This is a genomic window from Clostridium autoethanogenum DSM 10061, assembly GCF_001484725.1.
In the GTDB taxonomy this organism is placed as follows: Bacteria; Bacillota; Clostridia; order Clostridiales; family Clostridiaceae; genus Clostridium_B; species Clostridium_B ljungdahlii.
In genome coordinates, this window is the sequence record NZ_CP012395.1 from 461,374 (window position 1) to 576,716 (window position 115,343).

The following is a 115,343-nucleotide window of genomic DNA, read 5'->3' on the forward strand; positions in this document are numbered from 1 at the left end:
CAATAATTAAAAGAGTAGGAGCAATAAATGCAAAACTTGAACCTAAATATGCTGGAATTCCACCTTTAGTAAAATAGGAATAAACCAATGTACCGATACCATTCATAAGTAAGCAAATTGCTGGATTTATGCCTAATAGTAATGGGACCAAGATAGTTGCACCAAACATAGCTGTCAAATGTTGAAAACTAAGAGGTATAGTCTCAAGTACTGGCAGCTTTTCATGAATTCCTACAATACGTCTCATAAATTAACACTCCTATAAATTATTTATTTAAATTCAGTGCAGTATCATTAGATATGCAATATTGCACTGAAATAAATCAAATTTAGTGCTTACATTTATTTAATGCTTTATATACTTTTTCAGCTGTAAATGGAGTTTCAAACAATTCAACTCCTGTAGCATCTGCAATAGCATTTCCCATAGCAGATGTTATAGATATCATTGGATGTTCAGCACATCCTCTTGCCCCGTATGGCCCATCAAGTTGTGGAGTTTCAATGCAGTAGACCTCAATAGAGCCTGGTAAATCCTGCATTGTTGGAATTTTGTAATCGACAAAACTTTTAGTTAATAATTTGCCTTCCTTGTTATATTTAAGTTCTTCTGAAATAGCCGTCCCCACTCCTTGAACAACTCCACCAACTATTTGTCCTTTAACTGCCATTTCATTAATAACCTTGCCTACATCTATAGCTGTTACAATTTTTATAATTTTTGTATCTCCTGTATTAGTGTCTACTTCAACCTCCATAGCGTGAGCACCAAAAGTCCAATCTAAAGCCGGTCTTCCCTGTCCTGTTTCTTGATCTAAAATTGTTAACCCTTGAGCTATACTATTGCCTCTACCAATTAGCGGGCCGCCGATTCCGTTTCCATTTGGATAGGTATACCCCACTGCAATTTCACTATAGTATATTTTTTCTTCTGGAAACTGTTTTACATAAACACATTCATCACCAAGTGCAAGATCATGTTTAGCTGCACGCAATACAATTGCTGCCATATCAAAAATTTGTTCCTTTAAATCATTACATGCTTCAATTACGGCATTACCTGCAAGTATTGTCATACGACTTGCAACCGTCTGCCAATCATATGGTGCTTCATCCGTATCTGTCTCAAATACTACATGAACTTTTTCAATAGGCAAATGAAGTCTCTCTGCAATAATCTGAGCCATTGCTGTATATGACCCCTGTCCCATATCTATACCTGCAACATTAAATCGGATAGATCCATCCTCATTCATTTGAACAATAGCTGATGTAGCTGCATTACTCGGCATTGCAGGTGCCTTATGCAAAACAGCTATACCTTTGCCCCTGTATTTACCCGTTTTCTTTTCTAATACTTTTTCTTCTTCTGATTTAGGTTTTCCCCATCCTATTCTATCGGCTACAGTCTTTATACATTTGATAACGTTTCCAGATTGTTCATGAATGGGTTCACCTGTTATAGTAATAGATCCTGGTCTTAATAGATTTTTAAGCCTAAACTCAAGTGAGTCTATACCTAATTTTTTAGCAACTAGTTCCATTTGTCTTTCAATAGCCCAGAAAATCTCTGCGTGTCCAAATCCCCTATATGCTGTACCAAACAGATGATTTGTATAAACAGTTTCGGAATCTAGTTTAACATTTTCTATATCATATGGACCTGCTCCAGAATAACCGGTAGCTCTTGTGATATTAACACCGTAATCTGCATAAGCTCCTGCATCCCAAAGATATTCAATTTCTTCTGCTACAATTTTTCCTGATTTTTTAACTCCTGTCTTAATTGTAGCAACTAGACCCTGTCTGCAAGGCAGCGTTGATATTTCTTCTTCTCTTGTTGCTACAAATTTTACTGTCTTTCCGTTTGAAGCTTTAGAAAGAAGTGCAATTAATGGTTCAAGGTGAATTCCTGCTTTTCCTCCGAAACCACCACCTATATATGGTACTATAACTTCAATATTCTCCATTGGTATATTTAAAGCAATACTAAACAAATTACGCAGTGTAAATGGTGACTGTGCACTGCTCCAAATTTTTATCTTATCACCTGTACCCCATTTTGCAATTACTGAATGAGTTTCCATTGGAACATGAAGTATTTGAGGTACATAAAATTTATTTTCAATTATTAAGTCCGATTCTTCAAACCCTTTTTTAATATCACCTTTTTTTAACTTAAAGTGATTTGATACATTTGTGTTTGCTTCTGGGAAAAATACGCCTGGAATAGTTTTGTAATTTCCTAAGTCTGGATGAATTAAAATAGCATTAGGTTTTACTGCTTCTTCAACATCTAGTAAAACTGGTAAAGGTTCATATTCAACTTCAATAAGATCTATTGCTCTTTCAGCTATATCAATATTAACGGCTGCAACTGCTGCAACTGCTTCACCAAAATACCTTACTTTATCTACAGCAAGTATTGGTTTATCAACAATATATATACCAAGCTTCTGATAAGCCTCATGGCCAGTCAAAACTGCTTTTACTCCAGGTAATTCTTTAGCCTTACTTGTATTAATACTTTTAATTAATGCATGCGCATAGGGGCTTGTTTTGACTTTTGCATAAAGCATACCTTTAAAGCTTATATCTTGAACATACTGTGCTTCCCCAGTAACTTTTTCTACCCCATCAATCCTAGGGATTCCTTTTCCTACATAATTATAGTCCATATTATTCACCATCCTTTGATGCTGCTTCAATAGATTCTATAATTGCCTCATAACCTGTACACCTACATAGATTTCCCTGCATAGCTTCTTTAATTTCATCTTTTTTAGGATGAGGTTTCCTAATTAATAATGCTCTAGCTGACATTATCATTCCAGGAGTACAGAAACCACATTGGAGTCCATTATGCTTAATAAATTCTCTTTGAAGTTTTGACAATTTTCCATTCTTTGCTTCACCTTCAATTGTCTGTACTTCTCCCTCTGCAGCTTCTAATGCCATAACACAACAAGAGTTAACAGCTTTACCATTTAAAATAACGGTGCAAGCGCCACATTCCCCTGCGCCGCATCCTTCCTTAGTTCCTGTTAATCCAAGTTTCTCTCTTAAAAACCAAAGCAGGGTGCTATTTGAAGGTATCTCTTCAAAAATTTCTTCTCCATTAACAAACAAATGTATTTTTTCCATCATGTTTATTTTCCCTCCCCTAGCTGTTTTAGAATTTCACAGGTTAAATACCTAGCCATTGCTAATCGGTACTCTTTCGTTGCTCTTACATCATCAATCGGATTAATTTTACTCATAACTTTATCAGCAATTTTATTTTTATCTACTATAAGGTTTTTATTGTTATAGTTATCAAAATCTTCAACTAAAATTGGTGTAGGAGCAACTGCACCTAATGAAATTTTCAAGTCTCCATTTTCCTTTAAATATCCAGCAACACTTATTTGTGAAAGGTCATGTCCTTTTATTCTTGATTTCTTTATAAACTTTCCTTCTCCTCTTATTGGTGGATAAATAACTTTTGTCACCATTTCATTTGTTTTCAATGCATTTCTCTTAACTCCAGTAAAGAAATCTTTAAGGGGTATTTCTCTGTTACCGTTTACTGATGAAATGCAAACTTTTCCTTCTAACACAAGTGAAGTCGGAAGCATATCTCCTCCAGGTGATGAATTGCATATATTTCCAACTAATGTAGCTCTATTTCTTATTAAAGCATTAGCAAGAGATTTAGAAGCATCAATTAATATTTTATAACTTGCTCCAATTTTATCAGATTCAATTATCTCATTTAGGGTAACTGGGGATCCAATAGATAATCCATCAACCTCATTATATTCTATACCGCTTAGTTCATTTATACCTTTTATGTCAACAAGATATTTACAATGTACTACATTACCTTTAAGACCAACTATTATATCTGTGCCACCAGCTAACATTTTGGCTTCTTTGCCAAATTTATCTATCAGTTCTAAAGCTTCTTTCAAATTTTTAGGCTTTATATACTGAAAATCTTGCAATTTTATTCCTCCTAATTAATAATACTCACAAAACACCCCTAAAATATTATGCATTTACGTATAATCATGCTATATTATCAGGGGTGTTTTAATAATTAAACCACTAATGTTCTTTACTTATCTTATATCTTTAAAAATAAACCCATAGCAATCATTATTTGTGCCTTCTTTGACAACTCCTACTGTTGATATGAGTTTCATTCCTATGACGGGGTTATCTACTTCTAATTGGCCGCTTACTGTGAGACCATTTTCAAATTTAACTATGCCAAAGTATAAATATGGTTTCATATATCCTTCAGGAAGATTATACACTTTTGTGTAAGTTAAAAGTGTTACTTCACCTTCTAGTGGAACTTCTTCAAATGATCTATTACCGCATTTTTTACATACAAAATGCTTTGGATGGTGGAGCTGCCCGCAGATTGTACATTTGTAAGCGTACATTTTTTCATCCATAGTTACTCCGCCTCCTTTGTGAGTATTGTTGCTACAACATTATTGCCAAATCCACCGAAATTTACAGCGAGCCCAGCCTTAGCGTCTTTTACCTGACGACCAGTTGCTTCCCCTCTCAGTTGTTTTACGATTTCTACGACTTGTGAAACTCCCGTTGCACCAAGTGGATGACCTTTTGCTTTTAAGCCTCCTGATGTGTTTATTGGAATCTTACCTCCAATTTTTGTTTCACCATTTCTAGCTGCTATGTGGCCTTCACCCCTCTTAAAGAAACCAACTTCTTCAGATTCCACAATTTCAAGTATCTGAAATGCATCATGGAGTTCTGCTACGTCAATATCCTCAGGTTTTAATCCTGCCATTTCGTATGCATTTTGCGCTGCCAATCTTACTGCAAGTAAATCTGTAGATACTTCTCTTTCTGCTACTGCATGTGTATCTGTAGCTTGACCAATTCCAGCAATTTTAACTGGTTTCTTTGCAAATCTATCAGCTTTATCCATAGCACACAGCAAAACTGCTGCTGCACCATCTGAAACTGGACAAACTGAGTATAATCTAAGTGGAGAAGCCACATAAGGATTAACTATGCCAGCGTCTTCATCTTCAGTAATTGCATAAAGATTTGGTACTATATGAAGATGAGCTACCGGATTATGCAGTGCATTTTCATGATTTTTGACTGATACAATTGCTAAATCCTTTTCTGTAATTCCGTATTTTTCCATACATAATCTTGTAAACATTCCTGCAAGCGTTGGAAGCGTTATACCATAATTGTATTCTGCCTCAGGATGAAGCATGGTGGCAACAAAGTCTGTGCCTTCCCATCCACTGACAACCCTCATCATTTCACCACCAACGACGAGAACAGCATCACACATTCCACTGGCAATTGCCATATAACCTAGTTTTATTGCTGAAGCACCGGATGCAGGACCATTTTCTACAGTTTCAGCCATTGCTGGTCTTAAATTCAAAGTGTCTACAAGTGCAGATGCAATACCACTTTGTTTATTTAATATACCAGCGCCCATTGTAGCTACAAAAACTTGATCTATTCCGTGTTGTCCCTCAGCTAATTTAATGCCGGCGTCATCAAGTGCTTCTACAGCTGCCATACTGATCATATCGATAAAAGTCCCCCCTGAAAATTTACCAAAATTAGTATGACCAACACCAACAATTCCTACTTCGCGCATCTTTTATATCCCGGAATCTGAGCATAAGTTTCTGGGAGGATTGGGTTTTCAGCAGTCTTTAACAGTTCAGCACTTACCGGGCGTCGTCCAGCTAATTTATCAGCTTTATGTCTTTCCCATAATGCCCTAGTTAATACATACGTTGGTACGCCGCCTAATTCGTGCCATGTTTCTGGTCTTGATTCTAATTCATATTCAATCATCCATCTTTTAAATCCATTTGGACTTTCTGCCACTATCCAAACTTCTTCTTGCTTTAAGATATCAAGATGGTATTCCATTTTAGCTGCAAATAACTGTGCTCCTATTCTAAGTCCTTGTCTTAATGTCATAGTATGATAAGACATTCCAACCTTATCATTAACAGTACGACCATTAACAATTCCTACTATAACTCCATCTATAGTTCCAATTAAGCAATATTCATCCTTAACTCTATATCTGTAATATCCTAATAATTCTGAATATATTCTAGATGCAACTATATCATAAAAATCTTTTTCTACTGTCATTAAAGGTCTAACTGCTTCTAATATATGAGGAACCTCATCCCTTCTAATTTGACGAATTACTAATTTATCTCCACTAGCCATAGTTATTACCTTTGGCGGATATTGTGCCAATGGTGTTTCAACTGGTCTTAAACTTTGTTCCATTTTATCTACTATCATATTTAACATCCTTTCTATTTGATTTAAATTTTTTCATCTCTAATTTAATTATTTAGCATCAAATGCAACTATACGGCATATGCAGGATTCTCCACCTACAAATCTCCATGGGAAGCATCCTATTACTAATCTCTTTCCCAATACCTTATCAATATCTCCACCTAAATTTTCAGCATGTACGATATTATAAGGGAACAAATCATAATGCATTAACTGATAGTCTTCATCAGGCCAAAAATCTGTAATTCCCTTACCATATTTAGCTCTCAAATATTTTTCTGCCTTCTTAGCTTCTTTTGGAGCCCATTCACGGATTTTTGTATTCATCGGGTGATCTGCAGAACCACAATCAACTCCCAACCATTTGAATTCCATTTTCCTGCACCATTTTGAGAATTCTTTTGTTGGACCTGGATGTCTCATCATTACTCTTTCTTCATCAGCTTCTGGCTCATCCCATGCATATTTGTGATAACCAGTATGGATTATTAGTATGTCACCTTTTCTAACATCCGCTCTTTGCATAATATCTTTTGAGGTATATATTCCGTAGTCTTCTGCTATATCAGAAATATCAACAACAACTCCTGGTGCTACTAATTCTTCAAGTGGAATAGATGAAATGTCTCTTCCATGAGTACAAAAATGCAGCGAACCATCAAGATGAGTACCTACATGATTAGAATGAGTTAATACCTGACCATTTGCACCATTTGATGAAAGTCTTTTGAAAAACTTGATTTGCAGTGGTTCATAAGTTGGCCATGGTGGCGTTAAATGGCTAATTTTTTGAGTTAAATCATACATTTGTACATTTTTGAAAGAATCAATAATATTCATAATATACCCTCCATTTATTTTAAATTATATTTTTTAATAAACGATTTAAGTGCATCTTCAAAGCACTTCATTGGCGGATTGACTACTCCCGCTCCAATCTGTCCCACTCCCGCTCTATTGCAGGCAATTCCAGTATTTATTACAGGCAGTATTCTTGTTTCTATGACTTTCCTCATGTCTATTCCAGTAGGTGTACCTCTGAAGTTAATATTTGGTATCTTGTATGCATTATTTTCTGCATAAGTTATCTCATACATAGTGGTTGTATAATTAATTGCATCTTTTGGCGTTCCCCCTACAAATTTAACAATTGCTGGTGCTGTTGCCATGGCAAAACCGCCAATTCCAACTGTTTCAGTTATGCAGCTATCACCAAGATCAGGATTAGCATCGCTTTCACTAAAACCTGGGAAATATAACCCTTTTACCATTTCACAAGGAGCTGTAAACCATTTCTTACCTGTGCCAGCCACTCTAATTCCAAAATCAGTTCCATTTCTGGACATTGCGGTAAGTATTGTGCAATATTCAATATCTTCTAATGGATCTAAACTACATTTACAAGCCGGCATGGAAATATTTAAAAAGAAATGATCATTTTTATCAATAAATGTTAAGACAGATGCCTTATGTTCATCTGAAAATTTAGTTTTTACAATTGCTGGTGCAAGCTCTCTAAACAAAAGTGACGTTGCAGCTTTATTTCTATTATGTCCTTCATCACCCATCTGAAGGAACTGTGCTATTATTGTTTTTAAATCTACACTTCCTTTTATCTCTAAAGCTGCTTTTAGTACTGGTGCAAGTGAGTTTTGCATCCAATTTAATCTATCTATAACTTCACTACTATATGCTCCGAATCTTAATACTTTGCCTAATCCCTCATTAAATGTGGAATATGCGTAATTACCAAAAGTTTTATTTTTTAAAATCCAAACTGGCATCGAATACGTAACCACACCTGCCATTGGACCAACTGTTGAATGATGATGACAGCAATCATATGTTATCTCTCCGGAAGATGCCAATTTAATTGCCTCTTCTTCATTTGATGCCAACTTTTCGTAAATTAGTCCACCAATTATAGCTCCCTTAACTGGTTCACTCATTTTATCCCATGTTATTGGTGGTCCTGCATGAAGAATTGTTTTTTTCGTCATGCCAGGTATTACTTTCCCAGCTTGACCTACTCCAATAAGTATTGGTTTTGCAGCTAGAAGTCTATCTATTGCTTCTTTATTAGCTTTTTCAATTTTAGATGCTATGCCTTCGTCTTCTAAAAGAGAAAGTCCTTTGCTTGCTTCACTTGGTGGTCTCCAATTAACATGAATACATGGTACATGTTGATCTTTCAAATCTTTACAGAAAGATTCTAATCCTAAGTTAATGACCTTAATATTTTTGTTAAATAATTCATTTACTGCAGTCAAACCAATCACTTCCCTTCATTTACTATTTATTTTTTTCATCAATCTTGCACAATATCTAACGGCTTGTGCGTTGGATGGCATAAGTATAACCCCAGCTTGTTCTAGTTTTTCTTTTTGAGCTTTGTAATTTTGTGGATCATTTTCTGTTCCACAAATATAACCAACTACGCAAAGGTATTTGCCTTTATTTTCCATATTCTTCTTTGCATCAATAATTCCAGGTAACATCTCTCCTGCTGGATCAGCATGACAGCCATAACCTATTACAAAGTCCATCAAAATTATTGCTACTTCTTCATCTTCTGCTTCCTGAGGTAATCTTTCGACTCTTCCCATTGGATCAATCATTGGATGAGGTTTGCCAACAGTAAAATCATCGTCTCCTAAATCAATGCAAGTATTTTTTTGACTTTTTAATATATTTTTAAGTTTAAGTTCTTTCTTAAGTGGAATATTTGAATATATATCAAATCCCTCTTTGCCAAGTAATTTCATAGCCTCATCAGCTAAAGTCCCACCTGTATATAATGCCCTTATATATTTTTGTTTACTGTCAAATTTAGCAGCTTCTTGCTTAACTAATTTGTCTATTTCCTCTATAGGCTGTGAAAAGGAGGTATAATCACAAACAGAATTGCCCTTAGAAAGTGCTACTGCCTTATATGCCGCATCTTCCAAACTTACACAAGCATAAGCTCCACTGTCTTCAATTGCTTTTCTATCTCCGCCTATAAAGTCTACAACTATTGGTTTATTTGTACTTGCTACCATATCTAATATATTTTTAGCTACCTCAGGAGCTGGTGGTTTTGAAACTAAAACTATTACTTTTGTATCTGGATCTTCAATCAGCGCCTTAAATCCTTCAATCATCATAATTCCGCCAACACTGCTTTTTAAATCTCTTCCTCCAGTGCCAATTGCCTGAGATATTCCAGCACCTAATTTGTCAATAAGAACTGTAACTTCTTGAGTACCTGTCCCTGATGCTCCAACAATTCCTATATCACCTTTTCTAACAACATTAGCAAAGCATAGTGGAACATGATTAATTATAGCGGTACCACAATCCGGTCCCATTACAAGAAGTCCTTTACTTCTGCCCATCTTCTTTAGTTCTATTTCATCTTCAACAGTTACATTGTCACTAAACAACATAACATTAAGTCCATTTTTAAGAGCTTTTCTTGCCTCATCTGCTGCATACTTTCCTGGTAGTGAAATAATCGCCATATTTGCATCTTTCATATGCCTAAGTGCAGCATTAAAAGTATTGGGTTTGTATTCGTTTTCATTTTTGGATTCTTCTTCCTTTGAATTTAAAAGCTCATTTACCTTACTTACAATACTTTTAGTTGGATTTTCTTCTTCATCTGACACATAAGCTGCAATAAAGAAATCATTTGGTGTAAGATTTCTTATTTCCTCATTACTTAAATTTAAATTCTCAGATAGTTCTTTGTTAAGATCTGTTCCCATACCCACAATTATTTCTTTAACATAAGGCAGCTTCTTAATTTCTTTAGTAATTACCATTAGAGCAACAGAATCATAATATGTGTTTTTTCTGATATCTACACAGAACTTCATTTTCGTAAACCCTCCTATACTTTATAGTGGTCAGAAATTTGCAACCTACATAAATTCCCAAAGCTGTATCTGTTCCAGAAGTTTCGCCATAACTAATGATGTTTAATATAGCTTTATTAATTTTTTCTTCATCATGATAATATAATATTGATTCCATAAGTTCTCTTACAGCCTCATTTGTCTCTCCAATAGATGAGTGCTTTAACATTTCAGAGCTTACCTTTGTTGTTTTATTTACGCCTTCACTTATCATTTTGCTATTAAATTTATATATTGGGGAAATATCCAACTTGTAGTAATATCCGAGATAAATAAAGCAAATCATAAGACCACTTATGAAATCATCCACTGCAGGAGTAAGTCCTGATCCAAAACCAATAATACTCCCTCCTATTTGAGCTATCTCATCAATGTCTAATATTTCTAATGCTCGAATTAATCTCAAAAACCTGCTTTTAATAAATTTAAAGCTTTCATCAATAGAATGAATTTTAAAAGAAAATAATTTGAGATTTGGTAATTCATCATTTATCATGTTTACCAATGGACCTATACCATAAAGCTTGCCATGTGTATTTAGTCCAATCTCCAATATTTTTATATTGTTAGCTAGTTCCTTTTCAGTTATATTTGAATATCTTATGGATACACGAGGAGACCACTTTTGGGCTTCATCCAATCTTATAAATAAATTTCTTTCACTACAATAGATACCATTTACATTAAAATTAAAATATAAATTTTGAGTTATATTAAGTTTCTTGAAGTCAAATTTTCTACTGCTATCTATAAGAATACTCATAGGTGCCATATTTTTCTTATTACTTAATAACGTAATAAAATTACCACATGCCTCAATATTACAAGCATTTTTGAAAACAGAATGGACTCGACCTTCTACTATTTCTTCCGCTGCTATAGCTTTTAGTAGATTTTCACATATAAACGATGCTTTCAATATAACCAATCCCTTATTTCCATCTTACGTATATATTACTTTATTTAGTTTATAATGTCTTTATGTAAATATTCTAAATATTGAGACACTTATTTGTATACTCTTAACATACATGCATCTTAATCCCTTTATTGATCCTAATCTCTAGTTAAAATAAATTTTCGTATTTGAAGTTTATTCTCTGTATTTAATTAAGTTCATAGCTTTTAGCCCAACCTCAAGATTTAGTCTGCTTTCACAATTATCTAAATCAATCCCTGTAATATCTTGTATTTTTTGCAGCCTATATATAATAGTGTTATAATGCATGTACATTTTTTGCGATATTTTTTTCATGTTGCCATTACACTCGAAATAAGCTTCCAGCGTTTTTACTAATTCAGAGTTATTTACTTTGTCATATTCAACAAGAGGTTTTACTGTATCCATGCAAAAATTTTTAAGCTCACCTCTAAGTCCGTTAAAGGAAAGCAATCTATATATTCCCAAATCATCATAATTAATTATGTTTCCAGTATTAATTTTACTTAGGTTTTCAACAATAAGTTTAGCTTGTTCATAGCTTTCCCAAAGATGCACAATGTCTTCATAAGAACGACCTACACCAATTGTTATTTGGTTAATTTTAAACTTTTTCAAAGCTTCCTTTAATAATTTTTCGCTAAAATCAATTATGTCTTTCTTTATCAATTTAATATTTTTCTCTTTTTCACTACCAAATAAAATTATTATTCTATCACTTTTTTCAACACATACTATTTTTTCGTTATAAATTTTTGACACTCTTGCTGTGATAAATAATAAATTTCTTATTATTCCTTGTGAATAATTTACTTTATCTAAGCTTGTTTCTGTATATAAACCTTTTACACGAATAATAATCACAGTATGTTTTAGTTCTTTATGAAAATTAAAAGTTTTTGATCTTTCAATTGCCCTTTCTTGTCTCTCCACATCATCACAAAGCAAGTCATCAAAAAACTCCAATTTGTAATGACCTTCCATTTTGTATAAAGAAATTTTTTTAACAAAGTCCAAGGCTATAATATGCACATATGAATCGATAAGCATATTATCTACTGGGGTTAATTCTTTTTTATCAAGCCATATAAAAATACATCCATATTCAACTCTTTCTATAATAATTGGAATGGTTACTCGTTTAATATTCCTTCCCTTAATATTATCTGTACATGATTTATATGTGCAATCAGTATTATTACCCCTTTCTATATATTTTTGATTTGTATTTTCATTTATCAGCTTATCAAGTATTTTTTTATCTAGCTCCTGATCACACATAATTTCATATCTGTCATTCATGCTTTCATATATAGCCAATGAATTGCCTATATTATCATAAAGTTTCTTTGTAATTTCCTTTAAACTTCCGCCATTTGCCATCATATTCATAACTTCTTTGTTAAAATGATCTATTTTAAAAAAGCTGTTCATCTGATCATTTACAACCTCTGTTAGTACTGCTGATATTACATCTGTATGTGAAACAGAAAATGGTATTTTAATAATTGGGAATCCGAGATCGTCTGCTATTTTTATAATATCCTGTGGTAATATATTTATATATCTACCTAACTTAATTCCAAGACCAGATACCCCTTTTTCATTTAATTTAGGAATAAGTTCAAGAAGAACTTTAATGTTATCTTTTATTGGATAAGCTGCAGTGATTAAAAACTCACCTTCCCCAACCCATTCTATAATATCTGGAACTTCCATTACATTTACTTTTGTAATCCTATTTGTCATTCCTTTTGCTCCCGCTAAAATTCTTGCATCCTTAAGAATATCAATTTCTAATAGTTTTTCTAAGGAAATTCCTACATAGCGGTACATAACATCACATTCCTTTCTAATATTTATTAAATGATTAATATTAATTTACTCCAGATTCGAAAACAAACTCCCTTTGCGGCTTTAAATCATATTGTACTATTCTGTTCATTTTTACCTTTTTATTGATACTATTCCTATAAAGTACATAATATGAATTATATTTTCAACTTGAATAAATTGTTTATTTATACTATTATTGTAATTAGCACAAATTATTTAGATAATGAAATATTAGGAGGGTTTATAATGAAAACTGTTGTTCAACTATTAAATGAAAATAGAACAGGTGCTTTCGCAACTGTAGAAGATGGAAAGCCTCGTGTAAGACCTTGGATGTTTCAATTTGAAGAAAATCAGAAATTTTATTTTTGTACAGCCAATAATAAAGACGTATATAAACAATTGCAATCAACTCCTTTTGCTGAATTTACTACTACTTCAAAGGATATGATAACAGTTAGATTATCTGGCAAGGTGGTTTTCACAAAAGATATGCGATATAAAGAAAAAATACTTAACGAAAATGAAGGATTGAAGAAAATGTATACAACTGCAGACAATCCTATTTTTGAAGTATTTTATATTGAACATGCTAAGGCAACCATATCAGATTTTTCCGGCCAGCCTCCAAAGGAAATAAATTTTTAATAAAGAACTTTATTTTATACATCTAATCTATAAACAGAGTTCTAAGCATCAGATGGAGTTTTGACTCCACCTGATGCTTAGAAATCGTTATCCAGGGATGTAGCTGCTCTTTACTCACACTTGGAGAAGTTGGAGTATTAGAGCAGGTAGTCATCGGATAAATATAAAAATTTAGAGTATACTTTTTAGAAAGTATACTCTAAATTTTCCTTTATATTAAAAAAGTCTGAGTAGTCTATTTCAAAAATGGATTTCTTAACAGCTGAAATATTTATTTTCCTCCTAATAAGTTGAGTCAATATACCTGCATAAGATAAATCCCCTTGAATTATGGCGCCATATATTATGCCATCTTTATGTATTACTTTTTTGTAATTACCATCTTTAGTTTCTATTTCCTCTTTATAGCTTTCATCTAGAGCTGATACATTTCCAAGAGACATGCTTGCTAGTCCTAAAAAATTCATGGTATTTTTGCTTCCGAAGAAATCTGTCATTAAAAGTTTTTTTCCTGCCATATTACTAGCTGCTACAATTCCTTCCTTAACAGCTGTAGGCCAAATTGGATTTCTTCCAGTTACATCACCTGCACCATACACATCCCCTATATTTGTCTTGCCTCTTTCATCAATGATAAGGCCAAACTTGTCGAATTTCACATTACTCCCCTGCAAAAAAGCAGTATTTGCTCTAACTCCTGCTGATACAACTACAAACTCACAAGGAATTATTTCACCTGTATTTAGAAGCAATTCTTTAGGATTATTGGCTTCGTCAACTAAAAGCTTCTCTGCTTTAACTCCCAGCTTTAAATTCACTCCATTTTCTCTAAATAAATCTTCATATCTGCCTGCTGCATATTTATCAAGCTGAACTGCTAAAATCCTATCGTTCATTTCTACAACTGAAATATTTAATCCATAACCTAAAAGTCCTGTAATTGCATCAATTCCTATAAGGCCTGCTCCAAGTACAACTACATTTTTTACTTTTTTAGCTGCATCCTTTATTTTTTGTGCATCTTCCAAATTTCTAAGTCCTACTACATTATTTGCTCCTCTAAGATTTTCCACAGGAGGTATGAAAGAACTTGCTCCACTTGCTACAAGAAGCTTATCATAACTTAATCTGCTCCCATCTGAAAGCTCTATTTCATGCTCTTCATCTTTTAGCTTATCTACTGCAATTCCCCTCATCCATTTTATATTGTACTTTTTAAAATAATCCTTTTCTGAAAAATTGAGTGCATCTATATTTCTTTTATTACTAATATAATGGTGTAATATACATCTGGAATAGACATATTCATCTTTTGAAATCAATATTATATCTGCATCAGGTTCAAGTTTTCTAAGAGTTCTTGCACCATTTATACCAGATGCAGAAGCCCCTATTACAACGTAAATCATATACACTACACCTCCTCTAAAGTAATAGCGTGCATAGGACATCTAGCTACACACTGCGGATTTTTACTTTCCGTATGCTGGCACATATCACATTTCATAATTTCTCTATTGTTTTCACTATCTGCCTTTAGCACTCCATAAGGACATGCCATTATACACATAAAACAGCTTGCACATTGATTTTTATCGTACTCTACAATACCGGTATCTGGGTTTTTTCTCATAGCACCAGTCATACACGTATATACACATTCTGGCTTGTCACAATGCCTGCAAAATATGGGAGCATATTTTCCTTTACTACTCAGCGCGATTCTACTTCTGTTATCAACACAGTCATGCGAAACAATACAGGCTGTAGTACAAGTAAGACATCCAATACACTTACTTCTATCTATCTTTATTCTCTTCAAAATTATCAGCTCCTAACTTCCGAAACTTTTTCAATATTTACGGGAACATATTTATAAGAAGGTTCTTTTGAGTAAGGATCAAATATAGATGGAGTTAATGAATTTGTTTCTATATAGTGAATTGGAGCATATAATTGATCTTCTTTTACATTTCTTGTCAGTACAACTCTAAATTCATTTTTATGTCCATTTGCCGATAAAATCACAACTTTTTCATTTTCCTTTATATGCAGCTTTTCAGCTAATTTATAGTTTATGAAAACATAAGGATCTGTAAAGCAGCTATTTTTTACAAATTCAATTTCCCTAGTTCTAGTCTGGGTATGCCATTGTCCTACAGTTCCCCTACCTGAATTAAATATGTATGGAAATTTCTCTGTTTGGGTAAATGGCTTCTTGGCTGCATCTTCATAAATGAGCTTTACTTTTTTATCTGCTGTAAAATATTTATTATCTTCAAACAATCTTCTCTCATCACTAGTTAATATATCCTCCTTTTTAAAGGGCCATTGTATTCCTTTTGATGAAACCAGCATCTCATAGTCAATGCCAGTTATATCACAAGGCATTTTACTGCTAAATTGTTTTATAAGCTCAAAAGCATGTCTTGGAGTCTTCCACTTTTCTAAAGGCTTTCCTACTTTCAGTGCTCTTCCTATTCCAAGCAATATGTCATAATCTGTAAGTTCATCTTTTTCTTTTTTTAATATTGGAGTTACAGCTGACAAACGCCTTTCCGTGTTTATAAAAAATCCTTCTTTTTTGAGAGCTGAAACAGAAGGTAAAAATAAATCAGATAATTTAGAAGTATCCGTATCATCATATATATCCTGAACAACCAAGAATTCTAATTTTTGAATTGCTTTTTCAAATTCCTCGTTATTTGCCCAGGAATGTCTAGGATTTGTTCCAATTACCCACAATGCCTTAATTTCTCCGCTGTTTATTTTATCTATAATTTTATTGTAAGGTATGGTTGGCTTTTTGGGTATCATCTCACAAGGAACATCTAAAATAGAAGCAATTTCTTCTCTATGCTTTGGATTATCAAAGTCTCTGCCTCCATATAAAGCTGTAGTATTACTATATATTCTTGAACCCATAGCATTACACTGACCTGTTATTGAATTTGCTCCAGTACCTTCTTTTCCTATGTTTCCGGTAATAACTGCAAGGTCTATTATTGATTGTGCAGTTCTAACTGCCTCATACCCTTGATTTATTCCTATAGTCCACCAAAATGAAACTTTTTTCCCGTTGTGAATTATTTCCGCAAGTTCCATTACCCTTTTACTCGAAATTCCCGTTCTTTTTTCTACATTTTCTAAAGTATACTTTTTCACATGTTCTTTAAATCCTTCAAAGCCTTCTGAATATTTCTCTATATACTCTCTATCAATCCAGTTCTTTTCTATAAGTACATTTGCAAGGGTATAAAAAAGTATAATATCAGATTTTGGCTTGATATCTATCCATAAATTTGAATTAATTGCTGTTTCAGATTTTCTCGGGTCAATTGTTATTACTTTAGCTTTTTCATTTTTTCTTATATGACTCCACATTATAGGGTGAGCAACCACAGGATTTGCTCCAATTAATATAATAGTGTCAGAAATTTCAAAATCTTTTAGAGTATAAGGAGGTGCATCAAATCCAAAGCTCTGTTTATGTGCTACAGCTGCCGTAGCCATACAAAGTCTTGTGTTTCCATCCCCATTTATTTGCATGCAGCATCTGCCTATAAAACCCAAGAGAGCCATTTCTTCTGTTGTTATCTGACCGGTACTCAAATATGCTGCACTTTTAGTTCCGTATTTTTCTTGAATAGATCTCATTTTGAAAGCAAAAGTTTCAAAGGCATCCTCCCAAGAAATTACTTTCATCTTCCCACTTTCATCTTTCAAAAGAGGTAACTTACTGGATTTAAATTTTCTGCACTGCTTATTTAAATTTAATCCCTTTATACAGCAAAATCCATCATTTACCGGATAACCTTTAGTGGGAAGTATTTTCTTTATTTTATTATCTTCAACATAAAAGTCCAGATTACATCCAAGTGCACAATAATTACAAGTTGATTGTTTTACTTCCACGTAATTCATCTCCACTTCTCAATATTTTTTACTGAAAATACATGATTTAAATTTCAAAATCATTTACCCTTTGAAGTAGATTTCAACAAACCTATAATAAGAAGTGAAATCAAAGCAAGTGCTATAAATATTACAAATCCTCTAGAATAACCACTTAAGCTTTTGCCTGTCTTATCTATAAAGGACGCCATTAAAGGTGGTATAACAAAACCTCCAAAAGCTCCCAATCCACCGACCCAGCCAGAAGCACCTCCAATAGCATGTGGAACTTCTTTAGGAAGTATTTTAAATACAGCAGCATTTGTCACACCCATTCCTACAGCTAAAAGTAAAATTCCTATAACAGCTAGAGGCAGTGAAGAAGCAATAAACATGCATATTGTACCTGCAAGCATTATAAAGAGTGCTGTAATGGATGTAGATTCTCCTCCAACTCTATCTGCTATCTTTCCACCATAAATTCTTACAATAGATGTGGCAATTGAGTAAATGGCAGTTAATAAACCTGCAGCTTTTAAGTTCAACTTGAAAAAGGTTGTCCAATATGTTGGAAGCCAGCTAGTTAGTGCTAAAAATCCTCCAAATGTGGTGAAGTACACTATAACAAGTGCCCAGGTCTTCCATGTCTTTGCAGAAATAATGAGACTTTCACTAACTTTGTCATTAGGAAACAGTTCCTGACCATATTTCTTTGAAGCTGTCATCTTTGCTTGTTCTCTTCCCACTCCTGCATGAATTAGTTGAAAATACCACGCATTTTTTCCTATGATAAAATATGCTATAGTTCCTGCTATTAAAAATATCAACCAGGCTAAATAGGAACTTGATAATCCTAAAAGTGGCAGTGCTACATTTGGAAGCAAAAGTGTAAATATTCCAGGTGCTAGATTTCCCACTCCACCATATATGCCAAGTGCAACCCCCTGCTTATTTTGTGGAAACCAATAGGACGATTGGCTAACTCCTACAGAAAAGGTAGCTATACCACAGCCTGACAGTGCCCCGAATATCAAAAGCAAGGAATAGCAGTTACTTAAATCCTGCTTAAAAAAAGCCATAACTATATAGAGTCCTGTCATTCCAATTATTGAAAGTATAAGTAATGTAATAAAGGGTTTTCTTCCTCCATCTACGTCAACCCAAGCTGCAAATGGAATTCTAAGTAGTGATCCTGATAAATTTGGTATTGCAATAAGAAGTGCTAGTAAAATAGGATTCAAATCTATAAAACTTTTTTTAAACACAGCAGCTGTAGCACCATAAAGTGCAACTGCTGCAAATCCTACAAAAAAACCTAAGGTTGCTCCTGTTAATCCTTGTTTGGAATTTCCTTTAACACTTACAATATCCATTATTTCCCCTCCTATTTGTAATTTAAATGCTTTACCAATTTATAGTTTCAGCAACTTCAGCTTTAGGGTCCAAATGTACATCTTTTAAAGCCCACTTTTTAAATTCCTGATACCCAGTTCTATCTACGATATATCCTATATGTTCTTTTCCACCAGGAGCATTTTTGTCTATATACTTATCTATATATTCATAGGTATTTAAAATTATCTTCACAATGCTATCTTCATCTACCCATTTAATGAAATCCTGACCTAATCTTGGATTTTTCTTTCCCGTTCTACCCAGGATAGTTAATTTAAAATACTTCTTATTGCTTCTTGTCCATGCCCCCATTGGGCATTTGTCTACACATTCACCACAGCCTATACACTTTTTATCATCTCTTAGGACCTTAAAGTTTTCAAATTTAAGTGCATCTGCAGATCTTAGCTTACAATTTTTGACACAAGCTTTACAGCCCACACATCTATAACTTTCATACTGCGGTTCTGTCATTCCTATAATTCCAAAATCATGCATTCTTACTTTTGCACAATCATTTGGACATCCAGTTAATGCTACTTTTACATGGTAGTCATTTGGAAATATAACCTTTTCTATTCTCTTTGCAAAAGCAGTGGTGTCATAATTTGCAAAAGGACAAACTTTATTTCCTATACAAGCAGTAACATTCCTTGTTCCTGATGCTGAATATCCATTTTTAGAATCAGTTTGATTTATTTCAAGTCCTTCTATAACAGGTTGTATCATCTCATTTATCTCAGGAATGTTTTTCATATCAATACCAGGTACTTCAAATCCCTGTCTTGTAGTAATATTAATTGTTCCATTTCCGTATTCTTCTGCAACCTTTTGAATTATTTCAAAATATTTTGCTTCTATATGTCCACCTGGTACTCTAATCCTTATGGCCGTCTTTCCTCTTTCCTTAGTTACTCTAAATGCATTCTTTTTTAGAACTTTTGTATTAATATCCATAATCGTCCTCCTTTTTTAATCCATTAAAAGTTTAGCTTTAACATAATTAAATACCGGACCGTCAAGGCAAATATATGTATCGTCCATTTTACAATGACCACATTTTCCTAAACCACAGCACATCTTTCTTTCATAAGAAGCCCAAATATTTTCCTCTTTAATTCCCCTCTTCAAAAATTCTGCTATAGTAAATTTAAGCATTATTGGAGGACCTACTACTACTACCTGTGCTTCTTCCACATTATTTACATTTAAATCTTTAATATAAGTAGTAATTAAACCTACATTCCCACCATAACCTTCATCAGCCTTGTCCACCGTTAAAGTAACACCAATATTTTTTCTCCATTCTTCTATATTCTTTTTAAACAATATATCCTCTGGTGACTTAAATCCCATTAAAACATTAAAATTTGTAACTTCACTTCTATTAGCAGCAAAGTAATCTATAATACCTTTTACCGGTGCTAGTCCAGTTCCTCCTGCAGCTACAATAAGTTCTTTTCCCTTGTACGTCTCTAAGTCAAAACCGTTTCCATAAGGTCCCCTCATAAATAGAGTATCTCCTACAAAGAAAGTATGAATGACATCTGTAACTACTCCCACACGTCTTATAGTTAAACCTATATATCCATCTCCTATTTCACATACAGATATAGGAGCTTCTCCATATTTAGGTATGGAAACCTCAAAAAATTGTCCCGGCTTCACAGTTCCTTTAAACTCCATTTTAAATGTATAATCAATATCCGTATGTTTTGTAATATCTAATATTTTACTAGCCTTTGGCAAATATACATTTTCCATTTATTTCACCTCTCCCACTGCATCATTTAACTTGTTAACACAATTTGAAAAAGATATATATTCTGGACATGCATCATCACATCTTCCACATCCAACACACATGTTATATCCAAATCTCTTCTTAAAGTCATAAACTTTATGCATAACTTTAAATCTCATTCTCTGTCCTTTATCCTGTCTAAAACTATGTCCTCCAGCTATATCCGTATATCCATCAATCTGGCAGGAAGTCAACACTCTTCTTCTCTCTCCTACATTTTTATTATCTTTATAGAAAATATCCTGCATATTAAAACATGTACATGTTCCACAAACAAGGTTACATCTTCCACAAGAAATACATCGTGAAGAATACTCTTCCCACAGTGGAGCACTAAATACACTTACATCCATATTTTCAGGGATTTTAACCTTTACATCGTTTTTTGTTACAAAGTTAGGTTCTACATTACATTCTGTCATTCCATCAAAGTAATTTTTAAAGCTTTCATCTTTACACTTTACTGAAACTTTCCCATCCTTATGTTTTACAAATAAGTCATAGTTTTCTATCTTATTACTGCCCATACTTACACAGAAACAGTTTTCAAAGCTGTGTTCACATTCCATAAGTGCAAATTTTACTTTATCTCTTACTTTTTTATAGTAAGGATCTTCTACACCATTTCTCAAATAAATTTCATCAACTCTCCTTACAGCATTGATGTCACAGCTTCTTAAAAATATCAATATCTTTTTGTCATCCACTTTTGGTTCCATTACAGAATCTTCTGTAAAATAAAACAAGGTTTTAGTTATTGGAAGCATCACTTCTTTTGGTGAAAAGTTTGATTTTTCATCAAATATTATTTCTTCAATAGTATTTATCTCTGCATACCTAACTACATCTGTATCCGAAAATCTTCCCTTACCTTTTAATTTCACTGGAGCATAGATTTTGTACTCTTCTTGCAGCTTTTTTAAAAAATTATCAAATTCCACATTACTAATTTCAAATCCCATTCGTCAATTCCCTCCTTAGAATTCTTGTAAACCTAACAGCATGTAATCATCGTTGTTATATATTTAACATATCATAAATGTAGAAAATTTAACGTGATACAAATCACGTTATGGTCAAAAAATAAAAAACTGCATTTGCATTATTTTCTGCAAATACAGCTTTCCACTAAACTCCCCTAAAATACATCGACATCACCTTGGGATCTATAACTATTATCTTTTTATGATGAAATTTTATCATACCTTTTTTTTCAAAATTGTTCATGCAGCGTGAAATAGTCTCTCTTGTACTACCAAGCATCTCAGCTAAATATGTTATGCTTATATTCAAGTCAATAACTGTACCTTCTTTTGTTTCCACTCCGTAATCTCTGGACAATTTCCAGAGTTTTGCTGCAAGCTTTTTATCCATTTTTATAGGTACGGTGTTTTTCAATTGCCTGTAGAGTCTTCTTATTTTTTTAGCCATGGAATTAATTATAATATGCGTAAGTTCAAAATCCCCTGCCATTATTTTTAACAAATCATTTCTAAAAAAATACAATATATAACTATCTTCAAAAGCTTCACAACTTATGGATGCAGGTAAATTGTCAAAAATGACTTCATTTATAAATTCTCCTCTGCCTAAAATATATATGACCCTTTTTTGTCCATCTTCTGATATCTTATACATAGTTACTTTTCCACTTAAAACAATATAAATTTTATCTACTTTGTCTTTTTCACAAAACAACTCTTCACCTTTAGTAAGTTTTATCTTAAAAGCCTTTGTCTGCATCAATTTCAACGTAGATTTATTTATTTTTTCAAATAAGGGAATCCCGCTAAAATCATTATCAGAAACTTTTGCCATAACTTATATCCTCTGGCTGCGTTTTTCTATACAAATACTTTCCAAGAGGTTTATCTTCAATGAATTTTCCACTAGATATAACCTTGTTTCCCCTCAAAAAAGCATGCAGCACTCTTCCTTTCTGTTCAAAACCTTCATAAGGAGTATAATCTACATTTTGCATTTGATTTTTAACACTAATAGCTTTAGAAAAAGCAGGGTCCCATACTACAATATCGGCATCGCTGCCCACTGCAATAGTTCCTTTTTGTGGAAAAAGGCCAAATAATTTAGCAGCATTAGTTGAAGTAAGCGCAACCATTTCATTCATACTTATCCTGTTTTTTAGAACTCCATAAGTATACATAAGCCCAATTCTATGTTCTACACCTGGAGCCCCATTTGGAATCTTGCTAAAGTCATCAATGCCAATTTCTTTTTGACCTTTATAATTAAAAGAACAGTGATCTGTTCCAATGGTCATTATCTCTCTGGAGCTTATCCCTTTCCACAACGCATCATTATCATATGTTTTTCTAAGTGGAGGTGACATTACATATTTTGCTTCCTCAAAATTATGGCTGTTCTTATCTCCATAGCAGGAATCGTCCAGCAGTAGATACTGAGGACAAGTCTCAGCATAAACCTTTATTCCTCTCTTTTTAGCATCTAGAATACTTAATAAGCCTTCTCTAGTACTTAAATGTACAATATACACCGGTGAATCTGCAATTTCTGCAATATTAAGCAGCCTTGCAATTGCCTCTTTTTCAACTAAAGCAGGTCTTGTCAATGGATGATAATAAGGGGATGTGTTTCCCTTTGATTTAGCTTCATTTATAAGTGCTTCTATAATATCGCCATTTTCGCAGTGAAAAGTTATCAGGCTCTTTAATTCTTTACTTCTTTTTAAAACTTCAAATATTACACCGTCATCTACCTGAAGTGTTTTTTTATAGGCCATATATAATTTAAATGAAGTTACCCCTTCTCTAACCATATCTTCCATTTCACAAGATGTCTTGTCACTCCAATCCGTAATACCCATGTGAAATCCATAATCACAATAGCACATTCCATCTGATTTTTTATGCTGCTTTCTTAAGGCTTCTTTTAACGTCTCTCCCCTATTTTGTGTAGCATAATCTAATATTGTAGTGGTACCTCCAACTAAAGCAGCTTTTGTTCCAGTTTCAAAATTATCTGCAGTTACGGTAGAGCCACTTTCCAAATCAAAGTGAGTATGAGTATCTATACCACCCGGTAAAATATAGCATCCTTTTACAGATATGACTTCATCTCCACTTTTTTTTATATCATTTCCTATTGAAACAATTCTTTCATCTTCTATTCTTATATCTGAATAATAAGAATCCACAGCAGTTATAATTTTTCCGCCTTCAAGTACTACGCCCATAAGCAAAGCCTCCTTTTTTATATATTCTAACACAAAGTCATAAAGATAATTAACTTCCACAATTTAAAAACTTTGCGAAGCAAAGCTTTTAAAAATAATAAAGCCCAAATAACAAAGAACAGATAAAGATGATTTCCATCGTACCTCAGGAAATCTACAATTTTAATATTTCCTGACGTTAGGAAGAAAATTATCCTTATTTGATATTTGAACTTTGAACTTTGTTATTTAAAAAATTGCTTCGTAAAATTTTTGTATTGAGTCAAAATCTGCATATGCAAAAATCAAGTATTCATTATTTATCTAAAGTAATAACTGTTCCCGTCTTACCTTCCAAGGCATCTTCACCTTTATAAAGCGAAGTAATTATTGACCTGTGACGGGAATTTGACTTTGCAAACATCACTGCTGCTTTTACTTTTGGAAGCATTGACCCTGGGGCAAAATGACCTTCTTCAATATACTTTTCTGCTTCTGCTACCGTAATGTGATTAAGGTCAACTTGATTAGCTTTTTTAAAATTAAGTGATACTTTTTCAACTTCTGTAAGTATCATAAGAATATCTGCATTTACATCTTCCGCAAGTCTTTCAGCTGCAAGATCTTTGTCTATGACTGCCGCAACACCTTCTAATGATCCATCTTCTTTTTGGGCAACAGGAATGCTTCCACCTCCAGCTGCTACGCAAATAGTAGAATCCCACAACACTTTAATTGCCGGAAGTTCAACTATTCTCTTTGGAACTGGTGAAGCCACTACTCTTCTCCACCCTCTTCCAGAGTCTTCTTTCATCACGTAACCTTTTTCTTTTTTAAGTTTTTCCGCCTCTTCCTTACTATAAAAAGTACCTATAGGTTTAGTTGGATTTTTAAATGCAGGATCATTTTTGTCAACTACTGCCTGAGTTATAAGTGTTACCACTGGCACTTTCTTGTTTCTCTTATCTAAAGCCTTTCTTAGTGACTGCTGAATGTGATATCCTATATATCCCTGGCTCATGGCACTGCATACATCAAAAGGCATGGATGGTGTAACACTACTAGCTGCTTCTGATGCAAGCAAAATTCTTCCCACTTGAGGACCATTTCCATGAACTATTACAAGTTCATATCCCTTACAGCTTATATCTGCAATATATTCACAAGTTTTTTTTATTACTTCTAATTGTGCCTCCGCTGTAGCTTTCGTACCAGGTTCCTGAAGTGCATTTCCACCTAATGCTATAACCAATTTACAAAATCCCATTATAATTCCCCCATATAATTATTTAGTCACATAGGATATTGGAATAAGCGCATACATTGCTGCACATTTTACTAATTCATCTTTCCATGTCTTTTCATTAGGTGCATGTGCTTGATCTTCGTGGCCTGGTCCAAAACCTATACATGGTATTTTATATCTTCCCATAATGGAAACTGCATTTGTAGAAAATGTCCATTTATCTACCTTTGGTTCACTCTTAAATAAATCCTTATAGCAAGTTACAACATTTTGACATACTTTATGATCTTCAGGCAGTACCCAGGTTGGGAAGAAACATTCCGTTGGATACTTTAATCCTGTATAAGAAGGTCTTTCATAAGTGTACATTTCAACTTCAGCCTTTGCAGCCTTAACTGAAGGTAAATTCTTAATCTGATCAATTGCATACTCCCAGGTTTCACCAGCAGTAAGCCTTCTGTCAACAGAAATACTACATCCATCTGCTACAGCACATCTTGAAGGTGATGAAAAGAATATTTCAGATACGGTTAATGTACCCTTTCCTAAAAATTCATCATTGATTAATTTTTCATTTAAATCCTTTAGCTCATTTAATATAGGAGCCATTTTAAAAATTGCATTATCTCCTCTTTCCGGTGCAGAACCATGACAGCTAATTCCATGGGTTGTAACTTTTATCTCCATTCTTCCTCTATGTCCTCTATATATATTTAATGAAGTTGGTTCTGTTATAACTACAAATTCCGGCTTTACTTTATCTTCATTGACTATATACTGCCAGCATAATCCATCACAATCTTCTTCTTGAACAGTACCTGTTACTACTAATGTATAATCTCCTTCAAGTCCAAGATCTTTAATTATCTTACCTGCATAAACCATGGAGGCCATTCCTCCCTCCTGGTCTGTGACACCTCTTCCTAAAATAACCTCATCATCTTCATAGCCTTCATAAGGATCGTATTTCCATAGATTTCTATCACCTATCCCTACTGTATCTATATGAGCATCCATGGCAATTAGGTGTTTTCCATGTCCTATATATCCAAGTACATTGCCCATGGGATCTATTTCTACTTTGTCAAAACCTACTTTTTCCATTTCCTGTTTTATTCTAAGTATAACTTTTTCTTCTCCACAGCTTTCACTTGGAATTTGAGCCATGTCCCTTAAAAATCTACATATTTCAGGTTTATACTTTTCTGCCATATCCAATATTTTTTCTTTATTCAAATCTAATGCCATTTAAAATTCCCCCTATTTTATCTATCTTTAGAAACGCTTCCAGAGATCTTGTGCAAGTTCCCTGCTTCTTGCCATAATCCTTTCCTCGTCAACGCCTACAAGTTTTCTATCTTCCATAATAACTTTACCATTTATAATGGTTGTATCTACACAGCGTCCATTAATGCCAAATAATAAGTGTGAATTAATATTGTTTTCATTTATTGGTGTAGGTGCATTGTAATCTACAATAATTATATCTGCAAGAGCACCTTCTTTTAAAATGCCAATTTTTCCATCAATAAATCTTTCAACAATTTTTCTATTATTATAGAAAAGCATTTCTGGAATTTCAGTCCAAGCTACAGTAGAATCTCCAGTAGCATGTTTATGAATAATATTTCCAACTTTATAAGATTCCATCATATCTGAAGTATAGCCATCTGTACCAAGGCCTAATAGAATTCCTTTTTCATACATTTTGAGTACAGGAGATACACCTACAGCATTACCCATATTAGATTCAGGATTGTGAACAACTATTGCATTTTTTTCTTTAATCAAATCTAGTTCTTCATCCGAAACATGAATACAGTGGACTAAAATTGTCTTATCAGAAAGTGCTCCTGCATCATACCATCTCTGTACAATGCCCTTACCATATTTTTGTTTAGTTATCTCTAGATCCTGTATGCCCTCTCCTGTATGAACATGAAAACCTGTATTTAAATTTTCTATGGCATCCATACATTTTTCCAAAGTTTTATCTGAAATTGTCATAGAAGCATGAAGTCCAAACATACCTTTAATCATGTCATCTTTTTTATCATTACAATACTTAATGAAGTCCACATTTTCAGCAATACCTTCATCAGTAATTTTTTCTCCATCTCTATCTGAAGTTTCATAACATAAGCTGCTTCGGATACCTACCTTTTCTGCAGCCTCAGCTATTTTAAATAAACTACCTTTAACTGAATAAGCACTTGCATGGTGATCAAAAGCAGTTGTAACACCATTTCTAACTTCATCAATCATCGGTACAATAGCACTATAATAAATATCCTCTGGAGTTAATACCTTATCGAGTCTCCACCACAATCCTGTAAGTATGTCCATAAGATTTTTTGCTGGAGGACTGTCATTAGCCATCCCCCTAGCAAAAGTACTATAATAATGCATATGGGTATTAATAAATCCTGGCATAACAAGCCTACCCTTTGCATCAATAAATCTTGCATCTTTATATTTTTTCTTCAATTCTTCTGTCAAGCCAATTTCAATAATTTTATTTCCGGAAGCAGCAATACATCCATTATCAATAATTGGTCTAGCATCATCTCTAGTAATAAGCTTACCATTTCCTATTAATAGCATATATTTTCCCTCCTAAGTTTTAATATTAGGTCACAGCATATAACTGTACTTATCTATGCAACTTTTAATTATACATTCCATTTCTTTTGAGATAATATTTTCTTCACCAATAGTGTACATAGCAATTTTGCCGCTTTCCTCTCTAACTTTACAAATGCCTTTTTTAATATCAATAACACAAAATCCCTTATTTGTACTATTTTCAAAGTCATTTTCATTCCAGAAGACTGTCACTTTATCTTTATATGGATTTCCCTTATATGGACAGAAAACTCCACAATTTCCACATTCGTTGCACATACCATCTAAATGTATAACCTGACGAGAAGACGAAAATCCTCCTCCTACATTAATAGCTACATTTGCCCTATTTGGACAAACATCAACGCACAATTCGCAAATATTGCTGCAGGAAAGGCATCTTTTATATTCTTCTTCACAGCTTTTAGGATCCTTTAGTATACCCTTTCTGCTATATATTTGTTTTTCATCTATATGGATAACTTTTTTCTCAAAATCATTGTTCAATTTTTCTTTTGACAATATATTCTTGGCAACTGCTTTTCCATCTGCTATTGCCTTGACAATAGTAGCCGGTCCGCATTTAGCATCACCTGGAATATATACATTGGAAATATTAGTTTCACAAGCTTCATTCAGTTTTGGGAAATCCTTAGAATCTAATTCTATTCCATTTCTTTTTAATAAATCACTATCCACTTTTTCTCCTACGGCAGCAATAACCGTATCTGCATCTAATACAACCTCTTTGCCAGTTGAAACAGGACTTCTTCTACCTGAAGTATCTTTTTCTCCTAATATCATCTCTTCACAAAGCAATTTATTATCTTTAATAGCTATGGGTGCAAGAAGTTCTTTAAATACAATGCCATCAGAAATAGCTAACTTTAATTCTTCAGAATCTGCAGGCATATATTCCTTGGTCCTTCTATATACAATTGAAACAGTCTCCACTCCAGCTATTCTCTTAGCTGCCCTTGCTGCATCCATTGCTACATTTCCGCCTCCAATAATGCAAACATGTTTTCCTAAATTAATGTTTTCTTTTTCTGCTTTATATCTTTCAAGAAACGCAATGGCATTCACTGCTCTTTCCTTACCTTCTTTTAAAGATAACTTTCCTGGTTTCCAGGCACCTATTGCCAAGATAATATAATCATATTTTCCTTTCAATTCATCTATATTAAAATTTCCATTAATTCCAAATTCAAATTTCACTCCTTGTTTCTTTACAAGCTCAAAATCCTGGTCAATCATCTCAGATGGAATTCTAAAATCCGGGATAACATACCTCACTACACCATAAGGTTTTTCTTTTTTATCCATTACAGTTACATCCATACCATTTCTTCTCAAGAAAAGAGCTGTTGAAAGTCCTGCAGGACCTGCACCTATAACTGCTACTTTTTTATTACTTCTTATATTCTGAGGTTTGATATTTTTAATGTACTTCTTCTCAGCATTTAAGACAGCAATTTTTTTCATATCTCTAATTAAAACAGATGAATCGTAGTCCAATCTAGTACACTTAAACTGGCAATTGTGATTACAAATAGTTGCTGTAATTGCCGGTGACGCATTGTCCTTAGCAATTATAGAAAAGGCTTCATCATATTTCTTTTTACCTACTAAGGCCACATATTCAGGAATTTGCTGATTTATAGGACATCCTATGCTGCAAGGTGCTGTCATGCAATCATAAGTAGGAAGTTCTACAGAAAGTTTTCTACTTCCTACAGTTCTTGAGTTTTTAAGATGATGATCATCTTTTAAAGCTTCTTCTGCCAATTTTGATAGCATATCTGTATCTATTCCTGAGAATTTACCTTTAAGCTTTCTCTCTACCTTCTGAGCCATTTGCGTTATTCTCTCATATCCACCTGGCTTTAAGATAGTGGTTGCAAATGTCACCGGCTGAATTCCTGTAGTTAAAATTTTATCCACATTAAAGAAATCTGCTCCTCCTGAATAGGATACCTGTAAATCTCCACCAAATTCTTCAGCTAATCTACTTGCCAAGGATATTGTAAGAGGGAAAAGAGAACGTCCTGACATATACATTTCTTCTCCAGGTAATTCTTTGTTTTCAATTTTTACTGGTAAAGTATTAGTAAGTTTAACTCCTATTTCTAAATTCAACGTCTTTGCAGTATCTTTCAAACGCTGGAGCATTGTCACAGCGTCCCCATACTGTAAGTCATTTTTAAAATGATCTCCATTTAAGGTTATATAACCATATCCCATTGTGTTAAGCGTATTTCTAACAAATTTTTCTCCTAAAAGAGTTGGATTCATCTTTATAAAAACATTTAAATTCTTTTCTTTTAGTAAATAATTTGATATCTTTTCTATTTCCTCTGGAGGACATCCATGCAGCGTAGATACTGTAATGGACGAACAGACAATTGGGGATATTTCTTCTAAATCTTTTTCATTAAAATTGGAGAACAAATTCATATGAGAAATAATTACTTTTTTACACTCATTCCATACTTTTGTATTAGAAGCATTTCTCATGCCTTCAATATAGTTATTCATTTTAGGAGATTTAATGCCATCTAAATCATATCCTACACTCATGTTAAACATGAAATCTCTTTGCTTACTTAAATTAAGTTCCTTCATTAAAATATGAAGCAGGAACCAAGCTTTTATATACTCACAGAAAGCCTCAGATACTTTTAGTTCCGTAGACCATTCCACATTGTAGCATTCATCTTGTGCACAAATACAAGGTTTAGCTACTGCTAGATCTTCTCCATCAATAACCTGTACTGTTTTTAATTCAATAAATCGGCTCCCAGTTAAATAGGCAGAAACAATGTTCTGAGTCAATTGAGTGTTTGGCCCAGCAGCAGGTCCAAGGGGTGAAGATAGATTTTCACCAAACACTTCAATTGATTTTTCACTTTCATTTTTATAAAATTTATCTTTATGAATTCCAAAAATAGATCCCTTTTCTTTTAATTCTTTTATAACCCAAATAATCATTTTTTCAAAAGAAATAGGGTGCATTCTATCACTCATTTATATTCCCCCTAAGATATACTTTTACATTTTATTTTGCTAAAAATCTCGGTGGCTTTGAATCAATAATCTCTGTAAGTGTTTTTACAGGATCTTTCACCTTACTTAAGAAAATCATTGAAGCAACAATGTAAGGTTTATATCCTGCTTGTTTATAAAGTTCTTCACGATAACGATCAAATACCGAAGCAGCTACTTCACCCTGCTTACAACTTACTCCCGTAATATCTGCAGGTAAACAGTGCATATATAATGCTTTAGAATCTTTAGTGAGCTTCATCATTTCTTCTGTGCATTCCCAGTCCTTATAATTTGCATTTTGATTTAAGAGTTCTTTTTCAAGTACCTCTATTTCATCAAATTTACCTTCTCCATATAAGTTAGTACGCTTTTCCATTGCTGCAAATGGAGCCCAACTCTTTGGATAAACTATATCTGCATTCTCAAAAGCTTCTTTCATGGAGTTAGTTTTAATAAATTTACCTCCACTTATCTCAGCATTTCTTCTTGCAACATTCTCTACTTCTGGCAATATATCGTATCCCTCAGGATGTGCAAGTGTAACTTCCATACCCATTCTCGTCATTAAACCAATAATTCCTTGAGGCACGGATAATGGTTTGCCATAGGAAGGAGAATATGCCCAGGTCATAGCTAGTTTTTTACCTTTAAGATTTTGAGCTCCACCAAAATGATGAATTAAATGGAGTAAATCAGCCATACATTGAGTTGGATGGTCTATATCGCACTGAAGATTTACAAGAGTAGGACGCTGTCCAAGTATCCCAGCTTTATATCCCTCTTGAACTGATTCTGATACTTTATGCATATACTTGTTTCCTTTGCCTATAAACATATCGTCCCTAATGCCTATAACATCTGCCATAAAAGAAATCATATTTGCTGTTTCACGAACAGTTTCTCCATGGGCAATCTGCGATTTTCCTTCATCAAGGTCTTGAACCTCCAGGCCAAGTAAATTACATGCACTTGCAAAACTAAATCTTGTTCTTGTAGAATTATCACGAAACAGGGAAATTGCTAGTCCACTATCAAATATACGCGGTGATATATTATTTTCTCTCATCTGGCGTAAAATATCAGCAACTGTAAAAACTGCTTTAAGTTCTTCGTCTGTTTTTTCCCAGGTTAAAAAGAAATCATTACTATACATATTTTTATAATCTAGTTTCTTTAAATTTTGAATAAGTTCTTTTAATTTTTCCATAAGATATGCCTCCTAATTGCAATGATTGAATTAGTATATTTTAAAATTTTAATATAAATATATTTTATCTTAGATATGGTATATTTTAAAGTTGGACTAACTAGTTAGTATAATTCGATTTTATAATAATAAAATATCTTTGTCAACATTAAAGTATTTTTCTTTTAAAGTAAAATAATGTCTAATATTACTTACAGTTTGCATATTGTACAATTTCTTCTTAATTATAATGTTGACAAAATGCCATTAATATTATTAGAATAAATTATACTAACTGGTAAATCCATCTTATATTTACAATACACTACAATGCTTTGCTATAATGTGTTTACCTATTACTTGTCAGGTACAGGCATCTTAGATATCAGGTTCAACTCTTACTCCCTTAAAAAACAAAACCAAAACTCATCATTTTTATTAATTTCTTTCATGGTATAAGGTAGAGTATTAGAGTAGATAGTCATTAATTCAACTTTTGCAGTTTTCTTAAAGAACAAAGTAAAAAGTTCAAATATCAAATAAGGATAATTTTCTTCCTAATGTCAGAAAATATTAAAATTATAGATTTCCTGAGGTACGATGGAAATCATCTTTATCTGTTCTTTGCTATTTGAACTTTGTTATTTTCAAAAACTTTGCTTCGCAAGTTTTTAATATTAAGTCAAACTTTCATATGTGCAAAAGTTGAATTATTAAATAAATTTAATAGGGGGTTTTACAAATGTCAGAACAATCTGTAAAAAATGTAGACAAAGTAAACGAAATGCTTCCTCTTCCAAAACTTTTTACCTTAGGACTCCAACATGTACTTGCAATGTATGCAGGTGCTGTAGCCGTACCTTTACTCATTGGTGCTTCTGTAGGTTTGACACCCAGACAATTAGAACTTTTAGTAGCTGCAGATTTATTTACTTGTGGTATCGCAACTTTAATTCAAGCAATTGGCATAGGCCCTTATGTAGGCATTAAACTACCTGCAATTTTAGGATGTACCTTTGCTGCTGTTGGTCCACTTATCATTATCGGCAAAAGTTATGGGATGCCAACAGCCTATGGTTCCATAATAGTAGCAGCACTTGTTGTGGTATTAATTGCACCAATATACGGAAAAGTGTTAAGATTTTTTCCGACAGTTGTAACAGGTACAGTAGTCACTATGATAGGTCTTTCTCTAATTAACGTGGGCATTAATAGCATTGGTGGTGGTTCAGGCGCTAAAGATTTTGGAAGTATCTCCAACCTTCTACTAGGCACATTTGTAATGATAGTTGTTATATTTTCCAATAAGTTCTTTAAAGGATTTTTTCAAGCAATTTCTGTTTTAAATGGTATTATTTTAGGCACAATAGTTGCTGCATTTATGGGAAAAGTAGATTTCTCAGTAGTTGCGAGTGCAAAATGGATAAGCTTTGTTCGTCCATTAAATTTCGGTATACCAAAATTTAATCTTGCCTCTATCATTATGATGACCTTTGTCATGCTTACAGTAATGATCGAATCAACAGGCACATATCTTGGAATAGGTAGAATATGTGAAAGAAAGATTACAGAAAATGACATTGTACGAGGTCTTAGAGCTGAAGGACTTGCAACAATTCTAGGTGGTATCTTCAATTCTTTCCCTTACACAACATTCAACCAAAATTTGGGACTCCTAGCTTTAAGTAAAGTAAAAAGTCGTTTTGTTGTAATCGTTTCCGGTATTATTCTCATATGTCTTGGATTGATCCCTAAATTTGCAGCTTTAGCTACAATCATCCCACAGCCTGTTATAGGTGGAGCTACAACCATAATGTTTGCAATGGTAGCCGTAGCCGGTATACAAATGCTCTCAAGTGTAGACTTCGACAAGAATTCAAACATGCTGGTTGTTGCCTGCTCTATTGGCATAGGCCTTGGAGTTACTATTGTTCCTACTATACTTGATCATACTCCTCAATTTTTCAAGTCAATCTTCAGTAGTGGTATAGTTTCTGCATCTGTAGTTGCAATAATTCTCAATGCATTTTTAAATCACGGCGAAAAAAATGTTACTAATATTGAAGTCTCCTCTGAAAATACTCCACAAAAATATTAGTAGTGCTTGTTAAAAGCACGTAATCTACTATTTAAAACCATTCATGTCAATATATTGACATGAAGATAATTCAGAATTATAATAAAAGTGGATTAACTAGTTAGTAATATTTATTTAAAACCAATTTGCTCGTAAAAATTTACGATTTGGAGGCGACTTGTTGTTGAAATGGATTGTTAATAATAAAAAAGATGTTAAGGCACATACACCTTTATTAAGTAAAAAAAATTTATGTGAAGTTAAAACTTTTCATGAAAGTTTTGAACAATATAAAAAAACTCCTCTTGTTAAGTTAGATGGATTGGCAAACTTTTTAGGACTATCTAATGTTTTTGTAAAAGATGAATCTCTTCGTTTTGGATTAAATTCATTTAAAGTGCTAGGAGCTTCTTATGCCATCGGAAAACATCTTGCACAAAAATTAGACAAGGATATATCAGAACTTCCTTTTTCAGTATTAAAGTCTGAGAAAGTAAAAAGTGATTTAGGTAACCTTACTTTTGTTGCCACTACAGATGGCAATCATGGACGTGGGGTCGCCTGGATGGCAAAACAACTGGGATACAAGTGTATTGTGTACATGCCTAAAGGAAGCACTCAAAACAGATTAAATAACATAGCTGAGTTTGGTGCAGATGTCAGTATAACTGATTGGAATTATGATGATGCAGTACGTTTTACAGCTAAGCAAGCTTCTAAAAATGGATGGGAAGTCATTCAAGATACATCCTGGGAAGGATATACTGAAATTCCTACATGGATCATGAAAGGATATTCTACTTTAGCACAAGAAGCTATTGAACAGTTACATGGAACTGTTCCAACTCATGTTTTTTTACAAGCAGGTGTAGGAGCCTTTGCTTCAGTTATAGCAAGCGTATTTGTTTCTGCATTTGAAAAAAATCCACCTAAAATTATTATTGTAGAACCTGAAAAAGCTGATTGTTTTTATAGATCCTGCAAAGCAGGCAAAATTGAGGCCGTCACAGGAGAAATGCATACGATAATGGCTGGACTTGCCTGCGGTGAACCAAATCCTATGGGCTGGGATATCTTGAAATACTGTGCTGATGCATTTGTGTCAGTTCCTGATTGGGTAACAGCAAGAGGAATGCGTGTCTTAGGAAATCCTCTTAAAGGTGATAATAGAATAATCTCTGGGGAATCAGGAGCTGTAACAGCAGGACTCCTATCCATTTCTTCAGAGGATAAATATAAGGACTTACGTGAAACATTGAAACTTGATGAAAATTCTAACGTTTTACTCATTAGTACAGAAGGAAATACTGATCCAAAAGTATATAGAAACATTACTTGGGATGGTGACTATCAGAGTTTAATATAGGGTTGACAAATGAAAAATAAACTTATACTCCGCATGTTTTTACAACCACAAGCCCGGTTAAACATTTTGATAAGTCTAAGCAGAAAATTTATACAAATCTAAGGACTTTTGAAAACTCGTACCTCAAACAATTCAAAAGTCCTAAGTTTTGTATATAAATTTTCCACTAAGACTTATATACAAAATGTTTAAATGTGCTTGTTTATTGTAAAAATATTTCTACGTATAAGTTTATTTTTATATAGTAATTACTCGACTTTCACACATGTAAAGTTTTTGAGTTGATAGTAGACAATTGACAGTTTCAGTGACGTTTTGCTTTAACAAAACGAGCCTTCACTGTCCACTATCAATTGTCAACTTTCAACTAAATTACAAAAGTTGAGTTGATTCTAATTAAAATTTTAAAAAAGAGGTAATCCAATTGTTAGACATTTTAATAAAAAATGGTTTAATTGTAGATGGTACAAATACTACTCCTTATCATGCAGATATGGGAATCAAGGATGGCAAAATAATAAGTATAGAGAAAAATCTATCAAGTGAAGCAAATGACGTTATTGATGCCTCTAGATTAATAGTTTGTCCAGGCTTTATTGACGTGCACAGCCATAATGATCTAGTACCTTTTACTTGTGAAAACCTTAGAAATTCAAAGTTACTTCAAGGGGTTACTACTGAACTCGTGGGTCAATGCGGCTTAGGGATTTTTCCCTATATAGAAAGTCAGGATAATGCATGGAAAAATTATGTTGTTGGAATAGTTGGAGGTGCTGATCTAAAATGGCACTTTTCTGACCTGAATGAGTATATGGCTAAAATCAATTCAATGGGATTAAAAAACAATTACGCTTCATTAATTTCTCAAGGTGCTGTCAGAACAAATGTAATGGGATTTGACCCTAGAATACCTACGCAATGTAAAATTGACCACATGTGCAGGTTAGTAGATGATGCTATGAGAAAAGGTGCTTTTGGAATGTCTCTAGGTCTTCAATATATGCCTGGTATTTTTAGCTGTAGAGATGAATTAATTGCTATGTGTAAAGTTGTAAAAAGTTATAATGGGATTGTTATGGTTCATGTTAGAAATCACGATAACACTATAAATAATGCTTTAGAAGAAATTATATCAATTGCCAGAGAATCTAAGGTAAAGCTTCAGATTTCCCATATGAGATCTTATAATTCAAGTGAATTAGGCTTGAATGCTGATTCACTTATTAAAATTGTACAAAAAGCAATTGATGATGGTATAGACATTACTTTTGATGAACATCCCTATCTCTCCGGCAGTACCTTAATGACTCAACTTTTACCGCCCTGGCTTACAAAAGAAGGAGAAGGTACCTTATTAGAAAAATTAAAGGATGTTCAAGTATTAAATAGAGTTAAAAATGAACTTTCTAATACAAAAATCCATTACCCTGCATGGGATAATTACAGTGCAATAGCTGGTTGGGATGGTATCCTCATCACTTCACTTAAGAAAGATAAAAATTTGAAGTACATTGGAAAAACCGTTGGAGATATTTCAAGGGACTTGGGAATACACCCGGTAGACTTTATATCTAAACTACTTATTGAAGAAAATGCAGGAGTTGGAATAGTTACCTTAAATATATTTTCAGAAGAAGACACTATAAAACTCATACAACATCCCCTACAGATGGTATGTTCAGATAGTATACCTGCCGGTGTTCCACATCCACGTTTCTATGGTAATTATCCTCTTTTTATAGGTAAATTTGTGCGAGAAAAAAAAGCTATTAGCCTTGAAAATGCCATATACAAATCAACGCTATTCCCTGCAGTTACATTGGGTTTAAAAGATATAGGTAAATTAGCTCCTAACAATATGGCAGACATCACTATATTTGATTTTGACAAAATCATAGGTTATGAAGATTACAAGAATCCAACTAAATCGCCTATTGGTGTAAAATATGTATTGTTAAACGGAAAACTTGCTGTAAAAAATGGAGTTGTATGCAAAGGTAATTATGGTAGAGTTATAAGGCACACGTAATTATATTAAGTTAAGAATTAAGGATTAAAAATTAATAGTTACTGATATTTTAATTTAATATTATATTTTCCATAAATTTATTTTATTACCACACGATATAATATATATAACATGCAGTTAATGACTACAATTATACTTACAGAAACTTAATGGGAGGGACATTATGGAAATAAAATTGGATTATAAAAATACAAGTAACAAAATCGTTAGCGATCCTTATAATAATAAAGTTTGCAATGATTTTAAGTCATGTATTTATCAATTGAAACCATATTTAAAAACCTTTTCTATAAGTGCAAAATTCTATAGTGATTCTAATTGAAATTTTAACTTATACATAAAATATACTAACAAAATTGAAATTACACTTAAAAACTTTTTTCATAAGTCTTAGTGAGGTATTTTAGAAAATCTTAGAAGATTATATATGTCTGAGGTACGAGTTTATATAATCTTCTTTAGATTTTCTAAATACTGAACTTTAGACTTATAAAAAGTTTTTAGTGTAATGAAATTTGTTAGTATATGCCTGGTATAAGTAAACTTTTTACTTAGAAGCTAAATCCCATTGCTTTCAAGGAAATCACGAAGTAAATTCATACATACAATCTTTCTATATTCTGCTGAAACCCTTCCTTTTATAGGGATAATAACCTTATCATATGCTGCAAGGTACTCTTTCTTAACAGTTTTTGCTTCTTCAATAGTCTTGCCAATGAGCATTCTATCAATAACTGGCAGTCTTATAATAACATCTTTAACTGCGCCAAAGGCTGTACTGCAATTACAAATTTTATTATTTTCTACATTAAGGATACCAGCAAAAGATACCCTGGAAATTGCTAAGGCATTTCTTGCCCCTACCTTCTTATAATAATAATTGTCAAATCCTTCTTTATTCATAAGAACTTCAACAAGCAGTTCATCTTTTTTGAGGGAAGTCTTTTTTCTACCAAGATAAAATTCATTAATAGGAATAATCCTCTCCTCTTTACTACTTACAATACGCAGTTTAGAATCCGTAACAAAAAAGATAAGTGCACTATCTGCTTTAGGTGAGCCATTACATATATTACCGCCAACAGTACCTAAATTTCGAATTGCAGGTGCTGCAATTTGCGATACTGCTTCTTTTAAAATAGCAGGAGTCAATTCATTTTCAATAATATCCGTAAAAGTACACCCCGCACCGATGTGAATATACTTTTCATCCTCTAATATATTTTTCATCTCAGATATTTTATTTAAGAACAAATATCTAGCATTTTCATCTGCCTTAATCATTAAATCCGTACCTCCTGCATAAGGAGTAACCTCCTCTTTTGCAAGAACATCCAATGCTTCCTTTAAAGATGATGGTCTATAACTATTTACCATAAACCTTTCCCCTCCTTTGCTGCAATACCAATAGCCTTAACAATAGCATTATAGCCAGTGCATCTACATAGATTTCCAGAAATGCCTTCTCTAATCTCCGCTTCTGTAGGATCTGGATTTTTTGAAAGTATACATTCAGATGCAAGTATCATACCTGGAATACAAAAGCCACATTGTACAGCACTAACAGAAGCATATGCCTTATCAAGGACTTCAAAACGTTTGGTTTCACGATATCCTTCAATAGTCATAACCCTACTACCTTCTATACTACCTACTGCTACCATACAGGAATTAACTAGTTTGCCATCGAGTATAACAGAACAAGCACCACATTCACCTTCCTTACAGCCGCACTTTACACCAGTAATGTGTAATTCATTTCTAAGTACATCAAGTAAACGCTCACTTCCCCTGGCAGTAGATGTAACTTCTTTTCCGTTAAGAATAAATTTTATCATTACTTAAGCACCTCCTGCAAAACCTTCATAGTATCCTCTTGAGTAAATGGAGCTTTATTCAAATTTACGTCAAGTGCATTTTCCATAGCTTCCACATATGCTGGAGCTGCACCAACAAGAGGAAGCTCACCAGCACCTTTAGCTCCATATGGGCCACAGTTATATGGGTTATCTACTATTTCAGTTACAAGATTCGGAACATCTACTGCTGTAGGAATGATATAATCACTATAGCTATTATTACGGATTACGCCTTTATCATTACATTCCATCTGCTCCATAGATGCATATCCAATGCCTTGAAGAAAACCTCCCTGCATCTGTCCTTGTATAATGTTCATATCAATAGGAACACCCACATCAAAAATACCCCATGCTCCAGTTACCTTTGTAATAGCAGTAAGTGTATCCACCTCTACTTCAATGACATTAACAGACCAGGAAAAGGTTGGATAAGCATCTCCTTTGAATTTTTCAAGACTAAATGGAATTATAAAGTCGGGCTCCACAAAATGTTCTTCTACAATCTGTTCTTCCCCAGTTTTCCATTGTCCTTTCAGTTTCTCTGCTGCACGCCTAAGCAATTCTCCAACTACCATTAAAGAACGGCTTGCTACAGTAGGCCCTGAGTCAGGTACATGGTCTGTATCCGGATTGTTTATAAGCACCTTATCATAAGAAATGCCAAGGGTATCTGCAACAATTTTAGAAAAAGTAGTTTTAATACCCTGACCTATATCCGAGTTACTTACTAAAAGTTCCACTGTATCATCAGCATTTTTTCTAATTTTTACAACAGCTTTTATGAGATCACGTTCTCCACTTCCTGTGAAACCACATCCATGGAAAAATAATGACATTCCTATACCCTTTCGGTATCGTCCCTTTTGATTTTTATACATATGGCGCTTTTTACGATAGTCAGCAAGCTCATCAGCTCGCTTGATCATTTCAGGCAGCGATACATGGAAATGATACTTTCCACTTGTAGAAGTAGAATCACCCTGTTTAACCATATATTTTTCTTTCAGTTCAAGGGAGTCAACACCCATTTTCTTTGCAATGTGATCCATCATCATCTCTACTGCAAAGAAAGTCTGTGGAGCACCAAAGCCACGATATGCACCACAAGGTACTGTATTTGTCTTAACTGCACGTCCTACGACACGCAAGTTTTCTACCCTATATACGCCGTTTGCACAAATTACTCCACGCTGTAAAACAACAGGAGAGAGGGTTGTATATGCACCACTGTTGAACAGTACGTCAATATCCATACCTGTAATTTCACCATCTTTAACTGCTACTTTATAGGTACAGATAGATGGGTGACGTTTTGAAGTAAACTCCATGTCTTCACGTCTATCAAATATTACTTTCACTGGTTTATTTGCCTTTTTAGCTGCGACTGCAGTTTGACATGCAAGTATAGAAGGAAAGTCTTCCTTACCTCCAAAGCCTCCGCCAGTAACATCCTGAATAATCTGAATATTTTTTTCATCATATCCTAAAGCTTTGGAAACTGCACCATACACATAGTAAGGACACTGCATAGAACCACGTATTGTCATTCGCCCATCATGCGGATAAGCAATTATACCCTGAGTTTCAAGATATGCCTGTTCCTGATAACCAGTTTGAAATGTTTCAACAAAAACCTGATCAGCTTCTTTTAAAGTCTTAGAAATGTCTCCTTTTTCACACTTGTAATGGAAGAAGACTGTATTAGATTTTTGCATATCCAAAACGGGAACCTGTTCTTCATATACTACAATAATCTCACTTAAAATTCTATTGACTTCTTTAAGTCTAGGTCCCACAACCATCAAAATAGGTTCACCTACATATTCCACAGTATCTTCAGCATAAACGGGTGTATCATTTTCCACAATTGCAACACGATTTACACCTGTTACATCATTTTTGTCAACAACAAAGTAACCATCAGGTAATTTAGGAATACTGATATTAGTGATTTTTGCCCTTGCCTTTGTGGAATGCAATAGTTTGCCGTAAAGCATATCATCTATCACATGATCATCTACATAAAGGGCATGGCCACTTATTTTTAATTCATGATCTTTTTTCTTTACAGACTTACTAATATTTTTCATACAATACCTCCCTATATTCAATTCATAAAAAAGTAATATACTATTTTTTTAACTTTTTATAAAATGTACCTTTTAACGGCAGTTGACTACGGAATTTACCATCTAATCTATAATATGCATGAGAACAAGCTGGCGCTGTCGGAATCAAACATAATTCTCCACAGCCTTTTGCTCCGTAAGCCTCAGGAATCTTTCCTTTACTTTGTACAAGAATAACTTCGAGCTCTGGAGCATCTGTTGATCTCATAAGTCCTAGTGTACCCAGCTTTGTCTTAGGATAGCCGCCTTCAACTTTAAATTCTTCTGTTAGAGCATATCCAAGCCCCATAACAATGCCACCTTCAATTTGTCCTTCAACAGCCTGAATATTGACAGGTGTTCCAACGTCATAAGCTGCAACTACTTTTTCCACTTTTCCTTCTTCATTTAAGATAACAACCTGAGCCCCATAACTGTAGCTTACATGGCTTACTGGATTTTTCTTTGGAGATCCCATTGGATCTGTCTTTGCAGAATATTCACCATAAAATTCTCTTCCTTCTAAATCAAAAAGAGTCAATCCTTTGTCCAATTCTGCTTTTAATTTTTCAGATACACGCCTTACAGCTTCCCCAGTTACCACAGTCTGTCTAGATGCGGTACTAGTTCCTGAATCAGGTGTATGAAAGGTATCTGCTCTTTCATGAACAGTAAGTGCTGGATTTAAGCCTGTTGTTTCACATAATATGGTAGTACACATTGTTGCAATTCCCTGTCCCATACAGGCTGCAGAAGTTTTAATATGAACTTTCCCATTTTCTACAGATAAAATGCAGCGGCCAATATCCTTATTTCCCACTCCAGTTCCACTGTTTTTAAAAGCTATGGCAATTCCTGCATAAGGATTTGATTCATATACATCTTTAACAGCCTCCAAACATTCTACCATAGCAACACTTTCATCTGCTATTTGACCATTTGGAAGTTCCTGCCCTGGACGAATTGCATTACGGTAACGCATTTCCCAAGGTGAAATGCCCACCATCTCTGCCAATAAATTGATATTGTTTTCAGTAGCAAAACAGCTTTGTGTTACACCAAAACCACGAAATGCTCCAGCAACCACGTTATTTGTATAAACTGACATACCTAAAATGTCAATATTCTGATAATTATATGGTCCTGCGGCATGAGTACATGCTCTTTGTAATACAGGTCCACCAAGGGATGCATAGGCACCTGTGTCTGCAATAATTACACCTTTCATAGCTGTCAAATATCCATTTTCATCACAAGCTGTTGTAAATTCCATTTCCATTGCATGACGTTTAACATGATAATCTAAGCTTTCCTGTCTTGAAAACTTTACCTTTACCGGTTTTTTTGTGTACCATGCCATTAATGCTGCAAGATGCTGGACACTCATGTCTTCCTTGCCGCCAAATCCTCCTCCAACAAGCTGTGAATGGCAGTGTACTTTTTCTTTTGGAATTTTAAGCATATTTGAAATTTCACGCTGCTCATCGTAAACAGATTGTGAGCCAGAATAGAGTAAAATACCATCTTCTCCTTCAGGTGCTGCAATTGCGCACTCTGGTTCCATAAATCCGTGTTCCTGAAATGGAGTTTTATATTTTCTTGTCACTACATATTTAGAATTTTTAATTGCTTCATCTGCATTTCCACGCTGCAGAATAGAACGACTCATAATATTTCCATCTGCATGTATTAGAGGTGCATCTGCTTTTAGGGCATCTTCAGGAGAAGTAATCGGTTCCAATTCAGTGTATTCTACATCAACTAGTTTACACACTTCATCCAGCTTATCCTTATGGTAAGTTGCCACAAGTGCTAGTGAATCTCCTATATATCTGGTTGTCCCACCTTCTGGAATCATTACATCCCAATCCTGTTTTATGTGTCCAATAATATTATTTGGAACATCCTTTGCCAGTAAAATTTTCACACAATCCGGGTGAGCTTCTGCCTTTGTAATATCAATTTTATTTACAATAGCCCTTGGGTATTTAGATCGAACCGTTTTGGCATAAATCATTCCAGGCAGCTCCATATCATCTACAAAAATACCTGTTCCATTTACCTTTTCGTCTACATCCACTCGCTTAAATTTCTGATTCATCTTCAATTTACCTACAGGATCTGGTATTTGAAGATTATCTCTAAAATATTTTGCTGCCATTAAAATAGCTTCTTCAATCTTCTTATATCCAGTACAGCGACAGATATTACCTCTAATCGCCTTTTTTACATCTAACTTTGTTGGATTAGAATTGACATCTAATAGAGCTTTTGCACAAATCACCATCCCAGGAATACAAAAGCCACACTGTACTGCACCTGCTTCTCCAAAACAATATTCATAAACTTCCTTTTCCCTGTCACTTAATCCCTCAATGGTTAAAATTTTTTTTCCTATAAATTTTGATACTTTTTGTACGCAAGCTTTTACTGCTTTTCCATCTACTAAAATAGTGCATGTTCCACATGCACCTTCGCTGCAACCGTCCTTTGCAGAAGTGATCTTCAAATCATCTCTTAAAAAACGCAATAGGGGTTTATCAGTATTCGAAGCTACATCCTTACCATTAATATTTAATGTAAACATAAATAACCTCCTATTTTATAAAAATTTAACAATTTATTGTTATAATTATTATAAAACGGAGGCTAATCTTTATCAAATTCTTTGTGAAAAGAACTTGCTTTTTGCATCAAAATAGTCTATCAAATTCATCTTTTGCATACTGACGGACATTGTGTTCAAATTGCTCATATTTTTTTAAAAATTCCATACCTTCTTCGGTTAAATAAGTTTTTCCACCATTTCGCCCACCATGTTTCCTCTTAACCACTGCATATCCTAATTCTTCTTCCAACTGATTCAGCATGTTCCACGCTTTGCTATAGGAAAGTGCCATATGTTTACATGCATTTCGTACAGAATGTGTATTCTGAATTAAAATCAAAAGCAACTTTGTTCTTGAATTAAAAAACATAGACTCCTTTTCAATACTCACTTTAACAAAAGGATGTAAAATACGCTGGTTATGTTTTTTTAGGAGTTTTTCTAACTGGCAAGGGTCTCCTGTATCACTTAAAATTCCTTCATCTTCCACATCCATCAGCTGTCTTTCAACTCCAATGTTTTGGATAGCTCCCTCCATCCCTCCATTACCATCATATTTTAAAACTTGAGGGATTAACTTAGAAGATATCAAAAGGGGGTGTCCAGTCTTTCCATGATAAGCTGGTGATAGCAATTGTTTGTTACATTCTATCATCTTTTGAATAGTTTCCGGTGTAAATAGCGGGGCACTTACTGGATTAAATATTACTTGATCACATTTATTCTTTAAAAAATCCAATCCTATTTTTGCAGAATCAAGCATTTGTGAATTTTCGTATTCTCCATTATACAAAAATATAACTCCATAATAAGCTAAATTACGTTCAATTTCCTCAGATTTATACCCCGTAATTACCACAATTGGTGAAACCCCAGCCTTTTGAAAAGTTAAGACAATTCTTTTTACTATAGTGATAGAACCAATTTTGCGCAGTGGATATGTTTCATCTTTCTCTGACGTTTTTCCTGCAGCAGCAATTATACCTCCTGTTGTTTTTTTCTCTTTCTCCATATCCATACTCCTTATCTAGCTGCAACTTGCATATATGTACAATTTAAGACTATATAATCTTGCTTAGTATATAAATACTTCAACTTTCCCAGTTTAAAAACATTGTAAAGCAATTAATTTTCTTCTTTTAAACACTGTTCAATAAGCCCTTCGGATACATCAAAATACTTTTTTAAATCAAACTTGCCTTCATCAATAAGATACTGTAGTGATGCTCCTAACATTAATGATAGCATTATATATGTTAGCATATCTTTATATTCATTATCTACACTGTCTTTAAACTTCCCTTTATCTAAAACTTTGCTAATGCCACTGCGCCATATATTAAAAGTTTTTTGAAACTTTTTTCTTATTTCCTCATTTACTGTACCTTGAACCCAATAATCAAGTTGTACATAATCTAATTCTTTATTATTTAAAATGTCATCTTCCTTTTGTTCAAAAAATCCTCTTATATTTTCTAAAACACTTTTATTTTCTAAATCTATATATTTCTTACGGTTCTCTGAAAATTGCTTTTGTATATCATCTAAAAGGGCTATCATTATATCATTTTTAGTTGGAAAGTAATAATGCAAATTAGCCTGACTTCTCTCAGTTTCTTTTGCAATCATATGCATACGGGTACCGCTTATTTTTTCCCTTGCAATTACTTTCATAGCAGCATTTAATATCTCTTTTTTTGCATCTTTTGGCATAGTATAACCTCTTTCTCGTAACAATTATAATCTACTATAAAATTATACTCTAAGTTTAAATTTTACGCAAAATTTGTATAGAAGCTTCATATCTTATACTTAAATATCTGTAAATAAATCTATAAAACTAAATTTAGAGTAATCAAATAATCCCCTTGAAGTTATTTTTATCTCTGGAATTACGGGAAGTGCCATAAACCCAAGTGTTATAAATGGATCAACTTCTTTTTTAATTCCAAACTTTACTGCTAATGAATTTAATTTTATAATTTTATCTACTACAAAAGATGGATTCTCAGATGTCATAAGTCCACCTATTGGTAATTTTAAATGCTCTAACAATTTACCTTCAGATACAAATACTATACCTCCATTATTGGATATAATGTTATTTACTGCTATCTCCATATCTTTATCATTGTCACCTAATACAATTATATTATGAGAATCATGGGCAATTGTCTGAGCTATAGCCGCTTTTTTGAGACCTAGGCCTTCTATGAACCCAACAGAATGTTTTCCACTGTTTTTGTGTCTCTCTATCACAGCTATTTTATTTACAACTTCTTCTTTACTTTCAACACATTCAACTAATCCTTCATTTATTTTAACTTGTCTCTTTTCCTTTTTAGTAACTAGTCCTCCTGGCTGAACTTTTATTACATTTACAAATTTACCTTTAGCCTTAATCTTAAATAAGTCTTCTTTTATATGATCTACATTTACTGATGGCTTAGCAAAAATATCTTTAAACATATGATTATTTTTGTATACTTTACCATTCTTAATCACATTTTTAATTTTCAATTTTTTAATATCTTCAAATATTACCAAATCAGCCTTCATACCAGCTGAAATAGCACCTCTATCCCATAAATTATAACAATTAGCTGCATTAAATGATGCTATTGTATATGCTTTTATAGCATCTAATCCTTCATCTATAGCAGTTCGTATACAATTATCTATACTGCCCTCATCTACTAAATCCTCTATATGTCTGTCATCAGTACAAAACAAAAACCTGCTATAATTTTTGTCATTTACTGCAGGTAATAATTTTTTCAGATCTCTAGCCGCAGATCCTTCCCTAAGCATTACATACATCCCATTTTTCACTTTTTCTAAAGCTTCTTCATAATTGGTACATTCATGATCTGTTCTAATGTTAGCACATAAATAAGCATTAAGTTCTTTATCATTAATTTTAGGGCAGTGTCCATCTAAACTTTTTCTATACTTGTTTACCATTAAAATTTTTCTTATCATCTTTTTATTCCCTGAAGTAACTGCATTAACATCCATTACTTCTCCAAGTCCTAAGACTTGAGGATCTTCAATAAATCTTTCTAAATTATCCGCTTCAAGCACTGCACCATTATCTTCAAAATCTACTGCTGGAACACAAGACGGAAGCATAAAAAATATATCTGCATCACCTTTTTTACTGTTTTGGAGCATAAATTCTATACCCTTTTCTCCTAAAACATTTGCTATCTCGTGGGGATCTGCAATAATTGTAGTAACCCCTTTTTTAATAACTAAATCAGAAAATATTTCTGGAGTTACCATAGAAGATTCTATATGAACGTGAGAATCTATAAACCCTGGTGCTACAAAAAAACCATTGCAATTAATTTCATGGTTTCCTTCATATTTACCCATTCCTACAATTATCCCATCATTTATTGCAATATCCTTTTTTTCAACAGTTTGAGTAAATACATTTATTATAAAAGCATCTTTCAGCACAAGTTCTGCTTTTATCCTGCCCATAGCAGCATCGATTTTACTTGTCAATTCATTCATCTACTCACTTCTCCAATCTATTAAAATGCCCTATTATAATCTTACTCCCACAGTTTAAAAATATTGCGAAGCAAAGCTTCGCAAGTTAAGAATGAATAATGAAAAATTAATAGTGAAGGAAAATTTAATTAAAGATTTTTTGCAGTGTAACGAAAAAAATCCACATTAACTATTAATTCTTCACTCTTAACTATTAACTAAAAAGTTGCTTCGCATTATATTTAAATTAAGTCAAAATCTCATATGCGTAAAAGTTAAATATATAATATATATTACTCTACTCAAACGGAAGTAGTAAATACCTTAGCACAAATAATACAGCAAGAACGTACACTATTGGACTAAGTTCTTTACCTCTACCAGTAGCTATTTTTACTATAGGATAAATGATCATTGCAACTGCAATACCATTTGCTATACTATAACTAAAAGCCATTAATGAAATAGCGAAGAAACATGGTAATGCTTCTGTAAAATCACCAAAATCTATATTTTTGATTACTCCCATCATTAAGGCACCTACTATAATAAGTGCTGGTGCTGTAGCCTGTGAAGGAACTACTCCAACAAGTCCTGAGAAGAATAATGAAAGAATAAATAATATACCTACAGTTACTGCTGTGAGACCGGTTCTTCCTCCTGCCGTAACACCAGAGGTTGATTCAACATAGGTATTAATAGTACTTGTTCCGAAAAATGATCCTGCAGTTGTTGCTACTGCATCACAGATAAGGGCTTTCTTAAGTCTTAAAACTTTACCGTTTTCATCTACCATCCCTGCCTTTGTAGCAGTTCCAACAAGCGTTCCAATAGTATCAAAAAGATCAACCAAACAAATTGTTATAACAACCATAACAAAACTCAAAATTGCTCCTGCTATAGAAGTACCTCCTTTTGAAAAAAGGCCGGAAAAATCAAAAGCTGCAAAAGTAGGTGCAAGAGAAGGTGGTGCACTAAAGATGTGTAAATTTGCAAGAGAAGTAACTTTAAGTGGTATACCTATAAGTGTAGTTAAAACAATGCCTATAAGGATGGACCCTGTAACGTTTCTTGCCATAAGTACGCCAATTATTAAAACTCCTATTATAGTAAGCAATGTTCCTGGTTGTGCAAAATTTCCAAATCCAACAAGTGTTGATTTATTTGAAACTATTATTCCACCACTTTTCAAACCAATAAGTGCAATAAAAAGTCCTATACCACCAGACATAGCATATTTTAAATTTTGAGGTATAGCATCAACAATTTTTTCTCGTATGGATGTAACTGTAATAATTATAAACAAAATACCTGAAGTGAGTACTGCAGTAAGAGCTTGGTGCCAATTAAAACCTAATGTCAAACATACTGTGTAAGTAAAGAATGCGTTAAGACCCATACCTGGAGCTTGAGCAAAAGGTAAATTTGCATAGAACCCCATTATAAATGTTCCAACAGCAGCAGCTAGACAAGTAGCAACAAATACCGCCGATACAATAGGGTCAGAGCCTACATTAAACTTTGAAGCTGCATCTCCAACTACACCTGCTGAATTCATACCTGCTATTCTAAGAACACTTGGATTAACAAATATTATATAGGCCATAGTAATAAAAGTAGTGAATCCAGCAAGAATTTCTGTCTTTACATTTGTGTTGTTGTCTTTCAACTTGAAAAATGATTCTAGAAACGAATTTTTCTGTCCATTAACTCCACTTTCCATAAATTAACCCCCATTATAAAATTATTTAAAGTTCTCGAAACTTATTAAGCTGAAGAACTTTATTTTTAATAACACTTAGGTTCTTTTATTTTTTTGCCAGCTACATATCTGTCCTTAATATTTCTGTCATCTCCAGTATAAATAAACTTTTGCAGCCTTTCTTCTATTGACAATTGTCTAAATATAGCTAAACTGCTGTCATCAATAACGAGAGCATCAAACTCGTACCCATTTTCAAAGCTTCCTACTTTACCAAAAAATTTTCCTCCACCTTTTGTTGCCAGATAAAATAATTCTGCAGTACTAAAAGGCTTATCTACTTTACTGCTTTCAAGCCATTTCAAATTTGATACCTGAGCACTATTCACAATTACATTTGTCATTGACAAACTATGTCCTGCAGATATATCACTTCCAAGCCCTACGGGGATACCTCTTGTAATGAACCTTCTAATAGGTGCAATGCCACTTGACAAATTGCAATTTGAATTAGGATTGTGAGCAATAAATATATTTTTTCTTTTCATTAATTCAATCTCATCTTCATCTACCAAAATACAATGAGCCATAATAGTGGGCACATCTCCAAACAATCCAGCACTATCATATACCCTTGCATAGTTTTTACACTCTGGATGTAACTCCTTAACAAATCTAACTTCATCATTATTTTCACATAAATGTGACTGTACTGGAACACTGTACTTTTTAGCTAAATTTCCTAAGCCCTTCAATAACTTCATACTGCAGCTTGGAACAAATCTAGGTGTAATTATAGGCCTTACAAGTTCATATTTTGTAGAATATTCCTGCAATATTTCTTCCGTATCATAAACTGAATTTTCTGTACTTTCTACCAAATATTCTGGTGAATTTCTGTTCATGTTTACTTTTCCCACATATGCTGATAATCCTGACTCCGCAAATAAATCCATTAAAAGTTTTGTTGAATCTTTATGAATAGTTGCAAAAACACATGCCCTCGTGGTACCAAATCTCCACAAATCTCTTATTAAAGCTGAGTACACCTTTTTTGCATAGTTAATGTCTGCGTATTTTGCTTCCTCAGGAAAAGTATACTCTTGAAGCCACGGCATAAGTTCTTTGTCAAGTCCTAGTCCTAAGTTTCCATATTGTGATGCATGTAGATGCAAATCAACAAATCCTGGTATTATAATTGCATCTCCATAGTCTATAACCCTTATCTTACTAAACTTTTCAGGAAGATTTTTATATACACCTTTAACGCACTTACCTTCAACTACAATATACCCATTTTCAAATACTTCAAATTTGCCAAAAGTTTTAGTAAAGATAATATTACCCTTAACTATATATATGCCCTCCATTAAGCTGCCCCCTTTTAAGTTATTATAATTTTGCATTAAAAGATTAGAAATAGAAATAAGATATTAATACATTATTATTAAAAATGATTGTAAATTAGAATACTGAAGAGTTAAATATGATATAATCTATACTCAAATAAGTCAATTTAATATAGCATACCATATAATGTGTGATTGTATAGTATTGTTTTTGCTTATACTAACTAGTTCGTCCATTTTTATTATAAATCTGAATTATACTTCTGTCAATATATATTAATTTTGTAATAATATATTATAAAATTAAGTAAAAGTGTAAAATTTATAGGCTTTCTAACTTAAAAATCAACTTATATGCAGGCGCATTTTTACAATGATGAAGGTTGTAAAAAATATCCTGAGTATAAGTTGATTTTTTGTTTAGAATCTCTATAACCATATATTTCTTTTACATTTCTATTTTATATTTTTTAATCTTGCTGTACAAAGTATTTCTCCTAATTCCCAATGCTGCTGCTGAATGAGTTATATTTCCCTTAAACTTCTTCAACACCTTTACTAAATGTTCCCTTTCCACGTAATCCAATTTTAAGCAGTCTTCATTAATATTTACAAATACATCATTATTACAACTTTCTTCTGAAAAATAACCTGCAGGTACAGATTCAGTATTTATAATTAACTCCACTACATTTTCTAATTCCCTTATGTTTCCCGGCCAACTGTAGTTAATCATTTTTTGTAAATATTGTCCTGGTATAACTGGTTGTTTTTTATTTAATTTTTGTGATATACTCTTGATAAAATATTGAATAAGAAGAGGTATATCCTTTTTTCTTTCTCTAAGTGGTGGTAAATATAAAGGCAGTACATTTAATCTATAATATAAGTCTTTTCTAAACCTTCCACGCTCCACTTCTTTTTTTAAATCTCTGTTTGTGACAGCTACAATCCTAACATCCACAGGTATAGATTTTGAACTCCCAATTTTCGTTATTACGCCTTCCTGAACAACTCTTAGAAGCTTTGTCTGCATATCAAGAGGCATTTCTCCAATTTCATCCAGCATTATAGTTCCGCCATCTGCCAATTCAAATTTTCCAAGGTTGCCACCCTTTTTGGCGCCCGTAAAAGCTCCTTCTTCATATCCAAAAAGCTCTGACTCTATAAGTTGTTTAGGTATAGCACCACAATTCAAAGCTATAAAAGGTCCATCTACTCTGCTGCTGTAATTATGAATAGATTGTGCAAATACCTCTTTTCCCGTACCGCTTTCTCCCATTATAAGTATAGTTGATTTACTATCTGAAATCTTTTTGGCATACTCTATTATTCTCATAAAGCTTTCATCTTGACCAATTATTTTATCAAAAGTATAGTAAGCCTGACCATCATTTCTTTTCTTTGCCATTTTGATTTCTTCAAAAACATATACTACCTCAATGTTATCATCTTCACAGTTATATATAGAACTGGTAGTTAGTTGATATCTAGTTTTATTTCTCACAGCCACTATGTTTGTTTCTTTTGAAGTACCTTGGCCTAAATATATGGACGTCTTTATATCATTCCAGTTTTCTATAATATCTTCCATTTTATCTGCTTCTAACTTATTGCCTCTTATACCAAACATATCTTGTGCTTTTTTATTGCAAATTTTTATTTTACCATTTATATCAGAAGTTATTATAGAAACAGGACTAGAATTAAATATATTTTTTATATGCTTGTAATTCATATTTTGAATCTTATTGCATTCTTTTACTTTAAGCATTTCTTCTATAGCATTTGACGCCGCTATAACCATCCCAAGTGTATGAGAATGTACAAATTCGGCATACCCAGTAAGATTCAATACGCCTATAAGTCTTCCTTTACTATCTTTTATAGGTGCTGCAGAACACGTCCATTTGTGATATGCTCTAATAAAATGATCATCTCCAGAAACTTGAACTGGCATTTTAGTACTTATAACCATACTCATAGAGTTAGTTCCAATATTTTCTTCATTCATAAAAGCCCCTGGTACCATCTTTAAAGAAAAAGCTTTCGAAAGTATTTTTTCATCTCCCAATGCATTTAATATACATCCTTCTCCATCAGTAAGTAATACAAAGAAGTTGAAACCCTTTACAAAATTAATTAGCTGCTCCATATAAGGTGCCGCGGTCAATATTAGATTTCTGTTAGCTGCAAATTTTTTCTGTAATTCATTATCATATAATATTTTTTTACTAAAAACCTGGCGTGAATCAATACCAAACTTTTTACATCTTTCATGTGAAAGTTCTATATCCGTTTTATATACAGCTTCATTATCCAATTTAGAAGTAACTGTATTCACTATAATCCCCCCCATTATAATAACAACTTCCAATTCCACTCCCCATTACTAAAGGAAAGTTCATTTATACACCCATAGGGTTGATTTATTTTAAATATATCCTGCATAGATATTGATAAAATATTCTTTAGTATGACTCTATTAACTCCTGCATGGGAAATTATAATTATATTGCCACTAGTGCTATTTATAATAGATTTAAAAACAGGGATAACTCTTTTCTCAAGATTTTTAAAACTTTCTCCCCCTGTTGGTACAAAACCTCCTATATCTTCTCCTCTACTTTTAAACTGCTCTGGTAAAGAGCTTTTAATAAAACTAAAAGTTTTTCCTTCCCATTCTCCCATGTTTATTTCCATTAACTCATTTACTATAATCTTATCTATATTTCTACCTTCTAAAATTATATGTGCTGTTTCAACACATCTCTTTAGAGGACTTAAATATACTTTCTCTATGTCTATTTTTTCAAAAAATCTTTTTAGTTTTAGCACTTGTAAAGTACCTTCTTCATTTAAAGGTATATCTGTAATTCCTATGTAACGTTTTTCATTACCTACATTTATTTTTCCATGTCTTATTAAATATATTTTTCTACTCATAGCTAAAATTTTTCCCCAATACATTCTCTATCTTTTTTTCGATTTTTCTAGCTTCCCCAAACCTTTTTCTCACTTTATTTAATGCTTCAAGATTATTTGAAAATTTTGAAGAATATTCAGAAAATCTTTTTTCTAATCCTACTAATTCGTCTTCCTGAACAACTTTATCTGCCAAGTACAGTAGCTCTCCTTCTGTAATATTATCTTCTTCATTTACCTCTATATCCATGTGAGTTGCTATTATTTTCGCTATATTCGGGTAACCCAGGTCACTTAATATTCTAGCCCCTTCTTTAGCATGATTTTTTTCTTTTCTAGCCAAATCATGCAAAAGTCCTGCAGCTAACATTGTATTCTTATTAAAATTATATTCTTTACTATTTAACTTATTTAAAACATTTAGAGCTATTTCTGATACCTTATTACTATGTCTCCTTATATTACAAGGTACACCATATAAGTCTAAAATGCAATAACATTCTTCCAAATTAGGTGCTTTTAAATAAAAATATTCTAGTAATTTTTTATAGTCTTCTTTAATATCCATATCCATCAATATACCTTGGTCTGGAACCGAAATTCTTATAGAATCACTGTCAAACTTTTGAAGTATTCTCTTTAGTCCCCCTTCACCATCACTTTTCATTATTTCTGATCTATACTTACAATCTATAAAGGGAGGATGCCCTGATTTTTCATTAAACTTAGGGTATATAATGCCCTTACCGCACTCCATATATTTATTCTTTAAAATATTTACAGTATGTGTTTTTATGAGAGGTATATCTACAGGATTCATAAAAAATCCTTTTACATCCTCTTGCAATACTTGCATACCCTTTACTATGGAAGAAAACATGCCCTTTGAATAATCTTCATTTTTTATCCACCTGACTCCTAAATCTTTAATTACATCTATTACTTCATTTTGCCTGTGGCCTACTATTACTACAATATCATCAATTTTTGAAGCCTTAAAAGTATTTATTATCATTTCCACTGCAGTACATTCTCCAAATTTCAAAAGTGGTTTAAAGTCTCCCATCCTTGAAGAATATCCTGCCGAAATGATAATGGCCCCTAATTTATCTTTTTCCATTAAAAGTCTCCCTTTTTACCTTTATTAGTTCTGCCACAATGCTTATTGCTATTTCTTCAGGAGTTTGTGCATATATAGAAACACCTATAGGACTATGTACCCTTTTTAAATCTTCCTCTGCATATCCTTCATCCAAAAGACTCTCATAAACAAACTTTCTTTTGCTCTTGCTTCCTATCATCCCTATATACTTTGCATTAGTCTTAAGCATCTGCCCTAATACTTCCTTGTCATAAGCATGGCCTCTTGTAACTATTACTATATAACTATTACTATCTACCTTTATATATTTAAGAATATTTTCAAAAGAGGGAATTGCTTTTACTTCTTTTACATCTTTAAACCTTTCCTTATTTGCAAATTCCTGTCTATCGTCTATAACAACAATGTCAAAATCCAGGCTTTTGGCTACTTCTGCAATTTTTTGTGCTACATGTCCCGCACCTATTACATATATAGTTTGAGTATTTAAAACAGGCTCTATTAAATAATGTTCCTCTTCTAAGTCAGTATACTTCATAGTAACATTTTTAAAGTTTTCTTTTATCTTTCTAATTATGCACTGAACCTTCTCATCTTCTTTTCCATAAAATGATGCTTCACTGCAAATCCACTTATCCATGCCTTTTATGCTTTTTCCTTCTTCAGGTATTCTAGTTATAATAGCAAAATTATCACCTTTTCTCTTCAGCTTCTGCACATTTTTATACACTTCCACCATGTCACTGTCTTTATAATCTACATACTCCAGAAGCAATTTAAGATCTCCACCGCAGGCAGCACCTAAAGCCTCTGCACCTTCATTTGTAAGTGAACAATTTTTAATTATATAAGCCTCATTTTCAAATATCCTTGAAGATAATTTTATGGCCAATGCCTCAAATATGCCTCCACCTATAGTTCCTATAATAGAAAAATCCCTTTTTATAATCATCTTGGTACCTTCTTCTCTAGGCGCAGATCCAGATTTTTCTAGAATAGTGGCCAAAACAAAATCTTCTTTTTTATCCAGAAGATTATTTATCACCTCATATATATCTTCCACATTTATCCCCTCCATCTATAATCATATATTTTTCGCTTTACCATACTATTTTTTACTTCTATACTTTTTTTCATATACTTTAATACAATTTCCAAAGTTCCATCAATTAATGATTCTCTTACTGATGGAATTTTTTCTATGCTATTTTTAATACGCCCTTTTAATTTGTAAAAGTCTTCTTCATCTTTTACAGCAATATCTATATACAAAATATTTTTCTTTTCAATATAAACATTATAATTTATTACCTCTTCAAAAGACAAGATTATTTCATCCAAATCTCTCATAGATAGGAATTTATTTTTACCTATTACAATTTTATTTTCCATCCTTCCATGAACTCTTTCCATAGTCTTTAAAAAAGTACCACAAGCACACAAACCTGCTTTAAAACACCCTATATCACCTGTTTTATATCTTATTAAAGGCATTCCTTCTCTTGTAAGAGTTGTAAATACTATCTCTCCATATTCTCCATCTTTTGCTACCTTTCCTGTACGAGGATTTATTACTTCAAAATACAGATCATTTTCTCTCATATGGTAACCACTTAAAGCCTCACATTCTACTCCTCCTCCATACCCCATTTCCGTCATACCATAGTGTGTGAAAACTTTACAGTTAAATTTATGTGTAATTTCTCTTATTAATGTTTCTGGCACATAATCAGCACTTAGAAGAATTTTTTTTATATTGGCTTTAAATGTTTCAGATTCCACTCTGGAAAAATACAATACCTGAAGTGGAATCCCTACTATACAATCTATACCTTTTTCCTTTATAAATTCTGCAGTATCCTTAGGATTTACAAGTACACCTTGAACATAACATGTTATATCTATATCCTTTAACGCTTTTTTTAGCAAATCTCCTATACTGCCATGACTATTTCCTGGTAAAAGCACCAATACCCTGTCATTTTTATTTACAATACACTGCATACCATATTTAAAAAATTCTACAGTAAGATCTAAGTCCTTTTCCGTAAAATATATTCTTTTTTCTTCTCCACTTGTTCCCGAAGTTCTTAACGTTACTATCCTGGCAACATCTCTTTGAGGTACGCATAAAAAATTATTTGAGTTTTGTTTTATATGTTCTGGCAATGTAAAAGGAATTTTTTCAAAATATTTAAAGGATTTTATATCATCTTCCTCAATATTTTTCAAATATTCCTTATAAAACTTACTATATTTTTTTCCGTAATCTATAACTTTTCTTATTTTATTTAACTGATAATTTTCTAAAGCTTCCCTACTTTTTTCCTTTATCCCCGTTTTATCCACTATCCATGCTTCAAGTGGTGTCAGCTTCATTTTGCCCTCTCCCCTTTAACTCCACAGTTTCTGTAAATCCACATTTCAAATGTCTTGAAATGCCATGGTAGATATACTAAAAGTATAGCTATTTATATTGTACAATATTTTATCCCAACTGTTAATTTTACTAATCATCCCTATTTCCAAATTCATATCCATACTTACATATTATCTGTTGAATCTTCTCATAACTTTTCAATAAAACATCTCCACACTTTACAGGATAATTTATATTACCATTTTCATCAGTTATTTTTTGAATTCCTATTATATCTCTGCACTCTGTGCTTTCAAATTTTTCTTTAAACCAATCTATATATTCACTTAACATAGGTTGAAAATTTTCGCCATAATATTCTCTAGGCTCACCTTTTCCTGCATAAAGTCCTATAACAGCTATACCTCCAGTTAAAATTCCGCAAACCTTTTCGCTAGATCCTAATCCCCCACAAAGGCCATTTAAGGCCTTTATTAAATCTGTTTTTTCTTTTTCCTCATCCTCTAAAGCCAATTTAAGCATTATTTGGGTACAACAAAATCCTGATGAAGCCAATTTATATATACGAAAAGCAGTATCATTTATAACTTTTATTCTCCTTCTCTGCTATCATCACTTATCTTCCAGTCCCTTTTCTACCTCCTTCATTTTTCCTAATGCAAGTTTCTCATCTATAATTACCATTTTACATTGTGGACACTGCATGAGTTCAACTTCAAAATTTCCTCCAAGATATAAAACTTTTACCTGTCTAAGTTCTAATTCTTTATTACATTTGTCACAAATCCATGGAGTTTTCTCTTCTTTATTAATATTCATAGCTATTCCTCCACTACTTCCATCCTATGGCTGTAAACGTCTTTAACAAAAATTTGATTTTCATTTTTTTCATATTCTACCCAATAGGTAACACTACCAATCCTAAGTCTGCATAAATAATGAGAATTTTCAGGATTAAAAAATCTCTCTTTATTTTTTTGCGCATTATCTACTGCTTTTTCTATATCTTCAAGCAAAATCAGTCTTTCTTCCATTTGATTTTGCACATTGTCCGGTATATTTAATTTAAATCCATAATCCTTTTTAAAGTCATTCATTTCCTCATTCCATATTTCTTTTAAAAGTTTCTTTTTAACAAGTGCCCTATTTTCATGACGCTTTGAAAGACTTGGAACTTTTCTCAGTCCGGCTTCTTCTAAATTATTGCTATAAATTAAGTCTAAGATATGGAAGGTTTTTTTACCTTCATCTATAAATAGATCCTTACACATTGCACAGTAAACTAAATAATCCAGGTTACTTTCACCTATCCTATCTTTTGCAAATTCCCTAGACTGCTCTCTATTTGCAAAATATACTAAGCCTCCATAGCCACAGCACTTAGTTTTTTCTTTTGAAAATTTGAGTTCTTTTATTTCATATCCTAATTTGTCTGCTATACTTCTTATACTTTCGTGAATTTCTTTATTATGCCTTGTTGAACATGCATCTTGTACAGCTAACACTTTCTTTTTCTCTGTTTTATTATTTTTCCTGATACCATATTTATCCATAACTTCCCATAGAGAAATAAGTTTAATATCCGGTATATATTTTTTAAAGTTTCTATAGCAACTTGAGCAAGCTAAAATAAAAGTTGGCTTTCCTGCTTTTTCCCACTTATCTTTCATATCCTCCATATTCTTCTTCACTAAATCCTGTCTTCCAGCCCAATCTGCTGGTGCACCGCAGCAGCCTAACATTATCCCAACTCCATCTTTAATATTATCCATGAGATATTTATATATTTCAGGTATATATTCAGGAGAAGAAGCAGGCAGCTGACATCCAGGATAAAACATATATTTCACCTTTTCATATCCCGGCTGATTTTTTACCATAGAAAAATGTTTACTATTACTAAATTCCATATCTCTAAGTCCAAAATCATGAGCTGACACAGGCATTTTTTCTCTTTCTACCATGCTTTCACGAGTCTCTTGTATTATATCCTTCATGTCTAAATTAGAAGGACAAACTTCACCACAAAGTCCGCAAAGAGTACATGAATTAATCATTTCATTTGCATAATGATCTCCTAGTACTATATTTTCATTGTGATTTATCTGCCTTATATATTTTCTAGGTTCAGTGTTGTATTTTCTTAAATGTGGACAATTTTTAGCACACTGTGAACATTCACATTTCAAACATCTTTGTGCCTCTTCTATTGCCTCTTTTTCATTATATACTGAAGAAGTCCTTTTAATAGGTTCTACAGTTTCTATATCATCCAATTGAAGTTTTAAAGGAGTATCATAAGAACCTTCATTTTCTCTAGCTGCTGTAAGAGAAGTTTTTTGAAGGTATCTATCAATGGATGTAGCTGCCCTTCTTCCAGAACTTATAGAGAGTATAACTGAATCGTTTTTGTTTACAACTCTTCCCCCTGCAAACAAAGAACTATCCTCCACCTGGAAAGTTTGTGGATTTACTTTTAAATCTTTTTCCCAAGTTCCTGTCCCTATGTAAACTGCATCATAGGTATTGAGTATATTCTCCAATTTTTCTTCATCTACAAATTCATTGAACTTAATTGTTATATCATCTTTATTCATTATTTCTAGTTCTTCTTCTATTGTTTGCTTTGAAAGTTGTTCCCCTTGGAAGTTCCACAATCTGCCGCCTATTTTATCACTTTTTTCATAGACAGTAACTTGATATCCTTTTCTATCCAAATCAAAAGCAGCAACAATACCACTTATACCTGCGCCTATTACTGCAACATTTTTTTCATTTTTAGGTATAGGAATAGACTTTTTGGGGGAAGAAAAACCTAACTCTATTGCTGTCCTTTCAAGCTCATGTATATTTATGCCTCCACCTAATTTATTTCTAGGACATACGCCCTTGCAAGGCTCATCACATATACTTCCTATTATTCTTGCAAAAGGAACCTTCTTAGACATAATTTTATAAGCTTTTTTAAAGTCTCCCTTTTGTATTTCTTCAATAAAAGCTTTTACATCCATGTGTAAAGGACACCCTGCTATACAGGCTGAAGGTTTGTCTCCAATACATAACTCTCTTCTATTTAGTAATTTATTTAAATCCATAGAACTTCTCACCTTCCTTTATAGATTATTAACTTTAGAACTAAACTTGTAAAGTTATTTTCTTTTGCTTAAAACTCTTGTAATATTCATTTTTCATATATATTTTAAATCATCTAATAATGAAATGATACTGGATAAGTTTAGTCTCAATGTTAATTATCTATAACAAAAAGGAATCAGAAACTTTAAAAAAACACTTCAATATAGAATGTAGAAATTATTTGCTTCTGATTCCTTTATAGAGATATGCCTAATATACGTTATCTCTTATTTCTTAAGTGCTGCCAAGACCTTCTCAGGTAAAGCTGGCAATTTAGTAATACGTGCTCCACAGGCATTATATATTGCATTAATTATTGCCGCATGTGGTGCTGAAAGTGGCATTTCTCCTGATCCTGCTGCTCCGTAAGGGCCGTTTGGTCTTGGTGTTTCCTGATGAATAAGTGTTATATTGTCTGGAACATCTTTTATTTGAGGTATTCCACAAGCTGTAAGTGTAACATGTTTCTTTAAATCTTCAAAATCTTCACTTAAAGCGAGTCCTATACCTTGAACTAATCCACCATAAAGCTGTCCTTCAACTACTATTTTATTTACTATAGTACCGCAATCTGAAACCATAGTAAGATTTTCGACTTTAGTCTTTCCTGTATTGACGTCGACTTCTACTTCTGCCATAAGTACACCATACATATATACAGGGAATGGATTTCCTTGACCTGTCTCTACATCACAAGCAGTACATGGTGCTGTCCACTCTCCATCATATTTTACTGGAAGACCTTGAGCTACCATCTCATCATAAGTTCTATAAGTCCCATCTTCTTTTTTCAAAGCATTTACCAAGTTTTCACAGGCAACTCTTGTAGCATTACCAGTTAAAACATTAGAACGACTTCCACCTGCAGGGCCACTATCTGGCGTAAATTTCATATCATTCATAACAAGTTTAATTTGTTCAGGTTTTATTCCTAAAGGTTTTAAAGTTTCATGAGCAATTGTGAGTGTTCCCATATCAGCACCTTGGCCATGATCTTCCCAGGAGTTTGCCACAGTAACGCCTTCTGGAGTAATTTCAGCCCAAGCTCTTGATGTATCTGGACCGTCTAGGCCGCATCCATATATGAGAAGTGAAACTCCCACACCATATTTTTTATCTCCAGAACTAGCATTATTTTTATCCTTAACTCTCTTTTTTGCTTCATTATAAAATGGTCTTAATTTATCTATTGCCTGAGGCAGACAAATTACATCTGGAGGACATCCATTTGGAGTTGTATCTCCTTCTCTATAAACATTCATGTATCTAAATTCTAGAGGATCCATTCCAACCTTCTCAGCTAGCTCATCAATTGCTACTTCTGATGCAAAAAGAGATTGAGGTGAACCATATCCTCTAAATGCAGAACCCCAAGCATGGTTAGTGGCTACAGTACGGCCTTCACCTCTTATATTTGGAATATTATATCCGGCACCCATAAATTGAGTTCCTCTCATTGTCAAAAGATCTCCAAATTCAGAATATGGTCCATGATCTACACTCCAATCTGTTTCCAGTGCCTTTATCTTTCCATCTTTATCTGCACCATATTTAAGATGCATGAAGAAAGGTGACCTTTTTCCGGTATATGTTATCTGCTGATACATGTTAAATTCAAGATATACAGGTCTTTTAGTTACCATAGCAGCTACTCCAAGAAGACCTTCCATTGTTGGACTAAATTTATAACCAAATGTACCTCCTGTAGGATTTTGAACTATTTTAAGTTTTTCAAGTGGTATTCCTATTCCATCTGCAACCATTGCTGCATGTATGTGTATTCCAACGCTCTTTGAATGTACCATTAAATCTCCATCTTCATCAAAATATGCGAATCCAACATCTGGTTCAAGTGGTAAATGTGGTTGTCTTCCAACATAAAAATCATCTTCAACAACATAAGGAAGAGAATCCATTAAAGGTGCCGTATCTCCACCTTTTTTAGTACCGCACTCAAAGTAAATATTAGGAGTTCCTGGATGAATTTCTATAGCATCTTCTGCCATAGCAGCTGGTGCACTCATATATGCTGGTAGCTCTTCTAACTCTACTTTAACTTTTTCTACTGCTGCTTCAGCTACTGCTGGATTTTCTGCCAAAACCATAGCTATAGCATCTCCAAATTGGAAAACCTTTTTATCATTTAATATAGGCCTTTCAAGTCCATCACCCTTATTGGATGGAAAAGCCAAACCATTTATTCTATTAGTGCCTGGTACATCTTTATATGTTAATACTTTATATACTCCAGGTATTTTTTCTGCTTCTGAAGTATCTATAGATATTATATTGGCATGGGATACCGTTGCCTGAACTAATTTAATGTGCAATGTTCCTGGTGGAAGTTCTAATCCAAGATCCGCTCCAAATTCCCATGATCCTGTTACTTTTGCAAGGGCAGATGGACGTACTACACTTGAACCAAGTAAAGTTCCATCTTTAGGAAGTTTAGCCCATATATCTTCTTTTCTTATTTCTCCACGCATAAGTTTTGCTGCTTCCATTACAGAATCAACTATTGGTTTGTATCCCGTACATCTACATACATTTCTATGTTTTTGAAACCAATCTCTTACTTCTTCCCTAGTAGGATTTATGTTTTCATCTAAAAGTGCCTTTGCAGAAACTATAAATCCAGGAGTACAGAATCCACACTGTGCAGCACCATGAACCATCCATGCTAACTGCAGTGGATGAAGATGCTCATTGGTGCCAACTCCTTCTATAGTTATAATATTTGCTTCATCAGGAACTCTTTTAATTTTAGTTATACAAGCTCTTACAACATTTCCATCCAAAATTATAGAGCAGGCACCACATTCTCCTTTTCTACATCCAACTTTTGTTCCAACCAGATGTAATTGTTTTCTCAAAACATCTGCTAAAAATGCCTCAGGATCTGCTATAACAGTCCTTTTAACTCCATTAATAATTAAGCTCTTTTTTAACATATTGTACCTCCTTGATTTTATATTATTGGAAGAAATATTAATTTCACTATTATTATGAGCAATGATTAATATCAATATTCAAAATGTTGAACTCACCTACGTTTTCTTTAAACTTTCTTTTTGAAATATAATTAGAGGGTTACCAACAGCATATCTGTAGGTAACCCTCTAATTATATTTTTCAAATGAAAAATATTATATTTGTATATTGTACTTTTTTATCTTACTGTATAAAGTATTTCTCCTTATACCAAGTGCTTCTGCCGAATGAGTTATATTCCCCTTGAACTTCTTCAATACTTTAATTATATGTTCTTTTTCCATATAATCCAGCTTTAAACAATCATCACTAATATCTACAAGTACCTCATTATCACAATTTTCTCCTGTAAAATACCCTGATGGTATAGATCCTGTGTTTACAATTAGTTCAACCAAATTTTCTAATTCTCTTATATTTCCAGGCCAATTATAATTAATCATTTTCTTCAAGTATTCTTCTGATATAACTGGCTCTTTTTTATTTAATTTTTGTCCTATATTCTTGACAAAATATTGAATAAGAAGAGGTATATCCTTTTTTCTTTCTCTAAGTGGAGGTAAGAATAAAGGCAGCACATTTAGCCTATAATATAGATCCTTTCTAAATCTTCCAGCTTCCACTTCTTTTTTTAAATCTCTGTTTGTAACAGCTATAATTCTTACATCTACAGGTATAGATTTTGAACTCCCAATTCTCGTTATTACACCTTCCTGTACAACTCTTAGAAGCTTTGTCTGCATATCAAGAGGCATTTCTCCAATTTCATCAAGCATTATAGTTCCGCCATCTGCCAATTCAAATTTTCCAAGATTACCACCCTTTTTTGCTCCTGTAAAAGCTCCTTCTTCATATCCAAAAAGTTCTGACTCTATAAGTTGTTTAGGTATAGCACCACAATTTAAAGCCACAAATGGTCCATCTACTCTGCTGCTGTAATTATGAATGGACTGTGCAAACACTTCTTTTCCCGTACCGCTTTCTCCCATTATAAGTATAGTTGATTTACTATCTGAAATCTTTTTTGCATAATTTATTACTTTTGTAAAGTTTTCATCCTGCCCCATTATTTTACCAAAAGTATAGTAAGCCTGGCCATTATTCTTTTTATTTACCTTTTTAGCTTTTTCAAAAACATAAACTATCTCAATATTATTATCATCATCACAATTGTATATTGAGCTAGTAGTTACTTGATACTGAATCTTATTTCTTAGTGAAACCATAATTGTTTCTTTTGAATCACTTTCTCCTAAATACATAGATGTTTTTATATCATTCCAGTTTTCTATAATATCTTCCATATTGTTCGTTTCTAACTTATTACCTCTTATGCCAAACATATCCTGTGCCTTTTTATTGCAAATTTTTATTTTACCATTTATATCTGAGGTTATTATAGCAACAGGACTGGAATTAAATATATTTTTTATATGCTTGTAATTCATATTTTGAATCTTATTGTACTCTTCTACTTTAAGCATTTCTTCTATAGCATTTGACGCTGCTATAACCATACCAAGGGTATGGGAATGTACAAATTCAATGTACCCAGTAAGATTCAATACACCTATAAGTTTTCCTTTATTATCTTTTATAGGTGCGGCTGAACATGTCCACCTATGATATGCATTAATAAAATGATCATCTCCAGAAATTTGAACTGGCAGCTTACTTTTTATAACTACGCTCATAGCATTTGTTCCAATGTTTTCTTCATTCATAAAAGCTCCCGGTACCATTTTCAAAGAAAAAGCTTCTTCAAGTATTTTTTCATCACCTAATGCATTTAATATACATCCCTCTCCATCGGTAAGTAATACAAAAAAATTAAATCCCTTTACAAAATTAATTAGCTGCTCCATATAAGGTGCTGCAGTTAATATTAAATTTCTGTTAGCCGCAAATCTTTTCTGTAATTCAGCATCGTGTATTATTTTTTTGCTAAAGACCTGGTGTGAATCAATACTGAACTTTTTACACCTTCTATGTGAAAGTTCTATATTAGGCTTGGATACAACTGTATTGTCCAATTTGCAAATAGCTGCATTCATTATAATCCCCCCGTCATAATAACAATTTCCAATTCAACCTTGCATTATTATAGGAAAGTCCATTAACATTATATATAATTATTAGCATAATATATAATTGCCACAAAAACAAATATCTTAATAATAGTTAAATATTTAAATTTAGAATCACTATTTACTTATAAGCAATATATATGCCATTGTCTAAAATGCCCAAATTAGGTAGTTTCTTTTATATTTTTATTATGTATGTTCACTTTTTGATCAAATCAATTAAAAAACGGTGTTCGTTTTTTGACTACAGTTCACTTTTTGAACGCATTTTAAATATCATCATTTATTTACAACCTTTAGCTCTACTCTATGCAGAATTAAATATGTAAGTTTTATAACTAAAAAAAATAAACTTATGCGTAGGAATGTTTTACAATAAACAAGTACATTTAAATATTTTCTGCTTAGACTTATCAAAATATTTAACGTACTTGTGGTTGTAAAATATTCGGAGCATAAGTTTATTTTTAGCTTAGGAACTCTGTTACTTTTTATTCCACTTAACTACAGGTTTCCTTGCTGCCTTTACTTCATCTAACCTTTTAATTATAGTCGTATTTGGTGCTGATTTTACTATGTCGGGATTTTCCTTAGCCTCTTTTGCAATGCTTATCATATCATCTATAAATTCATCCAGTGTTTCCAACTTTTCATTTTCTGTGGGTTCTATCATCATCGCTTCTTTTACGATTAATGGAAAATATATAGTTGGAGGGTGGTATCCGTAATCCAAAAGTCTTTTTGCTACATCCAGAGTTGTAACTCCATTTTCATCTTCTTTCAAGCCCCCAAGTACACATTCATGTTTACAAATTGTATTTATAGGTATATTATAATAATCCTTTAGTCTTTCCTTTATATAGTTGGCATTTAAGACTGCATCTTCACTAACTTCCCTTAATCCATCTGCTCCCATACTCAAGATATAGGAAAATGCCTTTACCATAACTCCAAAGTTTCCATAAAAGCTTCTTACTTTTCCTATGGAATAAGGTCTGTCATAATCCAAATAATATTTATCTTTGTCTTTAGAAACTACGGGAACAGGTAAAAATTCCATAAGTTTCTTTTTAACTCCTATAGGTCCACTTCCTGGTCCGCCACCGCCGTGAGGTGTTGAAAAAGTCTTGTGAAGGTTCATATGACATACATCAAATCCCATATCTCCAGGTCTTGTCTTTCCCATATTGGCATTCATGTTAGCACCATCGTAGTAAAGAAGTCCCCCTGCTTCATGGACAAGTCTAGCTATTTCTATAATATTTTTTTCAAAAAGTCCAAGTGTATTAGGATTTGTAAGCATAAGTCCTGCTACTTCATTACTTAATATGGATTTCAAAGATTCGATGTCCACTGTTCCATCTTCATCCGATTTCACTTCTATTATTTCAAACCCTGCACAAGAAGCTGAAGCTGGATTTGTGCCATGAGCTGAATCAGGAACTATAATCTTTTTTCTCTTAAAATCTCCCCTTTTTTCATGGTAAGCTTTTATAATCATAAGTCCTGAAAGTTCTCCATGAGCTCCTGCTGCCGGCTGGAGAGATACAGTTTCAAAGCCTGTTATTTCAGCAAGTTTTTGACTTAATTCATACATAAGTTTTAAAGCTCCCTGGGTAGTTTCTTCTGGCTGGTACGGATGAAGCTGAGTAAATTCCTTAAAATCTGCCATATCTTCATTTATTTTAGGATTATACTTCATAGTACAGGAACCAAGAGGATAAAATCCCGTATCCACACCAAAGTTTTTATTAGAAAGCAGTGTAAAATGTCTTATTACATCTACTTCACTTACTTCTGGAAGCTCAGGCTCCTCTTTGCCTATAAATTCTTCAGGCAACAATTTTTCAATACCTTCTTCTGGTACGTCACATTTAGGAAGGGAGTAGGCCTTTCTGCCTTCTTTGGAAAGTTCAAAAATAAGTTTATTATATTCTTTCATTACTCAATTCCCTCCAATACAGAAGTTAATTTATCAATTTCATTCTTTGTCCTCTTTTCAGTTACACATAAAAGCATTGAATTTTTATAAGAAGGATATTGTTTTTCAAGATCATATCCACCTAATATTTTATTTTCAAGTAGTTTCTTATTTATGTCTCCTACTGGATTTTTACAAGCAACTACAAATTCATTGAAAAACGGTTTGTCAAATACAGCTTTGTACTTTCCACCTTCAGTAAGTTTTTTAAATGCATAATGAGATTTTTGGACATTTTGATAAGCTACTTCTTTAATTCCCTTTTTACCTAGTGTAGTTAAATATATAAGTGCTGTAAGTGCATTTAATGCTTCATTGGAGCATATATTTGAAGAAGCCTTTTCACGTCTTATATGCTGCTCTCTTGCCTGAAGTGTTAGTACATAGCCTCTCTTACCTTCTGAATCCGTAGTTTCACCTACAATTCTTCCTGGAATTTTTCTCAAATACTTTTTAGTAGTAGTTAAAAATCCAAGATAGGGACCGCCGTAATTCATGCTGTTTCCAAGAGATTGTCCCTCACCTACAACTACATCTGCTCCATATTCTCCAGGACTCTTTAGTATTCCAAGAGAAATGGGATCACAAAATACTATTAAAAGGGATTTATTATCGTGAACATACTTCTCCACATCCTGCAGTTCCTCTATTAACCCTAAAAAATTTGGTGTTTGAACTATAACTGCCGCTGTGTCCTTATTAATCTGACCTTTAAGTTTGTCTATATCAGTAACTCCACTTGCTTCATCTATTTCTATTAGATTTAAATCTTTAAATCTCAAGTAAGTTTTAAGTACCTTTCTAACTTCAGGGTTTAAAGTTTTTGAAACTACTATATTTTTACGTCTTGTTACATTTGCAGCCATTTGTGCTGCTTCTACACAAGCTGTAGCTCCATCATACATTGAAGCATTTGAAACTTCCATACCTGTTAAATTAGCCATAACTGTCTGATACTCAAATATAGTCTGAAGTGTACCCTGGCTTATTTCAGCCTGATAAGGAGTATATGCAGTATAAAACTCAGACCTTGACGTTATGTGCTTTATCACAGAAGGTATATAGTGGTCATAAACCCCTGCACCTAAAAAACAGGTCAGATCATCACAGCTTTTATTTGATTTTGCAATGTCCTTAATGTAAGACTCCACTTCAAGCTCGGACATTCCATTATTTATATTTAATTTTCTATTTAAACGAACACTTTCTGGTATATCGGAAAACAGATCATCTATGCTGCTTACTCCTATTTTCTCCAGCATAATTGTCTTGTCTTCTTCTGTAAGTGGTAAATAAGGATGCATGTCAATCACTCCTTATCACATATTTTTTCATAGTTTGCTGCATCAAGTAAATCTTTCAATTCCGATTCATCTGATATTTCAATTGAAATTATCCAGTTTTTATAAGGATCTTCATTGAGGCCTTCAGGACTATCTACAAGTTCCTCATTTACTTCTAAGACCTTACCTGAAACTGGAATACACAAATCTGAAGCTGCTTTTACAGATTCAACTGTTCCAAATACATCACCTTTTGAGAATTCTGAATCCACTTCAGGAAGTTCAACAAAAACAATTTCTCCTAAAGAATCCTGGGCAAAATCTGTAATACCAACATAAGCTTTGTCCCCATCAACTTTTATCCATTCATGATCTTTTGAATACAATAATTCCTTTAAAGTTTTCATTTATAAATCCTCCCCACTATTTGTTATAATTTTTATTATAAAATTTCTTGCTAACTACTTCCGCATTTAAAAGCTTATTCCTCACCTTTATAGAAATAGAAGTTCCAATAGGTGCATATTTAGAATCAATTAAAGCAAAACCTATATTTTTATTTAAAGAGGGTGAGCGATATCCAGTGGTTACTTCTCCTATTTTCTTATTCTCTGCAAAAACTTCGTATCCGTGCCTTGAAATTCCTCTTTCCTTCATTTCAAAGCCAACTATTTTTCTCTTTAGTCCTTCTTTTTTCTGCTTTACAAGAGCATCTTTGCCTATGAAATTGTCCTTATCAAGTTTCACAAAAATTCCTATGCCTGCTTCAAGAGGTGTAATTGATTTAGACAATTCATTTCCATAAAGTGGCAAGCTAACTTCAAATCTCAAAGTATCCCTTGCACCAAGTCCTATTGGTTTTATACCATCTTCTTTACCTGTTTCAAGTATCTTATCCCACAGATACTCTGCATTTTCGGTTTCTGAATAAATTTCAAATCCATCTTCTCCTGTATATCCTGTTCTTGAAACCATGCACCTTTTTCCAGCAACTAGTACATCTTTTTTGAAGAAATAGAACTTGATGCTATCTAAATCTGTATCCGTTAATTTTTGAAGTATTTTTTGCGCATTTGGCCCCTGAATTGCAAGCTGTATAATTGAAGGAGATATATTTTTTATATCTACCTGAAAATTTTCCTTATTTTTTTTCATCCAGTCAATATCTTTATCAGTATTTGCAGCGTTTATTACGAGAAAAAAGTGCTCATTTGTAAATTTATAAACAAGTATATCATCTACTATTCCACCTTCTGGATAACACATAGGTGTATATAATATTTGGTTTTCTTTAATCTTAGCTGCATCATTCGTTATTAAATTTTGAACAAATTCTAGTGCATCTTTTCCTGTTATATCTGCTTCTCCCATATGTGAGACATCAAATAATCCTGCTTTTTTACGTACTGCTTGATGTTCAGATGTTATGCCTTCAAATTGTACTGGCATATCCCATCCTGCAAAATCTATTATTTTTGCACCGTATTTCTTATAAGAATCAAACAGCGGAGTTTTCTTTAATTCTTCCATAACATAAAACCTCCTTCATATTTTTATGCATTAAAAAAAAGGATATGGAGACTATTTACCCAATAGTCCACATATCCTCTGTTTTTTTACCTGAGAGTTTCGATATTAAATATCTTTCACCTTTGGTACTGTCTTAATAACAGCTTTTTCAGAGTTTTGTCCTACAGCGCTCCTTCTACCTGAGAGTTTTTGATATATCCGTGGCGGCATATCATTGCTTCTTCGGTTAACAACTAGATGCTATCTCGCACTGTATTCATCCAATTTATATACTTTTTACTACATTATTAATATACACCTTAGAATATGGAATTTCAATAAAAATATTTTTAATTTTTATCTGAACTTTCAAATTTCTTATCCATACTCTTTATATATTCTTCCATAGCATTTACAAGGTGCTTTGAAACCTCTACTGCTTCAACAACGGTTTTGGCACCTGTTACCACATCACCTGATGCAAAAACTCCAGACCTTGTAGTTCTTCCTGAATCGTCTGTCTGTATAAGTCCTTTGGAATTTACTTCTATTCCTTCAGAATTGTTTACTATATTTGCCTTAGGTCCCTGGCCTACAGCAATTATTATAGAATCTGCATTAAAAAGCTTTGTTTCCTCATCTTTTAACGTTACTTTCTTTTTCCCTGTATTTTCATCAAAGGACACCTCAGTTGGAACTACTTTAATTCCATCATCTGTTATTTCAACTGGTGCCATTTTATAGAGAAATTTCACTCCATCAAGTTTGGCATAATCAATTTCTATATTATCTGCTCCTGCATGTTCTTCATCACTCCTTGCAATGATAGTTACGTCATTTGATCCATTTCTAATTATAGTCCTTGCAGCATCCATAGCAACATTTCCTGCTCCTATAATTGCAACTTTATCTCCCAAATTATAGGCCTCAGGATTTTTAAGATAATCTATGGCATAATTCACATTACCATAAGTTTCTCCTTTAAGTCCCAAGCTCCTTGGGCTCCACACTCCTGTTCCTATATAAACCGCCCTGTATCCATCCCTAAACAAATCTTCAACAGTTATCACAGGTCCTATAAGAGTATTAGGCCTTATCTTAACTCTCATATGGAGAAGTTTATCCTTAAGCCTGTCCAAAATATCTTTAGGAAGTCTAAAGGCAGGTATGCCGTATCTCAAAACTCCTCCTATATCTTCATGGGATTCAAATATAGTTACATCATATCCCTTTCTTGCCATTATAAAGGCAATACTCAATCCTGCTGGACCTGACCCTACTACTGCAATTTTTTTATTCAACTTTTTTATATCAGCTGACGTTATAAAATTAAGATAAAAGTCTGATATATATTTTTCGATAAGACCAAACTTTATAGGAGTTCCTTTTTTACCAAGCACGCAATGGCCTTCACAAAACTTTTCATGTGGACAAACTTGTGAACAAATAGCTGACATGGGGTTATTTTCAAAAAGAAGTTTCCCGGCTTCTTTTATTTTATTCTCTTTAAAAAGTTTTATTACTTCATTTATAGGGGTGCTTACAGGGCATCCTTTTTTACATTGAGGCACTTTACATCCAAGACATCTATTAGCTTCACCAAAAACAATTTTATCCAATTCTTCTTCCTCCCTTGTGTGTAAACAAATTCTATAATGTTTTATTTACCATCTGTACTATTTTTTATCAATACTCTGTACTAATATTTATATTACATATATATAATCATATATAATAGAAATTATCAATACTTATTATCTGTATCTGTATTAATAATCTTCTGTATTTCTTAATCCATCTTAAAAATACTTGAGATTTCATAAGATTTATAATAGTTATCATGCACAACAAGCACCCCTGTTTTCTTCCTAACTTTTGTAAAATTGCTTCAAAATAATAATTTATTGTATTTTAAATAAAAAGCTGCATTAGCTTGAAGTTAATCCTCCATCTAATGCAGCTTTTCAACGATATTCTAAATATTAATCCTACATTTATCATTAGCAAACAATATTTCTGCTAAAACTTTTACTGCCAATTAAATTTATTACACTAAATTATTTATCTGTTTTATTATAATTTATTAAACATCCATCTAACAATATATTTACTTCTTTTTCAGTAAGCTTGTCAATTTTTACATTGAACTTTTTAAGGTTCCTCTTTACCACATAAGCATCTATTTCAGATGGTCTCTCAGCAACAGCCTTTCTTATATTAGGAATAAATATATAATCGCCGCATTCAAACTGTGGTTCATCTTCCATAACAAAAGGAAGTATACCCCAATTAATCAAATTTGAACGATATCTTTTAGTAGCATATTCTCTTGCAATATTAGCATATCCACCTAAAACCTTTTGGCAACTGGCTGCCTGTTCTCTAGCAGAGCCATCTCCAGGCTTTACTGCATATATCATGCTTCCTATACCTGTATTACTTGTATTTATACTGTCAAACTCTTCTTTTATTACACTAAATACTTTTTCTAGATCCCTATTTGCATCAAAAGGAGACTTTCCTGCGAGTCTATCTTTTTCTGATTTCTGAATTTGTTTTGATCTTCCAACATATTCAGGATCTTTACGTGACAGCGTAAACTCCGAAAGCTTTAATGGATTAGATCTATAAGAAGATGTATCTCCCGAAGGTATCAATTCATCTGTTGTAGTTACAGGATCTTTGATTAAAGAACACACTTTTAGTATTAAGTTATCTGGAAGCTCAGGCATATCCGGCCAGTTCTTTATATTAGGCCCAAATCTTAATTCTACATCACTATTTCCTTTATCAAAAGCATTATAAACACGGTTATCATAAATCGTCTTGTTAAAATAATATTTAGGTATATTGTAATCTGCATCTAAATCTGTAGCTGCTGTAACAAATCCTTTGTTAGCAGCTGTTGCTGCTATTGAACGTGCATCCATAAGTGCTGCATAAGAAAGCTGATTTTCATTAGGTTTTGAACCTTCACGATTAGGAAAGTTTCTAGTTGTATGTCTTATACTGAGTGAATTATTAGCAGGTGTATCTCCTCCTCCAAAACATGGTCCGCAGAAAGCTGTCTTAACTATTGCTCCCGTCTGCATCAATTCTGCAGCTATTCCGTTTTGAGCTAAACTATAATAAACAGGCTGACTGGAAGGATAAACATTTAATGTGAATTCATCATTTCCAATAGATTTTCCTTTTAGTATACTGGAAGCTTCACAAATATTTTCATAATTACCTCCGGCACATCCAGCTATACATCCTTGTTCTACATATAACCTATTATCTCTTATCTTTTCTTTTAAAGAGAAATCAAGATTTTTGTTAGACATTCTGCTTCTGGCATCTTTTTCTACCTTATCTAATATGTCATAAAGGTTTGCGTTAAGTTCTTCGATAGTGTATACGTTACTTGGATGAAAAGGCATTGCTATCATAGATTTTATTTTTGACAAATCAACACATACAATTCCATCATAATATGCAACGCTTCCAGGATTTAATTCTTTATAATCTTCTTTTCTTCCATGTAATTCAAGGTAATCACAAACTTTGCTATCAGTTTTCCATATTGAAGTCAAACACGTAGTTTCAGTAGTCATTACATCTATACCATTTCTATATTCTACAGATAAGTTTTCTATTCCTGGTCCTACAAATTCCATTACCTTGTTTTTAACAAAGCCATTTTTAAATACTTCACCAATTATAGCTAGGGCAACGTCCTGTGGTCCTATACCCTTTTGTGGTTTCCCAGTTAAATAAATTCCTATAATTCCAGGATAAGATATATCATATGTCTGAGACAGCAGCTGTTTAACAAGTTCTCCGCCGCCTTCACCTATTGCCATCGTACCAAGTGCTCCATAACGGGTATGACTGTCTGATCCTAAAATCATCTTTCCACAGCCTGCCATCATCTCACGCATATACTGATGAATAACTGCTAAATGAGGTGGAACGTATATTCCTCCATATTTCTTTGCAGCAGATAAGCCAAATAAATGGTCATCTTCATTAATTGTTCCACCAACAGCACAGAGACTATTGTGGCAATTAGTAAGCACATATGGTATTGGAAATTTTGTAAGTCCACTGGCACGAGATGTTTGTATAATTCCTACAAAAGTGATGTCATGAGAAGCAAGGGCATCAAATTTAATATTTAAGTTTACATTATCTTTTGATTTATTATGATCCTGCAGTATAGAATAAGCTATAGTTTGTTTTTTAGCTTCTTCCTTGTTAATATAATCTTTTCCTAATTTTGCTTTAAGTTTTTCATTGCATTCTTTATTGTCAAAATATAATTCTTCTCCATTTAATAAATATGCGCCTTCATCATATAACTTAATCATAACTTCCTCCCTATTATAATGTAATAAAATTTCATTTATTGCCTAATCAAGATCTAACATTTTTGCTGGGTATATTTTTGTCATATTATTAACAGCTTCTTCAGATAATCCTGAATTTCTTAAAAATGATATATACTCATATAATTCTTCGCTCCACACAGGATTCTCAATTTGGCCTCCATCAGTGGATATGATTGTGGATTCATATCCTAAACTTTCAATTGCTCTTAAGTTTGTTGAAAAATTCTTCTCATATTTACCATTTACACGGTGTGCATAACACCTTTCAAAGTACACTCCATATTTTATTAATGCTCTTTGATCATCCAAAGACATATCTACAGTAGGCCATTCAGGGTGATTTATTAAAATTTTCTTCACACCTATTTCTTTTGCTTTTTCAACAACTACTCTAATTTCATACGGCGATAAGTGACCCGTAGCAAGAACAATATTATGCTTTGAAATTAGCTTTAAAATTTTTACAAGTTCAGGAACAATTTGTCCATTATTAATTACCTCAACGCCATCTGACATTCCTTTTTGTTTACGTTCATTAGCAGCAAATGAAGTTGGTAACCAAATAATTTTTGCATTCATTTTAATAGCATTTTCTACTGCTGCAATATTCAATCCTCCCATTTGAGGGTTTAAAACAATTCCACCAAACACATGAATTCCTTTAACTAATTGTTGTGCAATCCATGCTCTATCCATTGTAGGTACTACATGTGATTTTAAAACAACAGCACGTGCGCCAACTCTCTTTGCTTCTTTTACTAGTTCAATGTCATTTAATCTTCTTTCCCTAATATCAGGTGCGGTATGGATATGTAAATCAATAACATCTTCTAAAGCATTATCTTCACATTTCATTTTTTCCTCCTGTATTAACCAATTTTATTTCTAATATATATCTAAGCAAATGTTTACATTTTGCATATTACTACATATTTCTATTTACTAAAAATTAAAATAGAATATTTGACCAACTAATAAATATATACTTAATTTTAAAATTATTTCACTACAATTTAATAATATCAGATTCATTTTGTAAAGTCAACATTAGTCTATATATTATACAAATGTTTCGAAATTATCCTGTAAAATTAGCGTTATGCAAATTTTGACCTTTACATAATAAAATTAGCATATCATTAGTGAAACAAGAGTTAATTTTGTATACTTTTGTATTAGTTTTACATGATTTGCTTACAAATTTTAAAATTGAAGGTAAGACATTAATTTAGCTAAAATATTTGGTTAATTACATAAATTTGTAAATTAAATTTCTAAGGTTCCACCCATTGTCTTGAAAAAGCAAATTAGTTCTATTATAATTAGTTTGTATGTATAGGATTATCAGTAGTTTTCTTTAATAATATTATTTCTAAGTTAATTAAAAGTTGTTTTAAATTTGCACTAAATATAAAATTAGTTGAGAGGTTAAACATGATAGATGAATTTGAAAAAATAAATGAAGCTGAAAGATTAAATTTTCTTGCCGAGTTGTCTGATATGTATTATGAATTAAATATGACTCAAAGTGAAATAGCAAACAAATTATCTACTACTAGATTTAAAGTTTCTAAATTGCTTCAAGAAGCTCGTGACAAACATGTAGTAGAAATCACCATAAACAAACCCCACAGTAGAGTTCCTAAATTAGAAAATATTTTGAAAGAAAATTTTGATTTAAAAGATGCCCTGGTGCTTGATAATAAAATGCTTGCTTATGAAGAAACCTTAAGTACACTAGGGAAATTAGGAGCTCAATATGTAGACGATTTAATTAGTGAAAATTCTATTGTAGGTGTACTTTGGGGTAAAACTCTTTTAAATTTAATAAAAAATTTAAAGCCAAAAAAGAAGCTTCCAATAACTACTGTACAAATGGTAGGCTCCGCTGCTAAAGATAATACTATTGTAGATTCTCAAGAACTCATGAGACGTATGGCAAAAATATATGGAGGTAAATGCAAATATTTATATGCTCCCCTTTACGTAGATAATGATTATGCCAGAAAGGCACTTATGCATGAACCTGTATTAAGTGATACTATATTCTTTGCAAATAAATCAGATATAATTCTTACAGGAGTAGGTACAACAGATGCTATGTTCTCTTCTTCCCTTTGGGCAAATTATTTAGAAAGAGTTAAACAGTACAATTTAGATGATCTAAAAGCTGTAGGATGTATTTACGGACGTGTTTACAATGATCTAGGAGAAGAAGTAGATATTGACATAAACCAAAAAGTCATAGGAATAGATACTTCTGCTATACGCCAAGCAAATCATGTAATAGGTATTGCTGCTGGTAAATTTAAAGCTAAGGCAATTTTAGGAGCAATACGTGGAAAGTATATAAATACGCTTATTACTGACGATGCTACAGCTTCAAAAATACTTTCTTTAGCCAAAATACAATTTTAAAATCACAGCACCTAAAAAGTCTGTAAAAGACATCTTTTATAATAAAACATAGAAAGCTATTTTATCACAAAAAAGAAGGTAAATCTCCATTGACTGAAGATTTATCCTCTTTTTTTAATACCTTTCATTCAGTTTTAATATAGTTTATCTGGCAACAAGAGAAATAATTATACTTGCTACCGTGGCAATTCCCATACACATAGGAGCTGCAATAAAAAGCAGTCTTGGAAATAATTTAGTACGTTCTTCCTCATCTGAACAAGAACCTAATACAATACTTCCACCTGAAGAGAAGGGTGAAATAGAAGCTGACTGTGCGCCAATAACAATACACATGAAGAGAATAGCTGGACTTATACCTGTTGCCTGTGCAATAGATGGAACAGCCGGAAAAAGTGCAGGAACAACAACACCAAGTGTGCTGCTAATAGCTGCCATCAATCCCCCTACTATGCTGAGTACTATAGGCACTGCAAAAGCAGGTAAATTACCACTAATCCATCCTGCAAGTAATTTTATAGTTCCTGCTTTTATTGCAACTGATATTAACATACCAACACCACAAATCATAATAAGAGTACTCCATGGTACCTTTGCAATGGCCGCTTTCTGATCAGCAATCTTAAGCATGAGAAGAATAATAGAAAAAATAATTGAAACAAGCCCAACGTCCATTTTAGAATTTATAAAAGTAATAACTACATTTTTAGGAACAATTAAATGTAAAACTGGAGGCGCAAGAACTATAACCACCATAGCAATAATAAGATAAAGATTTATTTTTTGTTTTTTATCAAATGGTTCTGGTTTTTTTATATTTAATGTTTTTCCTAAATTTCTTAAATTTTTTGAAAATATCATAAAAGCCAAAATTACTAAAATAGGAATGATCATAGTAATAATGAAAATATATGCCGTATATAAAAATGATAAATCTTTAAACCCTGCTGATTCGATAAAGCTTTTAAATACAATACCACATCCGCTTGTCATAAAATTAGCACCTGATAATGCACCATAACTTAAAATAACCGCTCCTATCATTGTATCCATGCCTGTTTCTTTACAAAGCAGTAATGTAAGAGGAGCTAAAAATACCATTACTGTAAAATATCCTGCGCCCAAGCCTGAAATCAATACTGCTGCAAAGAAAATAACAAATGGAAGTAATTTCGGCATCTTGCGGCATCTATATAAAATATGTAAAGAAAGTTTTTCCAGTGTACCGTTTACAAGTGCAAAATTATAAAAAAGTGAAACTGAAAAAATTACAAAAAAAATACTTATCGGCCACATTGCAATTACCTGTGAAGCTTTTAAATTTAAAACAAAGCATCCAATTATATACGCAAATCCCATAGCAAAAAATCCTGTATTAATTTTTGTTTTATACCCTAGTGCAATAGAAATTATTATAGCCAATACTACAATTAAACTTATCATAAATCCTTCCTCCCCAAAATAAATAGTTTATAAAATACTTTTATGAAGCTTATGCATATAGATATAACATTTAATGCATTAAGTTACTTTATTAATGTAAAACGATTTCTTTATGCTCTAACATCATAACAAATTTAGTGTATCAAACATTTCTTTTTTTGTCAAAACACTTGTTAAAATTAAAGTCATATGTTTTAATTAACTTTTTAAAGTTCAACATTTATTTTCCTTTAAGGAGCTTATAAGATTATATTATGCATTATTTGCATGATATTCTATTAATCACTTGTAAACAGATTAATCATTTGTAAATATAAAACTTAAATGTAGATTTAATAATATAAGACATTTGTGAAATTAAAATAAGGAGCATGCCTAGATTTGTGTAAATCAATCCAGATATGCTCCCGAAATATACTAGTTCGCTAAGTTAAAAACTTTCAATGGCCCTTTTAGCCCACTCTGAGTCTTTATACATAGCTCTTCCTACACCTATGAGATCAGCTTTTACATCTACAAGCAGTTTCTCTGCAGCCTCAGCCTTTGTAATACCTCCAGTTAATATAACAGGTATTGATACAAACTGTTTCAAACTTCCACTGAGTTCTGAAAAATATCCCTGAGAGTTATTTCCCGGTACAGTAAATCTGCAGAACCCTCCTGAAATATCCAAAACATCCAATCCCGCTTTTTCAAATTCACAAACCGCAACTTTACTATCTTCAAGTGTAGTTCCACCTTCCATATAATCAGAAGCTCCCAATCTCATGAAAATCGGATATTCAGGTCCTACAACTTCACGTACTGCCTCTATTATTTGCAAATGAATTTTAATTCTATCTTTTACATTATCTCCACCATATTCATCAGTCCTTTTATTTGTAAGTGGAGAATAAAATTGATTCAAAAGATATCCATGAGCAGAGTGAATTTCTACTCCATCAAAACCAGCTGCCTTTACACGAATAGCAGCATCACTAAAGCTTTTAACTATATCCTGAATTTCATCATAAGTAAGTTCTCTTGGAATACCTGATTTCATAAAAGGATTTTCCACAGCTGAAGGCGCTAACAAAACACTTCCTGTAACTGCCATAGTAGTTGCGCTCCCCGCATGGTTAAGCTGCATAACTGCCTTGCAACCGTTTTTATGAATGACACTAGCTACTTTTCTTAGGCCTTCTATTGTACTATCATTTGCCACAGAAAGCTGGTTCTTACTAGCTTTTCCCTGCTGTGCAATAAAGCTGTGTTCAACTATAATAAGTGATAAATATCCTCCTCTAGACTTTTCATCATAATGTTCTAAGATCTTACTACTTACTTTTCCATCATCTTCAGATTTCTCTGTAGCCATAGGCGGCATAATTAATCTATTTTTTAAAACTAATTTACCACTGTTTAGTGGCTCAAGTAAATGTGTCATAATTTCCCTCCTGCATCTAAATTTAACTTAAATTTTATCATAGCAGACATTAAAAAACAAGTAGTGCTTTTTTGTGACAAATTTAGTGTTTAAATTATACATTTATAAAGGAATTTAAGAACTCATTTATAGTTCAACTATATAAATTACAACTTTAATCTTTCAAAAAAGTTATTGACAACAGGATAACCTTGGTAGTATACTACTAACTAAATTAAATAAAATCTTATCAAGAGAGGTTGAGGGACTGGCCCTATGAAACCCAACAACCAGCATTTTCATTTGTTTTCATTTGAATGTATTGGTGTTAATTCCTGCAGATTATTTCTGATAGATGAGATAATTGATTTTTAATATCATGATATTAAAAGGTCATTTTTCTTATCTTATAGAAAAATGACCTTATTTTTCTATAAGATAAACCATTCGATTTGCGCAAATCAAATATTCTGATAAGATTTCCATTTGATTGATAAAAGTACAAATAAAACCCTATTCGCTAAGGAGTGAACAGTATGAGTAAAGAAAACTCTAAAGGCATTAATGCCCTTAAAAAAAATCAACTTAATTTTGTAGAAGTTATTGCTCTTTCAGTTGCAATAATAGCACCTACTTTTGCTATGTCAATGAATGTAGGACTTATGGCATCAACAGTATCTTACTCTGTAAGTGCAGTATTTGTTATATCAACTATATTAATGGGCTTTGTAGCCGTATCTTTTATAAAATTCAATGAATATTTTCCATCTGCAGGTTCGGTTTATACATTTACAGAAAAATCTTTAGGTAAAAAAGCTGCTTCAATATCAGGATGGGCTCTGCTCCTTACCTATATAGGATTTTCTGCTGGATGTTCTTCTGCTTTTGGATCTCTTTTTTCTAGCTTTATTAAAGAATTAACTGGAGTAAGCATATCCTGGATTATATTTGCACTGATTTGTGAGGTATTTATATGGTTTGTATCCTATACCGATGTAAAATTAAGTACAAACATTATGCTTGTCATAGAAGCTGTATCAATCCTCCTCGTAATATTGCTTTCAGTGGTCATTCTTGTAAAAGTTGGTTCAACAAAAGGATTAAGTTTAGTTCCTTTTAAAGGAAATGGGAATAAATTTTCAAATTATGGTACTGGAATCGTATATGCAATACTATGCTTTGGTGGTTTTGAGGGAGCATCAAGTCTTGGTGAAGAAAGTAAAAATCCTAAAAAATCAATACCTCTTGCAATTGCAAGTACAGTTGTTGTAACCGGACTTATATTCGTATTCGTAAGTTATGCTGAGGTTATAGGATTTGGAGTATCGGCTTCAGGAATAGGGGCACTAACCAAGTCCTCATCTACTATAGTAGATCTTTCTAAAAATTATATAGGAAGTGTATTTACTATATTAATTACACTAGCTATCAGTATTTCTGCTTTTTCAACTGCTTTAGGATCTATGACTGCAGGTTCAAGGCTTTTATATTCAATGAGCAAAGATGGTAATGTTCCAGAAATTTTTTCTAGTGTACACCCTAAACACCATACTCCTTATGTAGCTTTAAACATCATACTTGCAATAATAATAATTCCTGTTTTAGCACTTTTTAAACATGATGGAGTAGAAGTATTTGGATATATAGGAACAATAGGTGCACTTGCCTTACTTGTTGCTTACTTTATAACAAGTTTGGGTTCACTTATATACTTTGGGAAGAAAAAAATATGGACATGGCAGCTTATTATACCAGTTATAGCTCTACTCGTTTTAGCATTTACCTTTTATTCAAATATTTATCCTATACCAGCCTTTCCTAATAATATATTCCCTTATATAGTTTTGGCATGGATAATAGTAGGTTTTAGTATTACTTCTATTTATAAAAAAAGTTCGGTTTTACCTGCAGCCTCTAAAGAGAAGGTTGCTAATTAATATATTATTTAATTTAGAAGGAGATTATATATTATGACTAATAGTTTATGGAATACTTTAAGTGATTTAAAAAAACACCAATGGGTAGATCTTACCCATGAATTTGGACCGGACACTCCAAGATTTGCAAGCTTTAATCCTGCAAAATTTGAAACTATTTTCACTCACAAGGATGGTTTCTTTGTAAAACAATATACATTTGCAGGACAATATGGAACTCACCTTGATCCTCCAGTGCATTTTGCAGAAGGCGGCAGATATATCGATGAATTGGAACTTCAAGAACTTGTTTTACCTCTTGTGGTTATAGATCTTTCAGAGAAAGTAAAAGAAAATGATGACTACGTACTTACAGTAGATGACATTTTAGAATGGGAAAAGAAATATGGTAAAATACCAGAAGGTTCTTTTGTAGCATTTAGGTCTGACTGGAGTAAAAGGTGGCCGGATCAAGATAAACTTTTAAATCTTGACAAAAATGGTGACGAGCATTATCCTGGATGGTCCATTGATGCACTCAAGTTCTTATATGAAACTCGTAAAATAGCAGCAAATGGACATGAAACCTTTGATACAGATGCACCAATAGAACAAAAAACAACTGGATTTCAGGGAGAATATTATGTATTAAAAGAAGATCATTATCAAATTGAAGTTATGACCAATTTGGACAAAGTACCTCCAACTGGAGCAATAATCTTCAGCATAGTTCCTAAGGCTCAAAAGGCACCCGGTTTCCCTGTTCGTTCATTTGCCATTCTACCTTAAATTAATAGTGTATTATACATCATTAACTTAATTCCCCCTAAATAAAAATGAGGCAAGTAAAATATATGTTTTACTTGTCTCATTTTTCTTATTCATAATTCATGCACCTCTAGTGCTTAAACTTAATTTTAATGTTTACTATTTCACCTTTTGTTCCAATTCTTATGGGAGGTCCCCAGGTTCCATAACCAGAAGTAACTATTAAATTAAAATTGTCCTTTTTAAGGTATCCATAGTCATCTTCATAAATAAACCTTGTTATAAGATTATTAGGGAAAAATTGTCCCTTATGAGTATGTCCTGAAAGCTGTAAATCCACATTTTCCTTATGAGCCTCCTCAAGACCCACCGGTCTATGATTTAATTCTATAATAGGTAGGGATTTGTCTGTATTTTTCAAAATTTCATTTAGCGGTTTTATCTTTTCGCCGCTATCAGCATCCTTTCTACCTACCACATAAAAACTATTGTCTATTTTAACTGCTTTATCTTGCAGTACTTTAACCTTTGCTTTATTCATATAACTAATTGTTTCAGATAAATTTTCTCCATATTCATGATTTCCTGTAATGTAATATACACCATACTTTGAGTTTATCCTTTTAAAAGCTTGTCCATAATACTTCTTTAACTTCGTAGTGGTGCTTTCATCAACCATATCTCCACAAAATAAAACTATGTCAGGTTTCAATTTATTTATGGAATTCACCATTTTATCAATACCTTTTTCCTTAATCATTATACCCATGTGTACATCTGACACCATTACCACGTTTAGTGAATTTATTTTACCTGCACTTTTATTTATATCTATACTATAATTTGTTACGACTGGATGAAGGGCATTCCACATGCCAAAGCAAAAAATAATTAAAACTATTATAAAAATTGAAATTCCGTCATTATATATGGCGCTTATATAATTTCTAATTCTCCCCTTAAATCCTACTTTTTTTAAAACAAACTTTACCACATCCGTGAGTATAAACAATATAAGTAAATAATAAAAAGTGCCTAGGGATACTGCTCCTATTAGTGTTAATAAAGAAGCTAATATGTTGTTTACTGATACAACACTTTTAAATATAGAACTTATAACATAAGAAAAAGCTATAAACCAAAATGCAATCCAGTACAATCTCTTTTTTAAATTTTTATTTTTCTTTAAAAATACCCCTTTTACTTTTCTTCCAACGTAATACCATACTATTATATATAAAATCAAAATAAGTATAAGTAAAATAATATTTTCAATTAACATAAGTGATTACCTACACTACATTTCTTATATTCTTCTCCCCAACTCCACATGACATCTAGTATTGGCTTTAAACTGAATCCAAGGCTTGTCAGTGAATACTCAACTCTAGGTGGAACCTCGGCATATACTTTTCTATTTACAAGGCCATCCTGCTCCATCTGTCTTAAATTTTGAGTCAAAACTTTTTGCGAAATACTTCCAACCGACTTCTTTAATTCTCCAAATCTTTTGGTACCTGTAAGCAAATCTCTAATGATTAAAACTTTCCACTTATCACCTATGAGTGAGAGTGTAGTTTCAACTGGACATGCAGGCAAATCTTTTTTATCCATAAAAGTTTCTCCTTTAAAAGTGTTATAAGCACACAATAGTATACTTTAGGTAACTACAGTACTTTTAAGTGCTTACTTTACATTTGATATTATGAATATTATTATAAATTTGTAAGTAGCAAATTGCAAGTTCAATTTTAAAGGAGGTTCATTAACATGAACGAAGTAGTAAAATTTTTAAAAGAAAATCCAGTGCAATATTTTGCAACTGTAGGATTAGACGGTAAACCCAAAGTACGTCCTTTCCAATTTATGCTTGAGAAAGAAGGAAATCTATATTTCTGCACAAACAATAAAAAAGACGTTTTTGCCCAACTTCAAAAATGTCCCTATGTTGAAATTTCAACATCAAGTCCAAAATTTGCATGGATAAGATTAAATGGTAAAGTTGTGTTTTCAAATGATATGGAAACTAAAAAAGCTATTATAGAGAACAGTAGTCTAGTAAAATCACTTTACAAATCAGCAGAAAACCCTATTTTTGAAATTTTTTATCTTAAAGACGCAAAAGCTGCAATAGCCGATTTTTCAGGTAATCCACCTAAAGAATATGCTCTTTAATTTTAAAGACTAAATTAAACTTCCGGAAGTTACTAAATCATTTTTTTCTACTTAGAGTTTCATAAAATCATATAACTAGATGGCCCTTTTTTTCAGCAAGTGTGATTGTGGCTTCTATACCAGAGTTAAATTTGAGGTAGTCACTTTCAATGCCATCACTGAATATGACTCCATTTTCAGGCATTTGAGATGATATCTTTAGTTGAGATCCTTTTTTAATTCTCCCAAAAACTATATCTGCTTTTGTAGTTCTACTTGGGAAAGGCTCTCGTACAGAAAAGTACAAATAATCAATATCCCAAGCTGGATTATTTTTTTGTTTGATTTTAAGATCTGAATTTGATGTGCTATTTATAATATTTGCAGCACCTGTAAGTATACTTTTGAGCCACCCTGTTGAACCAAGACCTGTAGATACAATAACTCCACTTGAAGATTGATGTTCTTCATCGTTTCCTAACTTTATACTGTACCTAGCAGATACATGACTTTTTTGTCCTATGAACAAGTCATTTACAGCATAAATACTCTGTCCATCATTTAAAGCTGCTTTCGCCATGGAAACTTCTTTAACTTGTCTTTTTACATTAAAAACATCTTTAACAACCAATTTAAGATCATCAACTTTAAATGGAAGAAGCACTCCATCCCATCTTGAAGGATCAGGATTTACACCAATTAAAAGCTGATTTGAAAGATACTTTAAAGTATTTGCCACAAGACCATCCTGTCCTATAACTACCACTAAATCATTACCCCCAAATATAAAATTAGGTACAAAATCCCTATCGACAATTTGAGTTCTGCCTAATTCTTCAAGTTGACTTTGAGCTTTAGATACAGCTTGTTTATAAATTTTATCTTCAGTGACATAATCTGAAAAGTCACTTCCAAGATGTTCGATATAAAACTTTGCTTGTTCAATTGTATTATATCTTGCAATTAATTCTTCAAGTCCTGTCTTCCTCTTTATTATAACTATCTTATTTTCAGTTAATCTTATCATAACTAATTTCTCCCTTTAAGTATTTCCTGAAAAAGATCAGGTGATATATTGAGCTGTCCAATTTTTCCTGCATTCTCTGCTAGTTCTTGAAGTGCAAGTGCTGCTAATTTATTTGGCTGCATTCCAATACTTGCAAGAGATTGTATTACATTAGAATCTATTCCTTCTAGTGACTTCATAACAGCTGACAATTCATAAGCTTTTGCATCAGCTCTAACTTTTGAATTTTTTACAGAAATGTCGACAAGTGATCTCTTTTTTTCTTCAAGTGCAGTTTCAAAATTCATCTTTTCTTGTTTGAGTTCATTTTGCTTTTGCTGGAAAGTTCTCTCTGCTTCAAGTTGAGTTTCTCTAACTTGTTTTTTCTTGTTTTCAACTGCTATCTCCGTATTGTATTCATTTTCCTTTACACGTCTTTCCTGTTCAATTGAAGCATTTCTTCTCTCATAAATAGCTTCATCTGCTTTTTTCAAGATTTGTTCTCTTGTCTGAGCTTCTAATGCCCTTGCGGTTTCTTTATTTGGAACGATATTTAATATTGAAAGTCCAAGTATCTCAATTCCAAGAAGTTCTATCTCCTCACTTTTTTTAATATTACTCAATATCTCACTTGCAAGTACTTCACTTGATTTAATAGCCTCTTTGAGTTCTAAATTTTCGATTGTCTTTTTAGTTAGCACCCTTACAATATTTATTACTCTCTGCGGAAGTTTTTGAGGATCATCTGAAACATATCCCTTTCCTTTCTTCATATCAAATGTATAATTTAAAACTCCTGCAATTTTCTTTTGATCGACAATTCTGAAAGTAACCTGTCCTTGAACTGTAACCGTCTGAAAATCTGAAGTAACTTCTTCAAAAATAAAAGGTGAATCCACACTTCCAATAGGGACAAGAACAATTGAAGTGGTTGGAACATAGTAATAAAATGATATTCCAGCACCTTCCCTTACAATTTTACCATTCCTATACTTTAACACATACTCACTTGGTTGAAATTTTATAAATTTAAATCCAAACATAATTTATTCCTCCTAAAAATATTATTAAATTTATAGAACTTAGATTTTGAAATTGCTTTTTATCCATATTATCGCCTACATATTTAAAACTTGTTATTAACTATTTGTTATTAACATAATAATACTAACATATGCTTATGTCAATACCTTTTTTAATATAGATATCAAAAAAATATAAAAACAAAGGGCTAAACACTTTAACCCTTTGCTTTTTATGCATTCAATTCTATTGTTATTCTTATTCCGCAATTTTTTCTTTAGAAAACGCAGCCCCAAAAATCATTACAACTGCAAAAACGATCAGATATGCAACAACCTCCATTTTATGAGAAAAGCAAGCAGCAATTATCATAAAAACACATCCAGCTAGAGAAATAATAGGTGCTATAAATCTCTTAAATGAGTTTAAATCTTTTTCTTTTTTCATCATCATAACAAAAATAGGAATATACAATGCATAAATAGTAACTATAGGTAATTCGGAAGAATCAAAAGAGAAAAATCCAAACCAAGGCTTTGTTAAGTTAGCACCATAGAAGTATAATAACCATATACCACAAAGAAGCAATCCAAATACAGATGAATTAGTAGGCATATTTGTTACATTATCAACTTGCTTAAATACATCTGGTTTTGGTCCAATATTCCTTGCTGCTAAAGAATAAATACCTCGGGTACATCCAAGCATTAATCCATTTAAAGTTCCAAGACAAGAAATGATAACAAATACAAACAGCAGTGAACCACCTACTGATGAAAAAACTGTCTGAAAAGCTAATTTAGCTCCTGCTTCACCGCCAGCCATCATAACCTTATTTGTTACTGCTCCAGCTAACCCTACATAATAGAGTATGTAAATAATCATAATTACAAAAGTTCCTCCAACAAGAGCCAATGGAAGATTTTTCTTTGCATCTTTTAACTCAGCATTAATACTTGTAGCAATTATCCATCCTTCATAAGCAAAAGCTGTAGCAACAACAGCTGTAAATAATGCATTAGAAGTATTGACTTCCTTTACTACTGTTGTAAAATTATATGCAATCATGCCATTACCCACACCTACAACTGTTCCAATTACAGCCATTAAAGCTAGTGGAATAAGCTTTATAATAGTTGTACTAACCTGAAATTTACCTGCTAAAATTGGTGACAGTGAATTTAACGCAAAACTTGCTATCAAATATAGACCTGCAATAGTCATGCACTCTCCACCTGTAATTGAGAATCCAAGTAATACACAAGTATATCTAGCGGAAACCCATGCTAATACTGACGTCAATGTTGGATAGTAAATGAGTGCCATAAACCACCCAACATAATATGCATATTTTTTGCCCAAAGTAGCTTCTGCATAATCCACTACACCGTTTACATATTGATACTTAGTTGCCATTACAGCAAAAGTATAGGCACAAGAAATCATAATAATACCACCTATAACCCAGGCCAGTATGCCAAGTGTAAGATTTCCACCTGTTGCAGTTAAAACTTTTTCTGCTTTAAAAAATACACCACTACCTATAACAATACCAATAACCATGGCTATAGCCGTAATAAGGCCATACCTTTTTTCTAACTTTGATTCCATAATCAAATATCCCCCTCTTTGATTTATTAATATTATACTGAATATTGCTTTTATACATCATGCTATCTAAGCACTACAAACAGCATGACATATTAATTTTTATTGTACCACAGAATTAAGCATTTACCAACATTTCTTTTTCTTCATTGTTATGAATTTTCAATTTATTTATTCATATACTTGTATTTGACAAAAGTTTAATTTTAGTATACTATATAATAAACTAAATAAAATCAATTTAAATCTTATCAAGAGTGGCGGAGGGACTGGCCCTATGAAACCCGACAACCAACATTTTTCATTTGAATGTATGGTGTTAATTCCAGCAGATTATTTCTGAAAGATAAGGAAAATAGTTTATATAATTAGTATTAAAAGTTGTTTTTCTTATGAAAACAGCTTTTTTATTATACAAATTATTTAAATTAACCTATTCCTTTGTATAGCTGTTCACTACTTAAATATGCAAAATAAGATTTTTATTTGATTAAGGCATTTGATAAAAAATATCCTAGCATACTGAATAGTTATTTCTTTGAAGATGCCTAAGCTACCTATATATAAAGGAGGATTTTTTATGCCAATAAATATACCCAATGACCTTCCAGCTTCTAAAACACTGAAGGCTGAAAACATATTTGTAATGAATGAAAAACGTGCATTAAAACAAGATATAAGACCTCTTAATATAGTCATATTGAATCTAATGCCGGTTAAAACCGTTACGGAAGTACAACTTTTAAGGTTGCTTAGTAATTCCCCTATTCAAGTTGATATAACATTAATGTATCCTAAATCTCACAGATCAAAAAATACTTCAGAACAATATCTTCTCAAGTATTATGAAACTTTTGATGAAATAAAGGGCAGAAAATTTGATGGCATGATAATAACAGGAGCACCTGTTGAAAAACTGAAATTTGAAGATGTTGACTATTGGGATGAATTAACTGAAATAATGGACTGGAGTAAAAAAAACGTGTATTCAACACTGCACATATGTTGGGGCTCTCAGGCCGGACTTTACCACCATTTTGGTATTCCAAAATATATTTTAGATAAAAAAATGTTTGGTGTTTTTGCACATATAATAAATGAAGAAAACACACAGTTACTTAGAGGATTTGACGATATATTTTACGCACCTCATTCAAGGCATACCTGTGTAAAAAAAGAAGATATTGAAAAAGTACCTGAATTAGAAATACTTTCAGAATCAAAAGATGCCGGAGTCTATATAGTATCAACAAAAGGCGGACGTCAAATTTTTGTAACAGGGCATCCTGAATATGATACCTTAACATTAAAATCAGAATATGACAGGGACGTAGCAGCTAATTTGCCCATAGAAATTCCGAAAAATTATTTTCCTCATAATGATACAGCAAAACAGCCTAGAGCAACTTGGAAAAGTCATGCCAACCTTTTATTTCTAAACTGGCTAAATTACTATGTATATCAAGAGACACCTTATAATTTGGATAGTCTTCAATAACATAGAAAAATGGAAATGACCTTTTAATAAAATAGTGTCATTTCCATTTTTTATAGATCTCTACAATTTCATAAATAGATTCGAAATAACCAAAATCTATTTAATAAGTTTATTCATATCTTCAGCAACATTTCTAAGTTCATTAATGTTAGCTTCTATTTCTTCACTGGTGGCAGCATTTTGAGATATTGTTTCTGTTATCATTTCATATTTTGATATTGTATCTTTTGTCATATTCGATACTTCTTCATTAAATTGAACTACATTTTTAGTTTTTGTAAATAATGTAGTAGAAGCGTTATTTGTATCCAGAACATTATTACTAAATAATTTCAAATTGGAAGTCATAGCATTTATTCCTCTGACTGTTTCATTAATAATACTATTACCGTTCTGAGACTTTTCGCTATTATACGTCATTTGTTTTTGAACTACATCAATTTTATTTTTTAGTTCATCCACTATTGCACTTGCTTGATTAAGTGATTGTTTTGTTCCTTCAGCTAATTTTCTTATTTCATCTGCTACTACTGCAAACCCTTTACCATTTTCACCTGCTCTTGCTGATTCAATTGATGCATTTAAAGCAAGAAGATTAGTTTGTTCTGATATATCTCCTATAATATTTAATATCTCATCTACTTGTCTTGATTTTTGCTTTAAATCTTTTGTAGACTTAAACGTATCCTCTATACTATTTTTTATATCCATAATAATTGAAAGAGTATCATTTAAAGATTTCTGATTTTTATCTGTAATATTTATAAAGTAATTTATTTTATCTTCACTATCCTTGGTTTTTTTAGCAACAACCTCATTAGCATTTAATAAAGTATTTAATATTTCTTTATTCTTATTTGATTTATCAAGCATTTCACCAAAACTTTTTGATACAGATTGGCTTGTCTCTGAAACTTCCAAAAGTGAACTTGTTTGTTCTTCAATAGCTGCACTTAAGTTTTCACTTGATGATAAAACAGTACCAGAAATTTGAGCTATATTTCCAAATAAATCTAACAATTTTTGCTTTTCTTTTTTTAACTCAATTTCCTTATCACCAATTGACTTTAATAGATTAGATGCAAAGTATACAACTATGAAAATTAATGCTAAAGTTATAAAAATAGTGATGATTTTCATAGCCGTTTCTGCAATAATCAATTGTTTATCCTGAAAAATTGAAGGATTATTTACAAATACTATGATTTGACATAAAAGGCTTAAAGCTATCGACTCTATAATCATTTTCATATCAAAAAACAAGGCTCCAAGAATAACGAAAAAGAAAACTATAAGCCATATGGAATTTAAGTGCATTGTAAAGTTCAAATATAAATACTGAAAATAAGTTATTATTAAAAGTACAATTTTTGTTATATTAAATGCTTTCATATTAAAACCATTTTGAGTAATTGTACATTTATAACATTTATAAAATATAAGGCCATAAATTAAAACAAATATTCCAAGCATAATTAAAGAAATTACACTTATGTTGTCATTAAGTCCAAGTAATTTTATTGAAGAATAAAATAAAAATGATAGAACACAGCATACCATATAAATTATTAGCACAACTTTAAGTGATTTTTTATTAAAAGTTATCTGAAAGCTCTCTTCTTTAGTGTTCATTTTATGTCCCCCTAAATATATTAATTTTTTTATATTTTTAAGTGCAAACTGAGATAAACAAAACATACTAATATCGTTAATTTAATTGTTTACACAATAAAATTGATATTGTTGACGATATATATTTTGATAATATAGAAGGATAGACTAATACATCTATGTCACTTCATTTCAAATTTGCTTTTTCTAATACAGATTTGAAAACTTTTACAAATTAAAAATGTACCTATTAATATATAAATAGGTACCAGACTATAAGTATAGATATTGATTATTAAAACTATAATTTGGTAACCTGGCAATCATAGAAAATAATTTTCTTTAGACCCATAGCTTTGCGACTTTACCTTTCGATAAATGTGCTATTATCAATGTAGTAATATAAAATATATTACACTAAAATTTTACAAAATTCAATGGTAATCGCATATTATTGTAATTTATACATAAAATATTTGCATATTTTGCATAAGCATTTAATTTAATCATATATCCTGTAACATAATTAGATTTTTATTGACATTGAAAAGCATAACATATATAATACATATTAGTTAATAAGAATTTTACAAAAAATTAAATAAATCCTTATCAAGAGAAACTTAGGGACTGGCCCTATGAAGTTTCAGCAACCTCATGTTTTTCCTATGCGTAAACATGTAAAGGTGCTAATTCCAGCAGATCATAATAATTCTGAAAGATGAGGGAGAGATGTTTTTTTAATAAACTCTCGTAATAACCTACGCTATTTATCCTCTTCTTTTTGGAAAGAGGATTTTTTATTTTTCAGTAAAAAATTCATGAATTTAAAATACATTACTTAAAGAGAGGAAGTGAATAATGTATTTTTACATATTAAAATACATTAGTACAAATTATGGACAAACTTACATCAAAAGAAATTATAAAACTTGCACTAAAAACTGGAGCTTCTCTAGCAGGCATTGCAAATGTTGAGGACCTAAAAAAAGCCCCTGCCTTTACTGTAGTACCTAAGATGCCTAAATATAATGGTGTTGGAACTTATATGCGTGGAGAAAAAGATAAATTTCTAACAGAAGTTCTATGGCCCCAGGGAATAAAAAGTGTACTTATTTTAGCTTATCATCATCCTATAGACAACCCTGCTGTGGATTATTGGATTGAAGATCACAACACCATAGGCAACAAAAAATTAATTAGTATTACCAAAGATGTTAAAAGCATATTAGAAAAGGAATGTGTAGAAACCTATTCTTTTAATTATCATGTTGAAAAGGGTGGCATATTCTTAAAAGATTCAGCTGTAACAGCTGGACTAGGATGCATAGGTAGAAATAACTTACTAGTCACACCTGAATATGGTCCGCATGTAAGATTAAGAGCACTTGGTTTAAGTTTGGATTTACAATCAACTGGTCCTTCTAGATACGATCCATGTAAAAGCTGCAAAATTAAGTGCTGGGAAAAATGTAAAAAAGGTGCATTTGCTAAGGAAATATATTTTTCTTCAGAATTAGGTAGAAATGAACTTCCTGGAAGAGTAGGGAATTTTGATAGAACCTTGTGTAATATACAAATGGAAGAAGATGTAGCTAGTATTAAGCCTATGAATATACCTGAAGTTTCTACAGAAGAACCTGTTAATGTTATAAAATACTGCAGAACATGTGAATATGCGTGTCCCATAGGTAAATAACTATATGTTTTATTGTTAGACAAAAGGAGGAAATTTAAAATGGACACAAATTCAAAAGCAAATGAACAAGGTCAACTTAAAAGGACTTTAAAAGCCAGACATATGAACATGATTGCCATAGGAGGGTCAATTGGAACTGGTTTATTTTTCGCCAGTGGAAGCGCTGTCAGCACAGCTGGACCTGGTGGAGCTGTTTTAGCTTATGTAATTATGGGAATTTTAGTTTATTTCTTGATGACATCCCTCGGTGAAATGGCAACACTACTGCCTATATCAGGATCTTTTGAAACTTATGCTACAAGATTTATTGATCCTGCATTAGGTTTTACCCTTGGATGGAATTACTGGTTTTGCTGGGCAATATGCGTTGCTGCTGAATTAGTTGCAGGTTCAATGATTGTTAAATTCTGGCTTCCAAATACCAATACTACTTTATGGAGTATGTTATTTTTAGTAATAATTTTTATCTTAAATATTCTTTCAGCAAGAATTTACGGTGAAAGTGAATATTGGTTTGCAAGTATCAAAGTTATTACAATTATAGTATTCCTTATAGTAGGCGTTCTCATGATATTTGGCATTTTAGGTGGAAAATCACCTGGATTAAGTAATTGGGTACTATCAGATGCTTCTGGAAAGAAAGGGCCTTTTGTTGGCGGAATATCTGCTATTATTAATGTATTTTTAGTTGCAGGATTTTCTTTCTCCGGAACAGAAATAGTTGGCCTTGCCGCAGGTGAATCGGAAAATCCTGAAGAAAATGTTCCTAAAGCTATAAAAAATGTTTTCTGGCGTATTTTACTATTTTATATGGGGGCAATTATAGTAATTGGTTTTTTAGTTCCTTTTACTGATCCAAACTTATTAAAAAGTGGGGCAGATAATATTTCATACAGTCCTTTTACCATGGTATTTAAAAGATCTGGCCTAGCAATTGCAGCAAGTATTATGAACGCAGTAATTTTAACATCAGTTCTCTCCTGCGGTAATTCAGGCCTCTATGTAGCTTCACGTATGCTTTATTCCCTATCCAAAGAAGGAAAAGCACCTAAATTTTTATCAAAAGTAAACAAACATGGTGTTCCTACAACTGCTTTATACTCCACAACTGTTATTGCTTGTTTTGCTTTTTTCGCCTCTTTGATTGGAGATGGAAAAATATATTACATACTCTATAATGCTTCTGGTATCACAGCCTTCTTTGCATGGCTAGGTATAGCTATTTGCCATTATAGATTTAGGAAAGCATACATTTCCCAAGGTAAAAGTTTAAATGATTTAAAATATAGAGCTAAGTTATATCCATTTGCCCCCATTATATCTATCATACTTTGTATAATTGTTATATTTGGTTCTAACATATGGGTATTTCAAGCTAAAACATTTAGCTGGTTTGATTTTGTAACAAATTATTTGTGTATTCCTATATTTATATCTTTGTATCTTGGATACAAGATTATTAAGAAGACAAAAATAGTACCTCTTAAAGAATGTAATTTTGAATATAATGAAGATGACAATAAAAGAAAAACTTTATCCTAATATTAAGGTTATAAAAAAACAGACAATGGATACAAATTGATATGCTCCCTGTCTACTTGACAGGGAGCAGTTCAAATACCCATTGTCTACTTTTTTAATATTTAAATGAAACTTTTATTTATTCATATAAGTTTTTGCTAAAATACCTGTCTCCTCTATCCGGAAATACTGTAACTATATTACCTTTATCTATGGTTTTAGCCAGTTTTAACGCAGCTGCAATTGCTGCTCCAGAAGATGAACCTACTATCAATCCCTCACGTTTAGCCAATTCTTTAACTAGTGAAAATGCCTCCTCATCATTTACCTTTATGACTTTATCAACTAATTTTAAATCCATAGTATCTGGCAGGAAGTCATTTCCTATACCTTCAATGGCATAACCGTGTTCTTCAGTACCGCCACCAAGAGTAGATCCTTCTGGATCAGCTAATACAGCTTTTACATTATTATCTTTTTCTTTTAAATATCTTGCTATTCCTGTAAAAGTTCCCCCACTTCCAGCTCCAGCTACGAAGTAATCTATCTTACCATTTAACTGCTCATATATTTCAGGACCCGTTGTAAGGTAATGAGTCTGTGGATTGTCTTCATTTTCAAATTGACTAAGTGATATGGAATTGGGAATTTTGCTTAGAAGTTCTTTTGACTTTTCTATAGCCCCTCGCATGCCGTCTTTTTCAGGAGTATGCACTATTTCTGCACCAAGTGCCCTCATAAGCACTTGCTTTTCTATGGAAAATTTCTCTGGGACCGCAAATACTACTCTATATCCCCTATTGAGTGCTCCAAGTGCAATTCCAAGTCCAGTATTTCCTGCTGTAGCTTCTACTATAGTATATCCTTTCTTTAACTTTCCTCTTTTCTCTGCCTGCTTTATCATATAATCCCCAATTCTGTCTTTTACACTTCCTCCTGGATTGAAATTCTCAAGTTTAGCATATATATTCACGCCATCTTTTAAATCAAATTCATTTATTTTTAATATAGGAGTCTTTCCTATCATTTCCTTTATATCATCAAAAACTTCCATTTAAAAATCCCCCAATCAAATTATTTATCAAACTCTATTTTGAAAGCTCCATTGACTTTTTTAAGTCTTTTACCAAATCTTCTTTATTTTCTATTCCAACAGAAAGTCTTGCCAAATTATCTACAATTCCAACTTTTTGCCTTATTTCATAAGGTATAGCTGCATGGGTCATAGTAGCAGGATGGCACATTAAAGATTCCACTCCCCCAAGACTTTCTCCAAAAGTTATAAGTTTTAAATTCTTAAAAAATTTCTTTATATCTATATCCTTTTTCAGTACAAAGGAAATTATAGCTCCATAACCTCTAGCCTGTTTTTTCTGAATTTCATGGCCTTTATGACTCTCAAGTCCCGGATAATAGACTTTTTCTACAAAAGGACTTTCATTTAAAAATTGAGCTATATAGGCTGCATTTTCAAGGTGTCTATCCATTCTAACTGACAATGTTTTTATTCCCCTTATCAAAAGCCAGCTGTCAAAAGGTCCTAATACTCCACCTGTTGAATTTTGTATAAAATACAATCTTTCAGCTAACTTTTCATCATTTACAACAACAAGTCCTGCAACTAAGTCGCTGTGTCCACCTAAATACTTGGTTGCACTGTGAAGTACTATATCTGCTCCAAGTTCTATTGGTTTTTGAAGATAAGGTGTCATAAAAGTGTTGTCTACAATAGTCAAAAGGTTATTTTTCTTTGCAATTTCAGATATCTTTTTTATATCTGTTATATCCATAAGTGGATTAGTTGGGGATTCAATATATATTGCCTTTACTTCTTTTGTAATACTACTTTCAACTTTTTCTAGGTCACTTGTATCAATCAATTCGTAGTTTAAATCAAAATTTTTAAATACTTTATCAAGTACCCTGTAAGTTCCACCATATACGTTGTCTGATATTATTATTTTATCTCCACTTTTGAAAAGTGTCAGCACGGCAGTTATAGCTGCCATTCCTGAGGCAAATGCAAGTCCATTTTTACCTTCTTCAAGTTCTGCTATAAGTTTTTCAAGTGCTTCTCTAGTTGGATTTCCCGTTCTTGAATATTCATATCCTTTGTTTTCTCCAAGTCCACTTTGCTTATAGGTTGACGTCTGATATATTGGAACACTAACTGCTCCTGTAGTTTTATCCCCATCAACCCCACCGTGTATTAATAATGATTCTATATTCATCTTTTTATTCTCCTCTCTTGATTCCTTTAGCCATAAATATTCCCGGTTCAGTACATTCACCTTTGCTAGAATATCCTGTACATTTAAGTCCTGTACTTTCAACCTGTATATCCTTAAATCCTGCATTTTTTACCCAGTGGCTTATCATTTTATGAGAAAATCCAAGCCACTCATCATGCATTTCAATTCTTGCCCATTCTCCATCATGTTCTTCTACATCACATATGACAAAAGTTCCATCTTTTTTAAGCACTCTATAAATTTCATTAATTGCCTTTTCTGCATCTACTACATGATGGAGAGCCATATTTACAAATACAGCATCAATAGATTCATCAAAGAGCGGTAAATCCGACATAGAACCTTTTATTGGATATATATTCTTAATTGATTTATCTAAAGCTTCACTATGAAGCTGTTTTAACATGTTTCTGGAATTGTCCAGAGAAAATACAAGTTTTGCATCCTGTGCAAGTGCAAGTGATATAAATCCTGTTCCACATCCTAGGTCTGCACAAATTTTATTCTTTATATTAAATTGTGAAAGTGCTATATATTTTAATTTGTCCTCAAAATAATCTTCTCTTATTACGTCCCATTTATCTGCAATTGAATCAAAATATCCTACAGAATTCATGATTATTGTCCTCCTTATAAATAATTTCAATATAAAAAATTTTCAATTATTTTGAAATATTATATTTTTGAGTTCCGGATTCTCAAAAACAAAAAATCCTTCTGCCTCAATTCAGAGGCAGAAGGATTACTTCCGCGGTTCCACTCTGTTTATCCTATAAAAAAATACACATATAAGACAACTTAATTTTTGGTACAATCATACCTCAATGCTTTAACGGGCATATACGCTGAAGTCTACTAAACTTCAATTCAGAGCTCCAAGATGCACTTCAATTATCATCAACTAAGATCTCCTTTCATCCAAGGGAAATCCTCTCTGTAATAGTCAAATTATAACCTACTCTTCTTATCATCGCAATTCATAGTTATTTACTAAGATTTAATTTAAATCTATAATACTACGTAATTTTAATATAATCAAGTATTATTTTTAATTTTTATTTCACTTTTTTACTTTATATCTATGAGTTTTTATTATTATAGTATTTATGGGGCTGTTGCACTAAGTAATTTACATACAATATGTTGAAACAACATACTGTAGTATTCAAGCTTAGTGTGACGCCCCACTTTAAATTTATTTTGCATCAATTTTATCCAGTAGTTTTTCAATATACTCAAGTATAACCCTCTGTTTTATATCTTGAAACATTTCATCAGTATCCCATATCTTATCTTTAACACAAAGACTGTCTTTTATGCATATACTTTCTCTTAATCTAGTTGCATCCAGTTCCAATTGACTTTTTAACTCTTTCAAGTTTTCTATAGCCAATGTCATCACCTCATTTGTTCCTCTTAATATACTATTCATGACTTTAAAATTAGGAACTTTATATAAACCTTAAACTTATATCCAGCGCTTTTACAGAATGTGTAAGAGAACCTATAGATATTATATCAACACCTGTAGAAGCAATATCCCCTATAGTATTTTCGGTGACATTTCCCGAAGCTTCTAAAATAAACTTTTTATTTACAAATTTCACAGCCTTTCTCATAGTATCTACATCCATATTATCCAACATAATTACATCAACTTCAGTATTAACTGCTTCTTTCAATTGATCCAGATTTTCTACTTCTACCTCTACTTTAGCTGTAAATGGAATTTTATTTTTTATTCTTTTAACAGCTTCCGTTATAGAACCTACTGCCCTTATGTGATTATCCTTAATCATTACAAAATCAGACAAGTTCAGCCTATGATTGTATCCTCCTCCTGCTGTAACAGAATACTTATCCAAAATTCTAAATCCAGGAAGAGTTTTTCTTGTATCTACTATTTTCACATCATAATCCTTTACTAAATCAACCATCCTATTAGTTTTAGTTGCAATTCCACACATTCTTTGAAGTATATTAAGGGCAACCCTTTCTCCTTTTAATATAGATTTAGAATTTCCTTCTAATTCTACAATAACATCGCCTTTCTCCACTTTGGAACTGTCTTTTATCTTGACGTTGAATATTATACTGCTGTCCACAATTTCAAATACTCTTTTAGCCACATCAATTCCAGCAATAACACCTGGCTCCTTCGCAATAAATCTTCCTTTTGAAACCTCACTTCCCAAAAGCAAATTATCTGTAGTAACATCACCATAATTTATATCTTCTATAAGAGCATTTTTTATTAATTTATCAACTATTAAGTAATTCAAATTCAATCACCTCAAAACTACGTTATCTTTAGAATAATCCTCAATATAATTACTTCCTATGGAAGTCTTACTTTCCAAAGTAGCCATAATTATACTTCTAGCAACTTCATACATATTATAAACTTCTACTTGCTCGATACTTTTAAAATTTATATATTGAAATTTAAACAGAACTTCATCTACAACCTCTAGTGCACTTTTAATGTTATCAATTCTTCTAACTATTCCCAAATTATTTTCCATTAATATCTTCAGATTCTGTTTAAGTTTTGAAAAGTCCATGTAACTCTCTTTACATTGAGGAATAAATACACTGTCTTCAAAATTATCTTCATCTATAACTTTTACTTTATTTAAGATGTCCTCTGCAGCCCTTTTTCCAAAAACCAGAGCTTCCATTAAAGAATTACTAGCAAGCCTATTTGCTCCATGAACCCCAGTGCAAGCACATTCTCCAACTGCATAAAGGTTTTCCATACTAGCTCTTCCAAACAGATCCACCTTAATACCACCCATAAAATAATGTTCAGCTGGAGTTACAGGTATGTAATCCTTATATATTTCTATACCATTTTCTTCGCATTCACTATAAATCTTATTGAATCTATTCTTTAAAAAATTTTTTTCGTACATAGTAGCATCCAAGTAAACATAATTAGAATCAGTTTTTTTCATTTGATCACTAATTGCCCTAGCTACAATATCCCTAGGAGCAAGTTCCATCCTTGAATCATATTCTTTCATAAACCTGTTTCCACATTTATTTTTAAGTACGGCACCTTCTCCCCTTACAGCTTCAGATATTAGAAACATCTTTTCCTCATTATTTTTAGAGTATAAAGCTGTAGGATGAAACTGAATGTATTCCATATCTTCTAAGGTTACCTTTGCCCTTATTGCCATGGCAATTCCATCTCCTGTAAGCACATCTACATTCGTAGTTTTAGAAAATAACTGTCCAATTCCACCAGAGGCTATTATACAACATTTTGACTTTAAATAAACAACTTTATTTTTGTAAAATGCCATTATACCACAGTATTTGTTTTTGTTATCAACAATATCCAAGGCGAAGATATTAGGTATTATTTCTATATTAGAAGCATTTTTAGCCTGGTTTACAAGAACCTCCATTATAGCTTTTCCTGTAGAATCTCCATTTACATGAAGTATCCTTGCAATGGAATGATTTCCCTCAAAAGACCTATAAAAATTACCTTGGGAGTTTTTATCAAATTTAACTCCAAGACGAACCAAATCATTTATAGCTTTCTCAGATTCATTTACAAGCACATTTACAGCTTCCAAATCATTAACATAGCATCCTGCATTTATAGTATCCTTTACATGAAGCTGTCTGTCATCGTTTTGTATACTTGCTGCAATTCCTCCTTGAGCCAGGTATGAATCACAATCATATACATCCTTTTTGCTTAAAACCGCTACTCTTAAATTTTTAGAAAGCATTAAAGCAGTATAGAGTCCTGCTATTCCTGCTCCAATTATAACTACATCAAAGCTCTTGCTTTCACAGGAATTCACGTTATAGTTTGCTAAATATCTTCTTTCCACTTTACATCACCAGCCTATATAGAATTTATTCAATACGTAACATTTTCTCAAGGGAACCCAATGCCTTTATTCTCATTGATTCAGGAATAAATATTTCATGTTCCATATTTAAAAGAGAATTGTGGACATCTTTTAGTGTAGTCATTTTCATATTTTGACATACAAGTCTTGGACTTAATAAATAGAAATTTTTTTCAGGATTATCATTTTTCATTTTATGAAGTACCCCTATTTCAGTACCTATAATGAATTCCCTATTTGGTGATTTCTTTGCATAGTCAATTATCTGTGACGTACTTCCAACAAATTCAGCATTATCCCTTATTTCTTTTGAAACTTCAGGATGCACTAACATTTCAGCTCCAGGATGCTCTCCTTTTATTTTTTTAACATCTTCTATAGTTATTCTGGCATGAGTTATGCAGTGACCACCTGACCAAGGTATGATTTTTTTACCTGTAACTTTTTCAGCTACATAACTGGCAAGATTTTCATCTGGTACAAATAATATTTCATCCTTATCCATACTTTCTATAACTTTAACTGCATTAGAAGAAGTACAACATATATCACTTATAGCCTTAACCTCAGTAGAAGAGTTTATATAACACACCACAGCTGCTTCTGGATGCTTTTCTTTTTCCTCCATAAGTTGTTCTTCATCTATACACTCTGCTAAAGGACATCCTGCATATTTTGAAGGAAGTAAAACTCTTTTATTTGGTGATAGTATTTTTGCACTTTCTGCCATAAATTTAACCCCACAAAATACTATAACTTCATTATCCATTTTAGCAGCAGCTCTACTTAGTGCAAAAGAATCCCCTACAATATCTGCTATATCTTGAACTTCTGGCAGCTGATAGTTATGCGCTAATATGCAAGCATTTTTTTCTTTTTTCAACCTATTTATTTCATTTATTAAAAATGTTTTGTCCATATTACACCTCTAAAATAATATTTTTGTTTGATAATATATTAATATTTTTATACCATACCAATATTTTTATACTACAATTTCATGTATATACACCAGTATATACTATTTTTTATATTTTAACAACATACAATAAAAGCATTACTAAATTCCACCTTTACAATTACATTAAAAAAAGTATGGATCATAATCCATACTTTTAGTAAATTATCATAATTTACAAACTATTTACAATTTGATTTAAATTTTCTGACATAGATGTGATTTCTTCTATACTAGCTGTGATTTCCTGTGTAGCCGCTGCCTGCTCTTGACTTGAAGTCAATGAATTCTGACTCATCTTGCTAGAAGATTCAACCTTTTCCCTAATATTATCTGTTAACTCTGCAATTTTAGGCACTGTACTTCTTGACTGTTCTGATAATTTTCTAATTTCTTGTGCAACTACCCCAAAACCCTTTCCAGCATCTCCTGCCCTAGCTGCTTCAATTGAGGCATTTAATCCAAGCATCTTAGTCTCATCTGAAATACCTTTTATTAAAGAAGATACTTCATTTATCTCTTCTGACAAAGATATTATTTGTTTTATTTCATTATCCAGATTTTGCTCGTTTGTATGTATTTCAGATGCTGAAGCAGCTAATTCCTCAATGGTAGAGGATACTCCTGTAATATTTTCCGTAAGATCATTAGACATATTTTTCAAATTCACTGTAGCTCCTCTAGGTATAATCATTCCAAAAGTACCCACAACATCACCTGTATCCTCATCACATAATGGATAAGTTGCCATCCTAACAGGTGTTCCTGAATTTCCTAAACTATCTACATTCTCTGATGCAAATTTTTTAGTTTGAATTGCCTTATGTACTACAGATGCAGGATTATCTACAAATGGGACTCCCGGCTTAATAGCAGGTATATCAAATTTTTCAGATCGCTGTATATCAACTATTTTTTCTAAGTCAGATAAAATGAAAAAAGCTCCTTCTGGAAACATTTCAACTAATATTGGTGCAAAATCTTTAAACGCCTTTGTTACAGGGTGTATCTTTGGAAACAGGGAACAAAACATTCCAACAATTTGTCCATTTTCATCTTTTATAAGTTCCTCAAATATTTTAAATCTTCCGTATCTAGGATCTGAAACATTCTTTATAACATCTTTTTTTTCTTGAAATGCTTCTAATGATATGTTCTGTTTACTTACATCAAATCCAATATCCATCACTTTAATATCAAATGCCTTAGATGCTTTTCTCCAAACAATTCTATTTTTTTCAATAATAGCATATAATACTCCTCCTGATATCATATCTGCCTGGGATTCACACATACGTTTTACACAATCTAATTCATTTATAGAAATCATAAAAATCTACTCTCCTTACATTATCTTTAAAAATTATATTAACCATTATTTTTATTATAGTTAACCGGTAGAACTTAATCAATAAATTCGCTATATTTATTCCCTCGTTTTCCTACTTTTTACTAAACTTATACATAATACTTAATTTTCTAACTTATTTCTTATACAACATAAGACATTATATAGACGTCTTTTAGCGCTATAGAATAAGTTGCTATTTACATTTTTAACTTCTTCTTCACCAAAATATCTATTTTCTATATAGGCTGTATATCTTATTTCAATTTGTATAGCTTCTACATTTTTCGTAGAACTATAATGAGATACGATGTATCCTCCTCTAAGTCCCTTTTCATCAACTTTTACATTAAACCCCTGAGAAGTAAATGCATCATACACCAGTTCTAAAAATTCTTTGGAACAAGTTTTTCCTTCACGGGTTCCAAGTATTATATCTGCTTTTGACTGTTCAAAGAAACTATGTAAATCTAACAAGTAGACTTTATTCTTTAGTTTCAAAACTTTTTCTAGTTCTCTTTTCAAAGAAGAGTGATAGGGATTATAGATATTCTTTATTCGCTCCTCTATTATCTCCATTTCCAATGGCTTGTCATAAATTTTTCTGTCAAAGGTAGTGTTATAATATACTAAGGACTTTGTATATTTCCCCTGTATAAATTTATTTTCAATATTTCTATTTACATCTATAACATATCTGCTGTAATTAGCCGACACTACAGTTATATTTAACTCTTGTAAAAAATCATAAAGGTCATTTAAAAACCAGTCATTGTTTGGAAGTAGCACTCCTTTTTTCATGCTTTGTTTCATTTCCAAAGTTATTTTACTAGATCCATGTGGAATGCTTGTAACTATATTACACGGACTTTTACTATTTATTACATTAACCGGATTCATCAACATCCCTCCAAATTATAATAAGATGATAAATTTGTATCATAATACAATACATGTTACTATTGTAATATAAATGATATTATATATGGAAGGTGATATGTTGATTATTAAAAAAATAATTTCATTGTCCCTCGTGGCATCATCTATAATGGTATTTTCTACTTTCACATCAACTGCAGCAGCTGATTCCTCCTATTCCCCTAAAAAATCACAGGTAATTCAATGGGAAAAGCATACAGATATAAGTACGCTTAAATGCTGGACTATAAAATTTAAATCACCAGTAGATGAAAATTCTCTCCTGCTCCCGGGAATAATTACTGTAACAGACTCAAAGGGCTGCTTAATTCCAACAAACCTTTTTTTAGACAATAAAAACAGCTATGTATATGTACAAGCACCCGAAGGTGGATATACTAAAGGACAAACTTATTATTTAAATATTTCCAAAGATTTAAAATTTCAAGATAAAAGTAAATATCTTAAAAATCCAGTACAAATGGAATTTTCAACTGACAATATAGGTACTGTATCCATAGATGAAAATAGTCCTATAATTGGAACAAATAATTCTTTTGGATTCAACCTAGCAAAAAATTTACTATCTGAAGATACAGATAAAAGTCAAAATATGATTATTTCTCCTTTGAGCATATCCAACATATTAGCTATGACTCAAAATGGTGCTGAAAATAAAACAAAACAGGAAATATTGAATTGTTTAGGGCTTGCATCTATAGATGATAACACTATAAATGAAGAATATTATAGTTTGTCACAATACTATAACAATTTAACATCAACAGACTTAAAAGTTGCAAATTCAATATGGACAAATAATGATATAAACTTAAATAGTACTTTTAAAAATACTGCCCAAAAATATTATAATTCAGAAATACATTCAGAAGATTTTAGTGATCCTAACACCTTGAAAAAGATAAATGAATGGGTAAAGAAGTCCACCAAGGAACAAATTAAGCAGATTATAGACGATATAAGCGAAAAAGACCAAGCCATTTTAATAAATTCCACATACTTTAAAGGAAAATGGAAAAATGGATTTTCACGAGACAAAACTAAAAAGGAAAATTTCACTCTATCCAGTGGAAAAGTGATAAGTACAGACACTATGGAAGATACCTCCCAGATAAATTATCTGAAAGGAACTAATTTTCAAGCAATTTCTCTGCCCTACTATGATGGAATGGAAATGGACATATTTTTGCCTAACAAAGGTACAGATATAAATGATTTTACAAAAAATATTACTGAAGAAAAATTTGACAAATGGATAAACAGCTTTAATGATACAAATGTTCTACAGCAAATTCCTAAGTTCAAAATCAATTATGGTGTGACTTTAAACAATACACTAAAAAATTTAGGAATGGACCAAGCATTTGATAGCAGTAAAGCAGATTTTACAAAACTTATAGGTGAAACATCAAAAAATCCTTTCTATATTAATACAATAAAACATAAGGCTGCAATCAATGTAGATGAACAGGGCTCTGAAGCTTCTGCAGTTACCTCGATATTCGTAGCAGGTTCTCCTGCACCTTCTTCTAATGAGCCAATTTCTTTTAAAGTAGATAGGCCTTTTTTCTTTGTCATACGAGACAGTAACTATAATCTTATATTATTTATGGGCAAAGTAGAAAACCCAAGTACAAATACTGAAAATTAAATATAAAATATCCTTTTTGAGCAATTGTTAACATCAATATACATTTCATGTTGACAATTCCTTAAATAATTATTATAATTTTATTGTCAACGTAAATATTATGTAGGTTAACAATTGTTGAGGAGGAAAAATATGAACTTAAAACTTAGAGAAATAACTACAACAGCTATATTTACAGCTTTAACAGCTATTTTAGCTCAAATTTCTATACCGCTCCCTTTTAGTCCTGTACCTATAACCTTTCAAATATTAGCAGTTTACATATCTGCAGTAATCTTAGGAAGTAAACTTGGTGCATTATCTCAATTGGTATATGTACTTTTAGGAACAGTTGGTGTACCTGTATTTGCAAACTTCCATGGTGGTTTAAGTGTAGTATTAGGACCAACAGGAGGATATCTCATAGCTTACCCTATTATAGCTTACATCATAGGGAAAATTTCAGAAAAAGAACTGTCTTTTGTTAAATCAATTGTGGGTTTAATTCTTTCATTAATATTTTGTTATGCACTTGGAGTACTTCAGCTTTCATTTATAACAAAAATTACAATAGAAAAGTCCATATTAGTAGGTGCTCTTCCATTTATCCCTTTAGATACCATAAAAGTTATAATTGCTTATATATTATGTAGTAGAGTTCGAGACGCTCTCATAAAAACAAATCTTATAAAATGTTAACATTAAGAGCTCATCATCTATTGTGTATCCAGGGATATAGGGGCTACGGTTATAGCAAAGATTTCACTAAAAATATGGGTAAGATTGTTTATACTTTAAAAAAGGATCCTTCCACACAGGTGAAGATTATAGCCAAAACAGACATCCTTTGTTCTTGCTGTCCACATAATATAGACGACAAATCCTGTGAGCATCAATATAAAGTGGACCACTTAGACAAAAAAGTATTAGATCTATTTCAAATAGAGAAAAATAAAGTATACTACTATAGAGATCTTTTAGATATTATACGCAAAAAAATAACTTATGAAAGTTTCAAAAATATATGCAGTATATGTCAATGGTTTAATTATGGATATTGTAAGGAAGGACTAATAGCCATCAGGTAATTCATCTAAACTTAGTGGAAGAAACAAAACTCTAAAGAGAAAGCGACTATCACCAAATGAAAGATTTGGTGATAGTCGCTTTTTCCACTAAGCAAGATTCATTGATAAGTCAGAAAATCTGTAGAATTTCTAATTGAAATTTAAACTTATATAATATCGTATAAGCTAACTATTAATTAGGAACTCTATAATATTTTTGTAAAAATTTATAAGAAATTATGGTATACTATTTACATATACTTTAGTGTTAAATAAGCAGGAGGTAATCGTATAATGTTACATATAATTGCAGCTTTAAATGAAGATTATGCACTTGGCAGGGACAATAAACTACTCTGGCATATACCAGAGGATCTAAAAAGATTTAAAGACATCACCTACGGTAAATCCATTATAATGGGAAGAAAAACTTTCGAATCCCTCCCATGTATACTTCCTAAAAGAAAACATATTGTCATTACAAGAGATAAAAGCTATAATATTTTAGATGAAAGAGTAGAAATAGTCCACCATGTTGAAGACGTTTTAAAATACAAAGATTCTCCTATAGAAAGCTTTGTTTCAGGTGGAGGAGAAATTTATAAGCAATTACTCCCCTACTGTAATAAATTATACCTTACAAAAATTCACTCTCATGAAAAAGGCGATACCTATTTTCCTAAATTTGACAAAAGTAATTACCATGTAATCGAATTCAAAGAGCACTGTTATGGCAATATAAAATATAGTTTTATAACTTATGAAAAAAATTAATAGGAGAATAATAATGACTTTTTTTAAAAAATTTTTAATAAGTACCTTTATATTACTTTTTGCAATTTCCATTCACTCTTTTAAAGCCTACGCTTCAAGTGGAGTGGACTTATCCATGTTCAATGTAAATACCTCTATAAAAGAAGATGGTTCTATAGATGTAGAAGAAATTATAACTTACAATTTTAAAGATAACTATAATGGAGCCTACCGGGATATATCTACTATAAGAACCAAAGGTATAAAAAGCCTTAAAGTATCACTTATATCACATGATGGCAGTGAAGTTCCATTTAAAGAAAGTTCTAAGGTTAAAAACGGAGATAATGGTGTATTTGAAATATTGTCAAAAGGTACAAATTTATATGGAATTAAAATTTACTGTCCTTCAAAAAATGAAAAGAGAACTTTTAAAATAACCTATACTATAAAAAATGTATCAGTAAAATATAATGATACTGGTGAATTTTACTACACGTACCTGTCAAACTATAATGAAACTAAAGTAGACAATTTAAAGATACATATTAATCTTCCAGAAAATATTGACAAGCAATATATAAAAGCTTATTACCATGGTATTGCAAATGGAGAATGCATTATAAGAAATGGAAATGTAGATTACTTCTTTCCTCATGTAAAATCAAAGGAGCTCGTTCAGGTAAGGTTGCTTTTTCCAAGCAAGTTAATACCTTTATGTAAAAATGTAAATAATAAAAATTTGCTAAATACAATTTTAAGTCAAGAAGCAAATTATGAAAAGCAAAAGCAAGAAAAAATAGCTCATGCTATATTTGTAAGAAATATATTAAACATTATAGGTGTAGTATTGTGTTTTCTTTCCCTTTTCTTAATATTTAAAACATCAAAAAAACTCAACAAAATTGAAGATACATCTTATAGTGCATACTCCCCTGTTGAAATTCCTGAGGATTGTACACCTGCAGTTGCAGCTTATTTAGTTGCGAGAACTATAAACGGCAGAACTATCTACGCTACAATACTTGACTTATGGAGAAAAGGTTACTTAACTATTGAGAAAAACATATTGGATGGTGCTAAGAAAAAACTAAACTTCTTAATTATAAAAAATAAGGAACCCGATTGGCTGCTATTAAAACACGAAAAATACTTTATGCATTGGATATTTGACATAATGGGTAGCGGCCAAAATGTAAGTACCCTGGAAATTAAAAAGCATTGTAAAATATCCTCATCTCATAGTAATTTTGCAAACTGGCTAAACCTTATAAAAGAAGAAGCCAAATCACGAAATTATTATGATGTTGAAGCTTCCAAAGCAGGAATATTTATAATTATTCTTGCTGTAGTTGAATTGATCTTTTCAACTATTTCACTTATGACTGAAGCTCATGCAGGTATCTTCAGCTTAATTATATCAATTTTTATGATTGTCTATGGATCAATGTGCTGCTGTAAAAAAAGTGCTTATGGACAATCTCAATATAAAAAATGGATGAAATTTAAATCTCATGTGCAAAATATGGACTTAGAATATAATATAGGAAATGCCACCATTGAAACCTATATTCCCTATGCAGAAGCCTTAAATATAAAACAAAATAGTATGTCTAAGCTTAGAAATTCTTTTAAAACTCCTTCAGATGATGATATGGGATGGCTATACTACTATTTAATTTTTGACAGTTCTACCTTTGACAAAGACGACACCTTTAGCAATAATATATACAATTCTTTTAATACAGGATCTTCAGGTAATTCAATTGTTTCATCAGATAATTCCTCTGGAAGCAGCAGTGATGGTGCGGCTGGAGGCGGTGGAGCTGGAGGATTTTAAGCAAAATTATTTAATTTTAATCTATTTTTAAGATTATCCTTTTATAATAGCTCTATAATAATTTAATTTTATAGTGAAACACCAAAACTATAAATTGAAAAGGAGCTATAAAGATGGCAAAAAAAATAAGGAAAATACAAATTACAAGACACATTGTACAATTAATTTTATTTTTTTTACTACCCGGCCTTTACATAATGGCCTTTAGTGAATTAAAAAATATTTTTCAGATGATTGTTAAAGGAAACTTTAATTTCATTCAAGCATTCCCACAGTTACTGGAATTTTCAATATGTATACTATTTACTATTTTTGCAGGCAGGTTTTTCTGTGGATGGTTTTGTGCCTTCGGTACTTTTAATGATTGGGTTCATATTATATCGAAAAGAATATTTAAAATTAATTTTAAAATAAGTGAAAAACTAGACTCTAAACTCAAATATGTAAAATACGTAGTGCTGTTATTACTTCTAATTGCTGGATACAATAGTGGAAGTAATTTTTTACAAGGTACAAGTCCCTGGGATGCATTTGCTCAAATAACTGATTTTTCTAAAGTTATATCAACTTTAACTATAGGCTTTGTACTTTTAGTTCTAATAACTTTAGGCGATATTTTTATTGAAAGATTTTTTTGCAGATATTTGTGTCCTTTAGGTGCTGTATTCTCCCTGTTCTCTAAAATAAGTATATTCAAAATCAAAAAACCTAATGATAAATGTGGTAAATGCAGGGTATGTACAAATAATTGTTCTATGGGATTAAAACTTTATAGTACAAATAGCGTACATGGTGGAGAATGTATAAATTGCTTAAAATGCATAGAGGAATGTCCTAGGAAAAATACTAGTGTAAGCATAATTGGAGAAAATGTAGATTCAAAACTTGCATGTTCAATTGCTTTAACTCTATTTATTGGAACTTACGGTCTTATAAACCTGGGAAATACTATGTTAAGCAGGCAAAACGCCTCTTCCATAAATAATGTAGCTACTACTCAAACTATGGTCCAGGAAAGTGCTTCCAACGAGAATACAAGTACATCTTCTTCCAATACAGTACAAGGTAAATATAAAGACGGAACTTATACTGGAACTGGAACTGGCTTTAGAGGAGGTACAACAAAAGTATCTGTTACTATAAAAAATGGTAAAATTACTGATACTCAAACAGTATCTACAGAAGATACACCTAGGTTTTATCAAAATGTAGAAAGTACATTGCCTAGTGAAATAATTTCAACACAATCAACTTCTGTTGATGCAGTGTCTGGAGCTACCTATAGCAGCAAAGGGTTTACAGATGCAGTACAAAATGCACTAAACCAAGCTGTAAAAAAATAAAGAGTAAGACCTGTAAGATTATTTTCCACAGGTCTTGCTCTTTTATTTTTTCTTATTTCCATTAGAATTCTGCTGGTGGGAATTATCTTTATTGGAGCTATCATTTTGCTTGCTACTCACATTTTCCTCAGTTTTTTTATTTGAATTTTGACTTTCTTTAACTTTACTGCTATCTGAGTCTTGTAGCTGTTTTGCATTAGATCCACTCTTGTCTTTTTCTTTATATGAGCTAGAATTACTTTCACTTGAAGAATTGCCTACACTTGATGACTTACTTTCATTCTTAAATTTATTTTCACTACTGGTGCTATTATTTAATGTTTTATCCTCTTTTTTATCACTTAAATGTTTTTGACTGCTTGGAGTATTTTCTTTAGCAGCAGCTTTATCACTGCTATTTAAGTTCTTGTTAGTAGAATTATCCTTTGGTTTATTATTTAAAATAATATTACCATTAGTTTCAATTTTTACACTTAAATTAGAAGATGCCATATTTGATTTGAAATCAGAAACATCTATGTTTTTACCACTAATGTCAATTGATATAGTTTTCGCATAATTCTTATCAATAAATTTATCCTTTTTAGCTTGATCAATTATTACTTTTAAAGCATCGTTTATATTGTCATTATTTATTTTCACTTCACTCAATATTTTATTTCCATCACCATTTAACCCTTTAAAAGAAATGATTTTATTTAAAAAATTCACCTTTAGCTCAATGCTAGGATTTATATTTACTAAAACAGTAGCTGCAGGAGTATAGTAGGCTTTTACACCACCACCTATTAATAATACAAACATTATACAAGCTGCTGCTATTATCTTTCTTGTATTAAAAAAACTTAATCTGTGAAGAACTTCATCTCCCTCAAATTTTTCGCCAACATGAAGCCTTTTTCCACTGGATTTTACTTTTATAAATTCACCATAAGGAGTAAGTAAATTAGCATATTTTCCTTCTACACTTACTACTATGCCTTCCTTTTTACCCATCATTCTCACCCACTTTTACATTTAAATAGGACCTTATATACATAAAATTTTCGCTGCTAAATAATATAAATAGAGCAATAATATACTTTTTCCACTTGTCAATAAATTTTTTGTTACATCCAGTATATATACAAATTTGCTTAACGGGCAGCTGCTTTTTATTCAATACAAAATTACTAATTTCACTATTGCTGCATATCTTTAACACAAGTTTTAAAATACTGTCTCTTGTATCCTTATGCTTTGGACTATTATTTACAAGACTGCTAAAATCGATTTTATATTCCATAAGTTTTTTATTTAATTCAATAATTTCATCTGCTCTATTTTTATTTTCCAATTCCAATTGAAAACTTGTTATGGAATTGGCATTATTTAATTTTTCCATACTGCAGTCACTATCGTCAAAAGTAAGTAAAGGTGAATTTTTATTTTTTCTAAAATAATCAATTAATGCATTCCTAATTATAATTTTTGCATATGCGTAAAAATTTCCCTTTGTTTCTGTATAATTATCACAAGCTTTGTTAAATGCAATCAAAGCAATGCTCAGTTCATCATCATTTTCCCATTGAAGATATCTTTTTGAAATAGTATAAGTACATTTATATATAAAATTTTTATTTTCACTAATAAATTCATCTCTGTTTTCATGGAGTAAATGAGCAATATCTGCCATTACATCACCTCATCTATAAAATTATACGAACAAAATAAAAATTTTAAGGGTGTCCCCCTAAATTATATTTAATCATCGTATATTCCACTGAATAGTTAAACGGGATTGATGTAAAAGTACAAGTAGATTTATGGCATTTCAGGATATATCTACTTTAAGCAGTGCATATATTCTCTTGCTCTATCTCCTTTTACTAAAAAGGGCTGTCCTTTAGAACAAAATACTGAAGTAGATGTATATTCAATATCTGCATTTTTATCATAGCCTATATTTTCAATGACTTCTTCTTCATACATATAATAACCTATTTTTTTGTAGAAAATTAAATTAACGTAGTAAACTCAATGGTTTGTTACATTCTTACTAGTGTAGAAAATTACTGCTTTACTTTTATCGTAATAACATTTTTTATAATATAATAAGCTTGCTTAATTAAAAGAAAAAATAACATTATAAAGTTGACTCATTGCTCATTTCAAAAAATAAACCATATCATGGATATAAGTTTCATGATGTAGTTTATTCTTATTTTATTGATAATTGTTGAACATAACAAGAATATTGTGAATTAACTTAACTTTGCAAATAAGAAATTATTTTTCTAATTCTATAAACAAATACATCGGTATTTTCTTCAACCAAGCGACTCTCGATGACATTTGAGCCTGTTCTTGTGTTGGTATTGGTTCGTTCATATCAGTCAACTTAAAACCATTTTTGACAAACGCTTTTATATAATCTGACAAAGTCCTATGTCTATATAAAATTGGAGCATTCATTCCTTTGATTTCTCCAACCCATTCTTTTGGATTATGATAATCAGAAACAAGTACCTCTATATTTTCATTATTTAACATCCATTTAGTTTCTTTGCCCTTGAAGCATGGATGCAATATAGAAATGAATACCTTTCCATTTTGCTTTAAAACACGATGAATTTCCTTTAAAGTACCATCCAAATCTTCAACATCCATTAACATCATCGAGCAAAGCACTATATCGTAATAATTGTCGTCAATTACATTTAGTGTATTTGAATTAAGAACACAATGCTCAATCCTTAAACCTTCTTCTTTTGCTTTATTTTTTGCGTACTCAATAAAAACTTCTGAACAGTCAGCAGCCGTAACGATTGCTCCCTTATGTGATAATGCTCTCGAATAACCACCCTCACCACATCCTAAATCAAGAATATATTTACCTTTGATATCTCCAAGTTTTTCTAATGTGTATGGCATTATGTAATATATTCTAAAATCATTTGTTTGGGCTTTTTCAATCCATTCGTCTATATTCACCTGATTCCAACATTTGGTTGAACTATCTTTTATCATTTTCTTATTCCTCCGCAAACTACTATTTATAAAATATTAATTAAATAACCTCTATGTAGCAATTATTTACGATTGTGCTTTAATTGATATAAAAAGTGTTTTAGTAAATCATTTGACTTTTATAATTAAATTCTTAAAAATAAAGAATCCAAATTAATTCTCTCTCATTTTACATACACCATCTAGTTTTCTCATACTTTTGTTTAATCTAAATAAGCAACATCCTACAAAGCTGATGAGGCCAACACATACATATAGTAAAGCAATACCACTTCCATTACTATTACCAACTAATTTTGCTAATAATGCTGGAATCAAATCGAATTTTTTCATATATGGCTCAAGCACTTTATCGGCTAAAAAAACACCTGACAGATTGCCTATTGGAATTAACATATATTGTAAAATATTCGTGCTGAAAATACTCTTCCTTGCATCTCAAATGGTACTTTTGTTCTCATTATATAATCAACATTAGCCATTAATAATGGTACCAGCAAACTTCCGACAAATACTGCTATTGTCCATACATAATAATTGTGACCAATTCCCAGAAGACTATCACCAAACAAGAATGAAAATGTCATTACATTTAAGATAAGAGGTATCCTTTTAGATGTCTGCGGCATTTTTGCAACAAGAAGGCTGCCAATCAGTACTGCAATACTTTCCGTACTGCTTACAATTCCAAGTTCATTGTAATTATTATCAGTTCTAGATAGTACCATTGGACCCAGATTCGTATTGTAAATTGCTGCAATAAAATTGACAAACGCCATAAATAAAATAAGGCTGAATATGCCCCGACTTTTAAATAAATACTGCATACCAGATTTGCATTGTTTCCATAAACCATCTTTTTTTATTTCTCTAGATACATGTACTGACGGAATTTTAACAAAAAAGACTAAAGCGACAAATTCAAAAACAAATGTCGATAAATCTATAGCTATAATAGGCTCCAACCCATAAAGTGCAATAGTAACAATGGGGGCAAATATTCCTGTAAAAGAATCACAGAAGCTAAACATGCTATTCGTTTTAATATAATTATCTTTAGAATTGCAGATACCACAACATCTGAAGCTCGATTTTGAAATGCATCCGTTATTCCAAGCATAAAATTTATAACGTATAGATTCTCTATTTTAAGTGTATTTGTAATCATCATAAGAATTATACTCAATGAAAACATAGCTGCTATAACATCTGAAATCAACAAAATTTTTTTCTTGTTCCAGCAATCACTAATGGTGCCTGCAATAAAATTAAATAATACTTCTGGTACCAAATAGCATACCGAAAGTAATGACATAAACAAAACAGATCCACTTTGCTTATATGACCAGAGAATCAATCCATAACTTGTAAGCTTGTTCCCAAACTGAGATACAAATTGTCCTATCATAAATATATAAAAATTTTTTAGTTCACTATTAAAATAATTATTTTTCATCTCAACTTTACTCCTTTTCAATATTAATATTGAAAATGCAAAGTCAAAATCAAGTAGATCATTCCTCCATGCAAGCTCTACCCTATGACTTTGCATGGAGTTAAAACAATGTTTAACGTCATTCCTATTCACTCCTATAGATATTATTTATGCCAATAATGCTTCTATTTTACATTAACTTATAATAATTGTACCATATTTACATAGATCTAATTTTACACTTTATTGGAACAAGTATAAAATAACTTTACTTTTGAACACAGCATTATTCAATTTTCAAATAGCATCTATACATTCAAATTTATGTTCATAATACATATAATTTTTGATTTACGAACATAAAAAATGCCATAAAATTTTTAAAATAATACGGCGTTTCAGTAAATTATTAATTTTTTAATTG

At 32.1% G+C, this 115,343-nt stretch carries 94 protein-coding genes and 5 riboswitches (1 of these 99 running past the window's edge); of the genes, 18 read left to right on the forward strand and 76 right to left on the reverse strand.

Going from position 1 to position 115,343, the window contains the following annotated elements; all coding sequences use genetic code 11:
• The 12 genes from uraA to CLAU_RS02035 form a co-directional block, all read right to left on the reverse strand.
• Positions 1 to 247, reverse strand: the 5' end (the start) of a protein-coding gene (gene uraA / locus CLAU_RS01980; RefSeq protein ID WP_013239006.1) for a uracil permease. Its footprint begins 1,079 nt before the window's first position; 247 of the gene's 1,326 nt are visible here — the first part of the coding sequence; its start codon is at positions 245 to 247; the stop codon falls past the left edge of the window.
• 82 nt (positions 248 to 329) lie between these two features.
• The gene (locus CLAU_RS01985) at positions 330 to 2,678 is read right to left on the reverse strand and encodes a xanthine dehydrogenase family protein molybdopterin-binding subunit (RefSeq protein WP_023161830.1); all 2,349 of its coding nucleotides are present in this window, start codon (positions 2,676 to 2,678) and stop codon (positions 330 to 332) included.
• A gap of 1 nt (position 2,679) precedes the next feature.
• Entirely contained in the window at positions 2,680 to 3,147 is a 468-nt protein-coding gene (locus CLAU_RS01990) for a (2Fe-2S)-binding protein (RefSeq protein ID WP_013239008.1), read from the reverse strand.
• Positions 3,148 to 3,149: 2 nt separating this feature from the next.
• Positions 3,150 to 3,986 (reverse strand): FAD binding domain-containing protein, encoded by an 837-nt coding sequence (locus CLAU_RS01995; protein WP_013239009.1) that lies wholly within the window; start codon positions 3,984 to 3,986, stop codon positions 3,150 to 3,152.
• 117 nt (positions 3,987 to 4,103) lie between these two features.
• Complete coding sequence (locus CLAU_RS02000) at positions 4,104 to 4,445, reverse strand: Zn-ribbon domain-containing OB-fold protein (protein WP_013239010.1); 342 nt, start codon at positions 4,443 to 4,445, stop codon at positions 4,104 to 4,106.
• A 2-nt stretch (positions 4,446 to 4,447) separates the two neighbouring features.
• Complete coding sequence (locus tag CLAU_RS02005; RefSeq protein WP_013239011.1) at positions 4,448 to 5,647, reverse strand: thiolase C-terminal domain-containing protein; 1,200 nt, start codon at positions 5,645 to 5,647, stop codon at positions 4,448 to 4,450.
• Positions 5,635 to 6,318, reverse strand: coding sequence for a hypothetical protein (locus CLAU_RS02010; RefSeq protein ID WP_023161831.1), 684 nt, complete (start codon positions 6,316 to 6,318; stop codon positions 5,635 to 5,637). Before CLAU_RS02010 ends, CLAU_RS02005 begins: the two co-directional genes overlap by 13 nt.
• A gap of 48 nt (positions 6,319 to 6,366) precedes the next feature.
• Positions 6,367 to 7,158 carry a cyclase family protein gene (locus CLAU_RS02015; RefSeq protein ID WP_013239013.1) on the reverse strand — a complete coding sequence of 264 codons (792 nt, stop codon included), beginning with the start codon at positions 7,156 to 7,158 and terminating at the stop codon, positions 6,367 to 6,369.
• Positions 7,159 to 7,172: 14 nt separating this feature from the next.
• On the reverse strand, positions 7,173 to 8,588 hold the full coding sequence (locus CLAU_RS02020; RefSeq protein WP_023161832.1) for a YlbE family protein: 1,416 nt from the start codon (positions 8,586 to 8,588) through the stop codon (positions 7,173 to 7,175).
• Positions 8,589 to 8,603: 15 nt separating this feature from the next.
• The gene (gene fdrA, locus CLAU_RS02025) at positions 8,604 to 10,178 is read right to left on the reverse strand and encodes an acyl-CoA synthetase FdrA (protein WP_023161833.1); all 1,575 of its coding nucleotides are present in this window, start codon (positions 10,176 to 10,178) and stop codon (positions 8,604 to 8,606) included.
• A complete protein-coding gene (locus CLAU_RS02030) occupies positions 10,138 to 11,136 on the reverse strand; it encodes an oxamate carbamoyltransferase subunit AllH family protein (RefSeq protein ID WP_029169967.1) in 999 nt (332 codons plus the stop codon). The genes fdrA and CLAU_RS02030 overlap by 41 nt, the downstream gene beginning before the upstream one ends.
• Before the next feature lie 174 nt (positions 11,137 to 11,310).
• Positions 11,311 to 12,993, reverse strand: a complete 1,683-nt coding sequence (locus CLAU_RS02035; RefSeq protein WP_023161835.1) for a PucR family transcriptional regulator — start codon at positions 12,991 to 12,993, stop codon at positions 11,311 to 11,313.
• Positions 12,994 to 13,239: 246 nt separating this feature from the next.
• Between CLAU_RS02035 and CLAU_RS02040 the strand changes: the two genes are divergently transcribed.
• Complete coding sequence (locus tag CLAU_RS02040) at positions 13,240 to 13,641, forward strand: pyridoxamine 5'-phosphate oxidase family protein (RefSeq protein WP_013239018.1); 402 nt, start codon at positions 13,240 to 13,242, stop codon at positions 13,639 to 13,641.
• A gap of 185 nt (positions 13,642 to 13,826) precedes the next feature.
• Here the strand turns inward: CLAU_RS02040 and CLAU_RS02045 are convergent, their stop codons facing one another.
• The 14 genes from CLAU_RS02045 to ygeW form a co-directional block, all read right to left on the reverse strand.
• Complete coding sequence (locus tag CLAU_RS02045) at positions 13,827 to 15,050, reverse strand: NAD(P)/FAD-dependent oxidoreductase (RefSeq protein WP_029169937.1); 1,224 nt, start codon at positions 15,048 to 15,050, stop codon at positions 13,827 to 13,829.
• Positions 15,051 to 15,055: 5 nt separating this feature from the next.
• Positions 15,056 to 15,463: a 4Fe-4S dicluster domain-containing protein gene (locus CLAU_RS02050; RefSeq protein WP_013239020.1), complete on the reverse strand. Its 408-nt coding sequence runs from the start codon at positions 15,461 to 15,463 to the stop codon at positions 15,056 to 15,058.
• Between the two features lie 5 nt (positions 15,464 to 15,468).
• Positions 15,469 to 17,565 (reverse strand): molybdopterin oxidoreductase family protein, encoded by a 2,097-nt coding sequence (locus CLAU_RS02055; RefSeq protein ID WP_013239021.1) that lies wholly within the window; start codon positions 17,563 to 17,565, stop codon positions 15,469 to 15,471.
• 50 nt (positions 17,566 to 17,615) lie between these two features.
• Positions 17,616 to 18,908 (reverse strand): MFS transporter, encoded by a 1,293-nt coding sequence (locus CLAU_RS02060; protein WP_029169938.1) that lies wholly within the window; start codon positions 18,906 to 18,908, stop codon positions 17,616 to 17,618.
• 31 nt (positions 18,909 to 18,939) lie between these two features.
• On the reverse strand, positions 18,940 to 19,887 hold the full coding sequence (gene asrC, locus CLAU_RS02065) for a sulfite reductase subunit C (RefSeq protein ID WP_013239023.1): 948 nt from the start codon (positions 19,885 to 19,887) through the stop codon (positions 18,940 to 18,942).
• 15 nt (positions 19,888 to 19,902) lie between these two features.
• Positions 19,903 to 20,694 (reverse strand): anaerobic sulfite reductase subunit AsrB, encoded by a 792-nt coding sequence (asrB, locus tag CLAU_RS02070; protein WP_023161840.1) that lies wholly within the window; start codon positions 20,692 to 20,694, stop codon positions 19,903 to 19,905.
• Positions 20,695 to 21,696, reverse strand: coding sequence for an anaerobic sulfite reductase subunit AsrA (gene asrA / locus CLAU_RS02075; RefSeq protein WP_013239025.1), 1,002 nt, complete (start codon positions 21,694 to 21,696; stop codon positions 20,695 to 20,697).
• 166 nt (positions 21,697 to 21,862) lie between these two features.
• Complete coding sequence (locus CLAU_RS02080) at positions 21,863 to 22,552, reverse strand: Crp/Fnr family transcriptional regulator (RefSeq protein WP_013239026.1); 690 nt, start codon at positions 22,550 to 22,552, stop codon at positions 21,863 to 21,865.
• Entirely contained in the window at positions 22,536 to 23,948 is a 1,413-nt protein-coding gene (gene hydA / locus CLAU_RS02085) for a dihydropyrimidinase (RefSeq protein WP_013239027.1), read from the reverse strand. The genes CLAU_RS02080 and hydA overlap by 17 nt, the downstream gene beginning before the upstream one ends.
• A gap of 295 nt (positions 23,949 to 24,243) precedes the next feature.
• Complete coding sequence (gene arcC / locus CLAU_RS02090; RefSeq protein WP_013239028.1) at positions 24,244 to 25,194, reverse strand: carbamate kinase; 951 nt, start codon at positions 25,192 to 25,194, stop codon at positions 24,244 to 24,246.
• Between the two features lie 18 nt (positions 25,195 to 25,212).
• The gene (locus CLAU_RS02095; protein ID WP_013239029.1) at positions 25,213 to 26,421 is read right to left on the reverse strand and encodes a YgeY family selenium metabolism-linked hydrolase; all 1,209 of its coding nucleotides are present in this window, start codon (positions 26,419 to 26,421) and stop codon (positions 25,213 to 25,215) included.
• A 27-nt stretch (positions 26,422 to 26,448) separates the two neighbouring features.
• Positions 26,449 to 27,777, reverse strand: a complete 1,329-nt coding sequence (gene ssnA, locus CLAU_RS02100) for a putative aminohydrolase SsnA (protein ID WP_013239030.1) — start codon at positions 27,775 to 27,777, stop codon at positions 26,449 to 26,451.
• 30 nt (positions 27,778 to 27,807) lie between these two features.
• Positions 27,808 to 30,825: a putative selenate reductase subunit YgfK gene (gene ygfK, locus CLAU_RS02105; RefSeq protein WP_013239031.1), complete on the reverse strand. Its 3,018-nt coding sequence runs from the start codon at positions 30,823 to 30,825 to the stop codon at positions 27,808 to 27,810.
• Between the two features lie 31 nt (positions 30,826 to 30,856).
• The gene (gene ygeW / locus CLAU_RS02110) at positions 30,857 to 32,053 is read right to left on the reverse strand and encodes a knotted carbamoyltransferase YgeW (protein ID WP_013239032.1); all 1,197 of its coding nucleotides are present in this window, start codon (positions 32,051 to 32,053) and stop codon (positions 30,857 to 30,859) included.
• A 721-nt stretch (positions 32,054 to 32,774) separates the two neighbouring features.
• Here ygeW and CLAU_RS02115 point away from each other — a divergent pair.
• The 4 genes from CLAU_RS02115 to CLAU_RS20680 all read left to right on the forward strand — a co-directional run bounded on the left by CLAU_RS02115 (position 32,775) and on the right by CLAU_RS20680 (position 37,826).
• A complete protein-coding gene (locus tag CLAU_RS02115; RefSeq protein ID WP_023161842.1) occupies positions 32,775 to 34,130 on the forward strand; it encodes a nucleobase:cation symporter-2 family protein in 1,356 nt (451 codons plus the stop codon).
• A gap of 163 nt (positions 34,131 to 34,293) precedes the next feature.
• Positions 34,294 to 35,475, forward strand: coding sequence for a diaminopropionate ammonia-lyase (dpaL, locus tag CLAU_RS02120; RefSeq protein WP_023161843.1), 1,182 nt, complete (start codon positions 34,294 to 34,296; stop codon positions 35,473 to 35,475).
• A gap of 424 nt (positions 35,476 to 35,899) precedes the next feature.
• The gene (locus CLAU_RS02125) at positions 35,900 to 37,504 is read left to right on the forward strand and encodes an N-acyl-D-amino-acid deacylase family protein (RefSeq protein ID WP_023161844.1); all 1,605 of its coding nucleotides are present in this window, start codon (positions 35,900 to 35,902) and stop codon (positions 37,502 to 37,504) included.
• A 163-nt stretch (positions 37,505 to 37,667) separates the two neighbouring features.
• Positions 37,668 to 37,826: a hypothetical protein gene (locus CLAU_RS20680; protein WP_023161845.1), complete on the forward strand. Its 159-nt coding sequence runs from the start codon at positions 37,668 to 37,670 to the stop codon at positions 37,824 to 37,826.
• Positions 37,827 to 38,062: 236 nt separating this feature from the next.
• On the opposite strand, the gene CLAU_RS02130 is transcribed toward CLAU_RS20680, so the two are convergent.
• From CLAU_RS02130 to CLAU_RS02255, 26 genes are all read right to left on the reverse strand, one after another.
• Positions 38,063 to 38,881, reverse strand: a complete 819-nt coding sequence (locus CLAU_RS02130) for an FAD binding domain-containing protein (RefSeq protein ID WP_013239036.1) — start codon at positions 38,879 to 38,881, stop codon at positions 38,063 to 38,065.
• A complete protein-coding gene (locus CLAU_RS02135; protein WP_023161846.1) occupies positions 38,875 to 39,342 on the reverse strand; it encodes a (2Fe-2S)-binding protein in 468 nt (155 codons plus the stop codon). Before CLAU_RS02135 ends, CLAU_RS02130 begins: the two co-directional genes overlap by 7 nt.
• Positions 39,342 to 41,456, reverse strand: coding sequence for a xanthine dehydrogenase family protein molybdopterin-binding subunit (locus CLAU_RS02140; RefSeq protein WP_013239038.1), 2,115 nt, complete (start codon positions 41,454 to 41,456; stop codon positions 39,342 to 39,344). Before CLAU_RS02140 ends, CLAU_RS02135 begins: the two co-directional genes overlap by 1 nt.
• A gap of 40 nt (positions 41,457 to 41,496) precedes the next feature.
• On the reverse strand, positions 41,497 to 44,061 hold the full coding sequence (gene xdh / locus CLAU_RS02145; protein WP_013239039.1) for a selenium-dependent xanthine dehydrogenase: 2,565 nt from the start codon (positions 44,059 to 44,061) through the stop codon (positions 41,497 to 41,499).
• Positions 44,062 to 44,167: 106 nt separating this feature from the next.
• Positions 44,168 to 45,094, reverse strand: a complete 927-nt coding sequence (locus CLAU_RS02150; RefSeq protein ID WP_013239040.1) for an NTP transferase domain-containing protein — start codon at positions 45,092 to 45,094, stop codon at positions 44,168 to 44,170.
• Between the two features lie 113 nt (positions 45,095 to 45,207).
• The gene (locus tag CLAU_RS02155) at positions 45,208 to 45,795 is read right to left on the reverse strand and encodes a TetR/AcrR family transcriptional regulator (RefSeq protein ID WP_013239041.1); all 588 of its coding nucleotides are present in this window, start codon (positions 45,793 to 45,795) and stop codon (positions 45,208 to 45,210) included.
• Between the two features lie 99 nt (positions 45,796 to 45,894).
• Positions 45,895 to 47,604 carry an adenine deaminase gene (gene ade / locus CLAU_RS02160; protein ID WP_023161847.1) on the reverse strand — a complete coding sequence of 570 codons (1,710 nt, stop codon included), beginning with the start codon at positions 47,602 to 47,604 and terminating at the stop codon, positions 45,895 to 45,897.
• Between the two features lie 277 nt (positions 47,605 to 47,881).
• Positions 47,882 to 49,306 carry an NCS2 family permease gene (locus CLAU_RS02165; protein WP_013239043.1) on the reverse strand — a complete coding sequence of 475 codons (1,425 nt, stop codon included), beginning with the start codon at positions 49,304 to 49,306 and terminating at the stop codon, positions 47,882 to 47,884.
• A 65-nt stretch (positions 49,307 to 49,371) separates the two neighbouring features.
• On the reverse strand, positions 49,372 to 50,655 hold the full coding sequence (gene guaD / locus CLAU_RS02170; RefSeq protein ID WP_023161848.1) for a guanine deaminase: 1,284 nt from the start codon (positions 50,653 to 50,655) through the stop codon (positions 49,372 to 49,374).
• A 427-nt stretch (positions 50,656 to 51,082) separates the two neighbouring features.
• A complete protein-coding gene (locus CLAU_RS02175) occupies positions 51,083 to 52,993 on the reverse strand; it encodes a sigma-54-dependent Fis family transcriptional regulator (protein ID WP_049781920.1) in 1,911 nt (636 codons plus the stop codon).
• Positions 52,993 to 53,580, reverse strand: a complete 588-nt coding sequence (gene cobC, locus CLAU_RS02180; protein ID WP_023161850.1) for an alpha-ribazole phosphatase — start codon at positions 53,578 to 53,580, stop codon at positions 52,993 to 52,995. Before cobC ends, CLAU_RS02175 begins: the two co-directional genes overlap by 1 nt.
• Positions 53,573 to 54,679, reverse strand: a complete 1,107-nt coding sequence (locus CLAU_RS02185; protein WP_013239047.1) for a DVU_1551 family NTP transferase — start codon at positions 54,677 to 54,679, stop codon at positions 53,573 to 53,575. The genes cobC and CLAU_RS02185 overlap by 8 nt, the downstream gene beginning before the upstream one ends.
• On the reverse strand, positions 54,666 to 55,724 hold the full coding sequence (locus CLAU_RS02190) for an XdhC family aldehyde oxidoreductase maturation factor (protein WP_023161851.1): 1,059 nt from the start codon (positions 55,722 to 55,724) through the stop codon (positions 54,666 to 54,668). Before CLAU_RS02190 ends, CLAU_RS02185 begins: the two co-directional genes overlap by 14 nt.
• Before the next feature lie 2 nt (positions 55,725 to 55,726).
• Complete coding sequence (locus tag CLAU_RS02195; RefSeq protein WP_023161852.1) at positions 55,727 to 57,040, reverse strand: DVU_1553 family AMP-dependent CoA ligase; 1,314 nt, start codon at positions 57,038 to 57,040, stop codon at positions 55,727 to 55,729.
• Positions 57,041 to 57,170: 130 nt separating this feature from the next.
• Positions 57,171 to 57,635 carry a DVU_1555 family C-GCAxxG-C-C protein gene (locus CLAU_RS02200; protein WP_420806598.1) on the reverse strand — a complete coding sequence of 155 codons (465 nt, stop codon included), beginning with the start codon at positions 57,633 to 57,635 and terminating at the stop codon, positions 57,171 to 57,173.
• A gap of 18 nt (positions 57,636 to 57,653) precedes the next feature.
• Positions 57,654 to 57,860, reverse strand: a complete 207-nt coding sequence (locus tag CLAU_RS02205; protein WP_013239051.1) for a DVU_1557 family redox protein — start codon at positions 57,858 to 57,860, stop codon at positions 57,654 to 57,656.
• Positions 57,861 to 57,862: 2 nt separating this feature from the next.
• Entirely contained in the window at positions 57,863 to 60,136 is a 2,274-nt protein-coding gene (locus CLAU_RS02210; protein ID WP_023161854.1) for a pyridine nucleotide-disulfide oxidoreductase/dicluster-binding protein, read from the reverse strand.
• 267 nt (positions 60,137 to 60,403) lie between these two features.
• Entirely contained in the window at positions 60,404 to 63,127 is a 2,724-nt protein-coding gene (locus CLAU_RS02215; protein WP_013239053.1) for a molybdopterin-dependent aldehyde oxidoreductase, read from the reverse strand.
• 195 nt (positions 63,128 to 63,322) lie between these two features.
• Positions 63,323 to 65,221 carry a sigma-54-dependent Fis family transcriptional regulator gene (locus CLAU_RS02220; RefSeq protein WP_023161855.1) on the reverse strand — a complete coding sequence of 633 codons (1,899 nt, stop codon included), beginning with the start codon at positions 65,219 to 65,221 and terminating at the stop codon, positions 63,323 to 63,325.
• A 517-nt stretch (positions 65,222 to 65,738) separates the two neighbouring features.
• Positions 65,739 to 67,196, reverse strand: coding sequence for an aminomethyl-transferring glycine dehydrogenase subunit GcvPB (gcvPB, locus tag CLAU_RS02225; protein ID WP_013239063.1), 1,458 nt, complete (start codon positions 67,194 to 67,196; stop codon positions 65,739 to 65,741).
• Entirely contained in the window at positions 67,196 to 68,539 is a 1,344-nt protein-coding gene (gene gcvPA / locus CLAU_RS02230) for an aminomethyl-transferring glycine dehydrogenase subunit GcvPA (protein ID WP_013239064.1), read from the reverse strand. The genes gcvPB and gcvPA overlap by 1 nt, the downstream gene beginning before the upstream one ends.
• 5 nt (positions 68,540 to 68,544) lie before the next feature.
• On the reverse strand, positions 68,545 to 68,925 hold the full coding sequence (gene gcvH / locus CLAU_RS02235) for a glycine cleavage system protein GcvH (protein WP_013239065.1): 381 nt from the start codon (positions 68,923 to 68,925) through the stop codon (positions 68,545 to 68,547).
• 16 nt (positions 68,926 to 68,941) lie between these two features.
• Positions 68,942 to 70,048, reverse strand: coding sequence for a glycine cleavage system aminomethyltransferase GcvT (gene gcvT / locus CLAU_RS02240; protein WP_013239066.1), 1,107 nt, complete (start codon positions 70,046 to 70,048; stop codon positions 68,942 to 68,944).
• A gap of 68 nt (positions 70,049 to 70,116) precedes the next feature.
• Positions 70,117 to 70,210, reverse strand: a riboswitch (glycine riboswitch).
• 167 nt (positions 70,211 to 70,377) lie between these two features.
• The gene (locus tag CLAU_RS02245; RefSeq protein ID WP_013239067.1) at positions 70,378 to 71,646 is read right to left on the reverse strand and encodes an NAD(P)-dependent oxidoreductase; all 1,269 of its coding nucleotides are present in this window, start codon (positions 71,644 to 71,646) and stop codon (positions 70,378 to 70,380) included.
• 438 nt (positions 71,647 to 72,084) lie between these two features.
• A complete protein-coding gene (locus CLAU_RS02250; RefSeq protein ID WP_023161856.1) occupies positions 72,085 to 74,379 on the reverse strand; it encodes a hydratase in 2,295 nt (764 codons plus the stop codon).
• A gap of 42 nt (positions 74,380 to 74,421) precedes the next feature.
• Complete coding sequence (locus CLAU_RS02255) at positions 74,422 to 75,255, reverse strand: DUF6282 family protein (RefSeq protein WP_013239069.1); 834 nt, start codon at positions 75,253 to 75,255, stop codon at positions 74,422 to 74,424.
• Positions 75,256 to 75,834: 579 nt separating this feature from the next.
• On the opposite strand from CLAU_RS02255, the gene CLAU_RS02260 reads away from it, so the two are divergent.
• Entirely contained in the window at positions 75,835 to 76,818 is a 984-nt protein-coding gene (locus CLAU_RS02260; protein ID WP_023161857.1) for a sugar-binding transcriptional regulator, read from the forward strand.
• A 144-nt stretch (positions 76,819 to 76,962) separates the two neighbouring features.
• Here CLAU_RS02260 and CLAU_RS02265 read toward each other — a convergent pair whose 3' ends face one another.
• Both CLAU_RS02265 and CLAU_RS02270 read right to left on the reverse strand, forming a co-directional pair.
• Positions 76,963 to 78,261 carry an SLC13 family permease gene (locus CLAU_RS02265; RefSeq protein ID WP_023161858.1) on the reverse strand — a complete coding sequence of 433 codons (1,299 nt, stop codon included), beginning with the start codon at positions 78,259 to 78,261 and terminating at the stop codon, positions 76,963 to 76,965.
• 430 nt (positions 78,262 to 78,691) lie between these two features.
• The gene (locus tag CLAU_RS02270; protein ID WP_013239072.1) at positions 78,692 to 79,687 is read right to left on the reverse strand and encodes an NADH:flavin oxidoreductase; all 996 of its coding nucleotides are present in this window, start codon (positions 79,685 to 79,687) and stop codon (positions 78,692 to 78,694) included.
• A 223-nt stretch (positions 79,688 to 79,910) separates the two neighbouring features.
• Positions 79,911 to 80,028: riboswitch (SAM riboswitch) on the forward strand.
• 174 nt (positions 80,029 to 80,202) lie between these two features.
• On the opposite strand from CLAU_RS02270, the gene CLAU_RS02275 reads away from it, so the two are divergent.
• Positions 80,203 to 81,603 carry an APC family permease gene (locus tag CLAU_RS02275; RefSeq protein ID WP_013239073.1) on the forward strand — a complete coding sequence of 467 codons (1,401 nt, stop codon included), beginning with the start codon at positions 80,203 to 80,205 and terminating at the stop codon, positions 81,601 to 81,603.
• A gap of 33 nt (positions 81,604 to 81,636) precedes the next feature.
• Positions 81,637 to 82,371: a cyclase family protein gene (locus CLAU_RS02280; RefSeq protein ID WP_013239074.1), complete on the forward strand. Its 735-nt coding sequence runs from the start codon at positions 81,637 to 81,639 to the stop codon at positions 82,369 to 82,371.
• A 109-nt stretch (positions 82,372 to 82,480) separates the two neighbouring features.
• Here CLAU_RS02280 and CLAU_RS02285 read toward each other — a convergent pair whose 3' ends face one another.
• Positions 82,481 to 83,632, reverse strand: a complete 1,152-nt coding sequence (locus CLAU_RS02285) for a metallophosphoesterase (protein WP_013239075.1) — start codon at positions 83,630 to 83,632, stop codon at positions 82,481 to 82,483.
• Positions 83,626 to 83,964, reverse strand: coding sequence for a winged helix-turn-helix transcriptional regulator (locus CLAU_RS02290; protein ID WP_013239076.1), 339 nt, complete (start codon positions 83,962 to 83,964; stop codon positions 83,626 to 83,628). Before CLAU_RS02290 ends, CLAU_RS02285 begins: the two co-directional genes overlap by 7 nt.
• 156 nt (positions 83,965 to 84,120) lie before the next feature.
• Between CLAU_RS02290 and CLAU_RS02295 the strand changes: the two genes are divergently transcribed.
• The gene (locus tag CLAU_RS02295) at positions 84,121 to 84,525 is read left to right on the forward strand and encodes a pyridoxamine 5'-phosphate oxidase family protein (RefSeq protein ID WP_013239077.1); all 405 of its coding nucleotides are present in this window, start codon (positions 84,121 to 84,123) and stop codon (positions 84,523 to 84,525) included.
• A gap of 67 nt (positions 84,526 to 84,592) precedes the next feature.
• Here CLAU_RS02295 and CLAU_RS02300 read toward each other — a convergent pair whose 3' ends face one another.
• The 3 genes from CLAU_RS02300 to CLAU_RS02310 form a co-directional block, all read right to left on the reverse strand.
• Positions 84,593 to 85,531, reverse strand: a complete 939-nt coding sequence (locus CLAU_RS02300; RefSeq protein WP_013239078.1) for a diacylglycerol kinase catalytic domain-containing protein — start codon at positions 85,529 to 85,531, stop codon at positions 84,593 to 84,595.
• Positions 85,532 to 85,533: 2 nt separating this feature from the next.
• Complete coding sequence (locus tag CLAU_RS02305) at positions 85,534 to 86,553, reverse strand: SPFH domain-containing protein (protein WP_013239079.1); 1,020 nt, start codon at positions 86,551 to 86,553, stop codon at positions 85,534 to 85,536.
• Positions 86,554 to 86,791: 238 nt separating this feature from the next.
• Positions 86,792 to 88,144 (reverse strand): APC family permease, encoded by a 1,353-nt coding sequence (locus CLAU_RS02310; protein WP_013239080.1) that lies wholly within the window; start codon positions 88,142 to 88,144, stop codon positions 86,792 to 86,794.
• Positions 88,145 to 88,386: 242 nt separating this feature from the next.
• Positions 88,387 to 88,494: riboswitch (SAM riboswitch) on the forward strand.
• Positions 88,495 to 88,721: 227 nt separating this feature from the next.
• Between CLAU_RS02310 and metA the strand changes: the two genes are divergently transcribed.
• The gene (gene metA, locus CLAU_RS02315) at positions 88,722 to 89,639 is read left to right on the forward strand and encodes a homoserine O-acetyltransferase MetA (RefSeq protein ID WP_013239081.1); all 918 of its coding nucleotides are present in this window, start codon (positions 88,722 to 88,724) and stop codon (positions 89,637 to 89,639) included.
• Between the two features lie 96 nt (positions 89,640 to 89,735).
• Here the strand turns inward: metA and CLAU_RS02320 are convergent, their stop codons facing one another.
• A complete protein-coding gene (locus tag CLAU_RS02320; RefSeq protein WP_029169943.1) occupies positions 89,736 to 91,271 on the reverse strand; it encodes a methyl-accepting chemotaxis protein in 1,536 nt (511 codons plus the stop codon).
• A gap of 286 nt (positions 91,272 to 91,557) precedes the next feature.
• Positions 91,558 to 91,645, reverse strand: a riboswitch (cyclic di-GMP riboswitch).
• A gap of 211 nt (positions 91,646 to 91,856) precedes the next feature.
• Positions 91,857 to 91,978: riboswitch (SAM riboswitch) on the forward strand.
• A gap of 170 nt (positions 91,979 to 92,148) precedes the next feature.
• On the opposite strand from CLAU_RS02320, the gene CLAU_RS02325 reads away from it, so the two are divergent.
• Together CLAU_RS02325 and CLAU_RS02330 are read left to right on the forward strand one after the other, a co-directional pair.
• The gene (locus CLAU_RS02325) at positions 92,149 to 92,949 is read left to right on the forward strand and encodes a hypothetical protein (protein WP_013239083.1); all 801 of its coding nucleotides are present in this window, start codon (positions 92,149 to 92,151) and stop codon (positions 92,947 to 92,949) included.
• 39 nt (positions 92,950 to 92,988) lie between these two features.
• Entirely contained in the window at positions 92,989 to 94,491 is a 1,503-nt protein-coding gene (locus CLAU_RS02330; protein ID WP_013239084.1) for an amino acid permease, read from the forward strand.
• Positions 94,492 to 94,609: 118 nt separating this feature from the next.
• Here CLAU_RS02330 and cysK read toward each other — a convergent pair whose 3' ends face one another.
• The 9 genes from cysK to CLAU_RS02375 all read right to left on the reverse strand — a co-directional run bounded on the left by cysK (position 94,610) and on the right by CLAU_RS02375 (position 103,803).
• A complete protein-coding gene (gene cysK / locus CLAU_RS02335) occupies positions 94,610 to 95,524 on the reverse strand; it encodes a cysteine synthase A (protein WP_013239085.1) in 915 nt (304 codons plus the stop codon).
• A gap of 34 nt (positions 95,525 to 95,558) precedes the next feature.
• Entirely contained in the window at positions 95,559 to 96,701 is a 1,143-nt protein-coding gene (locus CLAU_RS02340) for a bifunctional cystathionine gamma-lyase/homocysteine desulfhydrase (protein WP_013239086.1), read from the reverse strand.
• 4 nt (positions 96,702 to 96,705) lie between these two features.
• Entirely contained in the window at positions 96,706 to 97,338 is a 633-nt protein-coding gene (locus CLAU_RS02345; protein ID WP_023161863.1) for a class I SAM-dependent methyltransferase, read from the reverse strand.
• Positions 97,339 to 97,917: 579 nt separating this feature from the next.
• Positions 97,918 to 98,124: a hypothetical protein gene (locus CLAU_RS02350; RefSeq protein ID WP_029169944.1), complete on the reverse strand. Its 207-nt coding sequence runs from the start codon at positions 98,122 to 98,124 to the stop codon at positions 97,918 to 97,920.
• A 49-nt stretch (positions 98,125 to 98,173) separates the two neighbouring features.
• Positions 98,174 to 99,004 (reverse strand): carboxylating nicotinate-nucleotide diphosphorylase, encoded by an 831-nt coding sequence (nadC, locus tag CLAU_RS02355; RefSeq protein WP_013239089.1) that lies wholly within the window; start codon positions 99,002 to 99,004, stop codon positions 98,174 to 98,176.
• 6 nt (positions 99,005 to 99,010) lie between these two features.
• Positions 99,011 to 100,576 (reverse strand): L-aspartate oxidase, encoded by a 1,566-nt coding sequence (locus CLAU_RS02360; protein WP_023161864.1) that lies wholly within the window; start codon positions 100,574 to 100,576, stop codon positions 99,011 to 99,013.
• A 25-nt stretch (positions 100,577 to 100,601) separates the two neighbouring features.
• Positions 100,602 to 101,516, reverse strand: a complete 915-nt coding sequence (nadA, locus tag CLAU_RS02365; RefSeq protein WP_013239091.1) for a quinolinate synthase NadA — start codon at positions 101,514 to 101,516, stop codon at positions 100,602 to 100,604.
• 214 nt (positions 101,517 to 101,730) lie between these two features.
• Positions 101,731 to 102,885 (reverse strand): methyl-accepting chemotaxis protein, encoded by a 1,155-nt coding sequence (locus CLAU_RS02370; RefSeq protein WP_013239092.1) that lies wholly within the window; start codon positions 102,883 to 102,885, stop codon positions 101,731 to 101,733.
• Between the two features lie 141 nt (positions 102,886 to 103,026).
• A complete protein-coding gene (locus tag CLAU_RS02375; RefSeq protein WP_013239093.1) occupies positions 103,027 to 103,803 on the reverse strand; it encodes an N-formylglutamate amidohydrolase in 777 nt (258 codons plus the stop codon).
• 97 nt (positions 103,804 to 103,900) lie between these two features.
• Between CLAU_RS02375 and CLAU_RS02380 the strand changes: the two genes are divergently transcribed.
• From CLAU_RS02380 to CLAU_RS02405, 6 genes are all read left to right on the forward strand, one after another.
• Positions 103,901 to 105,493 carry a serpin family protein gene (locus CLAU_RS02380; RefSeq protein WP_023161865.1) on the forward strand — a complete coding sequence of 531 codons (1,593 nt, stop codon included), beginning with the start codon at positions 103,901 to 103,903 and terminating at the stop codon, positions 105,491 to 105,493.
• A gap of 132 nt (positions 105,494 to 105,625) precedes the next feature.
• Positions 105,626 to 106,171, forward strand: a complete 546-nt coding sequence (locus tag CLAU_RS02385) for a biotin transporter BioY (protein WP_013239095.1) — start codon at positions 105,626 to 105,628, stop codon at positions 106,169 to 106,171.
• On the forward strand, positions 106,165 to 106,560 hold the full coding sequence (locus CLAU_RS02390) for a DUF1284 domain-containing protein (protein ID WP_013239096.1): 396 nt from the start codon (positions 106,165 to 106,167) through the stop codon (positions 106,558 to 106,560). Before CLAU_RS02385 ends, CLAU_RS02390 begins: the two co-directional genes overlap by 7 nt.
• 273 nt (positions 106,561 to 106,833) lie before the next feature.
• Positions 106,834 to 107,313, forward strand: coding sequence for a dihydrofolate reductase (locus tag CLAU_RS02395; protein WP_013239097.1), 480 nt, complete (start codon positions 106,834 to 106,836; stop codon positions 107,311 to 107,313).
• A 13-nt stretch (positions 107,314 to 107,326) separates the two neighbouring features.
• Complete coding sequence (locus tag CLAU_RS02400; protein WP_013239098.1) at positions 107,327 to 109,132, forward strand: DUF2207 domain-containing protein; 1,806 nt, start codon at positions 107,327 to 107,329, stop codon at positions 109,130 to 109,132.
• Between the two features lie 113 nt (positions 109,133 to 109,245).
• On the forward strand, positions 109,246 to 110,475 hold the full coding sequence (locus CLAU_RS02405; RefSeq protein ID WP_013239099.1) for a 4Fe-4S binding protein: 1,230 nt from the start codon (positions 109,246 to 109,248) through the stop codon (positions 110,473 to 110,475).
• Between the two features lie 42 nt (positions 110,476 to 110,517).
• Here the strand turns inward: CLAU_RS02405 and CLAU_RS02410 are convergent, their stop codons facing one another.
• The 7 genes from CLAU_RS02410 to CLAU_RS02435 all read right to left on the reverse strand — a co-directional run bounded on the left by CLAU_RS02410 (position 110,518) and on the right by CLAU_RS02435 (position 114,940).
• Positions 110,518 to 111,474, reverse strand: coding sequence for an anti-sigma-I factor RsgI family protein (locus tag CLAU_RS02410; RefSeq protein ID WP_029169946.1), 957 nt, complete (start codon positions 111,472 to 111,474; stop codon positions 110,518 to 110,520).
• Positions 111,464 to 112,150, reverse strand: coding sequence for an RNA polymerase sigma-I factor (sigI, locus tag CLAU_RS02415; RefSeq protein WP_013239101.1), 687 nt, complete (start codon positions 112,148 to 112,150; stop codon positions 111,464 to 111,466). Before sigI ends, CLAU_RS02410 begins: the two co-directional genes overlap by 11 nt.
• Before the next feature lie 149 nt (positions 112,151 to 112,299).
• A complete protein-coding gene (locus tag CLAU_RS20255; RefSeq protein WP_023161867.1) occupies positions 112,300 to 112,446 on the reverse strand; it encodes a hypothetical protein in 147 nt (48 codons plus the stop codon).
• A 297-nt stretch (positions 112,447 to 112,743) separates the two neighbouring features.
• Positions 112,744 to 113,484 (reverse strand): class I SAM-dependent methyltransferase, encoded by a 741-nt coding sequence (locus CLAU_RS02420; RefSeq protein ID WP_013239102.1) that lies wholly within the window; start codon positions 113,482 to 113,484, stop codon positions 112,744 to 112,746.
• Between the two features lie 153 nt (positions 113,485 to 113,637).
• The gene (locus tag CLAU_RS02425) at positions 113,638 to 113,817 is read right to left on the reverse strand and encodes a hypothetical protein (protein WP_144289729.1); all 180 of its coding nucleotides are present in this window, start codon (positions 113,815 to 113,817) and stop codon (positions 113,638 to 113,640) included.
• A gap of 56 nt (positions 113,818 to 113,873) precedes the next feature.
• Complete coding sequence (locus tag CLAU_RS20685) at positions 113,874 to 114,515, reverse strand: MFS transporter (RefSeq protein WP_013239103.1); 642 nt, start codon at positions 114,513 to 114,515, stop codon at positions 113,874 to 113,876.
• On the reverse strand, positions 114,434 to 114,940 hold the full coding sequence (locus tag CLAU_RS02435) for an MFS transporter (RefSeq protein ID WP_013239104.1): 507 nt from the start codon (positions 114,938 to 114,940) through the stop codon (positions 114,434 to 114,436). The genes CLAU_RS20685 and CLAU_RS02435 overlap by 82 nt, the downstream gene beginning before the upstream one ends.
• Positions 114,941 to 115,343: the final 403 nt, after the last annotated feature.

What these genes read in the sequence shown, in the direction of transcription:
- CLAU_RS02040 (WP_013239018.1), top strand. Translation starts at nt 13,240, where the DNA reads ATGAAAACTGTTGTTCAACTATTAAATGAAAATAGAACAGGTGCTTTC.
- CLAU_RS02045 (WP_029169937.1), bottom strand. Translation starts at nt 15,050, where the DNA reads ATGATTTACGTTGTAATAGGGGCTTCTGCATCTGGTATAAATGGTGCA.
- CLAU_RS20680 (WP_023161845.1), top strand. Translation starts at nt 37,668, where the DNA reads ATGGAAATAAAATTGGATTATAAAAATACAAGTAACAAAATCGTTAGC.
- CLAU_RS02060 (WP_029169938.1), bottom strand. Translation starts at nt 18,908, where the DNA reads ATGGATATTGTAAGTGTTAAAGGAAATTCCAAACAAGGATTAACAGGA.
- nadA (WP_013239091.1), bottom strand. Translation starts at nt 101,516, where the DNA reads ATGGACAAAACATTTTTAATAAATGAAATAAATAGGTTGAAAAAAGAA.
- gcvH (WP_013239065.1), bottom strand. Translation starts at nt 68,925, where the DNA reads ATGAAAACTTTAAAGGAATTATTGTATTCAAAAGATCATGAATGGATA.
- CLAU_RS02015 (WP_013239013.1), bottom strand. Translation starts at nt 7,158, where the DNA reads ATGAATATTATTGATTCTTTCAAAAATGTACAAATGTATGATTTAACT.
- CLAU_RS02305 (WP_013239079.1), bottom strand. Translation starts at nt 86,553, where the DNA reads ATGTTTGGATTTAAATTTATAAAATTTCAACCAAGTGAGTATGTGTTA.
- CLAU_RS02165 (WP_013239043.1), bottom strand. Translation starts at nt 49,306, where the DNA reads ATGGAAAGTGGAGTTAATGGACAGAAAAATTCGTTTCTAGAATCATTT.
- CLAU_RS02130 (WP_013239036.1), bottom strand. Translation starts at nt 38,881, where the DNA reads ATGGTAAATAGTTATAGACCATCATCTTTAAAGGAAGCATTGGATGTT.
- CLAU_RS02300 (WP_013239078.1), bottom strand. Translation starts at nt 85,531, where the DNA reads ATGATAAGATTAACTGAAAATAAGATAGTTATAATAAAGAGGAAGACA.
- CLAU_RS02005 (WP_013239011.1), bottom strand. Translation starts at nt 5,647, where the DNA reads ATGCGCGAAGTAGGAATTGTTGGTGTTGGTCATACTAATTTTGGTAAA.
- CLAU_RS02220 (WP_023161855.1), bottom strand. Translation starts at nt 65,221, where the DNA reads ATGAATGCAGCTATTTGCAAATTGGACAATACAGTTGTATCCAAGCCT.
- CLAU_RS02370 (WP_013239092.1), bottom strand. Translation starts at nt 102,885, where the DNA reads ATGATTTCTATAAATGAATTAGATTGTGTAAAACGTATGTGTGAATCC.
- ssnA (WP_013239030.1), bottom strand. Translation starts at nt 27,777, where the DNA reads ATGCTATTAATAGGAAATGGTAAGCTTATTACTAGAGATGATGCTAGA.
- gcvPA (WP_013239064.1), bottom strand. Translation starts at nt 68,539, where the DNA reads ATGCATCCTTATTTACCACTTACAGAAGAAGACAAGACAATTATGCTG.
- CLAU_RS20255 (WP_023161867.1), bottom strand. Translation starts at nt 112,446, where the DNA reads ATGTATGAAGAAGAAGTCATTGAAAATATAGGCTATGATAAAAATGCA.
- CLAU_RS02255 (WP_013239069.1), bottom strand. Translation starts at nt 75,255, where the DNA reads ATGAAATGTGAAGATAATGCTTTAGAAGATGTTATTGATTTACATATC.
- cobC (WP_023161850.1), bottom strand. Translation starts at nt 53,580, where the DNA reads ATGAGTAGAAAAATATATTTAATAAGACATGGAAAAATAAATGTAGGT.
- CLAU_RS02155 (WP_013239041.1), bottom strand. Translation starts at nt 45,795, where the DNA reads ATGCCAAAAGATGCAAAAAAAGAGATATTAAATGCTGCTATGAAAGTA.
- CLAU_RS02405 (WP_013239099.1), top strand. Translation starts at nt 109,246, where the DNA reads ATGGCAAAAAAAATAAGGAAAATACAAATTACAAGACACATTGTACAA.
- CLAU_RS02185 (WP_013239047.1), bottom strand. Translation starts at nt 54,679, where the DNA reads ATGGAAAAAGATAAATTAGGGGCCATTATCATTTCGGCAGGATATTCT.
- CLAU_RS02410 (WP_029169946.1), bottom strand. Translation starts at nt 111,474, where the DNA reads ATGATGGGTAAAAAGGAAGGCATAGTAGTAAGTGTAGAAGGAAAATAT.
- CLAU_RS02375 (WP_013239093.1), bottom strand. Translation starts at nt 103,803, where the DNA reads ATGAATCCGGTTAATGTAATAAATAGTAAAAGTCCGTGTAATATAGTT.
- ygfK (WP_013239031.1), bottom strand. Translation starts at nt 30,825, where the DNA reads ATGAGTGATAGAATGCACCCTATTTCTTTTGAAAAAATGATTATTTGG.
- xdh (WP_013239039.1), bottom strand. Translation starts at nt 44,061, where the DNA reads ATGTTTACATTAAATATTAATGGTAAGGATGTAGCTTCGAATACTGAT.
- CLAU_RS02205 (WP_013239051.1), bottom strand. Translation starts at nt 57,860, where the DNA reads ATGAATATTAATAAAGAAGAGAAAACTCCATGGATTTGTGACAAATGT.
- gcvPB (WP_013239063.1), bottom strand. Translation starts at nt 67,196, where the DNA reads ATGAAAGAATATAATAAACTTATTTTTGAACTTTCCAAAGAAGGCAGA.
- ade (WP_023161847.1), bottom strand. Translation starts at nt 47,604, where the DNA reads ATGAATGAATTGACAAGTAAAATCGATGCTGCTATGGGCAGGATAAAA.
- CLAU_RS02320 (WP_029169943.1), bottom strand. Translation starts at nt 91,271, where the DNA reads ATGAACACTAAAGAAGAGAGCTTTCAGATAACTTTTAATAAAAAATCA.
- CLAU_RS02135 (WP_023161846.1), bottom strand. Translation starts at nt 39,342, where the DNA reads ATGATAAAATTTATTCTTAACGGAAAAGAAGTTACATCTACTGCCAGG.
- CLAU_RS02400 (WP_013239098.1), top strand. Translation starts at nt 107,327, where the DNA reads ATGACTTTTTTTAAAAAATTTTTAATAAGTACCTTTATATTACTTTTT.
- CLAU_RS02330 (WP_013239084.1), top strand. Translation starts at nt 92,989, where the DNA reads ATGGACACAAATTCAAAAGCAAATGAACAAGGTCAACTTAAAAGGACT.
- cysK (WP_013239085.1), bottom strand. Translation starts at nt 95,524, where the DNA reads ATGGAAGTTTTTGATGATATAAAGGAAATGATAGGAAAGACTCCTATA.
- CLAU_RS02310 (WP_013239080.1), bottom strand. Translation starts at nt 88,144, where the DNA reads ATGGAATCAAAGTTAGAAAAAAGGTATGGCCTTATTACGGCTATAGCC.
- CLAU_RS02295 (WP_013239077.1), top strand. Translation starts at nt 84,121, where the DNA reads ATGAACGAAGTAGTAAAATTTTTAAAAGAAAATCCAGTGCAATATTTT.
- CLAU_RS01985 (WP_023161830.1), bottom strand. Translation starts at nt 2,678, where the DNA reads ATGGACTATAATTATGTAGGAAAAGGAATCCCTAGGATTGATGGGGTA.
- CLAU_RS02325 (WP_013239083.1), top strand. Translation starts at nt 92,149, where the DNA reads ATGGACAAACTTACATCAAAAGAAATTATAAAACTTGCACTAAAAACT.
- CLAU_RS02435 (WP_013239104.1), bottom strand. Translation starts at nt 114,940, where the DNA reads ATGAAAAATAATTATTTTAATAGTGAACTAAAAAATTTTTATATATTT.
- CLAU_RS02265 (WP_023161858.1), bottom strand. Translation starts at nt 78,261, where the DNA reads ATGATAAGTTTAATTGTAGTATTGGCTATAATAATTTCTATTGCACTA.
- sigI (WP_013239101.1), bottom strand. Translation starts at nt 112,150, where the DNA reads ATGGCAGATATTGCTCATTTACTCCATGAAAACAGAGATGAATTTATT.
- CLAU_RS02150 (WP_013239040.1), bottom strand. Translation starts at nt 45,094, where the DNA reads ATGGAGAAAGAGAAAAAAACAACAGGAGGTATAATTGCTGCTGCAGGA.
- asrA (WP_013239025.1), bottom strand. Translation starts at nt 21,696, where the DNA reads ATGGGATTTGAAATTAGTAATGTGGAATTTGATAATTTTTTAAAAAAG.
- CLAU_RS02345 (WP_023161863.1), bottom strand. Translation starts at nt 97,338, where the DNA reads ATGAATTCTGTAGGATATTTTGATTCAATTGCAGATAAATGGGACGTA.
- CLAU_RS01990 (WP_013239008.1), bottom strand. Translation starts at nt 3,147, where the DNA reads ATGATGGAAAAAATACATTTGTTTGTTAATGGAGAAGAAATTTTTGAA.
- fdrA (WP_023161833.1), bottom strand. Translation starts at nt 10,178, where the DNA reads ATGAAGTTCTGTGTAGATATCAGAAAAAACACATATTATGATTCTGTT.
- CLAU_RS02395 (WP_013239097.1), top strand. Translation starts at nt 106,834, where the DNA reads ATGTTACATATAATTGCAGCTTTAAATGAAGATTATGCACTTGGCAGG.
- CLAU_RS02280 (WP_013239074.1), top strand. Translation starts at nt 81,637, where the DNA reads ATGACTAATAGTTTATGGAATACTTTAAGTGATTTAAAAAAACACCAA.
- CLAU_RS02250 (WP_023161856.1), bottom strand. Translation starts at nt 74,379, where the DNA reads ATGATTAAGTTATATGATGAAGGCGCATATTTATTAAATGGAGAAGAA.
- CLAU_RS02095 (WP_013239029.1), bottom strand. Translation starts at nt 26,421, where the DNA reads ATGGCATTAGATTTGAATAAAGAAAAAATATTGGATATGGCAGAAAAG.
- asrB (WP_023161840.1), bottom strand. Translation starts at nt 20,694, where the DNA reads ATGGAAAATGTATATTTGCCAAAGGCTAGTAAAATATTAGATATTACA.
- CLAU_RS02175 (WP_049781920.1), bottom strand. Translation starts at nt 52,993, where the DNA reads ATGGGGGGGATTATAGTGAATACAGTTACTTCTAAATTGGATAATGAA.
- CLAU_RS02115 (WP_023161842.1), top strand. Translation starts at nt 32,775, where the DNA reads ATGTCAGAACAATCTGTAAAAAATGTAGACAAAGTAAACGAAATGCTT.
- CLAU_RS02275 (WP_013239073.1), top strand. Translation starts at nt 80,203, where the DNA reads ATGAGTAAAGAAAACTCTAAAGGCATTAATGCCCTTAAAAAAAATCAA.
- arcC (WP_013239028.1), bottom strand. Translation starts at nt 25,194, where the DNA reads ATGGGATTTTGTAAATTGGTTATAGCATTAGGTGGAAATGCACTTCAG.
- gcvT (WP_013239066.1), bottom strand. Translation starts at nt 70,048, where the DNA reads ATGGAAGAATTAAAGAAAACTCCGCTGTTTGATTCTTATAAGAAATAC.
- CLAU_RS02210 (WP_023161854.1), bottom strand. Translation starts at nt 60,136, where the DNA reads ATGGATTTAAATAAATTACTAAATAGAAGAGAGTTATGTATTGGAGAC.
- CLAU_RS02380 (WP_023161865.1), top strand. Translation starts at nt 103,901, where the DNA reads ATGTTGATTATTAAAAAAATAATTTCATTGTCCCTCGTGGCATCATCT.
- CLAU_RS02385 (WP_013239095.1), top strand. Translation starts at nt 105,626, where the DNA reads ATGAACTTAAAACTTAGAGAAATAACTACAACAGCTATATTTACAGCT.
- CLAU_RS02010 (WP_023161831.1), bottom strand. Translation starts at nt 6,318, where the DNA reads ATGATAGTAGATAAAATGGAACAAAGTTTAAGACCAGTTGAAACACCA.
- CLAU_RS02285 (WP_013239075.1), bottom strand. Translation starts at nt 83,632, where the DNA reads ATGTTAATTGAAAATATTATTTTACTTATACTTATTTTGATTTTATAT.
- CLAU_RS02140 (WP_013239038.1), bottom strand. Translation starts at nt 41,456, where the DNA reads ATGAAAAATATTAGTAAGTCTGTAAAGAAAAAAGATCATGAATTAAAA.
- CLAU_RS02035 (WP_023161835.1), bottom strand. Translation starts at nt 12,993, where the DNA reads ATGTACCGCTATGTAGGAATTTCCTTAGAAAAACTATTAGAAATTGAT.
- CLAU_RS02425 (WP_144289729.1), bottom strand. Translation starts at nt 113,817, where the DNA reads ATGAAAAAATTCGATTTGATTCCAGCATTATTAGCAAAATTAGTTGGT.
- ygeW (WP_013239032.1), bottom strand. Translation starts at nt 32,053, where the DNA reads ATGGAAAAATTAAAAGAACTTATTCAAAATTTAAAGAAACTAGATTAT.
- metA (WP_013239081.1), top strand. Translation starts at nt 88,722, where the DNA reads ATGCCAATAAATATACCCAATGACCTTCCAGCTTCTAAAACACTGAAG.
- CLAU_RS02080 (WP_013239026.1), bottom strand. Translation starts at nt 22,552, where the DNA reads ATGGCAAAAGTTTCTGATAATGATTTTAGCGGGATTCCCTTATTTGAA.
- asrC (WP_013239023.1), bottom strand. Translation starts at nt 19,887, where the DNA reads ATGGATATTAATACAAAAGTTCTAAAAAAGAATGCATTTAGAGTAACT.
- hydA (WP_013239027.1), bottom strand. Translation starts at nt 23,948, where the DNA reads ATGGGCGTAGTACTTGAAGGCGGAAAAATTATAACTGCTGTGGATTCT.
- CLAU_RS20685 (WP_013239103.1), bottom strand. Translation starts at nt 114,515, where the DNA reads ATGTTTAGCTTCTGTGATTCTTTTACAGGAATATTTGCCCCCATTGTT.
- CLAU_RS02420 (WP_013239102.1), bottom strand. Translation starts at nt 113,484, where the DNA reads ATGATAAAAGATAGTTCAACCAAATGTTGGAATCAGGTGAATATAGAC.
- CLAU_RS02260 (WP_023161857.1), top strand. Translation starts at nt 75,835, where the DNA reads ATGATAGATGAATTTGAAAAAATAAATGAAGCTGAAAGATTAAATTTT.
- CLAU_RS02270 (WP_013239072.1), bottom strand. Translation starts at nt 79,687, where the DNA reads ATGACACATTTACTTGAGCCACTAAACAGTGGTAAATTAGTTTTAAAA.
- CLAU_RS02055 (WP_013239021.1), bottom strand. Translation starts at nt 17,565, where the DNA reads ATGAATTACGTGGAAGTAAAACAATCAACTTGTAATTATTGTGCACTT.
- CLAU_RS02340 (WP_013239086.1), bottom strand. Translation starts at nt 96,701, where the DNA reads ATGAATATAGAATCATTATTAATACACGGTGGGGTTGATGGGGATAAA.
- guaD (WP_023161848.1), bottom strand. Translation starts at nt 50,655, where the DNA reads ATGGAGGGCATATATATAGTTAAGGGTAATATTATCTTTACTAAAACT.
- CLAU_RS02390 (WP_013239096.1), top strand. Translation starts at nt 106,165, where the DNA reads ATGTTAACATTAAGAGCTCATCATCTATTGTGTATCCAGGGATATAGG.
- CLAU_RS02195 (WP_023161852.1), bottom strand. Translation starts at nt 57,040, where the DNA reads ATGAAGCTGACACCACTTGAAGCATGGATAGTGGATAAAACGGGGATA.
- CLAU_RS02290 (WP_013239076.1), bottom strand. Translation starts at nt 83,964, where the DNA reads ATGGATAAAAAAGATTTGCCTGCATGTCCAGTTGAAACTACACTCTCA.
- CLAU_RS02000 (WP_013239010.1), bottom strand. Translation starts at nt 4,445, where the DNA reads ATGGATGAAAAAATGTACGCTTACAAATGTACAATCTGCGGGCAGCTC.
- CLAU_RS02215 (WP_013239053.1), bottom strand. Translation starts at nt 63,127, where the DNA reads ATGTTAAAAAAGAGCTTAATTATTAATGGAGTTAAAAGGACTGTTATA.